This is a genomic window from Ruegeria sp. G10, from assembly GCF_056533645.1.
Map to the genome: position 1 here is coordinate 228,681 of NZ_JBQFOQ010000002.1, position 113,858 is coordinate 342,538.

Below are 113,858 nucleotides of genomic sequence, written 5' to 3' on the forward strand. Positions count from 1 at the left end.
GTCCGATAATGCCCAGCATCCGCGCCATCGGGATCAGGACGATCTGGAACGGGATGAAGCAGGCAAATAGCATCAGTCCGAACAGGATGGTGTCATACTTGAACCGCCACTTGGTCAGCACGTAACCATTCAGCGCCCCAAGGATGGTCGAGACAATCACCGCCGGGACCACCATCTTGATCGAGTTCCAGAAGTAGGGCTTCAACCCGGTTGGATCGACACCAATCTGGGCCGAGGACCATGCTTTGAGCCAGGGCTCGAGCGTGAACACCTGCGGCAAGTTCATCATGCCGCCGCCAGTGATCTCTTCCAGCGGTTTGACCGAGTTCACCAGCATCACGTAGAGCGGCAGCAGGTAGAACAGAGCGAACAGCAAAAGTACTACATAGATCAGCGTGCGGGTGACACGACCGGTGCGGATTGCGGTATCCTGAGAAGCTTGTGACATCAGCGTTTCTCCCGCAATTCGGCGTATAGATATGGGATCATGATTGCGGCGATGGTCATCAGCATGATCGTGGCCGAGGCCGCGCCGATCCCCATCTGATTCCGCGTAAATGTGTACGAGTACATGAAGGTCGCGGGCAATTCCGTGGCGCGCCCCGGACCGCCCCCCGTCAGCGCGATCACAAGGTCAAAAGTCTTGATCGCGAGGTGACTTAGGATCACGAAGGCCGACAGGAATGCCGGTCGCAGCTGCGGAATGATAATTCGGCGATAGAGGTTCCAGTTCGAGGCCCCGTCCATCTGTGCTGCGCGCAGGATTTCATTGTCGATGCCGCGCAGTCCCGCCAAGAACATGGCCATGACGAATCCGCTGGTCTGCCAGACTGCCGCCATAACGACCGTGTATATGGCGTAATCGCGGTTCTTGATCCAATCAAATTCAAAGCTGGTCCAGCCCCAGGTATGCATCACGTTTTCCAACCCGATGCCGGGATCAAGAAACCACTTCCAGGCGGTACCGGTTACGATGAAACTGAGCGCCATGGGGTACAGGTAAATCGGGCGCAGCAGCCCTTCGCCTCGTATCTTCTGATCCAGGAAAATCGCCAGCCCCAGGCCGATGCCGGTACAGATCACGATATAAAGACCCGCAAAGATCCCCATATTGATCAGCGAGGTTTCCCAATGGCTCAGACGCCACAGCTTGTCGTAATTCTCCCAACCGACCCAGCCGAAGGACGGCAGGATACGGCTGTCGGTGAAGGACAGGTAGACCGAAAACAGAATGAAGCCGTAGACAAAGACCAGCATCATCGCCAGCGATGGTGACAGGACCAGTTTAGGAATCCAGTTCTGAAGGCGTGTCTTGAAATCCGCGTCGGCCGAAGCAGCCATGGCGCGCCCTCCTTGTTCGGATGGTGATGGAATAGGGCGACCCTGAGGTGACAGGGCGGCACGAACGCCGCCCCATCGGGAGGATCATGGTCGGATCACTTGGCGATCGATACAGCGTCAACCAGTTCGGTCACCGCAGTCTCGCTGTCGTACTCGCCATTAAAATGCGCCGTGACAACGTCATAGACGGCATTCTTGACCGAGGCCGGTGCCGCGTGGCCATGGGCCATGGAACCGAACAGGTTGCCCGACGATGCCGCCGCTGCCAGATCTTTCATGCCCTGCTGACCGCATGCATCCAGATCGCTACCGTCAACGTCTGTCCGCGCAGGCACCGAGCCCTTCACCTTGTTGAAGGCAATCTGGAACGACGGCGACAGGATCGCGCTGGCCAGCGCAGCCTGTTCAGCCGAAACCGAACCGCCCTGATCGAACATCATGAACTGGTCCGCATTGAAAGTGACCTGATCCTGCGTGCCCGGGAAGCGGAAGCACAGGAAATCCTCGCCCGGTACTTTGCCGGCCCCAAGGAATTCACCTTTGGCCCAGTCACCCATCATCTGGAAACCAGCCTCGCCATTGATCACCATCGCGGTTGCAAGGTTCCAGTCGCGGCCCGAGAAGTTCTCATCGACATTCTCGCGGATGAATGCCATGCGGTCGAACGCCTCTTTCATTGCGTCACCGCCCAGGGTTTCTTCGTCCAGATCGATGAACGCGGCCTTATATCCATCCGGCCCAAGGGTAGACATCGCAACGGCGTCAAAAATCGTGGCGTCCTGCCACGCCTGCCCGCCATGAGCAATCGGAGTGACACCTGCGGCTTTCAGCGTTTCGACCGCAGCAACGAATTCGTCCCAGTTGGTCGGCTGCGCGATACCATTTGCGTCCAGAACAGCTTTGTTAGCCCAGACCCAGTTGGTCGAATGCACATTCACCGGCGCAGCAACCCATTTACCATCGCTCTTGGCAAAGGCTTTCAGCGCATCCGGGACAACTTCGTCCCATCCTTCTTGCGCTGCGACCTCGTTCAGATCGGCCAACGCGCCCTGATCCGCCCAGTCAAGAATGTCAAAACCCAGTGCCTGAACGGCTGTTGGTGCGTTGCCGGCCGTCACACGCGCACGCAGAACAGTCATCGCCTGCTCACCACCACCGCCAGCAACAGGCATATCGGTCCAGCCGATACCCTGACCGGACAGGTCATCTTTCAGAACGTTCAGCGCCGCAGCTTCGCCGCCAGATGTCCACCAGTGCAGAACCTCAACCTCTTCCGCATGTGCCAGACTGGTCGTGCACAACAGACCGGCCACGATCAGAGATTTGGTTTTCAGCAATTTACGCATTCTTGTTTCCTCCCTAGATGCGATCTTTTTTCGGGCGCTTTGTTGCGCCCTGATTTAGTCTTGTGAAACCCATGGTACGCGACTGTCGCCAATACGCATAACCACCGATTTTATTTCAAAGAACTCCTCGAACCCGTATCGTCCGATCTCTCGTCCCTGCCCGGATTGCTTGAACCCGCCGAAGGCCACTTCGGGGAATCCATCCATCCAGGTGTTGGTCCAAACCGTTCCCGCTTCTGCGCGGCGGGCGAAGTCAAGGCAGGTATGGACGCTTTCGCTCCACACACCAGCCGAAAGACCGTGAGCGCTATCATTGGCGATAGAAACCGCCTCGTCCAGTGTTTTGAAGGTCAGAACTGAAAGAACCGGCCCAAATACCTCATCCCGAGCGATCGGCATGTCCGAAGAGACGTTCGAGATGATCGTGGGCTGATAGAACTGATCGCCCAAACCTTCGACCTGCAGCAGACCTCCGCCCAGATCGATGGTGGCCCCGGCTGCGGCAGCCTCTTGGACATAGGCGTCTATTTTTGCGTTATGCTCGGGCGTTACGATTGCCCCCACCTGTGTCGTCGGGTCAAGCGGATCACCGAATTTTACCTTGCGCGACAGATCAACCACGCGCGCACGGAAGGCTTCGGCAATGTCCTCATGCACAATGATGCGGCTGCTTGAATTGCAGCACTGGCCAACATTGAAATAAACACCGAATACAACCGCATCTGCCGCCGCTTCCAGATTGGCATCGGGAAAAATGACCTGCGGGTTCTTTCCCCCAAGCTCCAGCGCGACTTTCTTCAAAGTCTCGGACGCAACCGCACTGATCGTTTTGCCAACGGCGGTCGAGCCGGTAAAGCTGACCATATCGACGCTGGGGTGGCTGGACATCGTACTGCCAACCGGAACGCCATATCCCAAAACGATGTTACAGACGCCGGCGGGCAATCCGGCTTCGATCAGCAATTCGCCCAGCATCAAAGTCGTGGACGGCGTCATTTCCGAAGGCTTCACAACCACGGTACAGCCCGCAGCCAGCGCGAAAGGCAATTTCTGGCCGAGAATCCAGAACGGAAAGTTCCAGGGCGTGATGATCGAGACCACGCCGATGGGCTCTTTCAGCACGACACCCATCATGTCCGCGCCCAGTGTATTGTGACTATCACCATGCGTGCTGCGCGCAAGGGACGCCGCATAGCGCCACAGATCGGCGGATCCGCCAACTTCGGCTTTGGATTGGCTGATCGGTTTGCCGCTTTCCAGTGTTTCGATAACCGCTATGCGATCAACGTTCTGTTCGATAAGATCAGCAACCCTCAGCAGTACTGCGGCCCGCTCTTTGCCCGAAGCGCGGCTCCAGACGCCGCTGTCGAAAGCCTGGCGGGCTGCAGAGATCGCTGCCTTTGCGTCCGCTTCGTCCCCCAGCGCCGAGCGGCTCACCACATGGCCATGCGATGGCGATTTGCGTTCGAACGTCTCGCCCGTGCCGCTTTGAACCCATTTACCGTTAATCAGATGGCGCCCTTGGAAAACCGGAGGCATATCAAAGGGAATAGCAGGATTGATTGTCAGGTCTTTCATCCGTCACAGGCCCGAAAACTGAGGGTTACGTTTTTCCATGAAGGCCGTCACGCCTTCTTCGCGGTCCGCCGATGCGGCGATGGCGGCGCTGCCCAGGGCTTCGACCACCGCATCGCGGTCTTCTCCCACGGCGGCGTGGATCATGTTCTTTGAAATTTCTGTGGCGCGGGGCGACAATTCCGCCAGTTCCGCGGCGATTTCCAGCGCGCGCGTCAAAGGTTCCTCCGTCGCTTCGACCGCATACCCCAGCGCAACCGCTCGGTCCGCGCTGATCCGGCGACCGAACAGCGCCATCTCTTTCACCGCACCTTCCGAGATCAGCCGGGTCAATCGCTGGGTTCCCGACCAGCCGGGCACAATCCCCACCCTTGCTTCAGGTAGTGCGAGCGTTGCACGGGGTGCGATCAGGCGTAGATCACAACAACTGGCCAGCTCCAGACCGCCTCCAAAGGCATGTCCGTTTATCGCTGCGATGGTCGGTTTTCCGATGCGGGCCAATCGGTCGAAAACCCGGTGCCCATCCCGGACCCAGTGGCGCGCGAAATCGGCCGGGCTCATACCGCCCCAAGCGCCTATGTCTGCGCCGCAACAAAACGCTTTCTCACCCGCTCCCGTCAACACAATGGCGCGCACAGCGTTATCGAAGGCCACCTCGCGCAAACGGGTATCAAGTTTCTCCAGCATCTCGACCGTTAACGCGTTGAGTTTTGACGCATTATCGAGCGTCACAACCGCCGTTGCGCCTTCAATCTGAAAACTGATCCCGCTCACAACGTCATCCCCATCGGGCCGGGCGCAAACAGTGATTTTGGCATTTGCACCGCGTTTTCGGCGACCCTAACACGCCCGTCTGAGGCAGCTATGATATCGCGCTCTGCATTTATGCCCGGCATGATCTCGGTCGCGACCAGACCAGCATCGGTCAGGCGGATCACACAACGCTCGGTCACGTACAGGACGTCTTGTCCAGTTTCGCGCGCGCGGCGGCCCGAGAACGTGACATGTTCGACCTGATCCACCATCTTGGTGAACTTGCCGGGCGCAGCGACAGCGATGCCGTCTTCCGTCAGTTCGATGCCCGCACCCGCCTCGAACCAACCCGAAAAGACAATCTTTTTAGCGCGCGCCGTAATATCGACAAAACCGCCGCAACCCGCGGTCAAATAAGGTTTCTTGCCCAGTTTCGAGACATTCACATTGCCCTCGACATCCACCTCAAGGAAGGACAGGAAGGACATATCGAAGCCACCCCCCTGGAAATAGATGAACTGCTGGGGAGATGGGACATATGCATGCGCATTCGAGGCGCAGCCAAATGCGAAACCGGTCAACGGCACACCACCCACTGCACCTTGCTCGATCGCCCATGTAACAGCTTGCGGGTGCCCCTCTTCCAGAAGGATACGTGGCACCATCGCGCTGATCCCGAAGCCGAGGTTGGCGCTCATCCCTGCGCGCAATTCCTGTGCGGCCCGGCGGGCGATAATCTTCTCAACGCCGTGTTCCGCCAGAGAGAAGCTGTCCCAGGGCCGCATGATCTGACCCGAAATCGCCGGATCATAGAGCGTCTCAGTGGTTTGCTTCTGTTCCGGGTCCTCCACAATCAGGTCGACCAGATGGCCGGGCACACGCACGTCATGTGGGCGCAGACTGCCGGCAGCGGTTACGCGCTGAACCTGCGCGATCACCAACCCACCATGATTGCGCACGCAAATCGCCTGTTCGAGGCCGCCCAGATAGGCCCCCTCATGTTCATAAGTCAGATTGCCGTACTCGTCGGCAGTGGTTGCCCGCAGAATGCAAACATTGGGGTTGATGTTCGGAAAATGCAGCCATGTCTGCCCGGCAAACTCCGTTCGGGACACGATCGGTGCGGCGGCTCCTTTTGCATTCATCGCACACCCTTCGCGCACCGGATCGACGAAGGTTTCCAGACCGACCTGCGTCAGCACTCCGGGCCGATGCGCCGCCGCCTCGCGATGCATGTCGAACAGAATACCCGAGGGCACATTATAGGCCGCAACCCGGTCTTCGACGATCATTTTCCAGATATCCGGCATCTCAAGACTGGACGGCCCCGACGGGTAAGAACCGGCCAAAACCCGTGCCAGCAGGCCGTCCTGCGCGAGATATTCCATCCCCTTCACACCATACATATCCCCGGCGGCAATCGGGTGTAGCGTAGTTATCCCGCGCGGATGCCCTTCGGATTTGAAACGCGCGCCAAGCGCCTTCAACACCCGGTCAGGGCACCCCAGCGCCGACGAGGACGAGACTGTGATGACCGCCGCATCCGGGATGCGCGACACGGCCTCGGCAGCGGAAACAAGTTTAGTCATCAGAACCCACCGTATTCTACGTCAATGCGCCGGCCCGAGGCCGCAGCCTCGCGCACGCTGAGGGCCACCGAAAGAGATTTCACCCCATCTGCACCATCGGCGGCCGGACGGCCTTTTCCTTGTGTCGCCGCGACGAACTCGGAAACACCCTGCACGTAAAGGGAATGATCCGAGAACGAGATATCCTCGCGCCCGTTTTCGGTGACCAGTTCAATGTGGCCAACGGGCCTTTGGGTCATCACGCCGCGGGCCAAGATCGACCCTTTCGTTCCATGTACTTCAAGGCCAGACCCGGCAAATGGATGCGTGAAGCTTTCATGGGTCATGACCATCGCGCCGCTTGGCATCGTCCAGACCGACATGCACGAATCCTCGACCCCCTGCCCCATCCCAGAGCTCGTCATCTGCGCCACGACCGAGAGCGGGTCCTCGCGCAGCAGAAACCGGGTGACATCGGCATCATGAACAACGATGTCCGGTATGACTCCACCGCCTGCAGCGGCCGAATTGATCCGCCAACCCTGCAAATGCCCCGGCAAATGCACTGCGTGATGAATGCGCAAGGACAATACATCTCCGATGCGCCCGGCGTCGATCAGATCACGGATCGCGCGATGGCTGCCAGAGCACCGCAAGTGGTGGTTCGTGCCGAAGGTCAGCCCGGAAGCCTCGGCCGCGCGCACCATTTCAACGGCCTCCTGCTGCGTCATCCCAAGGGGTTTTTCACACAGCACGTGTTTGCCCGCAGTGATCGCCGCCATTGCCTGCGCATGGTGCTTTTCATTGGTCGAAGAAATATACACCGCCTTTGCGCTGGGGTCCGCCAGCGCCGCACCCAGATCCGTGGTGGCGTTGGCGATGTCATGTTGTTTCGCCCAGTTTTTCACACGGTCTTCTGAGTTGCTGACAATCCAAGCGACGTCATGCCCGTCCTGCTTTCGTACCGCACCCAGCATATGTTCAGCCGCGATGGTGCTTGCACCAACGAAAATCCAATCCATGGATTCCCTCCCCCGAAACTTGGAACCTTCCAGAATCAGTATTATTGGAACGTTCCATATTTTTCAACAAAAAGTCTGGCCCTGCGCAGTTCGCATCCTAGATCGCACCTCATGAGCTCGACCGATCCCAAATTACTTGTTGTGCTGGGCGACCAACTTTCGCCCGATATCAACGCGTTGCGGCAAGGCATCGCCGGGCGCGATGTCGTGTTGCTGGCCGAAGTCCAAAGCGAAACGCGATATGTGAAGCACCATAAGAAGAAGATTGCCTTTGTCCTGTCTGCGATGCGTCATTTCGCGCAGGAGCTTTGCGAATTGGGCTGGTCGGTCAGGTACGTAAGGCTGGATGATGCGCAAAACACCGGAAGCCTAACCGGCGAAATTGAGCGCGCTTTGGACGAATTGGGGCTTCAAACGGCCATCGTGACGGAGCCGGGTGAGCATCGGCTTGCCAGCGCCTTCGCCAAATCCCCCCGGATCGAGACTTTGCCCGACGACAGGTTTGTCGCGACGCATGCTGAATTTCGGGACTGGGCCGACGGTCGCAAACAACTGCGTATGGAATATTTCTATCGCGAGATGCGCCGCAAAACAGGTTTGTTGATGTCGGATGGTGAACCGGAAGGTGGTCGCTGGAACTATGACACCGAAAACCGCAAACCAGCCAAACGCACGTTGTTCATGCCACAGCCTTTGCAGACCAAGCCTGACGAGATCACAAGCGAGGTCCTAGACCTTGTCGAACGCGAGTTCGGCGATCATTTTGGCGTGCTTCGCCCGTTTTGGTTTGCGGTGACCCGAAGCGGTGCCCTCGCGGCATTGGAACAGTTCATAGACACTGCGTTACCTCGTTTTGGCGACTATCAGGATGCAATGCTGACCGACGAGCCCTTCTTGTATCATTCGGTCCTTGCACAATACCTGAACGCCGGACTGCTCTCGCCGCTTGAAATCTGTCGTCGCGTCGAGAGGGCGTATTACGACGGGCACGCCCCTCTGAACGCAGCAGAGGGCTATATCCGTCAAATCATCGGCTGGCGCGAGTTTGTGCGCGGTATCTATTGGCTGCGCATGCCTTCCTACACCAAGGAAAACTATCTCGACGCCTCCCGCGGGCTGCCCCACTTCTACTGGACGGCAGAAACCGACATGGCGTGCATGAAGTCAGCCATCAGCCAGACGCGTGATGAGGCTTATGCCCATCATATTCAACGATTGATGGTCACCGGCAATTTCGCCCTGCTCGCAGGGGTTGACCCTGCGGAGGTGCACGAATGGTACCTCGCTGTCTACGCCGATGCATATGAATGGGTTGAGGCACCGAACGTAATCGGGATGAGCCAATTCGCCGATGGCGGGCTTTTGGGGTCAAAACCTTATGCGGCCAGCGGGAACTATATCAACAAGATGTCAGATCATTGCGCATCTTGCGCATACGACGTGAAACAGAAATCAGGCCAAGGGGCTTGTCCGTTTAACCCGCTGTATTGGGATTTTCTGGTGCGCAACGATAAGAAGCTGCGCAGCAACCCAAGGCTGGGTCACGTTTACAGAACCTGGGACCGCATGAGCGCCGACAAACAGCAGAGCTATCTGGAGACCGCGCGGCAGATTTTGGATGATCTCTAGAGTTGTAAGCCCAGATCGTTCAATATCTGCGGAATCTGCTTTTTCAGTCGGAAGTACCCAGCAGTCGCGTGTGGCCAAACGCGATCATCGTACGCGTCCCGCATACGAACCAACTCGATCCCCTGCCCTGCAAGAGCAGGCGCGGCACGGTCCAGCCGCATACGAACCACCCCAATCGGGGCGTAAGCGGTCACAATGCGTCGAACACCCAAACGTTTCGCGGCATCAAGCAAAGGCGGCACCCAGTCGTCTGCAACCACAGCGGACAAGCCGAGCGGCGCCAGCGCGCTGGACACTGCGTCTCTTCTGAATTGTAGCGCCATACCGCTGCCGTTGGTCGGGTTTTCCGGCGTGACAAGCCCCAAAACGCCATCAGCATCCTCTGGCATCAATTGCCCGCTGCCGAGGTCTTCGCTGGTCAGAACCAGCAGATGAGGGCCCTTTTCGGGGGCAGAGGCAGCTGGAAGAGCGCGAAGTGGGTGATCTTCGTCTTCTCTCAGCGCCTCTGCAGCAGATGCAAGACCACGAGGCGCGAACCTGCCCTCGGTGTATCTGGCGATATTGTCAGGTTGCGCAAGATAGACCTTACCTTTGGTATGCAACCCCGCCACCCACCGCCAACTCAGCGTGTTGGATGCCGGATCACCATCCAGAAGGTGGCGTAGGAAAAGATCGGCCCCAAGCTGCCAAGGCAGGCGCAAAGTGAATATCCAGATCGATGCAAACCACATGCGGGCATGGTTGTGCAGATATCCGGTTTGCTGCAGCTCTCGCACCCAGAAATCGAAGCAATCGATACCCGTACGCCCCTCAACGGCAGCCTGGTAATCCGCACCCGGCGACCGTGACGCGCGTTCCAGATCTCGTTGGTAAGACCACCAGACGCTGGGCCGTTGCTCCAACCAACCTTTGAAATACGAGCGCCAGAAGACCTCATGAAGAAATTTCTGGGCTTGGGCATATCCGTGACGTGATAAAACCGCCCCCAAAACCTCAAGCTCGCTCAGAAGTCGGCATCGAAGCCAAGGTGACAATCCAGAAACATTGCTTCGGTTGTCCGGACCAAAATCATAGTTTCGCTGCGCTGCGTAGTCGTCCCCGGCATGCGGCAAGAAAGCCTGCAGACGCGCCAACCCTGCACGCCGTGTTGGATGCCACCGGAATTGATCTGGCTTCTGGCTCATTTCAGCCTGATCCAGACGGGTCATCTGTTGCGCCTGCATCTGACAGAGCAATATCTTACCTGATCCCAGGTTCTGGCCCATTTCCGACGCCAGACGAAAGGGCGCCCGCAGCTTGCGCAGGTTTTATGGGGCAAATCGGATTTCTTTCGCATTCTCATACATCAATCCCCCAGCGGCAAGCTGAGTTGGGTCGTTTCCGTTGAACGGCGTCGCCTCAGAGTGCTTCGCTTGCGGCTGCCGTGTTTGGTTTGGATTGCAGCGGCCTCTGCCCGGAACGCAGGGCTGCGTCTGACGGCCCAGATGCGATCGCGCGCCAGCCTTGCAGCAGCAAGATGATCAAAGACACGCTCTGGATACCTTTTGCCGACAATCGCCGCGGCGTCCGGGGCCGACCATGGCTCGTGCAGATAAATATCGGGTATCTCCGCTAATTCTGGCACCCATTGGCGCGTAAACACGCCCGTCGGGTCCTGATCCCAGCCCTGCTTTACCGGGTTATAAATCCGCACCGCATTGATCCCGGTTGTGCCCGATTGCATCTGGACCTGATTCCAGTGAATTCCCGGCTCATAATCTGTGAATAATCGGGCCAGCTCTAACCCGGGCGCGCGCCAATCCAGCCACAGATGATAACTGGCTGTTGCCATCAGCATCGCCCGCATCCGAAAATTCAACCAGCCCGTGGCGCGTAAAGACCGCATGCACGCATCCACAAACGGGTACCCTGTTTGGCCGCTGGCCCACGCGGCCAACAGGCTTGCGTCGGGCAAAGCCGGGCGAAGTTCATCGTACATGTGATGCAGGTTTTCGAACTCAATCCGGGGACCATCTTCCAGCTTCTGAATAAAGTGGCAGTGCCAATGCAACCGACCTGAAAACGCGCGCAACGATTTGCGCCATGTCTTCGCCTGTGGCCCCAACCCCTGTCTGCGCTGCTGGTTGGCTTGCGCCACCTCGCGCACCGACAGCGCCCCCCACGCCAGATAAGGAGAGAGGCGCGAACACGCATGCGCGCCTTCGCTCGGCGACGACATTGCACGCTGATAGTTTTCTCCGCGCGTGTGCAGAAAACTATCCAGAAGTCGAAGACCGGCCCGGCGGCCCCCGGTTTGTCGCGCGGGACAAGAATCCGGTTTCAGATCAAGATCTGCGGCTGCGGGCAGGCGACCCAAGCCAATGTCGGTTGCATTCAGAACAGGTGGCAAAGATTGCGCTTGATCCATGAACCTATCCCAGCGTCTGGCCCAACCATCGCGAGATGGCATACGCCGCAACACCCCATGGTTCTGCACCTCATGCCAGAATACTCCGTTTGCTTTGCACCATGCCGCCACCACAAGATCACGCTGGTAGGTCCAGCCGTTTCCGGTTTCTTCGTGCGACCAAAGTGCTGATAGCCGCCGCTGCTGGCGCAATTCTGTCAGTATCTCGACAACCGAACCCATCCGGATCACCAAAGGTTGCCCCCGCGCGGCCAAATCGCCTTGCAACTCGGCCAGTGTTTCAGAAACGAATTCCCAGTGCCTTGCGGACATATCGGGTTGCTGCCAAAGCTCAGGCTCAACCACATAGAGTGGCAACACATCTCCGCGTTCAGCAGCCCGCGCGAGTGCTGCGTTGTCATGAACTCTGAGATCCCGCTTGAACCAGACGACTTGCATTTCTTAACCCGGGTGGCGACGTACTTACCTGAATGCAAGCTAGACCCATGCGCACCTCTATCCAGTCGGGCGGGCGCATGTTTGATTTGTTTTCCTGATGCGGATCGCCGTCTGCGCCACCCGGTATGTACCGCCCCTGCAATCAGCAAAAACTCAACAGTTCTTACGATAGGGACAGAACCACACAACAAGGCCTTGCGCGGCGTTCGCCGCAGAGGCACCCTGCGCATGAAGGCGTCTCACTTATTTGCGCCGAATCCTGTCAGCTCTGCCTGAACCGTTAAAAGGATACCGATGCAACTGCTCGCCCCAACCCTGTTTGCGCTTCTGAGTATCGCAAGCCACGTATCGGCTCAGAACGCGGCTTACGTTGGATCGGATACCTGCACCGATTGTCACCGCGCCGAGGCAGAAGCGTGGGAGGGATCGCACCACGCGAAGGCCTGGACCGAGGCCACTCCTGACAACATCCGCGCTGATTTCAATGGCACCTCATTCACGCTGGACGACATGACCGCGCGCTTTCGCATCGAGGATGACGGGCGCCATCATGTCACCGTCACCGAACGAAACGGCGAAACGACGGATTACCCGGTACATTCGGTTGTCGGCATCGAACCCTTGCAACAGTATCTGCTCGAAACCGAGCCGGGCCGGTTGCAGAGTTTCGACGTCGTCTGGGACACCGAGAAAGCAGAGTGGTTTCATCTTTACCCCAGCCAGAACGTCCCCCCCGAGGACGGGCTGCATTGGACGGGACCGTATAAAAACTGGAACGCACGCTGCGGAGTGTGCCACGCAACCGGATATGATGCGGGGTATGATCCAGTCTCAGAGACTTACCAGACAACCCAGTCCGAAATCGGAGTCGGTTGTGAAGCCTGCCACGGCCCGGGCAGCGCCCACCTTGATTGGGCGGCGAGCGACAAGCAGCCACCGTCCAACTATGGGTTTTCGGCCGATCTGTCCCAACGCGAAGGATTGATCCAGCAGTGTGCAGGTTGCCATTCCAGGCGCGAAGCCTTCTTTGACGGCAGCCCGATGCCGGGCGCCTCATACCATGACGCCTACAACCTGTCGCTGCTGCGTCCCGGCCTATATCATCCTGACGGCCAGATCAGGGATGAGGTCTATGTCTACGGCTCTTTCCTGCAGTCGAAAATGTATGACAAAGGCGTCACCTGTTCCGACTGCCATGATGCGCATACTGCGCAGGTGATTGCCGAAGGCAACGCGGTCTGTACCCAATGCCACAATCCCGCAGGCAACCCACGCTTTCCCAGCCTGCCATTGGCCGAGTTTGACAGCCCGGCCCATCATCATCACCCCGATGGCAGCGCCGGGGCCCAGTGCAAATCCTGCCATATGACCGAGCAGGTCTATATGGGCAACGACTGGCGCGCAGACCATGCCTTTCGCATCCCTCGCCCTGATTTGAACCTTGAGACCGGTGCCCCAGATGCCTGCACAAGTTGCCACACCGATCAAACGCCGGATTGGGCGGTGGCTCAACTGCGTGACTGGTTTCCCGACAGCGCCAATCGCGGGCCGCATTTCGGGCAGGTTCTGGCGCGGGCCCAGATCAACACCGCCCTGGCCTCGGACGATCTGGTGGCGCTGGCGCGCAGCCCGACCAGCCCCGCCTTGATCCGGGCGACAGCCATCTGGCTGATTGGTCAGACAGATGATCCGGCCCAGATCAACCGGATCGCCGATCTTGTTGGCGCAGCCGACCCCAGCATCCGGTCCGCAACGGTCGAAGCCCTGCGTGGCCTGCCGGGGCCAGAGCGCGTGCAAAAATTGCTGCCGATGCTGGATGACCCAAAGCGCAATGTCCGGATCGCCGTCGCACGGGTTCTGTTCAATGCACCGATCGCGCAGCTGCCTGAGACAGCCGCAGCGGCCTTCCGGGGCGCCATGGATGAGTGGCAGGGCGCAATGGCGGCCCGACTGGACTTTCCGGAAACGCATCTGCAACTTGGCGGCTTCGCATTGACGACCCGCAATTTGACTGCAGCAGATCGCGCTTTTGCCCGCGCAGTTGAACTGGACCCCAAGCTGGTCGATGCATGGATCATGCGGATTCGCATCGCGGCCGTGTCTGGCCAGAATACAAAGATGCAATCGCTCATCGCGGATGCCACGCGCGCCAATCCCGAAGATTTTGCATTGCAAAGCATCATTTCCCAGTTGACCGGTAGCCAGCTGGACCTGTTACCGCCACCTGCTGAGCCAAACGATTAGAGGCAGGATAAATTGGCTTTGGGCGTCCATCACCGCTTGTAAAACGAGCGGTGAGGGTGCCTGATATTTCGGCGTTGAGCGCAGAGCCCCGCGAGGTGCAAGCGCCTCAGGCAGGTGCGGGTGCAGGGGGCTGCGCATGTGTGTGTTCTTAGTCGAAGAACACTTTCACCCCGAAATATGGCCCATGCTGAGTGACATCATAGGCAAACTCACCCGAGTCGAGTGTGTCGCTGTAGTCGACACTGAAGAAACGATAGCCGAACGTAATCGCCGTTCTGTCCCAGGGCTGATAGTCAAAACCGATATTCGCGCCAACTTGCAGGTCGTTCCCCCCGGCCCCAAAACCGCCCAAGTCCAACGAGGCGATGGTTGTCCATCGTTCGTTGACCCGCCACATCCCACGGACACCGATAACCGGCTCGACCCAGCTTTCGTCGCCGCCCAGAGTGGGTGGATTTGTCGGGCCAGGCGTTTCGAACTTAATTTCTTGCCGGATCGAGTTATACCGGGCACCGCCTTGCAGATCGACCGTATAGCGCTGGTTGCCCGCGCCGTATACACCGTCCGCGACACGATAGGCACCCATGATGGCGAACCATTTCTGGCGCACATCTATGTCAACTTCGGTGCTGCGTGGACCCGGCAATGTCACATCTTCGCCGATACCCACATAATTGGCGTCGACAATGATCCCCCAATCACCATTCCACCCTTCATAGCGACCGGCGGCGGCGAAATCGAGAACGTCCAGTACATCGCCGAGATCCAGATCAAGATCGGCGGAAACCCCTGCTACCGTAGAGGTTCCCGTGGTCCTAAGCGGTGTGAACAGGTAAAAGCCAAGCGCGTGACGCCAGCCTTCTTCGTCCTGTCCCGGTGCCGGCAGCGACTGCGCATTTGCCCAGCCGACGAGCGAACAGGAACACGCCGCGAAAGTTATCGTCCAGACAGCTGATCTGATTGCCATCGTTCAATCTCCTTAGAACAAAATGCACACGAGCCGCAGCGCGGTGCCTTACCACCATTCGCTCACTTGCTGACCGAGGATTGTTTGAGAAGGAAAGCCTCAACTGCAGCCTGCGTTTCCGGACGCAGGTTTTCGATGCCCTCGTAAGGCACCCCGCGCGCAGGTTCGGTATCGGGATACTTCTCCTTGCGTTGCAGGTGGCGTCTCAGAATGCGCACGAATTCTTGACCACCCCACGCGCCGACCTCGGTCGAGACAGGGTATTTCTCGTGCGTGTCGCGGTAGACGTCAAAGAAATCTGCAAGGATAGCGCTTTCACCGGACCCCGGAATGCGCAGCTTGAGCTGATCTTTGATGATCGCCCGAGGCGTGTGGACGGAATAGACAATCAAGTGATCCCGTCTGCCCTTTGTCTCGCCCAACAACAACAGCGCCGACTGGTCCACACCGTCTACCAGCCGATCCCTGGGGATACCGGCCTCTGCGCCGGCAAATCGTGCAAGTGTCGTGTAAAGGTCCGAGACATGGACAATGTCACCGACAATCCCATCAGCCTCGATCATTCCCGGCCAGCGGATGAAACTGTCGACCCGGATGCCGCCTTCTGATACATCACCCTTTCCGCCTGCAAACACCATCGGTGTAAAACCGGATTGCGGTGAGTATTTGGTGAAGTGCCCATTGTCGCCCATGACGACCACGATGGTGTTTTCCGTCAGGCCAAGCGCGTCCATTTCGTTGAAGATATCACCCAGCCAACTGTCGAGCTGCTGCATTTTGTCGACATAAAGCCCGCCATTTGGTGATTGTGGCCCACCACGGCCCGCGCGCGTGTTGTCCAGCGGGATCAAAGGCCAGTATTGCAAGAAAAAGGGCTTGTCGCCGCCTGCAAGTTCACGCAGCTTTTCAAGCGTCTGATCCTGATAACGCTTGTTCATGTCGTCATACTTTTCGGCTGTCCAGCGTTCACCCGCAGCCATTTCGACCTCGCGCGCGGCACCGCCCCGCTCGGCCTCAAGCCCGGTGACCATGGCGGCCGGATCGGGGCGAAAGAAATCGTCCAGAATGAAACGATCATCAAAATCCGCGATACCGACCGAGACCTGTTCCTTGATCGCGTCATCATTGTAAATCGTCAGCTGTCCCTGCTGATGGACTGGAAAGCCCGCCCAGTCGAACCCCTGATTGTGCGGCCAGGCCTCGGGGATATCTCCCATGTGCCACTTTCCGACATGGACAGTCGCATAACCCGCGTCAGACAGCACCTCGGCCAGCGTTACCTCATCGGCTGGCAGTCCAAACCCGGCGATATCGACGGTTGTATCACCCATTCCCATCCGAACCGGCAATCGCCCGGTCATCATTGCAACCCGTGTCGGCGTGCATGAAGGTTCGGTATACATGCGAACCATGCGCATCGCTTCATCAGAAAAGGCGTTGATATGAGGGGTCGAATAGCCGCGCACTGCGTTCAGTTCGGGAATACCAAGATCGCCAAACCCGATATCGTCGATCAGAATATTGAGGATATTCGGAGGCCTGCCCTCATTCGAGCGTCGAAACGCCTCAAGCAACTGATCGACCTCAGCATTGTCTTCGGCCCATTGCTCAGCGTTCTGAGCTTCGAGGATGTAGTATTCGGCATCGTGGATGATGGGTGCGTTTTGCGCAACTGCGGTGCTTGCCACAAGACAAAGGGGCGCTAAGAAGCCAGACAGTTTTTTCATATCAATCTCACTCACTCTGATCCGGTGCTTGGCCGGTTACGGGTTTGGGGGAAATCACTGAATCGCCTGCGTTGTCCTGCAGCGCGCCAACGCGATTGATGTCTGTATTGGGAAAGAACTCGACCCAGACATGCCAGAACATACCTGATCGCAGAGTTTCAACGCGGCTCAGCCTGCCGCAATTTGCTTGCCCGAAAAAGTCAATGCTGGTAATCGGGGCGCCACTGTCATTGTACCATGCGCCGACGCTCTCATAAGCGGGATCGTACGACACAACGACATCTCGCCCGCCCACCCTTGCATTGATCAACCCCTGATGCGCGGCGATGAAATCATCGGTCCAACAGACCGCATCTTCGCCAATCGTTATACCCCAGACATAGGTCTTGTTCGGAAGGCGATCATCGCTGTGGCTCATGTTGTCCATGACTGGTGCGGATTCTTGATGCTGCTTGGCGATACCCGACGAGAACACCGTCTCGGTAAACGTGTCGAACAGTCTGAGAAGTGGGTTCGACGACGGTTTGTTCAGAAACACTTCGCCATCCGGGAAAGCCTTCTGAAACCCGCGAAAGCTCATCCGATAGGTCGGCCAGGGCGTCATCGCAGATTGCTTGGACGCATCGCTGTCGAAATGGCCATAAATCTGCTGTATCGGTTCACCGCTGACATTATCGCGCAGGATCAGATTGTTCCCATGCTGGGCCATCACTTCGAGATCCAGTCGCTTGCCATCAATGACCGGCTTGTAAGCCAGACCCAGATTGGCCATGGCGCAATAGGTCATCACGATGTCATCGCCGCCCAGCCCATCAGCATCCCCGGCCAGATGTGGTCGCATCAACTGAGCGTCCGCATGCGCCCGTGCATGGCCGTTGTTTTCGATCACCAGAACACTTGCCGATGGGTTGATGAACTGTCGGGCTTCGGAAATGGGATAGTAACGTGCACTGTTCTGCTGATTGCGCAGACCCACATGCACCCAGACCCAGGGGAACACGAAGAGAAATATGATCACGAAGGTGATAGCGGGCGCGCCCAGAAAGAACAGCCATCGTGGCCCCCCACCCATCAGATGTCCGATCAGCATCAGGACCAGACCGGCTATGCCGATAGCGAGATAGCGGTTTTCATTGCGGATAAAGCGGATCATGTTGTTCCGCTTTACCTTAAGCACCATCTGACTGACGTCACCGAGGTCGCGAAAATACATGAAACCAATGGTCAAAGACACGATGAGCCCAACGTAAAACAGAAAACTCGCAAGCATCTGGACCACCTTTCCGTCATGTTCAGCCTTGCGGGGGGTCCGACACCGAAGCTAGGTAATGTCGGATTTCGCCCTCAAGCCCCCGAAGGCTATCGATCAAATCAGGGTAAGCAGGATCATCCGCATCGCATGGCAACAGAGCAGCCAAACTTTCGTAGTCCGTACAGATTTGGGCAAACACGGTGTCCGAACTGCGCAGGCGTCCGATCTCATTTGCCTGCTCTGCAAACAACATCGAAAGTGCCTCCATTACGCTCCTCAATCTCTTGATCCCGGTTGTGCCCTACGATGAGATGTATCCTTTTCCCCTTTCCCCACTACTGTCGTCGAAATTCACTTACATATTCAGGTATCTTAACGTATGTTACGACGTAACACGTTATTTTCCAGAGGCTTACACAGCGATAAAGCCATGCAATTGACGCCAGAGCACTCTGAACCAGGATTTGACAGGCGCTCCGATACCCCCTCGGATGCTGAGATTCGGCAGGCTTTGGACGCGGTATTGGACAGTCCGGAATTCGACGGCGCCGAGCGGTTACAGTCATTTCTGCGCTATGTCGTCGAGAAACTGCTGGCCGGGCAATCCGACGACATACGAGCCAAATCAATCGCCGAAGACGTCTACCGGATCTCGCTAGACGCAAGCGGTGACCCAATGGCCGTCGTGCGTGTCGACGCAGGTCGTATGCGGCGGCGTCTGGCCAGCTATTACTCGAACTCAGGTAAAGACGAGTGTCTGCGCATCCATGTCGATCCCGGTGGATACGTGCCCCGCTTTGAGATGCTGAAACCGCATCCGCAGAAAGAACCGGTGCCGCCGGCACGAGGAAGCTGGCTGTTGGTCATGGCTATCCTGGCAGTGCTGATGGTCGGCGCGGGCGCCCTTTATCATTTCGGGATGTCCAGAACATCTGAAGAAAAGGCCGCGTCGCCTGTAACCAACCAACAACAAGCGGTCCGTGAGGCGCTGTTTTCGACGAACCCAACAAAACTGCAAGCACTAAACTTGGCCGAAGAAGCGCGGCCACTGATGTTTCCGGTGTTGGACCGAGAACGCATAAAAGCGGTGCGCGAGATGTTCGAACGCGCCATCGCGCTGGACGAGACCTATTTCGGTGGCTACGCAGGGTCCGCGCAAGCAACAAGCATTCTGGCGATCACTACACCGCCCGGCGACGAAAAACGCGCGCTTCTGGACCTGGCAGAACAGCGCGCCGAAGAGGCGGTAGAGCTGGCCCCCGATCAAGGGTGGAGCCACTCGGCGCTTGCATTGGTGTCCTTTGCCAAACGTGACTTTGACGCGGCGCTTGCTCAATCCTCACGCGCCATCAACCTTTCCCCCGACGATATCCATGTGACCAATTTCGACGCATTGTTTGCGTTGTTTGGTGGGGCCTTCGACCGCGCGATCGCATCCGCCAGACGTGCAGAGCAGAACGACACTTCGAACCTGCGCTTTCCCTACAGAAGCGTTTTGGCCTCAGCCAGTTATCATCTTGGGGACTTTCAGGGGTCCATCGACCAGTTCAACGAAGCAATACGGCTAGGAGACCCGGTAAGCGCCATCTCGATCGGCTACCTTGCCGCCAGCTATCAACAACTCGGCGAAACCGAGCAGGCAAGTGCCACCGCATTGCTGTTGGACGAGGCGTGGCCGGGATACCCTCTGGCTGCTCTGTTTCGAACTTTGTTTGCCAATCGGGATCATGCCGAAGAGATCTTGAGCGCGCTGGACGACATTGAGTCCCAGCCAACTGAATAAGGAGCCGGTCAAAAGACCGTTTTTCGGCGTCTTCTGTCCGTGTCATCGCCGCCGATTTCCCACCCTGAGCCATCGGCGCACGTACAATAAACGGATGGCTTCATGGTCGATGCGGTCCAGGGGCGGTTTGCGAAGGGCTTAAGTGGACCGGGCTTCATCCTCGCGCTGCCGGGTTCGACCGACTGTGCGTAAGGCAGCATAAAGATCATGGAATTGCTCAAGGCGCTCCGACAGCTTGTTCATATCGGCCGGATCGAACCGATCCGATGTTGGCGGCTGGACCCCCAGATCTTCCCGATTCAATGCACCATCTCCAAACGCTGCCAGCCGCGCTGCGCCATAGGCCGGACCAGCATCCGCCCCATCAGAGCGCAAGATCGGTTTTCCCGTGACGGTTGCGATCAGTCCCAGCAGAAAATCTGACCGGCTACCGCCTCCGATCGCGGCAAGCTCGGTTAGATTGTCGATGGTGCCACCAAAGCTTTGCGCAGCATCGGCAAAACAAAATGCAATCGCCTCAACCACAGAACGGCAGATATCTGCGCGCGTTGTCGCATCCTCCAGTCCAAAGAAACACGCACGGATATGCGGGTCGCCAAGCGGGCTACGCTCGCCCGTCAGATATGGCAGAAATACCGGCACCCGATCGCCACTGGCTGTTTCTGCCAGGGCCACAACCTCGGCAGCCGACAGTCCCAATTGATTGCCGATCCAGGCAATTGGCCGTGCGCCGTTCAGCATCGCCGCCATCTGGTACCAACGATCAGGCAAAGTGTGCGCAAACGCATGCACGTAGCGTTCCGGATTGGGTTTGAAGCTGTGATCTGCCACAAACAACTGGCCGGATGTCCCTAAAGAGATAAACCCGCGCCCCGGTTCGGTGGCCCCCAGAGATACCGCTCCTGTTGCTGCATCTCCGCCTCCGGCGACAACCGGAATGCCTTGCTTCAAGCCGGTATCAACCGCGGCCTGCGCGGTCACGGCCCCAACAACCTCGTGACCGTCGAAAACCTCGGGCAGCCAATCAGGCGCAACATCCGTGGCCCGGGCGATGCCGGCGTGCCAGCCGCGCGCCGCCTGATCGAACCACAGTGTTCCCGCAGCGTCCGAAGTGTCGGTGGCCAGTTCGCCATGCAGCCGCAAACCGATGTAGTCCTTGGGCAGCAGGATCTTTGCAAGCCGCGCATAGTTGGCCGGTTCATGCTTCTTCACCCACGCGACCTTGGGCGCAGTGAACCCTGGCAAAGGCAGAACACCCGCGATCTGGCCGATCCGAGGTTCGGCCACGCGCAGCTCATCGCACTCTTGTGTCGCTCGGCTATCATTCCACAGAATCGCCGCCCGGATCGGGCGCAGATCGCGGTCGAGCAGAACGGCCCCGTGCATCTGACCAGACAATCCGACGGCTTTCACATCCGACAGCGTGATTTGTCCGGCAAGCAGGCTTAACGCATCGCAGGTCGCCTGCCACCAAAGGTCCGGGTGTTGTTCGGACCAACCCGGTTGTGGCGAGGAGGTCTCTATCCCGACCGAGGCGGTTGCCAGAATTCGGTCCGTATCTGCGCAGACAACCTTGACCGCAGACGTGCCGATATCGATCCCCAGATACATTCAAACCTCTTGCCCGATGCAGAAACCCGGTACTTATCGGGCTATTGAATTTTTTATCGCGCGGAAAGAATATGTAAAGCTATGATAAGATCAAGGCGGACCGATCCGGCAGGCAGACTGGCATGACTAAAATTAAGAACATGGAAGAATTCGCCGCCCTCAGCGGCATCTCGCGACCCACGGTATCGAAGTATTTCCATGATCCTGACAGCGTTCGCCCAACGACACGGGCGCGCATAGAAGAGGCGTTGGCACAGTTTGACTACCGCCCAAACATCTATGCCGTGAACCAGAACCGGAAGCTGACCAAAAATATCGGTATTGTCCTACCTTATCTGTCCGATCCCTTCTTTGCCGAAATCGCGCGCTATCTGGAACAAAGCTGTATCGCTGCGGGCTATCGCCCTTCATTGTTCAGCTCTCATGGGGAACAAAAACTGGAGAACGACATTCTGGACGGGCTGCAATCCATGAAGCCCGCAGGTGTTTTGCTGGCGCCGTTGGGGCGCATCTCTGACCGATCCGCAATCGAAAAGTTCTGCGCCAATGTGCCGACCGTCCTGTTCGACAGCAACCTTGAGGGTTTGGGAGCCGCCTTCATAGGCTCGGACAATTTCAGCTTTGTATCTCAGACTGTGGAATACATGACCCGGACCGGCGAGCCCCCCTCGTTCTTTGAGATGAGGACTCCCGCAAACCCAAACGCCAATAAACGCAGAAAAGCTTATGTAGAGGTGATGGAACGCCTCGGGTTTGAGCCACATATTATCAGGGTTGACGGCAAAGGCTGGGCCTTTGAGGAAATCGGGCACCGTGGAGCCCTGAAAATACTGGAAGAAGACGGGCTAAAGACAGATTCCGTTCTATGCAGCAACGACCGGCTTGCCATCGGCTTTCTGGCCGCCTGTTTCGAAAGGGGGATTCGGGTCGGTCGTAAAGATGATTGCACGCTGCGGGTCGCCTCGAACGACGATCATCCTTTTGCGAAATTCACCTGCCCCTCTCTTACCACAGCGGCGCATGACTATGACAACGTCGCCGGACGCAGTGTCGAAACGCTGTTTGAACTCATTGAAAATGGTGGGAAATTCGAGGATCGAAACGAGACGCTTTTTCCGGCGCGGCTGGTTTTGCGGGACTCTGCTTAGCTTCATTTTTTAACGCGCGTAAAGTTTTTATTGACTGCGCGACAACTTACACTCTACCTTTCCTGTACGACATCCAAGCTCAGGGAGGACAGGGATGTATCTGAAACACGCACTTCGTGCGGCGACTGCTTTGACTTTCGTCGCGACGGCGGCGGCCCACGCGCAATCCATAACGATCGCCACGGTGAACAACGGCGACATGATCCGGATGCAGGGCTATACCGACAAATTCACCGAGGCGACTGGCATTGACGTCGAATGGGTCACACTGGAGGAAAACGTGCTGCGTCAGCGCGTGACCACAGACATCACCACCAAAGGCGGTCAGTTCGACATCATGACCATCGGCATGTACGAAACCCCGATCTGGGGGGCCAATGGCTGGCTGGTGCCGCTGGACGGCCTGTCCGAAGGCTACGACGTAGGTGATCTTCTGCCTGCCATGGCGGGCGGTCTGAGCAACGACGGCACGCTGTATGCCGCGCCGTTCTACGGCGAAAGCTCGATGATCATGTATCGCACCGACCTGATGGAACAGGCCGGAATGGAGATGCCAAAGGCACCGACATGGCAGTTCATCCGCGAGGCGGCCGCTGCAATGACAGACCGTGACAACGACATCAACGGCATCTGCCTGCGCGGCAAGGCCGGTTGGGGTGAGGGCGGTGCCTTTATCACCGTGACTGCAAACTCCTTCGGCGCGCGCTGGTTCGATGAGGATTGGAAGCCCCAGTTCGATCAGCCGGAATGGAAAGAGGCACTGACCTTCTTCGTCGACATGATGAATGAATCCGGCCCGGCCGGCTACGCCACCAATGGGTTCAACGAAAACCTGTCGCTGTTCCAGCAGGGCAAGTGCGGCATGTGGATCGACGCCACGGTTGCGGCATCCTTCGTGACGAACCCTGATGACTCGACGGTGGCGGATAAGGTCGGCTTTGCCCTGGCCCCAAATTCGGAAGGCGTGGACAAACGCGCAAACTGGCTTTGGGCCTGGGCTCTGGCCATTCCGGCGGGCACGCAGCAAGAGGATGCCGCCAAGCAGTTCATCGAATGGGCGACCTCGAAGGAATACATCGAGCTGGTTGCTGAAAACGAGGGTTGGGCAAACGTACCTCCGGGCGCGCGGACCTCATTGTATGAGAACCCAAACTATCAAGAGGTCCCCTTTGCAGCGATGACGCTGGAATCGATCCTAGCGGCTGATCCACAGAACTGCTGTGCGCAGCCGACGCCCTATACCGGCATCCAGTTCGTTGCGATCCCCGAGTTTGCAGGCATCGCAACACAGGTCAGCCAAGAGTTCTCGGCGGTTTACGCCGGACAGCAATCGGTTGATGAAGCCCTTGCCAAAGCACAGGCCTTTACCGCCGAAGAGATGGAAGCCGCAGGGTACTAAGGCATCCTCCCCGGTGGGGGACAGGAGATCTGTCCCCCGCATCTTACTTTGACAACTCATGTTTTTCTCGCAGGCTAGCATTACGTCTGAACAGAGAGGGTTTGCGTCATGGCAACTCAACACTCCCGATCCGTTGCGCGCCTGATGATGGCACCTGCAGTGGTCCTGCTACTTGGCTGGATGCTGGTGCCGCTGACGATGACGCTGTATTTTTCCTTCAAGAAATATCTGCCCCTGCGCGGTGGTGATCTGGGATGGGTTGGCTTTGAGAACTACGCCCGGTTCGTATCTTCCAGCACCTTCTGGCCCGCAGTACAGGCCACCCTGCTGATCGTCGGCGGCGTGCTGGCCATTACGGTGGTACTTGGCATCCTACTGGCCATGCTGCTGGATCAGCCGATGTGGGGGCAAGGCGTCGTCCGTATCCTCGTCATCGCGCCCTTCTTTGTCATGCCGACCGTATCCGCGCTGGTCTGGAAGAATATGTTCATGGACCCGGTGAACGGCTTGCTGGCGCATCTGTGGCGCTTTTTCGGGGCCGAGCCGATCTCATGGCTGTCCGAAGCGTCGATGACATCGATCATCATGATCGTCTCGTGGCAGTGGCTGCCCTTTGCGACACTGATCCTGCTGACGGCGATCCAGTCGCTGGACAGCGAACAGCTGGAAGCCGCCGAAATGGATGGCGCGCCCGTACTGAAACGGTTCTACCACATCGTCCTGCCGCATCTGAGCCGCGCGATTACCATCGTGATCCTGATCCAGACGATTTTCCTGCTGTCAATCTTCGCCGAGATTTTCGTGACCACCGGCGGCGCATTCGGCACCCGTACACTCACCTACCTGATCTTCCAGCGCGTGCTGGAGAGCCAGAATGTCGGCCTTGGATCAGCCGGAGGTGTCTACGCAATCATCTTAGCCAATATCGTTGCGATCTTCCTGATGCGCATCGTCGGCAAGAACCTGGACGCGTGAGGAGGTAAGACCATGGCCCGCGCTGTCACAACCCGCCGCAAATCGCTGAACACCGCCCTCGCCTGGGCTTTAGGATTGCTGATCTTTTTCCCGATCCTCTGGACCATCCTGACCAGCTTCAAGACCGAGGCACAGGCGATCGCCAGCCCACCGATTTTTCTGAACTTCGACTGGACGCTGGAAAACTATGCCATCGTGCAGGAACGCTCGGATTACATGCGCTTTCTTTGGAATTCGGTCATCATAGCAGGCGGTTCCACCCTTTTGGGCGTGATCATCGCAGTCCCTGCAGCTTGGGCGATGGCCTTTGTCCCATCCAAGCGGACCAAGGACATCCTGTTGTGGATGCTGTCCACCAAGATGTTACCTGCGGTTGGCGTGCTGTACCCGATCTACCTGCTTTTCATTCAGTTGGGCCTGCTGGATACGCGCGGAGGACTGGTCGTCGTCCTGATGCTGATCAACCTACCGATCATTGTCTGGATGCTCTACACCTATTTCCGCGAGATCCCGGGTGAAATTCTGGAAGCCGCGCGGATGGACGGAGCGACGTTGAAAGAAGAAATCCTCTACGTCCTCACGCCCATGGCCATCCCCGGCATCGCCTCGACCGTTCTGTTGAACTTCATCCTGGCTTGGAACGAGGCATTCTGGACCCTCAACCTGACCGCCGTCGATGCCGCCCCGCTAACGGCCTTCATCGCCAGCTATTCCAGCCCCGAGGGCCTGTTCTTTGCCAAGCTAAGTGCGGCCTCGACCATGGCGATCGCGCCAATTCTCATCCTCGGCTGGTTCAGCCAGAAACAACTTGTCCGCGGCCTGACCTTCGGCGCTGTGAAATAAGGAACACGACACATGGGACGTATTCAACTCAAGTCCGTGACCAAAAGCTTCGGCGACGTGCAGGTCATTCCCCCACTAGACCTAACCATCGAAGATGGCGAGTTCACCGTCTTCGTCGGCCCCTCGGGTTGCGGCAAATCCACCCTGCTGCGTCTGATCGCGGGGTTGGAGGACATCACCAGCGGTCATATCGAGATCGACGGGGCAGACGCCACCGATGTACCGCCCGCCAAACGCGGACTGGCGATGGTTTTCCAATCCTATGCGCTCTATCCGCATATGTCCGTGCGCAAGAACATTGCCTTTCCGCTGCGCATGGCCAAGCTGGACCAGGCCGAGATCGACAAGCGCGTCGAAGGCGCGGCCAGCGTCCTGAACCTGACTGACTACCTGGATCGCCGTCCCGGCCAACTCTCGGGTGGGCAACGCCAACGGGTCGCCATCGGGCGCGCGATTGTCCGCGAGCCTGCGGCATTCCTTTTTGATGAACCGCTCTCGAACCTCGACGCGGCGTTGCGCGTTGGCATGAGGCTGGAGATCAGCGAACTGCACGAGCGTCTTGCAACAACCATGATCTACGTGACCCACGATCAGGTCGAAGCCATGACCATGGCCGATAAGATCGTTGTGCTTCAGGCGGGCGTGATCGAACAGGTCGGAAGCCCCCTCGAGCTATACAGGACACCCCGAAACCTGTTTGTCGCAGGCTTCATCGGCTCACCCAAGATGAACTTCATCGAGGGCGAAGAGGCCGCAAAACATGGCGCTCAGACCATCGGGATCCGTCCCGAACACATTACGGTTTCGGCAACAGAAGGCGACTGGTCGGGGGTTGTCAGCGTCTCCGAGCACCTCGGTTCGGACACTTTCTTTCACGTTCACGAAACAGGTCTGGCCGAGACAATTACCGTTCGCGCAGATGGAGAGGTCGGGTTTCGGCACGGCGACCGCGTGCATCTTACACCCCGGGCTGATGTAATCCACCGCTTTGACGCAAAAGGCTTGCGCATCGAATGACAAGACTGACAGGCAAAACCGCTTTGATCACCGGTGCCGCCCGCGGTATCGGGCTGGCTTTTGCCAAAGCCTATGTCGCAGAGGGCGCGCGCGTTGCCATTGCCGATATCGACTTCCCACGCGCCTGTGAAGCCGCCGCTCAAATCGGTGAAGCCGCACTTGCCATCGAGATGGATGTGACGAACCAACAGAGTATTGACGACGCAATCGACAAAACCGCATCCCGGTTCGGCCCAATAGACATTCTGATCAACAACGCAGCCATTTTCACCGCCGCACCCATCGTCGAGATCGAGCGCGCCGACTACAACCGTGTGTTCGACATCAACGTCGCTGGCGCATTGTTTACAATGCAGGCTGTCGCGCGCCACATGATTGCCCACGGAACCAGAGGGCGGATCATCAACATGGCGTCCCAAGCCGGACGACGGGGCGAACCTTTGGTCGCTGTGTATTGCGCCAGCAAGGCAGCAATCATATCGCTGACCCAATCGGCGGGCCTGAACCTGATCAATCATGGGATCAACGTTAACGCCATCGCACCCGGCGTGGTGGATGGCGAACACTGGGACGGTGTGGACGCATTTTTTGCAAAACACGAGGGCAAAGCCCCGGGCCAAAAAAAGCGCGAGGTGGCTGCTGCTGTTCCCTATGGCCGGATGGGGCGGGCGGAAGATCTGACCGGGATGGCAGTGTTTCTGGCCTCGGACGAGGCAAAGTATGTGGTCGCACAAACCTACAACGTCGACGGTGGAAACTGGATGAGCTGATGGACCCTGTGGCGAACGCAAAACCCCCCGTGCGTCTGCGGCGCGACAGCCTTGACGCCTTGCCGGTGCAGGTCAGGCTGCCTGCATATGCGCCCTCGGACCTGACGCCGGGCATCATCCATATCGGCGTGGGCAATTTTCATCGCGCCCATCAAGCCTGGTTCATGCACCGATTGATGCAAAATGGTCAGGCCCGCGACTGGGCGATCATCGGGGCCGGCGTACGAGAATACGACGCCACGATGCGCGCGCGGCTGCTGGCACAAGACTGCCTGACGACGCTGATCGAGCTGGATCCGAAAGGGATATCAGCCGAGGTGATCGGCCCAATGATCGACTACTTACCGATCGAAGCAGACAACGCCACTTTGGTTCGTAAAATGGCCGATCCCTCTATCCGGGTTGTTTCGCTGACAGTGACCGAGGGCGGGTACTATCTGGATGCCAACACCGGTGTTTTTAACGTGGATCATGAAGATATTCGGCATGATTCAATGACCCCTGATCAACCGCGCACCGCCTTCGGAGCCATCGTAGCAGCGCTGCGGCAGCGCCGAGAGCAAGGGGTGAAGCCTTTCACCGCGCTCAGTTGCGACAACCTGCAGGGCAACGGAACGATCTTGCGCAATAGTATCGTTGGTCTGGCGCGCCAATCCGATCCCGGTCTGGCGGACTGGATTGACAGGAACGGGGCGTTCCCGAACTCGATGGTGGATTGCATCGTGCCCGCCACGACCGAGCAGGTCATAGCGCAATGCCATAGGCTTGGCGTCGATGACAACGCGCCCGTGTCGCACGAAAACTTTCGCCAATGGGTTATCGAGGATGACTTTTGCGCCGGTCGGCCACCTTTGGAACAGGTTGGGGTCACGCTGACCAATGACGTACACAGCTATGAGATCATGAAACTGCGCATCCTGAACGGCGGTCACCAACTGCTCGCAAATATTGGGGAGATCTTGAATGTCCCGACCATATCCGATTGCATGCAAGACCCCGATATCGCGGCATTATTCAGGAAAGTTCAGAAAGACGAAATCCTGCCCCATGTGGAAGCCGTCCCCGGGACCACGCCACGTGACTACCTTCAGTTGGTCGAGCGGCGATTTGCAAACGTCGCCATTCAAGACACGACCCGCAGAGTCGCGTTCGAGGGTTCGGCTCGCCATCCGGGGTTCCTGTTGCCGTCCCTGCGCGATGCGCTTCGGTGTGGGCATTCAGCAAGCGGACTTGCACTTGCCGAAGCCCTCTGGTGCCGGATGTGCGCTGGTACGCGCGAAGACCTTTCACAGATCGAGCCGAACGATCCCCACTGGCATGACCTGAAGAAAACAGCATTGGCAGCCAAAACCAACCCAGAACTCTGGATCGACCAAAGCGCGTACTACGGTGATCTTGGTCGCAACAGCCATTTTTCCCGGTCATTCTGTTTTTGGCTGAACACAATCTGGGCGCACGGAAGTCGATCTGCTGTCGCAGATTATTGCAGCGGGGTGTCGGCGTCTGGTTAACCATACCCCGCCGTCGGCGCAGCACCCTCCCGTCAATGCAGGCTCAAAAGCACCTCGATATCTCTGCGGCTCAATGGCCTGAGCAGTAATTTATCCTCTTCCAGAAGAGTGCCGCCGCTGTCGATGTACTTCTTGATGAAAGAGGCGATTTCGCTGGTCGGGCGATAGTACAGGTCCCTCTCCGTCTGGCTCAACTCCTCAACAAGCCTTCCCAGCAAGCGTCTTTGCCTTTCGGACTTCAGATCTTTGCGCTTTTCTTCCAGCATCGCGTGTCTGTTCCTTGACCATCACGGCATTACCTAGCGCAAAGACGCCGCGCGCCAACAACGCAGAAACCGGTCGAGAAATCGCCTGCCCGCCTCTTGTCTAGGCAATTCCTGAACTTTGGGATGTAAACGTCATCACCGAAACCCGATTGACCAACCCAGACATCGCGCCCGCATAACCAGGTGTTGATTGGTGTTACAGCGGCAAAGCACCCAGAATGGTGCGATCAACGAGACTCGGAAAGGTTACGACACGGCAAATGGAGGTAAGCGCGTGACATCTCTCCGAGCATCTGTTTTCGGGGTCTGGTTGGCCACCGCGATTGCACTGTTCATGCAACCTGCCTCCGCCCAGCCGGACGTTCTGATCCTTGGTGACAGCCAGATCTCATTCGGCGCAGGTAAGGAATACCTGCGGTTTTTCGACCAACTGGAAGCTCGGTGCAAGATGACCCCCGGAAGCGAAAAGGCGTTGGCCGCGCTTGGGAAACGGGAAACAGCCGCAATCGGCGTCAGATCAACCTCGCTGCAATCATGGACAGTCACTGGTGGCGCTTCGAAAGGTGCAATCTGTGATGTCGACAAGAAATATGGTGTTAATGCCGGCGCCTATGGCATTGACGGCAACCCGGACCGGGTCTTCATCCAAATCGGCAAGGGCAAATCCTACCAGTTCTGCAAATCAAAAAGGACGCCGTTCCAAGCGATGTTCGACGACGGCTATTATAGGCCCGGTTTGTTGGTGCTGACATTTCTGGGTAATTCAGCGGATCGCTGGGCGAACACACCAAAGCTTGCGCAAGAGGATGCCCGCCGCACGCTTGAACAGATCCCGGATGATATCCCTTGCGTGTTCATCTCAAGCGTCCCAGTCTATCTGAAAGAGACGAACGACAAGCGCATGAAAGCACAAAGCGAAATTGCGCGTGCCTTTCGACAAGCGGGTAAGCAATGCGCCGTTGTCGAGGGGTTCAACCTGAAGACGCGTAACGCGATCGAAGGGAAACCCATCTACTTTCGCCGCAACGAAGCCGGGCGTGTCAAGGACCCACATCACCCAAGCCCGGCTGCGGTCCGGAAGTTTCTTGACATAAATACAGACGAAATCTGCAAGGCACTGTTTTCGGTCTTGAAGTAAAGGCATCAACTACTGAAGGGGGATATTCAGGTGCTTGGAAAGATGTTTGCGGTCGCATGTGCCATGGCCATTGCCACGCCCGGTTTAAGCGCTGAAGAGTTCACCTCGCCCGAGATTCTGATCATCGGCGATAGCCAGATATCGTTCGGCTCGGGGCCCGCGTTTCTTGAGTTTTTCAGTGACATCAAGAACCACTGCCACCCCGACGACGAGCAGAAAAAGAACCTTAAACGCCTGGGGGAAATGCGCGTCGGGGTGATTGGCGTCCGTTCCAGTTCGATCGACTCGTGGACAGCGCGCGCAGGCCCGGCCAAGGACACCATTTGCGAAGTTGACCCCAAATGGAATGTAAACGCGGGCGCGTATGGGTTCGTGAACAGGACCGGGAACAAATACGTGCAAATCGGTCAGGGGAAGGAATATCAGTTTTGCGCGGCCAAAACCTCGCCTCTCGAAGAGATGCTGCGCGATGGGTACTATGATCCCAAACTGATCCTGATGTCTTTTCTGGGCAACTCGGCCAAGCGGTGGGCGAATAGCCCAGAGGCCGCCGTCAGGGATGTTGAGCGTCTGCAAGCACAGCTGCCACCCGACCTGCCATGTATTTTTATGACCACCGCCCCGGCATATAAGAAAAAGATCGTCGATCTGCGTCTGCGGGCACAAATGAACCTGATGGATGCGTTCAAAGCCACCGGATTGCGGTGCTCATTCGTGCCCGGTGCGACCCCCGAAACCGTTGCGGCCAACCAAGGCAACAAGCACTATTTTCGTCTGAACAAGAACGGCATGGTCAAAGATCCCTATCATCCAAACCAAGCGGCTGCCAAAAACTTCTTTGCCCTTGAAATGGACCAGATATGTTCAGCTATTTTCGACCAGATCGAGCCGACAAAGGAACAAAGCTAGCTTGTTTTCGACACGACCGAACCTGCACTGCACAATAACAACACGCAAGCTGGCCGCATACCGCGGCCGTCGCACAGGTGGGATCAACTGGTGTGCCGTTGCGGCAGGATTGCTGCCAGTAGGATCGCCCATCCCAGTACTCCCTGCCCATGGGCGCTGAGGTTGTGCTCATAGGAGAACGCCAGCATCATCAGAGGCCTAAGCGGATCGCGGATAGGCCAAATAACCCATTGCAACGGCAGATCGGGAATAATCAGACGATAGTACATGTAATAGATTTGTGGGGACAGCCACACAAACAAACCGAAAAGCCCTAGCGCCCCGGCAACCCGGATCCAGATCCGATGACAAGACGAAAGTCGTCGTGCCAATAGCACCATCAGCACGAACAGGACGAAACTCAGAAAAGCCAGTCCAAGCTGTCCCAAAAGTGACAGGTCGAAAAAGGAGTCGTTCCGATACACACCTGCCCTCCGAGATGCCTGTGCCAAAGAAAAGCCGCCCACATCAGCAGGCGGCCTTTCAAAAGCGTCCGGGCTGAGCCTTAGCTAAGCGGCGCTACTGCCAGAATGACAGTGAACTTTTCACAGTAGATGTAAAGTTCGTCATATTTGGAAGTGTCGATCCCTGCCGGAATCTTAAAGGACGCTTCACCCTTTTTGACGGTCAGTTTGTCGTGGATCTTAGACCCCTTGGCATAGGTTTCTCCGTTGCCGAAACCGATCTTGATGTCAGGTGGGTTCTTTCCGGGATCAAAGACATAATCGCTCTTGAGTGTGACGGTATCGCCGGTGACCGACACCGTCCCCTTCACATTGTAGCCGCGGCGACCGGACAGACTGCCGGTGCGGGCTTTGTCTCCGGCGAATGCAGAAGGTGTTCCAAGCGAGAGCAGAGCCGTGGAAGCAAGGCCAAGCTTCACGAATTGGCGCCGTTTGAGTGTCATGGTGAATTTCCTATCTCAATCTAACGTATGGAGATGCTGCGCAGACTACTGCGTCGCTGCCAATTCAAATCACGTCGAGGGAATTTGAGAAGCTGAAACAATCCGACCGTGGTCCGGAGCAAGCGTTTGGAATTAGGACGGGCCGTCGGACGCGCCCTAGCGCAACCCAAAAATAAGGATACATCGAACCCGGCCCTTCCGGTCCTTAGATCTTCTCAACCGAATGCGCACCATGGTCTTTCGGAACCAACGCATTGATGGCAAACCTTGCTGCAAGCAAATTGATCTGAGGAAGACGAGATGAACGGACACAGCCTGATTGCCGGAACATGGACCGCAGGTGAGGGCGAGTTTCGATCCAGCCCGGTAAGCGGCGCGGCCAGAACCTATTCGGCGGGCACACCGGCACTGGTCGAAACAGCCTGTACAGCGGCCGAAGACGCTTTTTGGTCCTACGGCTATTCAACGCGCAAAGACCGGGCGGCCTTTCTGGAGCGTATCGCAGACGAGATCGAAAAGCGCGGCGCGGAGATTACGGAAATTGGTTGTGCAGAGACCGGGTTGCCTGCGGCACGGCTTGAGGGTGAGCGTGGGCGGACCACGGGGCAATTGCGCCTGTTCGCCGCCCATATCCGCGATGGCGCTTACCTCGATTATCGCCACGACACGGCCCTGCCGGATCGTCAGCCTCTGCCACGCCCGGACTTGAAGATGGTACAGCGTCCGATCGGCCCGGTGGCGGTCTTCGGCGCATCGAACTTCCCTTTGGCCTTTTCGACCGCCGGCGGCGATACAGCTGCTGCCTTGGCGGCAGGCTGTCCGGTGGTGGTCAAAGGCCACCCCGCGCATCCGGGCACAGGCGAGATCGTGGCCGAGGCGATCGATGCCGCCCGAAAGGCGCTTGACCTGCATCCCGGAGTCTTCAGCTTTGTACACGATGGCGGCGTCGAAGTCGGTGGCGCGCTGGTTCAAAATCCATTCATCAAAGCGGTTGGCTTCACCGGGTCCCTGCGGGGCGGGCGCGCCTTGTTCGACCTTTGTGCGGCCCGCGATGAGCCCATCCCGTTTTTCGGCGAGCTGGGCTCGGTCAACCCGATGTTCCTGATGCCCGAAGCCCTCAAGACACGCGCCGCCGAAATTGCGCGCGGCTGGGCCGGGTCCTTGACCATGGGGGCGGGCCAGTTCTGCACCAATCCGGGGATCGTATTGGTTACCGAAGGGCCTGATGCCGATGCATTTATCGCCGAAGCTTCTGAGGCATTGCAAAAAACATCCCCGCAAACCATGCTGACAGATGGAATTGCCCGGGCATTCCACGAAGGTCATGACCATATCGGTTCTGTTCCCGGGGTAACAACCTTGGTCTCCGGAGCAGCCGGGACCCCCCGTGACGTGCGCGCCTTTCTCTACCGGGTTTCCTCAGACACTTTCGAAGCAAATCCGATTTTGTCACACGAAGTCTTTGGACCGTTGGGCATTGTGGTTATCACCAAAGATGTGGCCGATTTCGCCCGCATCGCGCGCAGCTTGGATGGACAGTTGACCGTTACCGTACATATGGACCAGGACGACAGTGCGCATGTGAAAACTCTGCTGCCGGTGCTGGAGCGCAAAGCCGGGCGCGTTTTGTTCAACGGATTCCCCACAGGTGTTGAAGTCGCCGACAGCATGGTGCATGGCGGCCCCTATCCTGCATCAACGAACTTTGGGGCCACCAGCGTGGGCACATTGTCGATCCGGCGTTTCCTGAGACCGGTTTGCTACCAGAACTTACCCGGTGAGTTCACTGTCAATTCGTGACGAACCAAAAACCACAGGACCGCTGGTCGTTATCGGTGTTTCAAAAAGCTGGTTGACGCACCACGGACCACGCGCCACTTAGGGGACGGATGTCCGATGTCCCTCGCGAACTGGACCGCCGCCTGCCATCGAAAGACCAGGTGCCACATGATTGATCATGATGTGGCACCTAGATCCGGAGGAACTTGCTAAGCAGCAGGCATCGAGGGCTGGCCTAAAGCGGTTTCGACCGCTACCGCCCTCACCCCGACGGTGTCCACGCGACTCCGGGTGCAAGCCGGTACCCCCAAGGCAGGCCAGCGTTACGCCAGCCATTCACGGCCCGCACCCCGCTTGAATTCCTGTCACCCTCGAACCCTTCGATCAGGTTCCAGACCTGAGTGTAGCCCGCCTCAAACAGCATCCGCGCCGCCACAGCCGACCGCGCCCCGGAACGGCACGTGACAAAAACTGTGGCGTCTCGGGTTTTACCCTTCTCCGCGAGTAACGCATTGAACTCGGCCACGACGTTCGGATTGTTGGCCATCCGGTACTGAGCACTGTTTGGATCCACCTGATGCGTCACAACACCCAGCGGAATGATCTTGTCCAAGCCCTGAGGGTGTCCAACAAACGAAATCTCGATCGGGTCGCGGACATCCACAAACAGGATCGAGGGATCGCGCTGCAGGGCCTCGTGGGCTTCGATCGGGCGCAGATACAGGCCCTGAGGCGTGCGCTGGCGATCGCTGAGTTTCTTTGGATTGACCGCCGTTTCAATCTGACCCGCGGCCGAGGCTACCGAAACCGGGCCAGCCAGCACGCTGGCCGCCCCCAATTTCAGGACCCTGCGACGGGTCGCAGCATTTCGCCCACTCATTGGCTTACATTCTTGTCAGTGCATAGCCCCAGCATCGCATAGATTGGGCAGAACTTCAGGAACGCCGTCACAACAAAGACTGCGCCCAGCCATCCCCAAGGACCGATAAATCCGGTCAAAGCCAGCAGCATCAAAGCGCCTCCCAAAACCAGGCGTAGCAAGCGGTCAGCCGAACCGACGTTAGAGGTGAATTGCATGATCGAATCTCCTTGTTATGCAGGACAGAGACTCGCAGCTCTTGGTGTCTGGTTATGTGACAGGATCACACAGTATCGGACCGGGCCAGGCGTCTCAGCGGCTCAAGCGCAAGCACATGAATGGCGCCTCGCTCTAACCGCAACCAGCCCCGGCGCTCAAAATCTTTGAGAATTCTGGACATCACCTCGCGCGCACTGCCCAATTCCGCCGCGATGCGCTGATGTGTGGTCCGAATATCCGCGCGTTGGCTGCCTTGCTCGACAAGCCATTGCGCCAGCTTTTGGTCCATACGGTTCAGCAGCAAATCATCGATCACCTCGGACAGCTCTACAATTCGCTGTGAAAATGCAAGAAACACCGCAGACCTAAACTCGGCGTCCGAGGCAAGCAGAGCGCTAAAACGCTCTTTACCAATGGCAAGTGCGCTCACTGCGCCCTCGGCATATCCAAACCCCGAATAAGGCGTATCCGACAACATGCAGGAGGTGGTCATCACACAGCTGTCGTTCGGCCCGACACGGTACAGAACCACAGTTCGCCCCGATTGGCTGGTTTGCTCGACGCGAACGACCCCGGCGCGCACGATCAGAAAGACCTCACCATAGGCTCCGGGTGCGAAAAGCTCAGCACCGTCCGGGACATCCAATCGCGTTCCCTCGGCTTCGAGGCGCTTCAGTACGGCTTCGGTCCAGTTTTGCAAGGTCACCGCCGCTTCTCCGTTTGGTCTTTTTTGTTCACCTGCCAATATATGCCCTATGTCGCAGAAAACTCGATGACCTGTGACAAACCGCGCGACTGCAGATGGTCCAGAGAACGGCCCCGTGGACTGCGCGACATTCGGGCACTTTCACGCGGCCTAAACCCTGCAGCACCAGCCCCACTGGCCAGCGCCATACTGCAACGATTTCACCCGGCGATGGGATGATTTCTTCGTGAATATCTGCCTGCCTGCAACGCCGAACCCTGTCGCCAACGATTAAGCATCCGCTGTGCTCATACAAATGCGCGCGCAAAGCTGCATCGGCTCGGGCGGCGGGATGATTTTCATACAGATGACGGCCCGACCGGCTGAGCTGCGAACGGGATCAGGCTATCTTTGAACTGCTCTATGAACTCCAACGTAACCAGAGACGGTTGCTTCAAAACCGGGCGAACCAGCGAAAGCGTATGTGGTAATGCCGGCCGGAAGGGCCGAAAATCCAAACCGCGCGAGGTGTATTGCACAGCGTCCAGCTCGCTTACGACAGATACCCCCGCGCCTTTTACGGCCAGTTCGCAAGCCGCCGTAAACTGCCTGACTTCGATATGCGAGTTCAGCTCTACATTGGCATTCTGAAAGGCCCTGAAAAGTCGCCCGAAAAAATCGCTGTCACGCCGTGTGTGAATTATCTTGCTGTCAGCCAAGTCGGCCGGTGTCACTTCGGGCAGGGATTGTAGATCGTGGCCAGCCGGAAAAACGCAGACTGTTCGGACATCGATATTGTTGCTTTCAACCGCTGGATGGCCGTTGAAACTGTCTGTGATCCCAAAATCATACTGTTCGCCGATCATCCACTCGAGAATGCGCTCGGGTCTGTCCGGTTCAATCGTCAACGTTACGCCGGGTCGATCTTTCAGAAACGAGGCGATGACGTCCGGCAAGTGGCTGGTGGCAAAACCGGGAAGGCAGGCTACACGGATATGCCCCGCTTTGCGCTGCGTAATATCCTGACTGACATCGGAAATCTGCTTCATCAACTCAAGAACCCGCTCGACGCTGGGCAAGAGATAGCGAACCTCTTGTGTCGGCACCAACCGACCTTCACGCCGATCGAAAAGTTGAAAGCCAAGCCCTTTTTCAAGATCAGACAGCAGCCTGCTGACAGCCGGTTGACTGACGCCCAGATCAACAGCAGCCGCAGTAACAGAACCATTGGTGGCCACGGCCATCAAAGCCTCCAGTTGCCGGATCCGAAGTGTTTGGTTCATTGATGTTTCCTGTCATTCACAGCATTCCATAACATTATGTTATTTTTTTATCCAACAGATCAGACTTGAATTATAATCTTGTGCCGTTAACGTCGTGAAATTGTCATGTGTGCCGTCTACGCCTTGCGCGCGGTATTCAACGAAGCATCACGTCAGATGCATGGGAGGAATCATGAAAAAGAATTTTCTCGGCGCTCTTGCCGTAACAACTGCTTTGTCTCCGGTGGCGGCAATGGCACAGACCGAAGTTCAGTTCTGGCACGCCTTTACGGGCCGGTTGGGTGAGTTGGTCAAAGCCCAGGTCGAGGAATTCAACGCCAGTCAGGATGAATTCGTCGTGGTGGAAAGCCACAAGGGCAACTACTCAGAAACTCTGAACGCGGGGATTGCGGCGTTTCGCGCCGGTGAGCAGCCGCATATCCTGATGGTGTTCGAGGTCGGTACCGCTACGATGATGTCCGCAGAAGGTGCTATCAAACCGGTTTTTGAGGTCATGGCCGAAAGCGGTGCATCCTTTGATCCCGACGCCTATATCGGTGCCGTCAAAGGCTACTATACAACGACAGACGGCGACATGCTGTCCTTGCCTTTCAACTCGTCCACGCCGGTATTGTGGGTCAACCGCGACGCTTTCGAAGCGGCGGGCGTTGATCCCGACACGGACCTGTCCACATGGGAAAATGTCGACGCAGTTCTGGATCAATTGAAGGCCGGGGGCGAAGACTGCCCGCTGGTCACCGCGTGGCAAAGCTGGATTCACCTCGAGAACCTGTCCGCCTATCACGACGTACCGTTCGCCTCAAAGGACAACGGCTTTGCCGGATTGGATACCGAGTTGATGCTGAACGGACCCACCCAGGTCGCGCATCTGAGCGCGATGGGCGATTGGGCCAAGGATGGCAAATTCATCTATACCGGTCGCCGCAATGAAGGGGGCGCAAACTTCCGGTCCGGTGAATGCGCACTGTTTACCGAAAGCTCGGCGGGCTATGCGGGCATCAAGGCCGAGGCCCAGTTCGACTTTGACGTGCGTCCACTGCCCTATTGGTCTGGCGTGATCAGTGAGCCGCAGAATACGATCATCGGCGGTGCCTCGCTTTGGGTGATGGAAGGCCATGATGCCGACGCATATAAGGGCGTGGGCGAGTTCCTCAGCTTCCTGTCGACCTCGGGAGTTCAGGCCGACTGGCACCAGAACACCGGCTATCTGCCGATTACCGCCGAAGCGGGTGTCGAGACACGCAATGCCGGGTTCTACGAGGAAAACCCGGGCACCGACATTGCCGTGATCCAGATGACCGCGAAAGAGCCGACCGCCAATTCCAAGGGCCTGCGTCTTGGGTCTTTCGATCAGATCCGCGGCATCATTGATGAGGAGCTCGAGGCGATCTGGTCCGGTGAAAAAACCGCGCAAGAGGCAATGGACAGCGCAAAAGAACGCGGTGACGCGTTGTTGCGCCGGTTTGAATCCGCAAATCGCTGAACTCTGGGCATATGTGGGCCCCTCTAGGGCCCACATATCTAGCTGCTGATGGGCGAATAAGATGGAAAAACGCGTCACCTTTCGCGGCTGGCTTTTGCCAATCGCTCTGATCGCGCCGCAGGTCATCATCTCGGCGGTTTTCTTCTTTTACCCGGCCGGTCAGGCTATCTGGCAGTCTTTGTTCATCCCCGATCCATTCGGGCTATCGTCTCAGTTCGTAGGTCTGGGCAATTTTGAATTCCTGCTCAGCGACAAGTTCTATCGCGCCTCTTTCGTGACGACGGCTGTGTTTTCAACCCTTGTCACACTTTGCTCGATGATCCCGGCGCTATTTCTGGCGGTATTGGCCGACCGGCTGATCAAAGGCTCGGGCGTCTACCGGACACTGCTGATTTGGCCCTATGCCGTCGCCCCCGCAGTGGCCGGAGTTCTATGGCTGTTCATGTTCAATACCCGTGTCGGGGTGATCTCGTGGTATCTGGGTCAGCTTGGCTATGACTGGAACCACGTCCTTAACGGAACCGAGGCGATGGGTCTGGTCGTTGTCGCCTCGGCCTGGGGGCGCATCAGCTACAACTTCCTGTTCTTCTTCGCCGCACTGCAATCAGTCCCCAGATCGGTGATCGAGGCTGCGGCAATCGACGGTGCCCGCTTCTGGCGCAGGTTCTTCACCATCGTATTGCCACTGCTGTCACCAACCGCTTTCTTCCTGCTGGTTGTGAATGTCGTCTATGCGTTTTTTGAAACCTTCGGGGTCATCCACACGATTACCGCGGGCGGACCACAGCAGGCTACGACCATTCTGGTGTACAAGGTCTTCTCCGATGGGTTCGTGGGGCAGGATCTGGGGTCGTCCTCGGCCCAATCGGTGATCTTGCTGGTCGTGGTTGGTCTGCTGACCGTCATCCAGTTCAAGTACGTGGAGAAGAGGGTGCATTACTGATGGCCGCCCAACAGCACGGAATGGTCGAGAAACGCGGCGCGGGGATCTGGCTGACTCATGCGTTCATGATCCTCGGCGTTCTGGTCATCTTCTTCCCGATCTGGCTGGCCTTTGTGGCCTCGACCGTGACGCAGGCCGATATCGTGTCGCCGCCCATGCCGGTGATGCCGGGGGACCAGTTCTGGGTGAACTACAAGGCCGCGTTGTTTTCCGGCGTCAACGTGCCCGTGGCCACGATGCTGTTCAACAGCCTGGTGATGGCCATCGGCATCGCCGTGGGCAAAATCATCATCTCGCTACTATCGGCCTTTGCGATTGTCTATTTCCGCTTTCCCGGTCGTCAGACCTTTTTCTGGATGATCTTTATCACCCTCATGCTACCGGTCGAAGTGCGGATCGTCCCGACCTTCGAGGTCGTGGCCGGTTTCGGAATGCTCAACAGCTATTCGGGGCTGATCTTCCCGCTGATCGCCTCGGCTACGGCTACCTTCTTATTCCGGCAGTTCTTTCTGACTATACCCGACGAGCTGGCCGAGGCGGCGCGCGTGGACGGAGCCCGCCCAATGCGGTTTTTTGTCGATATCGTCGTGCCCATGAGCCGCACCAATATCGCTGCGCTGTTCGTGATACTGTTCATCTATGGCTGGAACCAATATCTGTGGCCGCTGCTGATCACCACCGATCCCGAAATGAACACCATCGTGATGGGCATCAAACAGATGTTCCCCTCTGGCGATGATTTTGCGCACTGGCCGACAATCATGGCCACCTCGATCCTTGCGATGATCCCGCCGGTTATCGTCGTCGTATCCATGCAAAAGCTGTTTGTGCGCGGCCTTGTCGATAGCGAGAAATAAGCAATGGCACCTGTTACCCTGCAAGACGTCAAGAAAAGCTTCGGTCCGACAGATGTGATCCACGGCATCGACATCGACATCGCCGACGGAGAATTCATCGTCATTGTTGGACCCTCTGGCTGCGGAAAATCCACACTGCTACGGATGGTGGCGGGGTTGGAAACCGTGACCTCGGGCGAAATTCGCATCGGCGGGGACCGCGCCAATGACAAAGAACCGATGGACCGTGACATAGCGATGGTGTTTCAGAACTATGCGCTCTACCCCCATATGTCGGTGCGACAGAACATGGGATATGGCCTCAAGATCGCGGGTTTGCCCAAAAACCAGATCGATCAGAAGGTGATTGAGGCGGCGAAGCTTCTGCAGCTGGAACCCTTGCTGGATCGCAAGCCGCGCCAGTTGTCCGGTGGTCAGCGTCAGCGGGTTGCCATGGGGCGGGCCATTGTCCGTGAACCGGCCGTTTTTCTGTTTGATGAACCACTTTCGAACCTGGACGCCAAGCTACGCGTTCAGATGCGCCTTGAGATCCGAGAGCTTCAGGAAAAACTGGGCATTACATCTCTTTACGTTACGCATGATCAGGTCGAAGCGATGACCATGGCGGACAGAATGATCGTGATGAACGCGGGTGTGGCCGAACAGATCGGAACCCCGCTGGAAGTCTATGAGACACCAAAATCGCTTTTTGCCGCGCAGTTCATCGGCAGCCCAGCGATGAATATCTTCGAGGCTCGCCGTGAAAACGGGGTGATCAAGATCAAAGATACCGAAATCGCCCTGTCTGAAGGTGAGGACACCGCGCTCAAACTTGGTGTGAGACCAGAGCATCTGGCCATGGATGACAACGGCCCACTGGAGGCCACCGTCCAGATGGCGGAACCATTGGGGGCCAACACGTTGTTGCATGGCCATCTGGCAGATTCTGGAATGGCAATCACCGTCAGCCTGCCCGGCGTCCACCCCATCGAGGGTCACCATCAGAAGATGCAGTTCTCTGTCTCCCCAGCGCATGTGCATTTGTTCGACGATGCAACCGGCAGACGACTATAAAGCGACGGTCTCGACAGAGTTGTCACCCCGATATCAGGCCGAGCATATGAAGCTTTGAAGGGTGAAACTCGAAAGAAAAAACGGCTGCATCAGACGAGGGTATCCCTACATCTCTGAACAATTGAAACGGGCAAGAGTACGGTTTCGCACTTTGAGCCCTGGGCGGCGATCAGTCGCTTGTTTGGAATTCTCGCGACTTATGTTCCTCAAGTTGCAGCTTTTTCTGTCTGGGACAACGAAGTTTGTCGTCGTTGCGATGGTTGGTGTCTACGCCCACAGTCCGGGTAGAACGATCCGGGAAACAGCACCCCAGGTCCAAAAACAGTAACCACGTCCTAACCGGACCATGACGTCCGTGCTTTGCAGGATCGGATGATCAAACCCTGCCGACCAGCGAAACCTCGGGGCCGTCGTATCTTGAACATCGGGCGCGAAATATCTTATTAGTGTGCCCCTGTTCATTCAGTTTACTTATGAAGCCTGTAGGGTGAATCGCGTGGCATCGCGCTTTACTGAACTACTCCTCGCGGTCCTTTCCGACCATTGCAGCAGTCCGAGGACCCACTCGCACCTGAACCGCCGTTCCATATTCCATTCTTTGCTTATGCGGATCACTAACACCTCAATAGCCTGATTTAACGCCACCGGGTTTCTGATCCTAGGCGCCGCTTCTAGCTAACCCATTTTGCTAATTATTGGGCGATATCGCACTCACTCAGCGAAAAGCGCAACGAACCGCTGGCTTTCAAACAATCGCCCTTCCTCTTTAGTGGTGCATGCAACGTCTGTTGACGGTCATTCAAGCACCCTTTCTGCTGCGGCCCCATATCGACTTCTGAGAACAGTCGAACGGGCCCTGCTTGTGTGCTAGTTCGGACAGTACGTCGGACGATACGGACCAAATTGTCCTTAGTTGTAGAATTTAGGCTAACCTCAGGCCCAAAAAGAGCATCGATAATACAGGAGACCGGAGTGGCATTCACCCGATACGCGATCTATTTCGTCCCGCCTGCCGGAACCGCCTGGGCGGAATTCGCAACCAGATGGCTAGGGTGGAATGCCGAAACCAGCCAAGTGGTTCCGCATCCGGATCCGGTCGAGCTGGGCGGGATAGATTGTGCCGCCATCACGGAAACGCCGCGTAAATACGGTTTGCACGCGACGATGAAACCTCCTTTCAGACTGCATCCACAGTACCGCTTTGACGACTTGCGCAACGCCTGCAGCAAGATGGCATTTGGCCTGTCGCCGGTCGCGCTGGACGGGTTCGAGATTGCGCGGTTGGGACGCTTTCTGGCCCTGCAACCTGCGGCACACACTCCTGCTTTGGACGCACTGGCAGCAACCTGTGTGCAAGATTTGGATCGCTTCCGCGCTCCATCAACCGAGGCCGAACTGGCAAGGCGACGCAAAGCGACACTGACGCCTACGCAACAGGTTAACCTGACGAAATGGGGCTATCCGTTTGTCATGGACTCGTTCCGCTTTCACATCACGCTCACCGGTCGACTGGCCAAGGCCGAGTTGGCCCGCGTGCAAGATATTCTGGAAATGCGGCTGGCACCGCTGCTACCTACACAGTTTTCGATCGCCGATTTGGCGTTAATGGGTGAGGCCGAAGATGGGCGCTTTCATCTGCTCCATCGCTACGCCCTTTCCGGCTGAGGAGGCGGGCGTCAAAGCACCGACCTAGGTACCGCTGCTGACGCGATCCAAACGGCGGACGAAACAAACGTGCAATCTTAAGGCTGACCATCGGATGGAAATACCGAAGTCGGTCCAAGGGAATCGTGGCCGACGATATTCGGCTCCGACAGACAGATATCCTCTGGCCCCCAAACTGTCCCGTTGGTGCTGATGCCAGTCAAAACGCTTCAGATGCTAATTTGGTCACTCCGAGGCCAACGCGATAGTGCCACATGGGCTGCCGCAATCGCGGACCACATCGAACAGATCGTCCAGCTCGGGTTCTATCGTTGTTTCGACCGAGCCATCACGCAGAGTCAGCGTCACCAACCGACTATGCGCCTGAACCGCCGAAACAACTTCACCTCCATTGATCAATTCGACAGCCCGCTCCCAAGACACGGTTGTCGCAGCCTGATCCCTATTGTCCGCGCAGGCCGCTGCGAGATTCAGCGCAGACAACAGAAGGGCATGTTTCAACATCTTGGGGCCCTCCATAGGCACTGTGTTTTTCGACCGGGGCCGTATGGCTCGATAACGGATATAGGTATCGTTAGCTGAAGCAAGCGCCGAATTTCAATGCCCGTGACGGCCCTTATCGGAAAACCGTGTGGAACTCATCAGGTGTTGTTTGCGCCAGTGCCTCGATGTTTCTCGTAAGGCTTTTGGCTTTGGACGTGCCAATCAGAACCGACGACGTCAGTTCATGCGACTTGGCAAAGTGCAATGCGGCCGTCGCCAATGGCAGGCCAAGCCCTTCGGCCTTGTCCTGCAGCACCCGGACACGGTCCAGAATTTCAGGCGAGGCTGGCTGATAATCATAAGTCGCGCCTTCCACCGGGCCGGTGGCAAGGATGCCCGAGTTCAGCACGCCTCCGAGGACCAGGCTGGTACCTTGCGCATGGCATTGCGCGGTCAGGGCCTCTTCGGCTGAACGATCCAGCAACGTCAGGCGGCCTGCAAGCAGGATGACGTCAATCGGGCCGTGGTTCATGACATCAAGGCAAATTTCGTTTTCGTTCACCCCCAACCCGAACGCGCGGATGCGGCCCTGTTCCTTTAGCTTCACCAGCCGGTCATAGCCGCTGCCCAGAAACGCCTCCATCTGGGCCGCGTTTTCGGCACCGTGGGTATAAGTGCCGATGTCATGCACGAACACGATGTCCGCCATGGTGGTCTGCAGCCGTTCCAGACTGCTTTCCAGCGAGGCCTCGATCCCGTCGCCCGAATAGTCATAACGCACGTCATTGGGCAGCGGGTTTACGAACCCGTCCGCCTCGGCCATCGCTTGCCCCGGGGACAGCACCCGGCCAACCTTGGTCGAGATCACATAGTCCGACCGAGGCTTGCCCGACAGGAACTGGCCCAAACGCTGTTCCGACAGGCCGCGTCCATAATGCGGCGCCGTGTCGAAATACCGAATTCCAGCCTCCCACGCGGTGTTCAGGACATCTTGCACATCCGCGTCCGAGGCTTCACGGTAGAGGTTGCCAATGCTGGCGCAACCAAAGGACAGTTCAGTCACTTTCAGGTCGGTGTTACCGATTTGGTTGGTTTTCATCTTTGACTCCAAAAAACGGCCCGCATCCTACGATCCATAAAGCAGGTTCGGCAACCACAGGACCAGCGAAGGGACGAAAGTCAACAGCAGAAGGACGCCCAGCAAGGGAACAAGGAACGGTAGGGTCGCGCGAACACATTGTTCGAATGGCACCTTCGACACCCGCGACAGGACGAACAGAACCATCCCAACCGGAGGCGTCAGCAAGCCCAGCATCAGGTTCAGGATGACGATGATCCCCAGATGCACCGGGTCGATACCAAACTGCGCAGCCACCGGCATCAGTACAGGCACAAGGATCGAGATCGCGGCGATGGTCTCCATGAACAGGCCAACGATCAGCACCACGGCCATGATCAGCAATAGCACAACGGCCTTGCTGTCGGTGAAGGACAGCACGAATTCAGCGAAATGTGCAGCGACCTGATTGGCGGTCAGGATCCAGGCAAAGACCGAGGCCGCGCCCACGATCATCATGATCGCTGCTGTTGTCTCGATGGTTTCCAGTGAGATCACGGCCAGTTTCCGAACGGTCAGCGTGCGATAGACCAAAGTGCCGAGGATTAGTGCATAGGCGGCGGCCCCGATGGCGGCCTCGGTTGGGGTGAAGGCACCTGACACGATGCCGCCCACGATGATGACTGGGGTCATCAGCGGCAGGAAGGCTGCTTTGAACCGCGTGGCGATGACCGAGGGGCTGAAGTTCACATCGCGCGGATAGTTCCGCGTGCGCGACATCCACCAGATCATGACCGACAGCGACAGCGCCATCAGAAGGCCCGGCACGATACCGGCGACAAAAAGCTTGCCGATCGAGACCGAGGCCATGACGCCAAAGATCACCAAAGGCAGCGAGGGCGGGATGATAGGCCCGATGGTCGACGAGGCTGCTGTCACGCCAACGCTGAAATCGTCGTCATAGCCTGCTTCGCGCATGGCCTTGATCTCGATGGCGCCAAGGCCGCCCGCATCCGCGACGGCCGCACCCGACATGCCGGCAAAGATGATACTTGCGCCCACATTCACATGACCCAGACCGCCATGCATCCAACCGACGATGGCGCGGGCGAAGCCGAAGATACGCGCGGTGATCCCGGCGGAATTCATCAGCGCTCCGGCCAGAATGAAGAAGGGGATCGCCAGCAGCGGGAAGCTGTCCATGCCGTTGACCATGTTGTGCATCAACAGCACCGGCGGCAGCCCGGAATAGAGGATATAGGCGAAGGATGACAGCGCCAGCGAAAACGCGATCGGCACGCGCATCAGCATCAGGCCGAACAGGGATACGAAAAGAATGATCAGGCCCATTTGTCGACGCCTTCCTTCAGCTGCTTCACCCGCGCGACGATCTGATAGGTGACAACCCCCAGATTCCCGACCGCCAGTATCATGACCGCGGTGTGCAGGTAGTATTTCGGGAATGGCAAAGAGACCATTTGCTGGAACGAGGTGCGCTGGATCAGCTCCCACGCCGACCAGATGATGACGGCGAACAGAACGAAGGTTGCAACCAGTGCAAAGACATGCACCCAGCTGAGCAGGCGGCCATAATACTTGTCGACGAATTCCAACACGATATGGCTACCGACAGCCTGACACCGGATCGCACCGGCAAAACCCAGAAGGATCAGCAGATACCGCGCCGCTTCTTCGGTCCAGGCAATGGAGTCGTTCAGCACATAGCGGGTGAAGAACTGCAAGAAGACCACGCCGAACAGCAAACCGAACAGCGCCAGCAGGCCATAATCTGCCACGGTGATGCGATAGTTCCGAAAATGCGCGTCATCTTCGGCGGCTAGGGCGTCAAAGTCTATTTCGGGCGGGGCGTCGGACATCGGGACATACCTCGTGCATAAAGGCCGGACCCGGAACGACGCCGGGTCCGGCAGGGCGTCTTATTCCTGGATCGCTTGAAGACGTTCGAAGGTCTCAGCATCCCACGGAACGGTGTCACCGCTCAGCAAAGGTGCAACCGCTGCCATAAAGGGCGCACGATCCACTTCGTTCACGGTCACGCCCTGCTCGCGGAACCAGTCGGCCAGTTCGGCCTCGGACTGCACGATTTCGTCCGACGTAGCCGAGGCGGCTTCGGCCAGCGCGTCAATCAGAGCCTGTCCATCGTCACCCATCTTGCCCAGTGTTACGGGCGAGACCACGACGGCCAGGGAGTTGGTGATGTGACCGGTCAGGTTGATGTTCGACTGCACCTCATAGAACTTCTTGAACTGGATGGTCGGCAGCGGGTTTTCCTGCGCGTCCACAACACCTTGCTGCAGGGCCAGATAGACTTCGGCAAAAGCCATCGGCGTCGGGTTCGCGCCGGTTGCTTCGGGGAACATCTGATAAGCAGGCGCGTTCGGCGTGCGGATTTTCAGACCTTCCATGTCACCGGGTTCAAGGATCGGCTTGTTCGAGGTGACGTGACGCGCGCCATAATAGGTCATGGTCGCAATCGTGTTGCCTGAGATGTTCTTGTATTCATTGGCCATCTCATCGAACAGGTCCGAGTTCACGTAGGCTTTCCAGTGGTCATACGACCGCATGGTGAACGGATAATCCGAGATGCTGATCGGGCCATAGGACTGACCCAGGAACGCAACGCCGGTATAGATCGCATCGACCGTGCCCAGCGACAGCGCCTCGTTCAGCGCAGCCTCTTTGCCCAGCTGCGAGGCCGGGAACACCTCCATCTTGTAGCGGCCGTCGGTCTTTTCCTCGAGCAGTTCAGCAGCTTTCACAGCAGCAGCGTGATAGGGGGTCGAGGCCTCGTACACGTGGCCAAAACGCAGCGTCTCCTGCGCCAAACCAGCCGTTGCGCCAAGCGCAACAATACAGGCGGCCCCAAAGGCCGTTTTACCAAAGTTCAACATTTTGTCTTTCCTCCAGGTTGGGTGATAAGCCGCCCGACTGTTGTTGCTTTTAGGGTCAGACGGCGGGGGGTTATTCCGCTGCCAGTTTGGGCAGGAACCGGAAATCTCTGATGCTGTCGGGCTTCATCTCGATCGAGAACCCAGGTTGCGTGGGCGCCATGTAGGCTCCGTTCTTGACGACGCAGGGGTCGATGAAGTGCTCGTGCAGATGGTCCACGAACTCGATCCGCTTGCTGTCCTTCTCGCCCGAGATCGCGACGTAGTCGATCATCGACATATGCTGAACGTATTCGCACAGGCCCACGCCGCCCGCATGGGGCCAGACCGGCAGATCGTATTTCGCCGCCATCAGCATGACCGCCAGCACCTCGTTCAACCCGCCCATCCGGCAGCTGTCGATCTGAACGATATCGATTGCACCTTCCTTGATGAACTGCTTGAAGATGATCCGGTTCTGGCACATCTCGCCAGTGGCTACCTTGACCGGAGCCACCCCTTCGCGGATCGCCTTGTGGCCGAACACATCGTCGGGGCTGGTGGGTTCTTCGATGAAGAAGGGCCGCGCAAAGGACAGGGCCTTGACCCAGTCGACGGCCTGATCCACTTCCCACACCTGATTGGCGTCGATCATGATGTTCATGTCTTCGCCCAGCACTTCGCGCGCGATGGTCAGGCGGCGGATGTCATCATCCAGATCGCGGCCCACTTTGAACTTGGTGTGGGTAAAGCCTGCGTCCTTGGCCTCGCGGCACAGGCGACGCAGCTTGTCGTCGGAATAGCCAAGCCAGCCCGCCGAGGTGGTGTAGCAGGGATAGCCCTCGGCCTTCAGCTTTGCCACACGTTCCTGTTTGCCTGGCTCGGCGGCGCGCAACAGCGCCAGTGCTTCATCCGGCGTGATCGCATCGGTCAGATAGCGGAAGTCGATCAGGCGCACGATCTCTTCGGGGCTCATCTCGCCGACCAGATGCCAGACGGGCTTGCCCGCCTCTTTGGCCCACAGATCCCACGCGGCGTTCACGACCGCGCCGGTGGCCAGATGGATCGCGCCCTTGTCGGGGCCAATCCAGCGCAGCTGGCTGTCGCCGGTGATATGGCGCCAGAACCGGCCCATATCTTCGGTGATCCAGTTCAGTTCCAGTCCAGTGACCAGCGCGCCAAGCGCCTCGATCGCGGCCACACAAATCTCGTTGCCACGACCGATGGTGAAGGTCAGGCCATGGCCCTCATGCGCGCCATCGGTTTCCAGCACTACATAAGCCGCCGAGTAATCGGGATCGGGGTTCATCGCATCCGACCCGTCCAGACTGTCAGAGGTCGGGAAACGCAGGTCTTCGGTGCGAATGCCTGTGATACGGGTCATTTGCTTGCCTCCACGGTTTGACGCTGGACGCCCAGCCCTTCGATCCCCAGCTCCATGGTGTCGCCGGGCTTCAGATAGGTTTGCGGATTTTGCCCCATACCCACACCCGGAGGCGTCCCGGTCGAGATCACATCGCCGGGCTGCAGCGACATGAATTGCGACAGGTGCGAGATCACAGTCGCCACATCAAAATGCATCGTCTTGGTCGAGCCGTCCTGATAGCGGTGGCCGTTGACCTCAAGATACATTGGCAGGTTCTGCGGGTCTGGCACCTCATCCCGCGTCACCAGCCAGGGGCCGATGGGGCCGAACGTGTCGGCAGACTTGCCCTTGACCCACTGGCCCGAGCGGTGCAGCTGAAAGTCCCGTTCAGACAGGTCGTTGATCACGCAGTAGCCCGCGACGTGGTCCAGCGCATCCTCGACGGAGACGTATTTGGTATGCTTGCCAATCACCACACCCAGCTCGACCTCCCAGTCGGTCTTGACCGAGTTGCGCGGGATTTCCACGGTGTCATCGGGGCCGATGATCGCCGAGGTCGCCTTGAAGAAGATCACAGGTTCTTCGGGCAGCGCCATACCGGATTCAGCGGCGTGGTCGGCATAATTCAGGCCGATGCAGATGAACTTACCCACCTGACCGACGCAAGCGCCGATACGCGGCGCGCCGTCGACCACGGGCAGCGCATTCACATCCAACGCGCGCAGGGCATCAAGCCCGGCATCCGACAGCGCGTCGCCCGCGATGTCGCTGACTTTGCCAGACAGATCGCGGATCGCGCCGTTTTCATCCATCAGGCCGGGTTTTTCTTGTCCAACGGGACCGTAACGCAGCAGTTTCATCTCAAATCTCCCTGATCAAACGGTCCAGCCGCCATCGATGGCGAAGGCCTGTCCGGTGGTGAATGCGGTTTCATCGCTGGCCAGATAGACGGCCAGGGCGGCAATCTCGTCCGCGTGGCCGATGCGGCCCATGGGCTGGCGCGCGATGAAGTCTTTCATCGCCTGTTCATAGTCGCCGGTGGCGCGCAGGCGGTCGTGCAGGCTGGGGCTGTCGACGGTGCCGGGGCAGATTGCGTTGCAGCGGATGCCCTGCGTGATGAAGTCAGCAGCGATGGATTTGGTCAGGCCGATCACGGCCGCTTTAGATGCACAATACGAGAAGCGGTTCGGCACGCCTTTCATCGACGAAGCGACGGAGGACATATTGATGATCGAACCACCGCCATTTTCCAACATGCCCGGCAGCACCAGCTTGGCCAGCCGGTACATCGCCTTGACGTTCAGATCAAAGCTGAAATCCCACTGGTCATCGTCGCATTCGAGGATCGAGCCAGCCCCAACGAAACCGGCGCAGTTGAACAGCACGTCCAGCGCTCCGGCGGTCGCGACGACCTCGGCCACAGCATCTGCATCGGTGACGTCCAACTTCAGAGCTGTCACGCCATCGATTGAGGCCAGTTCTGCAAGCGTTGCATCATTAATATCGCAGGCAATCACCTGCGCACCTTCGGCCACGTATTTCTCGACGCTGGCGCGGCCAATGCCCTGCCCTGCGGCGGTAATCAGCGCTTTCTTTCCGGCCAGACGGCCCTGTGCTTTGGTCATGTCGTCCTCAATCCGTGTGGAATACTTCAATCATGGGCGCCCATTTTTCGCCTTCGGCGCGGCTGGGCAGCGGGTTTTGGCAAGGGTCGGTGAAACTCCACCATTCCTGCGTTCGGGGGTCTTGCGCCATGCGGGCCATGTCCCCTTCGAAATCGGTGCCGTGATATTCCCAGTAGCCGAACAGCAGGTTCTCGGGCTCACGTAGGAAAATCGTGTAATTGCGGATATTGCTTTGGGCGATCTGAGCCAGCACATCCGGCCAGACGGCGGCGTGCAGACGCTTGTATTCATCCAGCTTTTCGGGTTTCACCCCGATTACCATGCCCATACGTTGCATTATGAGCCCTCCCTGATCTCAATGGGCGAGGACTGGGCCGCAATAGCCTGCCAGTCCCACGCGATACCCAGCCCGGGCACATCTGACGGAATGGCAAACCCATCCTCGATGCGCATCGCGTCCGTGGTCACACTGTCAAGCTGCGGGATGTATTCCAGCCATTTCGCATTTGGCACGGCGCAGACCAGTGGCAGGTGCAGTTCCATCAGGAAATGCGGGCAGACCATGACGTTATACGCCTCGGCCAAATGCGCCACCTTCAGCCACGGGGTAATCCCCCCGATGCGGGCGACGTCGACCTGTACGATGCTGGCGGCGCCCGCTTGCAGATAGTCCTTAAACTGGCTCAGCGAATACATGCTTTCGCCGACGGCAATCGGCACCGAGGTCCGGCGCGACAGCTCGGCATGACCTGCGACGTCATCGGCGGGCAGGGGCTCCTCGAACCAACCGATATTATAGTCTTCCAAGACTTGCGCCCGGCGGATCGCTTCGGACAGGGTAAAGCCCTGATTGCCATCGGTCAGGATTTCATAATCCGGCCCGACCGCCTCACGCACAGCGGACAAACGGGTGGCATCCTCGCTCAGATGGTCGCGGCCGATCTTGATCTTCGAGCCCCGGAACCCCTGCGCCTGCATGGCCAGCGCGTCATCGACCAGGGCCTGTGTTTCCAGATGCAGCCAGCCGCCCTCGGTCGAATAAAGCGGGATGCGATCCCGCGTGCCGCCCGCGGCTTTCCACAGTGGCAGCCCCTGTTTGCGGCACCGCAAATCCCACAGCGCAGTATCAATCGCAGCCAACGCCAGCGACGTAATCGCCCCCACCGCCGTCGCATGGGTCAGAAACAGCAGATCGCGCCAGATGCCTTCAATCCGGTCCGCATCGCGCCCGATCAGCGCGGGTGCCAGCGTCTTTTCAAGCAGCGCCATCACCGACGGCCCACCCGTGCCGATGGTATAGCAATAGCCTACACCCTGCGCCCCGTCGCTGTCGGTCACGGTCACGATGGGCGTTTCCTGACTGACAAAGGACTGGATGGCATCGACCCGTTTGACCTTGGGGATCAGGTCGATCATGCGCAGTTCGATATGGGTGATGGTTGCCACGGTTGCTTACCCTCTCAGCGCCTCGCCAGTGTCCGCGTCGAAGACGTGGCACTTGTCGAGCACAAGGTGGAACGGCAGTGTTTCACCCGGATGCACGGGGCGCGGGTTGAACATTTTTGCCTGAACCTCGACCCCTGCCAGATCGGCAAACAGAAGGGTCTCGGTGCCCAAAGGTTCTTCCAGCGCAACCGGCAGTTCCAGATCGACCAGATCACCCTTTTCTTCAACCGCATGTCCGACCGGCATAAGGTTGTCGGCGCGGAAACCGAACTGCACCGCCTGTCCGGCCCGAACGTGATCACGTGCCGAGGCCGGGACGGGCACCGTGACCGCATCCTTCAGAACGATGGTCCCTGCATCGGTGACAACCCCATCGACAAGGTTCATCGGGGGCGAGCCGATAAAGGTCGCGGCAAAGGTATTGACCGGCGTGTTGAACAGCTCCAACGGAGTGCCGACCTGAACGATATGGCCATCGCGCATCAGCACGATACGGTCCGCCAGCGTCATCGCCTCGACCTGATCGTGGGTCACGTAGACGATGGTATTGCCGACGCGCTGGTGCAGCTTCTTGATCTCGACCCGCATCTGCGTGCGCAGCTTGGCGTCGAGGTTCGAAAGCGGCTCGTCAAACAGGAACACATCCGGGTGGCGCACGATGGCGCGGCCCATGGCGACGCGCTGGCGCTGACCACCGGACAATTCCGCCGGTTTGCGGTCCATCAGCTCATCGAGCCCCAGGATTGCTGCAGCCTCGGTCACAGCTTTGGTGATCTCGGCCTCGGGGCGTTTGGCGATCTGCAGCGTGAAGCCCAGATTTTCGCGCACCGTCATGTGCGGATACAGCGCGTAGTTCTGGAACACCATCGAGATGTTGCGCTCGCGCGGGGGTAGGTCATTGACCACCCGGTTGCCGATAGAAATCTCTCCGTCGGAAATGTCCTCAAGCCCCGCGATCATGCGCAGCGTGGTGGATTTGCCGCAACCCGAAGGGCCGACCAGCACCAGGAATTCTCCGTCATGGATGTCTAGATTGATGCCATGCACAGCTTGTTGCTTGCCATAGCGTTTGACGACGTTGTTGAGTGTCACTTCGGTCATTTCATTATCCTTTCACGCCGCCAAAGGTCAGGCCGGCGATCAGGTGCTTCTGCACGATAAAGGTCAGGATCAGGGCGGGTAGGATCATCAGCACGGCCAATGCGCACATACCGCCCCAGTTGATGGTGAATTCAGCGGTGAAATCCAGCAGGCCCACCGGCATCGTCTTGGACCCCACCGAGCGGGTCAGCTGCGAGGCCAGCGCGAATTCGTTCCACGAAGTCAGGAAGGCGAAGATTGCCGCCGAGGCCACGCCCGAGCGGGCCACCGGAAACTCGACTCGCCAGAAGGCTTGCCAGCGGGTGCAACCGTCAATCTCGGCGGCTTCGTGCAGTTCCTTGGGGATCTGGCGGAAGAAGCCATCGGTCAGCCAGATGGTGAAGGGCACGTTCATCGCGACATAGACTAGGATCAGACCGAAATGGGTGTCGATCAGACCGACGCGCGCAAACACGATGAACAGCGGCAACGACAGAGCAACACCGGGCACGGCGCGGAACAGCATCAGACCAACGAAATAGCCGTTCTTGAACTTGAACCGATAGCGCGCAAAGGCATAACCGCCGCCCATCCCGATCAGGATGGCAATCGCGGTCGAGGTGACCGACACGATCAGCGAGTTGCGGAAGTATTGGAACACCGGCACGCCACCCTCGCCCGCGCCACCGAACATGGCGCGGTAGTGGTCCAGCGTGAAGGTCGGCGTCCAGACCGGCGGTTTGGCCATGATCTCGACCGTCGGGCGGAACGAGTTCAGCACGATCCACAGGCCGGGAATGCAGATCACCGACATCACCAGAAACAGGCCGGTGAGATGCAGTGCTTTCATCAGGCGGCGCTGGTTGCGGTAGGATTGATTGCGGTCCATGCGCTTAGCCCCCCATGCCCAGCTCGGCGCGTGCGGCGCTGAGTTTGCGGAAGAAATAGATGGTGAAGGCAATCGACAGCAGGATCGAGACATAACCCATCGCATTGGCCAACCCCATGCGGGCGTCGACATAGCCAGTGCGGCTCATCAGCGTCCACAGCAGCTCGGTCCGGCGGGCGGGGCCGCCACCGGTCATGATCTGCACGATGTCATAGGCCCGTGCCACATCCAGCGAGCGGATGGTCATCGCGATGTAAATGAAGGGCATCAGGAAAGGCAGCGTGATGTGGCGGAAGGTTTGCCATGCGGTGCAGCCATCGACCTTGGCGGCCTCAAGCGGGTCGCGCGGCATGGCGAACAGACCGGCAAGGATCAGGATCGCAAAGACGGATGTGCTCATCCAGACCTCGGCGAAGATGATCGAGAACATCGCCAGCTTGCCATCCACCAGCCATGGCAGCGCGGCATCGGTGAAGCCCAGCGATTGCAGAACATTGTTCACCAGACCAATGTTGTCGTTGAAGATGAACTTGAACTGAAAGCCCACCAGAATGGGCGAGAACATCATCGGGAACATCAGGATCGTGCGCAGGGTGCGCTGACCCCATGTGACCTTGTTCATCATCAACGCGATGCCCAGCCCCAGCAGCAATTCCACGTTCAGCGCGATGGTCAGGAACAGAACGGTACGGCCGAACGCGGACCAGAATTTCCAATCTCCAAGGATTTTCTCGTAGTTCGCCGTGCCAATCCAGCGCCACAGAGACGACGGGCGCGTTAGCTTGTACGGGGTAAAGCTGGAATACAGCGAGAAGAGGAGCGGGATCAGAACAACGGCTGCCATTATGATGAAAGCAGGCAACAGAAGGACAAACCACTCCGGCAAGCGGCGGCGCATAACGACTTTCCTTGGATTGAGTGAAGGGTGCGGGGGTGTCAGCCACCCCCGCTTGGGCAGGAGGAGCCCTTAGTAGTAACCGGATTCGCGCATCAGCTCGTCCACCGCCTCAGCGGCATCGTTCAGCGCGTCCTCGACGGATTTGTCACCGACGATGGCGGCTTGCAGTTCGGGGAAGACGATATTGGTGGTCTCACCCCATTCCGGGATCGGCGGAACTGCGAACGCGTACTCGGCACCGGCGGCAAAGGCAGCCAGAGCTTCGGCGCGGAACGGATCGTCACCGGCTTGCGCTGCGGCCACGTTGGCTTCCCAGACGGCGCTGCGGGTCGGCAGCGAACCACCGGCGGATTCAGCCAGCTGGCTGTCTTCGCTGGTCAGGAATTTTACAAGCGAGACGGCGGCCTCTTTGTTTTCGCAGTCATTTGTGACCGAGAAACCGTGATGGCCCGACCAGCCGGTGCGTGTGACCGACCCCATCGGCTGGATCGCAACACCAACATTGCCCGCAGCCTTTGAGGATTCAGGATCGTTGAAGAACCCGGCCCAGCCCGGCCAATCCAGGTTCAGAGCAACCGTACCACTGGCAAAGCCCTGACCCAGATCATCCCATACATACGACGTGGTTCCTGCAGGAACCGCTTGCGCCTCGTAGAGGTCAACGAACCACTGCAATGCGCGCTGGCCCGCGTCCGAGTTGAAGATGGGTTTCTTGTTTTCATCCAGATAGTTGCCACCTTCGGCCACAACCATTTCATAGAACCGACCAACGATGGCCTCGTCCTTGCCTGCATATTGTGTGCCATAGAAGTTCGGCGGATCTGCGAAGAAGATCGCCTGATCCTTCACCTGCTCCCATGTTTCGGGAACGGCCAGATCATAACCGTATTCCGCTTTAAACGCTGCCGCCTTTTCGGCATCTTCATAGTTCGACTTGAGATAATACAGAACCGAGACGTCAAACTGCGCGCGCGGCAGCATCAGAAGCTCGCCGTTCACGGTCGACGCGCCAATGTTGCCCGGCACGAATTCAGCAACCGTTTCTGCCGGGACCAATCCGTTCAGGTCGACATAGAGACCTTCGTATTGCGGCGCAAAGGACGAGTGGTTCGATCCCACACACCAGGACGTCGTTCCAGCGGCCATGTCCGACTTGATTTCCTTGTCGATCTCAAAGTGGCTTTTCTTCGAGATGATATCGACCTTGGCGCCTGTGGCTTCTTCCCACTCAGCGATGCGGCCATACAGGCCCTCGTACTGCTGACCACCGATCAGCTTGGCTTCGACAACAGCACCGGGGAACGATCCCCAGTCTGATTCGGCGTATGCTGCGCCTGCGGCCATGACGGCGCAGCTGGCAAGCAACCCGCTGATTGTTCTGGACGATTTCATCACGTGCTTCTCCCTAGATTTAGCTTTTGGCGACTCTCCTGCATCGCCTGTATTCGTATTTAAAACATTTATTCACAAATAAATCAACATTGACATTTACCATATATTCAAGTCACTTTCGCAGGCAGTCGTCCTAAAACGCGACGTGGGAGGAATACGTGTCGGCAGCTTCTGAGAAATATCGCGCCCCTGCCCTGGAGAAGGGGTTGGACATTATCGAACTGCTTTCTCAGCACGCAGACGGGCTGGCCCAGGGCGACATTGCCCGCGCGCTCGATCGGTCCCAAAGCGAGATTTACCGGATGCTGTCCACATTGGTGCGACGCGGATACGTCATCCGGTCGTCCGATGACGATCTTTATTCGCTCAGCCTGAAAATGTTTGCGATCTCGCAACGGTACCCGCCGGTCGAACGATTGCTTGAAATGGCGCCGCCCAAAATGCGGGCGGTTACGCGCAAAGCCTGGCAGTCCTGCCATATGGGCATGGAAAGCAACGGAGACATTGTTGTGGTCGCCTCAATCGCCTCGCCCGGGAACTGGGGTCTGGCATTGCGCGTCGGGACCGTGATTGGCCTTGGAAATACCGGCACCGGGCGCGTACTGGCGGCGTTCCGTAGCGACGCAGCACTTGACGAGCTGCTGGACAAGCACCGGCTCGCACAGGGCGAGCCAGAACTGGACCCGGTCGAATTCAAAGAGCACGTCGCCCGCATCCGCGAGTGGGGTTATGAACGGATGCCATCGGCCACCGCGGTTGGGGTAACAAACCTTGCCTATCCAGTGCTCGACCACGAGGGACAAGCCGTCAGTGTCGTGAACTGTCCCTTCCTGGAAAGGATCGATCAACTGGACGTTCCCGGATTGGAAGAAGTGCATCTGCTCTACAAATCACTGTCTGATGAATTGACCGATTTCTACACGGGCAGGTTGCAAGCCTGATGGCGCGCGGAGCAGCTGCATAGACTACAGGGGATAAATCATGAATCAGAACGCAAAACCGATGATTGACACCCATCAGCATTTCTGGCGCCTGTCGCGCGGCGGCTATGCCTGGATGCCCGAAGACCTGCCCGTGCTCTATCGCGACTACGAGCCCGAGCATCTGCAGCCACTTCTGCAAAACAATGGGATCACCGGCACCATTGTCGTTCAGGCAGATGACAATGTCGCTGAGACCGAGTTTCTGCTGGATCTGGCGCAAAACCATTCCTGGATTGTCGGCGTGGTTGGGTGGGTGGACCTCGAAGCTGCGGACGCGGCTGAAGTGGTGCAGAGGTTGGCCGCATCGCCGAAATTTCTGGGCCTTCGGCCGATGATTCAGGACATTGCGGACGATCACTGGATGCTAGATCCAAAACTCGAAGACGGGTTAGCCGCGGTGGCTGAGAACAACCTGACCTTTGATGCGCTGGTTCTGCAAAAGCACCTGCCCGTGCTCGACACGTTTCTGGGCCGCTATCCCGATCTTCGGGTCGTGGTCGATCATTGTGCGAAACCTGAGTTCGCTCAGGACCGTTTTGAAGACTGGGCGCAGAACATGAAAGCCATCGCTGCACACTCCAATACCTTCTGCAAACTCTCCGGCCTTTCGACCGAAGCACCTGAGGGCGCAGGCTTAGAGGAGATCAAACCCTATCTCGACCATGTGTTAGGTGCTTTCGGGCCGGATCGCGTGTTGTTTGGCAGCGACTGGCCGGTTCTCAATCTGGTTTCAGACTACGATCGCTGGATCGCGATGATGCGCCAGTACGCGGATGCCTCAGATGAGCTGGACTGGGGTACGATGTTGTCCGAAACCCCCTGTCGCGCTTACCCAAGACTACGAAACCGGTAACAGCGTCAGACAGGCATGGCGGTGCAGAACGATTACGCCCAAGGCGAAATGCCTTGAGCGCTCCGCCGTCTCAGCGTCTTTACAGACACTTGAGACAGAGCTGATCTGGCGCAGGTCGCGGTCATCATTGCGGGCATTGAAACTGGCAATCTTCGAACACATCTACGGTGCCTGCGACCAGCCAAGACAGCATCCGGCATCGGGCTGCAAATCCCTGTTGTGATCGAACGGAAGGTCGCAGGACGGGCACTGGGGGCCGACCGAAGACGCCGACAGGTTCACTCGTCGGTGGAAGGGCTTCCGTGCCCCGCGGTCTGTTCCTGACGTGTTTGCACTATCAATCGACCCAGAGCCTCGATCTTGTCATCAACGTCCCGCGGCGTCAGCAAGCCTGCATCGATCAGCGTATCTTCTGCGGCTTTTAGCCAACAGTCGAAGTAACGGCTTTCCACATTATGGGCACTCTGGGCGAATTCTCTCTGCTCCATCGCCCTGATCAACTCTGCCAACCGCGACTGAAAAGCGATCCAAGGGAACGTCCCGTTCTGCACCATGGCAACGATCAGGCCGAAAATCCGGGTCTGCCACGGGGCTTGAAACAGCGGCCCGTCGCCTTGCATCGCCGGGATCGAGGCCGAAACCCACGCAATCGCGGCACGCTGATGGTCAGGCGGGTTCAAGATAGTCCTCCCACAGGTCCAGACAGACGCGGCCATTTGGGTCGGCGGCGTCTCCCCACAGGTCCGAGGCCTTGAACTCGACCGTATAGCAGTGCTGCGGACTAGGCCCCTGCCCCGTGGCCATAGCATCGGCGAACTGGAATACCCCGGTATCAGCGACGACCTGCCCCACGTGGTTGCGCACATAGCGCGGCACCCGCGTGTGACCGGCTGGACTGTTGGTCAGAACGCGCACCGACCGACCAACGGCAAAGCGCGGCACGGCGGTGTTTGGGGGGAAAGTCATCTCGGCCCCTGCTTTGGTGGCGGCCAATATGTCAGCCGGACCAACGGCCGGGTGATTGGCCTGCGAGATATCGAAACTTTTGCGACCCGAGGCCACTTCCTGCGGTTCAACCAACCCCGCTGCCTGCGCGAGCGCGGTGGCGGCCACGGTCCATTTTTCAAAGTAATCCAGTCGCAGGTAATCCTCTGGCGCGATACGTTCGATCGCGGCGCGATGTTCATCAGCACAGAAGGGCACCGACCAAGCCAGCGCCTCGGTCAGGGCGAAGGCGCGCTTTTGCCAGTCGTGATCAAAGGCGCGGTCCTGATCGCAGGGAACCGGGCCAAACCCGTGCATCCCGCCCATATCATGAATGCCATCCATCCCCTTCCCCTAGATCAAAGCCGTGCCGATCATGCCGTTGCGGGTGACAAGATCAGCCAGTTCTGCAGTGGACAGCCCCTCGGTCCCGTCGGGGCGGCGTGGCAGAACCAGATAGCGGATCTCGGCCGTGCTGTCCCAAACCTTGATCTGCACCTCATCGGGCAGGCTGACACCAAATTCGGCCAGAACCGCGCGAGGTTCACGCACCACGCGGGACCGGTATGCCGGACTTTTGTACCATGTGGGCGGCAGGCCCAGCACCGGCCACGGATAGCAGGAACACAAGGTGCAAACGATAACGTTATGCACCGCTTCTGTGTTCTCGACCACGCGGATATGTTCGCCCTGAAACCCGCTGAACCCCATTGCGTTGATCGCCGCAGACCCGTCGCGCAGCAGCCAGTCTTTGTACTCTCGGTCCGTCCACGCACGCGCCACCACTGCCGCGCCATTGCGGGGGCCGGTTTCGCGCTCGTAGTATTCGACGATACTGTCCAGCGTTTCGGGTTTGACCAGACCTTTGGCCACCATAAGCTCTTCGAGCGCGCGCACGCGCAACGCAGGGCCTTCTTCCAGGGGGTCGTGATCATGGGGCATGTGTCGGGTTACTCCATCGCGCCTAGAATACGTGCCAGGTTCGAAAACCGTGCGATCAGGGCGAAAATTACAATATTGATCACCATGAAGATCACCGCAATCGACGCAATGACCGGCGTGTAGCCGTAGCGCAGCGCGTTAAAGATCTTGATCGGCAAGGTCTCGACCGAGAAGCCCACAGTCATCAAAGCGATGATGTATTCATTCAGGCTGAGGACAAAGCAGAACGCAAACCCCGCAAAGGCAAAGGGGGCGGCAATCGGCAGGATCACCGTGCGGAAGACTACGGTGTTCGAGGCGCCCATGGTCTGGCTAGCCTCGATCAGTGCATGATCGACGCTTTCCAGCCCCAGCGAGATCGTCACAAGCGGCAGCGCCAGCAGGAACACCGCGTGGGCAATGATGACATTGATCATCAACCCGTTCAGGCCGATCCCGGTGAAGAACAACAGGAAGGCCAGCGCCATGATCACCGGCGGCAGGATAAACGGGGCGACCCCAAGCGCCAGCAGCGCCTTGGCATAGCGCAGCCCGTAGCGCCACGCGAAATAGGCCACCGGCATCGCGATCAGCACCGACAGGCTGGCCGAGGCAAAGGCGATGAACAGCGAATTTTTCAGCGCCGTGAACCAATCATTTGCAACAAAAACCTCGGCATACCAACGGAAGGAAAAGCCGCGTGGCGGGAAGGCCAGGAACTTTTTGGCATTGAACGACACGGCCGCGATCACAAGGATCGGTCCGATCAGATACAGCGCAAACAGCGCCAGATAGATACTGCGCAGTGCCCTCATGCCTTTTTCCCCGAGAATTTTGTGACCAGCCAGATCACAGTCGCGCTGAGGACCAACAACACCACAGCCAATGCCGAAGCAAACGGCATGTTGAAGTTGAAAATCGCCTGATCCGTGATCAGCACTGACAGCGTCCAATGTTCGGGTTTACCCAGAACCTGCGGCACAATGATGGCCCCCAGCGTCAGCACGAAAACCGTCACCCCGCCCGAGATGATCGCGGGCCGCGTAACCGGAATGATCACCGTAAAAAACGTCCGCAAGGGCGAGGCCCCCAGCGTGCGCGAAGCCTCGATCAGGCTTTTGTCCAATCGGCTGAGGGCCGGAAACAGCAGCAGAACCGAAAACGGTACGGTTAGATAGACCAGCGCGGCGACTACTGCGCCTGCAGAGGGCGTCATGGCAAAGCTTTTCTCGATCACGCCGATCCAGACAAGGATATTGGCCACGCCAGCGGTGCGGGATAGCAGGATTTGCCAGCTAAACGCGATCAGCACCTCGGACAATGACAGCTGCGCCAGAATGTAGATCAGCCAAAAGGTTTGCGAGCGGGGCGGGAACGTGGTCAGGAAATAGGTGAAGGGATACGCGATCAGCAGGCTCAGCACCGCGATCAGCGCGCACAGACCCGCCGAAAACAGCGCCCGCTCGATGTAGAACCACGTCAGGAACCGTTCGAAATGCTGCAGGTCAAAGCTGGTGGCATAGCTTCCGTCATCGGTTGGCGTGGACACGCTGGTCAACAGGATCAGGACAAAGGGGATCACAAAAAACGCCCCAATCATCACCGAGGACGGGATCAGCCCGATATAGCGGGAAAGCGCGCTTGTCTGCATCCCTTCCTCCCTACACCGCCAGCACGCTGCAGGCCGCAGCGGGCATTTCAACATGGACCTGATCGCCAACTTTCACATTGGGCCAGTCCTTTGGCGTCAGGACCGAGATCACCTCATGCCCGGCACAATCCACCAAAATCTCGATCGTGGCCCCGATATCGCGCACAAATGTCACTGTGCCGGTGACCGAATTGGCCACATCCACGTCTGATGGGTGATGCACGAACACCTCTTCGGGTCGGGTCATCAGCAGAACGTCATCACCTTGGGCAAAGTGGCCTGTGTAGCCGCCCACCATCAGATCGGCCCCGTTCACATGCACGCTGTCAGGCCCCGACATTTTGGCGGGCAGCAGGTTGCTGGTGCCGATGAACCCGGCCACGAATTTGTCGACCGGGGTCTTGTAGATCTCCATCGGGGTGCCTGTCTGCAGCACCTGCGCCTTGCCCATGACCACGATCTGATCAGCCATCGTCATCGCTTCGGTCTGATCATGGGTGACGACGACGGTGGTGATCCCAAGCTCTTGCTGCAACTTGCGCAGCTCGATCTGCATAACCTCGCGCAGATTGGCATCCAGCGCCGACATCGGCTCATCCAAAAGGAACACCTGCGGGTTCAGTGCCAAGGCCCGCGCGATGGCCACGCGCTGACGTTGACCGCCCGACAATTGCGAGATCTTGCGGTCCTCAACCCCCGGCAGGTGGACCATATCCAACAACTGACGCGCGCGGTCTTCGCACTCGGACCGGGAATGGCCCCGAATGCGCATGGCATAACTGATGTTTTCACCCACATTCAGATGCGGAAACAGCGCAAAGGACTGAAACACCATGCCGATGTTGCGCTGATGGACAGGCACGCCGGTCAAGTCCTGATCCTCGAAACGGATCGTGCCCTGTGTGGGTTCGTCCAGCCCGGCGATCATCCGCAGCAGAGTGGTCTTACCACAGCCAGACGGGCCCAAAAAACAGATCATCTCGCCGGCATTAAACTGAAGGTTCACATCTTTGACGGCCGTCACGGTGCCAAACTTTTTGGTGACGTTTTCGATGCTCAAACCGGGCATGTGGGTCTTTTCTTTCAACAAGGGAAACGGCCCGCCCCACCTGCGCGGGACGGGCCTGTGTCGTGAGTGGTGTTAACCCGCGATCATCTGGTTCCAGGTGTCGGAAATCCAGTCCGCGTGATCCTTGTAAATGTCATAACGCGGCACGATCGGGGCCTTGGGACTGCTTACTGCGGCCAGTTCTTCGGCCGTCAGGTCTGTCAGCGCGGGATCAATCACGGGCGCGGTGCCCACATTGCGCGACAAAAGGGCCTGCGTTTCAGCCGCCGAGATAAAGTTGATGAACTCATGAATCTCGTCCACCGGTTTGGCGTGTTCGGGCACGATCCAATAGCCCGAGTCGACGATCGCACCTTCTTTCGGGAAAGTGGAGACAACCGGGAACCCCTCGGCTGCAGCCAGACCGGCCACGTCGTGGTAGTATTGCCCCATCGGAATCTCGCCATCCTGCAGCGCCTGCTGGAACGCGCCTTCGTCCTTGTACCAAAGCCGTACATTAGGGACGAGTTCGGACAGCTTGTCGAATACCTGTTGGATACCTTCCTTGGTGTCCAAAATATCCGTGCCACCAAAGAATGTGGCCGCCGTCACCTCGAGCATGTGCGAGTTCGACGCCAGACCCAGCAGACCGATCTGGTCCTTGTAGGTCTCATCCCACAGCGCGGCCCAGCTGTCCGGCGCGTCGGGAATTTCGTCCGAATTGGTGCACAGCGTGATGTACCACGATACCGCGCCGACGCCGTACAGGGTACCGTCGTCATAGCGATCCTTGAACCGGTCCGGCATGTTCGACAGGTTCGGGATTTTGGAATCGTCCAGCGTTTTGAACACTTTCTGATCCGCCCCGTGGCTGCGCGGGATGCCTGCCATCAGCGACACATCCGCCAGGGCGGTTTTGGCGCGGGCGGCGTTCTTGATCTGCACCAACCATGTTTCGCCGGTGGGCACGGCGACCGAGTTCACCTCGATCCCTGTAGCTTTGGTGAACTCGGGAAAGATGAACTCTTTGAAGCTGTCTTCAAAGAACCCGCCATAGGTCCCGACCTTCAGCGATTGGGCGGCTTGCACGATGGCGGGTGCGGCGAGTGCGGCGGCCCCGGTTGCTGCAGCGGTGCCTAAGAACCGGCGACGTGAAAAATTTGTTGGCATTGTGATCTCCTGTTGGTTTTGTTCAGTTGGCCCGGTTTTTGGGCAGGACGCAAAGCATTTCATACGCCAGGTTCGCCCCGATCAGCGCGGTGCAACCGCTGACATCATATTGCGGCGAGACCTCGACCAGATCGGTTCCGACAAGGTTCAGCCCCGCGCAGCCGCGCACGATCTCAAGCGCCTGAATATTGGTCAGCCCGCCCATTTCAACCGTCCCGGTTCCGGGCGCATAGGCGGGGTCCAGACTGTCTATGTCAAAGGTCAGATAGGTTGGCGTGTCGCCGATCTTGGCACGGATATCCTGCATCAGAGGGGCCAAAGACTTGTGCCAGCATTCCTCGGCCGGAATGACGGTAAAGCCCTTCTGCCGGCCCCAGTCGAAATCGTCAGGCGCATAGCCCGTGCCGCGCAGCCCGATCTGAAAAACCTTGTCGATTTGCAGCAGGCCATCTTCGACCGCGCGGCGGAACGGGGTGCCGTGGGCGATCTTTTCGCCGAACATCTCGTCATTCGTGTCGGCATGGGCATCCACATGGATCAACGCGACCGGCCCGTGCTTGCGCGCAATGGACCGCAAGACTGGATAAGTCAGCGTGTGATCCCCGCCCAGCGTGATCGGCACCACATCATGACGCAAAATCTCATCATAGGCGTCGGTGATGATGTCCATGGTTTTCTTCAGATCAAACGTGTTGATCGCCACATCGCCAATATCGGCCACCTGCATATTGGCAAAGGGCGCGGCCCCCGTTGCCATATTGAACGGTCGCAGCATACAGCTTTCGGCACGGATTGCGCGCGGGCCATGCCGCGTTCCGGTCCGGTTGGAGGTGCCGATATCCATCGGTATCCCCACAAAGCACGCGTCCAACCCCTGCGCGCTGTCTTGCGCCGGTAGCCGCATCATCGTGGTTCCGCCACCGAAACGCGGCATCTCGTTCCCGCCCAGAGGTTGATTGAAATGCGGCCTTGCGGTGTCTGGCATTGTGGTTCCTGTTGCGCTGATCATTCGATTATCGCCAGACCCTAGCCAGAGGCGGTTGGTCGAAAAATATCGTTGGGCAAACTCTTACATTTTCATTTGGCAATGTATTCACCCTCGTAAATCTCTTCGAGAAGCGAAATGAACAGCTCGTTTACTTTGGGCAGGCCCCCGGATCGGGTGACGATCTGCATGATGCAGGTGTAATCCTCGTCGCTGTTGGGTAGGCGCCGGAGGCGGCCCTGTTGTTCTAACGGGACCGCCAGATGCAAAGGCAAGAGGCCGATATAAGCCCCGCTCAGAACAAGGATCAGCTGCGCCTCAATCTCTTGCACGAACAGGTCCCGCTCGGACGGGTTCAGAGTCTTCCGCCGTTGTTGGTTCCAGTATCCGCGATGCACCCAGGCCTGACGCGCAATTACATCTTCTGAGATCATCTCTTCCGAGACATCGAACAGCGGATGCGCATCCGCGCAATAGAGCGCGTGGTTTTCCTCATATAGATCGGTCAGTTTCAAACCATTGCTAACATTATCAAAACTTCCGAACCCGATATGATAGCTACCGTCCAGAATGCCTTGCAAAATCTCCTGCGGTTCCGAAATAGCTAGATCAATCCGAACAGCTGGTGCGGCTTCGGTGAAGCGTTTGATCGCTTGTGGCAGTTTGAAATTCTTGTCGCTCGTGGTGGCATCGACCACGGCCAGTTTCAAACGGCCCACAAGGTTGCCCTTTAACTCGGCCAGATGGGTCGAGTGTTCGTCCAGCGTCCCAAGCAGCGCCATGCCGATCTGATGCACCATCTGCCCCTTCTCGGTCAGCAGAAACCCACGCCGCCCCCGTTGACACAGACGCACGCCCAGACGCTCCTCTAACGCGGTAATGTGGTTCGAGATCGTGGGCTGGCTAAGACCAAGCTCGACCTGCGCAGCCGAAAAGCCGCGATTGCGCACAACACTGTCGAACACGGTCAAAAGATGGATATCTGAGCCGGTGATTTTCATCGTTGCATTGAGCCAGAGAAATGTATCCGTTTGCAACGCGCTATTTGTAAAAACCGGCTTTCTGAATACGGTCGCGCCGGGAAACGCTTAAAATTTGATCCCGCTGCAGCACAACAAGGGGCCCGACATGAAAATCACCGCATTCCAGATGCAGGCGGGCGGCACCCCCGAAGACCGGATGATCCAGTTGGAACAGGCCATGCGCGATGCCAAAGCAGACGGCACCGATCTGCTGGTCGCGCCCGAGCTGGCGATTTCGGGATATGGGCGCGGGCCGGAACTGCAGACGTTGGCGCAGGCAAAGGACGGTCCATGGGTGCAAAAACTGCAGCAATTGGTGCGCGATCTTGGCATCAGCCTTGTCACCGGCTTTCCCGAAGCCGACGGCAACCGGCGTTACATCAGCGCTGTCATCATCAACAGCGCCGATACCGATACACCGCTTATCTATCGAAAGAATTGCCTCTATGGCGACTATGAAAAAGGGATTTTTGAAACGCCCGAACGGTCAACAGTTTTAACAGAAATGCACGGCCTGAAACTGGGCTTTCTGATCTGCTATGACGTGGAGTTTCCGGAAAACGCCCGCAGACTGGCACAGGCTGGCGCGCAGGTGATTATCGTTCCGACGGCAATGGCCGAAGGACCCGCAGGCGCGTTCATTACGCAACATGTGGTTCCGGTGCGCGCGTTCGAGAACCAGGTTTTCATTGTCTACGCCAATCACGCAGGCACGGATGAAAGCTATAGCTATCAGGGCATGTCCTCGATCGTGGCGCCCGACGGACAGAGTCTGGCGTTTGCACCGCAAGACGCACCTGCAATGATCTCGGCCCGGATCGATCCCGGAGAGTATGCGCAATCGCGCTCGGACAATCCGTACCTGTCCGATACGCTGACGCTTGAGCTGGCGCGCCCGTGACCGGTCGGAGACTTCTGTATTGACCTCATCCCTTGCGATCCTGAACGGCTCAATCCAAACGATGGACGCCTCGGCCAGCGGATTTCAGGCGCTTTTCGTTCGGGGTAATCGCATCGAAGCGTTGGGGTCTGATGATGAAATCCGCGCCTTGTGTGAGGAGACGACCCAAATTTTGGACGCCGGCGGCGCAACAGTGCTGCCCGGGTTTGTCGAAAGTCACATGCACATTTTCTTCGGGGCCTATGCGCCCACCGTGCTGCGGTTGGAAAACATCACAGGTACCGCTGCTTTAACCCGCGCGATACAGGATTTTTCCAGCCAAAACCCTGACGAAACCCTGCTCGTGGCGCAGGGCTTGGCCTATGACGCGTTTGACGGCGGACGCAATGCGGATCGGCATATACTGGACGCGATTTGCCCGGATCGGCCGCTGTTGCTGCAAAGCGCCGATTTCCACAACGGTTGGGCGAATACTGCCGCTTTGTATGCCGCAGGTGTCATGCAAGGACGGGATTTGGGCCCTGCGTCTCACATAGAACTGGACGCAAACGGGCTCGCCACGGGCACGTTGATCGAACCGCCCGCCGTCAGCGCGATTCAGGCGCTTGGCCGCCATGGCGGGCGCGAGGTTCTGGGGCTGGAGGGCGTCGAGCCCGCCGGGCATGTGACGCGCGACCAGCGTGAGGCGGACAAAGCGCTTTTGCGCGCAGGGCTGCGCTATTGCGCACGCCACGGGATCACCACGATCATCAACATGGACGGCAATCTCTACCAGGCCGGGTTGCTAAAAGAGATCGAGGCCGAAGGCGATTTGTACTGTCGGCTGGAATTGCCCTTTCACTTCACTCCCGGTGCGCCAGCCGAGAACATTGAGATCGCTGAAAGAATGCGCCGCGATTTGAACAGCGAGATGTTGTGGTGCAACCGCGTCAAATTCTTCATGGACGGCACTTTGGATGTGCAAACGGCCTATCGAATACAGGACTATCCCGGCACGCCCGGCCACAAAAGCGCGCCCCTTCATGACCCAGCACGCTTTGCCGAGCTGGCGACGGAACTGGACCGGCGCGGCTTTCAGATTGCGGTGCACGCCATTGGGGATGCATCCGTGAAAGTTGTTCTGGACGGTTATCAGGCCGCACTTGAGGCAAACGGCGCGATGGGAAACCGCCACCGCGTCGAACATATTGAGTTGCTTGACCCCGCCGATCGTCCACGGTTCTCGGAATTGGGTGTGATCGCCTCATTCATGCCGCCGCACCCGCCGGGCTGCGGGGATTTCCCGTTGGAACCTTTGACCTCGATCATCGGTCAGGACCAATGGCCCGACGCCTATGCATGGCGGACACTGAAAGAGGCGGGTGCTCGGGTTTGCTTTTCAAGCGATTGGCCTATTGCCGCCCTCCCACCCCTGACAGGTATCGACATCGCCATTAGCCGACGGGTTTGGGCCCCCGATCAGAAAGACGAACGGCTGAGTTTTGATGACACCCTTGCAGCCTATACCAGCGAAGGGGCTTATGCCTGCCGCCGCGACGAACAGTTTGGGCGTCTGGCGCCCGGATTGCTGGCCGATATCGTGGTGCTGGACCGTGAACTGACAGAGCGCAACGCAGGCCAAGCCGACGTGGCAGCGACGATCTGCAACGGAGTCGTCAGCTACGCCGCTAAAGGCTGAAGTCGATGCACAATCGGCCGGTCACATCCCCGGCCTGCAACCGATCCAGTGCAGAGTTGACCTGATCCAACGCTACAGTTTCCACATCCACCCCGAGTGGGCGCTGCGCCGCAAAATCCAGAAAATCCAACAGGTCCTGCCGTGTTCCAACGGACGAGCCGAACACCCTATGCCCACCGTCGATCAGCCACAGCATCGACAGGTCCACGGGGTCATCCACCAAGGCCACAGCCACAATATCGCTCAGCGGGTTCACCGCATCCCTGATCGTATCCCAAACCCTGGCTGTGGGCGCGAAGTTCAGCGTCACATCGGCGCCCCCGGCCTGACGCACGGCCGCCCCGGCATCCGGGCCCGCAAGGATGCCCAGATCCGCCCCAAGCCTTTGCGCCGTCCGCAGTTTGGCCGGGTCCTGGTCCACGACGATCACTCGGGCCCCAAGGGCTTTGGCGATCAGAACCGCGTATTGTCCCAAGCCCCCGGCACCGATGATCAGAGCGTTCTGCCCTGCCTCCAGCTTGGACCGTTTGAGTGCGCTCCACGCGGTCAACCCAGCGCATAACAGTGGCGCCCCTGTGATCGGATCGATCTGATCCGGGATTTCAAGGGCAAAGCAGGCCTCAAGCACGGCATATTCGGCAAAGGCCCCGTCTTGCTCGACCCCACGGGCCCGTTGCGCGGGACAGTAATTCTCGAGCCCGGACCTGCAGGGCTTGCAAGCAAGGCAGGTGTCATACAGCCATGGCAACCCGACACGCGCGCCGATGGATGGTGCATTCCGGGTGCCCGCACCGACGGCCACAACCCGGCCTATGCCTTCATGACCGAACACTCTGGGATACGCACTTTCAGGTAGCGGCTCGTCCCGCAGATGAAGATCGCTGTGGCAAATACCGCAGCTTTCCAGTTTCACCAGAACCTGACCTTGGGCGACCTTCGGCAAGGGTATCTCGGTCACCACCAAAGGGGCACCCGGCCCCGTACTCACCGCTGCTTTCATCGTGCTTGGAAGACCAGTCATAACACCCCGTTTGTTACACCCCGATAGCCCCGGATCACCCCGAAAATGCTCTCAGAACCATAGATCGAAAGATCATGACGATCCACGCTTTGCCGAGGCTGATCTTGGAGACGCAAGCCCGTGCCACAGCGCAGCTTAAGCTACCCCGCTACTCACTGCGCAAGCGAGGCACGGGCTTGCGGGACCAATCGGCACTCATTTTTCAGATGGATCAGCCTCGGCATAGTCGCGCAGGCGTTCGATGTCGGCAATCTCGGCATGGTTGCGGTTAATCTTTACGCCAACTGCCTTGAGGCGCGAAAACGCGCGGCTCAGGCTTTCGGGCTTCATCCCAAGACGGCCTGCAATCAGCATCTTGTCATAGGGCAGTTCGACATCGCAGCCGCTGGTTTCGTCGTCGCAAAGGCCCAGCAAAAACTCCGCGACCCGCTGCGCGCCGGTCTGCGCCTTGAGCTGTTCCAGCTGCGCCACCAGCGCGTGAAGATGGGTAAAGGTCGAAGCCAGAATCGACACTCCGATTTCCGGGTCTTCCTTCATCAGCGACAACAAGAGCGGGCTGGGAATATGCATGATATCGCAGGCCGAGACCGCCTCGGCAGACACAGGATAAGGGACATTCCGCAGCGCGACCGCTTCGCCAAAGCTTTCGCCACGTGTAAAGACGCTCACCACCGCCTCTGCCCCGGTCGGAGACATGCGAAACAGCTTGACCCAGCCTGCCAGAACCACGTGAACGGCCTTGGCCTCTTCTTCCTGCAGGAAAATCGTCTCGCCGCGGTCGTAGCTGCGCCAAATAGCGTGACTCAACAGCGTATCGACATGTTGATCCGGCAAGCTCTTGAGCAATAGCGACTGCCGCGCGATTGCCTTTTGTGTTTCATGTGCCAAGAAAGTTCCCCTGCTTCCCTGATCGATTGTCTGAACAGTACGATCCTCTGGATCAGGCTATGCCAAAGCTGGGAACAACGCACCAGTCTTTTCCCGCATCAACTTGACTATTGTCATGTTGCGAGGGTCGCCGGACGCATACCCTTGGATCAAAGCCAGTAATCCGGGGAGCAATCAAGATGAACTACGAGCGATTTTTCACCCAGAGTCTGGACGACCTGCGGGACGAGGGAAATTACCGCGTTTTCATTGACTTGCAACGCCACTGCGGATCGTTCCCGAACGCCCGCCAGACCGATGGTTCAGTCCAGCGGGACGTGCGCATCTGGTGTTCCAACGACTACCTTGGCATGGGTCAACACCCATCTGTGATCGAGGCAATGCATGACGCATTGGACCGCTGCGGCGCAGGAGCCGGGGGCACGCGAAACATATCAGGCACCACTCACGACCATGTGCTGCTAGAGGCCGAGCTGGCCGAGCTGCACGGAAAAGAAGCCGCGCTTCTGTTTACTTCCGGATATGTTTCGAATTGGGCCGCCCTCGGTACCCTGGCCGCGAAAATCCCCGGTTTGATCGTGTTTTCGGACGCGTTGAATCATGCCTCGATGATCGAAGGCATCCGCCATTCGCGCGCGCAGAAGGTGATCTGGAAGCACAATGATCTGGAAGATCTTGAGGCGAAACTGGCCGCCGCCGATCCGGACGCACCGAAGATGGTCGCGTTCGAGTCCGTTTACTCAATGGATGGCGACATCGCCCCGATCAAAGAGATCTGCGATCTGGCCGACAAATACGGCGCGATGACTTACCTCGACGAGGTGCACGCCGTTGGCCTTTACGGCCCGCGTGGTGGCGGTATTGCCGAGCGCGAAGGTCTGATGGACCGTCTGACCGTGATTGAGGGCACTCTGGGTAAGGCCTTTGGTGTGGTTGGCGGCTATATCGCGGCCTCTGCGGCGTTGTGTGATTTTGTGCGCAGCTTTGCTAGCGGATTCATCTTTACCACCGCTCTGCCGCCGTCGATTGCCGCAGGGGCCGCTGCGTCGATCCGCCATCTGAAGCAATCGAATGTCGAGCGCGACCTGCAAAAGGCCCGCGTGGCGCACGTGCGCGCGCGGTTGGATGCGGAAGGTATCCCGCATCTGCCCAACCCCAGCCACATCATCCCGGTGATGGTGGGCGATCCGGTTAAATGCAAATTCATCTCGGACACACTGCTGGAAGAGTTCGGGATTTACATTCAGCCGATCAATTACCCCACCGTGCCGAAAGGGACCGAGCGGCTGCGGATCACACCGTCCCCGGTTCATACAGACAAGGATATCGACCATCTGATAGGTGCTCTCTCAGAGCTATGGCACCGCTGCCAGATCGCTCGGATGCCGATGGCCGCCCAATAATCAATACGCCTCCTTTTGCTGAAGACTGCGCCGTCTCATATGAGGCGGCGTTTTTTCAGATCAGGTAGAGGGAGAAGATGACAACGGCAAAGCTGATCAGCACCATCATGAAGCCGCGCAGCCAGGCGGGGCTCGTGGCAAGCTCGAGATAGCGCGCAAGGATGATGCGGGATTTGGTGAGTGCCAGGATCAGGATGCAAGCGCCAAGGAATTTGGGGGATATCGGCAGCAGCGTCAGGATCGCGGATGCGATGCTGAGCGCCAGAAGGGCGAGCCATGCGCCTGTGAGCGAGCTCGGGAGCCTCCGGCGAGAGTATTTTTGAAAAGATGAAGGTGTGGGCATCGCGCTTATCCCAGCAGGTAGATCACGGGGAAGAGCATGATCCAGACCAGATCGACCATGTGCCAGAACTGCGCGCCTGCCTCGATGTTTCGGGGATCGTCGCGCCACGCGACCAGCAGCAGGATGGCGATGCCGGCCAGCACATGGGCGGCGTGAAAGCCGGTGAGCAGGTAGTAGAACAGGAAAAACGGGTGGGTCTCGTAGGTGATGCCTTGCGCGGCTTTGCCTGCGTATTCCGCGCCTTTTATGATCAGGAACACAACGCCCAGCGCAGCCGCCGCAATCAGCGCCATTCGGGCGGCGGAGCGGCGCGCGGCTTGCCGCCAGTGCAGGGCCTGCGCGGCGAGATAGCCGGACGTGATCAGGACGGCGGTGTTGAGCGCCGCGCCAGTGCGGTAGAGATGCGATTGTGCCTCGGCAAAACCCGCGGGGTCGGTCAGGCGCACGCCCATGAAGGCGATCAGCCCGGCGCCAAAGACCAGCAGTTCCGAGATGATCAGCACCCACATCAGCAACTCGCCCGGAAGCTCGTCGATCAGGGAAGTGTCGCTCATGCGCCGACCAGTTGGCGGTAGATCTGCGGCAGCGCCATGGTCAGGCGGTGCGGGTCAGGGATGACGGCGAACCCGCCTTGACCGAACATGCGTGGAAACCAGCTTTTGCCGGTTTTGTCGATGGTGACGCCAAAGACAGATTGCCCGGCGCGGCGGGCCTCGCGGACTGCCATGCAGGTGTCTTCGATACCGTGGCGGCCTTCGTAATGGTCCAGATCGTTTGGCTTGCCATCAGTGATGACCAGTAACAACCGACGCTTGCGGGACTGTTCTGCCAGATCGGCAGAACAATGACGGATCGCCGCGCCAAGGCGTGTGTAATGGCCGGGGCGCAGCGAGGCGATACGTTGTTCGACGGTGCCGCCCATCGGCTCATCGAACCGTTTGCAGCGCTGCACATAGACGCGCTGACGTTTCAGCGAACTGAAGGCGTGGATGGCGAAATCGTCGCCGCAGGCATTCAGCCCCCAGGCCAAAGCGGCCAGCGCCTCGCGTTCGATGTCGATCACGGCGCGACCCGTGACGGCGCTTTCGGTGGACCGGCTGACATCCAGAAGGATCGAGACCGCCAGATCGCGCGCTTCGGGGCGGGACTGCATCCAGATGCGTTCATTGCCTTCGCCGCTGGCATGGCGGTCGGTTTCGGCGCGCACGGCGGCTTCGATATCCAGCTGATCACCGTCCAGATGACCACGTGTCATCACGCGACCCGGGCGCAACGCCTCGAATTGGCGTTTGACGGCGCGGATGCGACGAGCGGTGGCGGGGTCTTTGCCGAATTCAGCCGCATCCTCGCGGATGTCGGCATCGGATAGCAAAACGTTCACATGGTCCGGCAGGTACTCCCCGGTGCGCACATCCCATTCGGGATAGAGAATGCGGCCAGACAGGCGTTCGCGGTTCACGTCCTCGGGTGCCAGATCCAGATGCAGTTTCAGTTTGGTGGGCGGGGCCTTGGAGATCTGCCCCAGCCCGATCTCTTCCTGATCGTCAGCGGCTTTCTTGGCGTTATCGGGGTCGTCGTCATCAATACGCCGGTTGATATTCAAGAACTCGGCCCAGCTGAGGATCGCTTCGAACTTATGCAGGATGAAACTGTCGCTGCGGTTCGCCTGATCCGATTTGCGGCGGCGGGCGCGGTGGGTTTTTTCGCCCGATGCTTCGGGCTCGCCCTCGGTGTCGGGATTTTCGACCTCGTTATGTTCGGAAAAGCCAACGGCGCGCAGCTCGGGCCACAAGGGCACCGGGCGCATCGGTTGGTAGCCGCGCGGGGCGGTCAGGTCGTCGTCCAGCGTCAGAAGCTGCTCGGCCTTTGGCGACAGGGGCGCCGGGTCGCCCAGCTTGTGCCGGATCAGTTCTTCCACTGCGGCCTCAACAGGGGGAAGGCCGGGAATATCGCGCTGATGCAGGACACCTTTGCAAAGCTCGGTATAAAGCGGGCGCAGGCCGGGGGCGTCGTCGAGCGTCGCCACAACCATGTCCTGCGCTGCCATCAACGCACGCAGATCGGCGCGCAGCGGATCATCTTCGTCAATGCGGGTTCCGGCATGGGCGGCAGCGGCGGCCAGCCAGACATAAAGCGCGCCGTTGGCTTCGCGCGCAGGAAACACCGCCAACCGGTCGGGCAGGCGCAAGACTTCGCCATCGAAAGACGCGCGCGGCATCAACTCGGCCTCGGTTGCCAGTTTGCGACGCCAGCTCAGGCGGTGGCGTGAAATCTCGGGTGAGACCGGGCGCAATTCAACGCCCGGGCTACCCCCAAGTCCTCGGAAGAGGACGGCCAGCCGCCCCGCGACCTCTGAGAGGTCGACCGCGGCTCCAACATGCACCTCAGGTGCATCGAGGCGGCTGGCAAGGGTGTGCCACAGTTTCCCGATCGTTTCTTCGGGTTCCCATGGCTCAAAATCGATCCTGACCATCGGCCGGCCTCACCCAAAGACAGCCGTGACAAGATCGAGGAGCCCGCGTTTGATGTCCTCGTCATCCGTCAGAGGTTCAACCATAGCGGCAAGGATGGCGCGGTCGGTGGACATGCCCTGCGCGATCAGCGTCGCGGCATAGACGACCAGACGGGTGGAGACGCCTTCCTCAAGGTCCTGACCCTTGAGCCCGCGCAACTTGTTCGCCAGCCGGATCAGCGGCTTGCAACGTTCCAGCGGCAGGCCGCTTTCCTGGGCGACAACCTCGGCCTCCATCTCAGGCGATGGGAAGTCGAACTCCAGCGAGATAAACCGCTGACGGGTCGAGGGTTTCAGGGTTTTCAGGATATTCTGGTATCCGGGGTTGTAGGATGCCACCAGCATGAAGCCGGGCGCGGCCTCAAGTTCCTCGCCAGTGCGATCGATCGGAAGGATGCGCCGGTCGTCGGTCAGCGGGTGCAGCACGACAGTCACGTCCTTGCGGGCCTCGACCACCTCATCAAGGTAGCAGATCGCGCCTTCGCGCACCGCGCGGGTCAGGGGGCCATCGACCCAGACAGTTTCGCCGCCTTTCAGCAGATATCGCCCGATCAGGTCGGCGGCGGCAAGGTCATCGTGGCAGGCCACGGTGTAAAGCGGGCGGCCAAGCTTGGCGGCCATGTGGGCCACGAAACGGGTTTTGCCGCAGCCTGTCGGGCCTTTCAGCAGAACCGGCAGGTCGTTGGTGTAAGCGGCGCAGAAGACGTCGCATTCATCGCCTTGGGGCAGGTAGAAGGGGGCGTCAGCCGCCCCCTCGTTCAGTTTCATGGAGCCGTCCATATCCATCACTCCGCAGGGGTTTCAGCTGCGCCGGGTTCAATGATCTCTTTCCGGGGAACCCAGATCGAGTAGATGAACAGCAGCGCACCAAGGACCACAACGATGCCAGAGCCAAGGCGCATCCAGTAGAAGATGGCGACCTGATCCTGCACATCCATGAAGTAGTCACCGACCACCCGCTGCATGTGCGTCTGCACGGTTCCGGCGAAGGTCAGCACGAAGGTCATGAAGACCATGCCGCTGGTCATCAGCCAGAACGAACCCATGTTCAGAACCTGATTATAGGGATCGCGGTTCTTGAGGATCGGCATCGCATAGCTGAAGATCGCCAGGTTGAGGCAGACATAGGCACCATAGAAGGCCAGGTGACCGTGGGCTGCAGTGATCTGTGTACCGTGGGTATAGTAGTTCACCCCGTGCAGCGTGTGCAGGAAGCCCCAGACACCGGCTCCGAAGAAGGCCAATGTGGCACAACCCAGCGACCACAGCAGAGCGGCCTTGTTGGGATGGTCCCGGCGGCCCTTCCAGACCATGACGAAGGCAAAGGCCATCATCGCGAAGAACGGGATCACTTCGAGGCTTGAGAAGATCGACCCGATCCACTGCCAGTAACCCGGCGTACCGATCCAGTAGTAGTGGTGCCCTGTGCCAAGGATGCCCGAGAACAGTGCGGCGGCGACGATGACATAGAGCCATTTCTCGACGATCTCACGGTCCACTCCCGTCAGCTTGAGCATCAGGTAGGCGAGGATCGAGGCCATGATCAGCTCCCACACACCTTCAACCCACAGGTGGACAACGTACCACCAGTATTGCTTGTCCAGCGACAGGTTGCCCGGGTTGTAGAAGGCAAACAGGAACAGCAGCGCCAACCCCCAAAGACCCAACAACAGGATGTTGGTGATGGCGGTCTTCTTGCCCTTCAGAACGGTCATCGACACGTTGTAAAGGAAGATCAGCGCGGCCACGACGATGCCGGCCTTGACCCATTTGGGCTGTTCCAGAAACTCGCGCCCCTCTTTGCCCAGCAGCCAGTTGCCTTCGAACAGGTTGAAGACGTAAGTCACAACCACGCCCAGCGTGCCAACCACAAGGATGATAAGCTGTAGATAGGCCAGCTTGGGCGAATGGATCTCACGCTCGGCCTCTTCCGGGATCAGGAAATAGGCGGCCCCGAAGAACCCAAGGATCAGCCAGACGATCAGAGAGTTGGTGTGCAGCATCCGCACGATGTTGAACGGCAGAAGCTCGCTCAGGAAATTGGGGGATACATAGATCAGACCGGCCAGCAGGCCGCCGATCACCTGTATCGCGAACAGGCCCATGGCTACGGCAAAGTAGGCGTAGGCGATTTTTTGGGATTCGTATTTCATTGTCCTTGTCCCTTTCTCAGCCCGCCTCGTTGGGCGGCCAGCCCTGCGCGTCGATATTGTCCGTCCAGATCAGGAAGTTGGTCAGATCACGCAGCTCGTCGTCGCTGAGGTTGAAATTGGGCATCTGCCGACGACCGGGAATGCCGGTCGGTTGTGCTTCCATCCAGCCCTTGAGCGAGTCAAAGGCCGATTCCGGGTCGTCCAGGACACCCCAGCGGGTCATCACGTTGCCGACCTCGGGGGCAAAGTAGGCCCCTTCGCCGAGGATCGAGTGACAGTTGATGCAGGCGTGTTTTTCCCAGACATGCTTGCCCCGAACCACACTTTCATCGAGCTTTGCCGAGTTCTCGGAATTCACGATGTACAAGTGCGAATGGGCCGACAGGGCCAGAAAGATGAGGATGAAGAACAGGGACCCGCCATAGAATATGTTGCGAGCCATGCTCTTTGTCATGACTTCTCGCATTGCGCTCTCCTTTGCGCAGATTAGTTCGTATGGTGACAATGGCGGTTGGGCCGCGGGGCTTCCTTAACGAAAGTCAAGACTGCGTGAGGGAATGGTTAAAACTATGGAATATATGAATATTCAGGCCGCGCGCGGGCCGGTCAGGGCCGACCACATGGCGATCAGATAAAGCGTGAAGGCCCCGATCCACAGCCCATCCACCACCAGCATCACGGTCAGATAGCCAGTGGTCAGATCCGACCCCACCCATCTGAGAATCGCCGCCAGCGCCATCAGCGCGTAGGCCACCGCCATCGGCGGCGGCGCGATCAGCGCCCGCCCGCTATGACCCAGCGCGGCGCGGCTCATGACCGCCAGGGTCATGCCGCCAACGCAGCCGATGCCCAGTACATGCAGCGCCGCGATTTCGTTACCGATACCCAGCAGGGACATGCCCCACAGGATCAGGCCCAGCGCCAGCATCCCCAGCCCGACATGCAGCGCGATCAGGATCGGCTGCCGCAGCGCCCAGGCCGACCGCCAGCGCACCATGCGCAGGATCTGCACGAGGCCAAGCAACAGCGCGACTGCTCCGGTCAGCGGGCTGAGGCCCAGCAGCAATGCGCTCAGCGGCAGCAGCAGGGCGATGATCATTCCGGCCTTGTCCAGCGCCGCCACCGAGACGGGCCACGCCGCCTCGGGCGCGCCGTCGCGTTTCATTGCGTTGCGGGTGAAAGCCGGGGTGATCCGCCCGCCCAGAATCGCGATCATTGAACATAAGGTCAGCAACCCTGCGCGCAGGCCGATATCAAGGCTATGGCCTGTGACGCCCATCCATTCGAGATGAGTCAGAAGGTTGGAAATCCAGATCAGGCTGAGCAGCAGCAGGAACACCATATTCTGCGGTTTTGGCCGACGGATCAGCTGAGTCGCGATCTTCGCCGCAAGAATCGGCACGAAGGCCAGATCAAGCACCGCCACCAGAACCGGCGGCAACAGGCCCGAGAACCACATCGCCAGACGACCCAGCAGCCACAGGCCCGCGGCCAGGGTGATGAACCGGGCGCGCGCCTCGGGCGCTCCGGTCCAGTTTGGCACGGCAGTCAGGAAAAACCCGCCCAGCGCGGCGGTGGCATAGCCAAAGATCATCTCGTGCGCGTGCCACATCGGCGGGGTCATGGCGTAGGACGGATCGCTGTAAGGCACCGCGCCGGTCTGCATCATCAGCCAGACGCCCCAGACCCCGCCCACGAACAGGCCGTATAGCCCGGCAGACAGGAAAAACACCCGAAACCCTTCGCCAAATACCCGTACGATGATTGCCGACATGCCCGCTCTCCTCGGCCTTGATGGCTTTGGCGTGCAGCCTAGCGGGGATCGGTCTGCGCGGACTTAACCAAGGTCAAGACGCAGAAAACATACGCCAAAAACGCTTATTTTATTGGACGCATTTTTTACCCGGCGGCACGTTTTGCGTCCCTTCCGTTGACTTTCGTCAAGGATGACATCCGCGTGATGTCCCACTCTTGGGTCTGCCTCACCAGTAAATGGAGAGTGATCATGTCACTTGGAATCAGCTACAACAGAACTGGCCGCGCCTTTGGGGTCGGTTTGGCGATGCTGCTGGGCAGCGTCGCTGCGCCAACCTTCGCCGACGAACCAACCCTAAGCAAGGAAGCCTTTGAATCATCGAAACAGCTTTACTTTGAGCGGTGCGCGGGCTGCCACGGCGTGTTGCGCAAAGGCGCGACAGGTAAAAGCCTTGAGCCATTGGTAGAAACGAAAAATGCCGATGGAACTGTCACCGAGTCCGGGACCCTCAAGCTGGGTCAGGAACGACTCGAACGGATCATCGCTTGGGGTACCGAAGGCGGGATGAACAACTTCTCGGACGTTATGACCGAGGACGAGATCCGCGACATGGCGACCTATATTCAGATGGAGCCGCCCAAGCCGCCCGAGATGTCGCTTGAACAGATGATGGCGACCCGCAAGGTCTATGTCGAACCCGAAGACTATCCGTCCGAGCCGCTGCATGGCCGCAACTGGGAAAACTTCTTCGTGGTCATCGAACGTGACGTGGGCAAGGTAGCCGTGATCGACGGCGACACCAAAGAAGTGTTGGCCCATATCCCGACAGGCTACGCGGTGCACGTTCTGAAAGCCTCCGAGCACCACAAGCTGGAAGAACCGGAAAATCCGGGCCGCTTCTGGTACACCATGGGCCGCGACGGCAAGATGACTAAAATCGACCTGTGGCAACAGCCCGAGAATATGCTCGTGGCCGAGGTTACCATCGGGTATGACGCCCGCGACGTGGCCGTATCTGGTGATGGCAAATATGTCATCGGTGGTGCCTATTGGCCTCCGCATTTCGCGATCGTCGATGCCGAAACCATGGAGCCGAAAAAGGTCGTCTCGACCCGCGGTGTGAACGTGGACGGGGACTATGTGGAAGAAAGCCGTGTGGCCGCCATCTACACCACCCCGAACGAGCCCACATGGATCGTCGCAGTCAAGGAACTCGGCCAGCTATGGCAAGTGGATTACACCGACCTGGACAATCTGCGTATCGACAAGATCGACAGCGCCAAGTTCCTGCATGACGGTTTCTTCGACCCAACCGGTCGTTACTTCCAGATCGCCGCAAACGCGTCGAACAAGATGGTTGTCGTGGACACCCAGACTCACAAGCTGGAGGCCCTGATCGATACAGCACCGTTGCCGCACCCCGGCCCCGGCGCCAACTGGGATGACCCGAATTGCGGTCCCGTTGCCGGTACAACCCACCTGGGCGAAGGCACAGTCACCGTTTGGGGCAACGACCCCGAAGGTCACCCGGATCAGGCATGGCAGACTTGCTATGAGGTGGAAACTGACGGACCCGGTCTGTTCATTCGGACACACCCGAACTCGGATTACATCTGGGCCGACCAGACCAAGCACCCTGAGCCTGAAATTCAGCAATCGGTGCAGGTGATCGACAAGGCAACCGGTGAGATCGCAAAAACGATCCAGATCACCGAAGAGGAAGGCAACGTCGCCGTCCACTTCGAGTTCAACCAGGACGGCACCGAGGTTTGGGTTTCCAAGTGGAACCGCTCGACCTCGAAAGAACCTAACGGTGAGATCGTGATCTTCGACGCCAAAACGCTGGAAGAGATCGGTCGCGTGAAGGGGCTGTTTGCTCCGACCGGTAAGTTCAACGTCTACAACCGTTCGAACCACGTCACCTGACGGGTTCAGCAACTGACACCGGAAAGGGCGGGCCCCTCGCCCGCCCTTTCCACGTTTGACACATCAGCCAAATCCACAGGCCTGACACCGAAGGCCAGAGAAGAAAGCCAAAACGGAGCCCGGATATGACCTCGGAACCGGAAAAGAAAAAACCGATCTGGCGCCGGTATTTCCTGTGGGGAATGCCCGTGGCCGGCATCGCTGCGGCCTTTGCCGCCGGCATCATCTTCTGGGGCGGGTTCAACACCGCCATGGAAGCGACCAACACCAAGGAATTCTGCGTTTCGTGCCACGAGATGCGTGACTTCGTCTACGAAGAATACACCGGCACGATCCATGACGTGAACCGGTCCGGCGTGGGCGCGGTCTGTTCCGACTGTCACGTGCCCAAGGACTGGACGCATAAGATGATCCGCAAGATCAAAGCGTCCAAAGAGCTGTATGGCAAGATGGTCGGCACCATCAACACGCGCGAGAAATTCGAAGCCAAGCGCGTGCATCTGGCGATGAACGAATGGGAGCGGATGAAAGCCACCGACTCGCGCGAATGCCGCAACTGCCACGATTTTGAATCCATGATGCCCGAATTCCAAAAACCCCGCGCGCGGCAGCAACACCTGAACGCGATGACCGTTGGTCAGACCTGTATCGACTGCCACAAGGGGATTGCGCACTCGGATGCCCGTGATCGGGCGGATGAGGATTACCTGGAAGAACTCGAAGCCCCAAACCCAGCGTTCATTCGCGAGATCCCGGCTGAATATCTGGCCAGCCTGGAACGCATCGAAGCCAAGGAAGCCGCCGACGCCGAGGCTGAAAAAGCCGCCCGCGCAGCGCAGCAAGAGGCGGTACAGGCGCAGATCGCAGCCGCCGTGGATGCCGCTGTAGCCGAAGAACGCGCCAAGGCTGCAGGCGAAGAAGCCGCAGCACCAGCGGGTGGCGGCAGCGATGTCGGCACCAATATCGATTGGGCCGCTGTTCCAAGTGCGGATATGAAGCTGTTCTATCCGGGTCAGGCTTCGTTCGAATGGGTCCAGAACGGTAGATCGCATGGCGGCGCACGTCCTTTGACCAAAGGCGGCGACAAATGCACCACCTGTCACGCCGCAGAACTGGACGCGATCGGTAACAAGATCGTGGCCGGTGGCGATCTGGAACCAACGCCGATCCCCGGTAAGCGTGGCGTCATCGATGCAACCGTACAGGCGGCCCATGATGACGAGAACCTGTATATCCGCCTGCAATGGCCGGATGCGGGCCACAACCCTGCCCCCTTCGTCGATGGCGGCAAAATGGACCCCGACAACCAGATCAAAGTGGCGATGATGATCACCGGCACTGGCATCGAGATGGGTGATCAGGTGGGTTGCTGGGCCTCGTGTCACGCAGACAACACCTATATGCCCTTTGATCCGGGTGCGGATGCGATTGCGGCCAATGGCGACTTCTCCAGTCGCATGACCGCGCAGGATACGGTGACCAAATACCTCAGCGAAAGCCGCACCGAGGTCGACACCAAAGGCCGCCGGGGCAAGCCTCTGGGCGGTTGGGACAAGCTGCAGGCCGCCGAGCAGATCGAACAGTATCTGGCCGATGGCACCTATCTGGACCTGATGCGCGTCTATGCGGACGGCAGCGCCACCAATGGCTACCTGCTGGAACAGCGCGTGGTCAATGACGGCGAGATCGCCGCCTCCGCTAGCCTGGACGGCGGCCTCTGGACGGTCGTATTCACCCGCCCGCTGAACTCGGGGGCAGCCGGTGACGTGCCGCTGGCATCCGGTCAGACCTATACGGTCGGCTTTGCCATCCACGATGACTTTGCCGCCGCACGGTTCCACCACGTGACGTTGGATACCAGCCTGGCGCTGGATGATGACAGCGCCTTTATCAACGTGGTCAAACAGTAACAGATCGGGGCCGGACAGCCCGGCCCTTTCCCAACCCTAAGGAGAGGTCGATGAAACCCCAAAACCTTCTTCCTGCCCTGCTGCTTCTGGCATCCCCCGCGCTGGCCGCAGATGACGACATCGCCGCCACCTGCGCCGAGGCCGAAGAGCGCTATGTCGAGCTGTTCGGCCAGCCGTCATCGGCTGTTGAAGATGCCGAGGTGGTGCTGATGTACAAATATCTCTTTTGCCCGGTCGAATTGACGGTCAAGGCAGGCACCACGGTGCGCTGGGTAAACGTCGACAAACGCACCAGCCATTCGGTCCTGCTGAAAGACGGCAGCGAACCCGAAAGTGACCGGCTGTTTCCCGAGGAATCGGTGGATCTGACCTTTCTTACCCCCGGTCCGCAGGAATACCTGTGCGGGCCGCATTGGGAAACACAGAACATGATCGGAATGATCACCGTCGAACCCTGAGCCGAGGCAACCATACAGGCACGAAAGAGGAGCGCGGGCGCAAAACCCGCGCTCCTTAACTTTAGTCAAGGAGGTTTGTTTTGGATTGCGCCAGTCTGACCCCATGACACGCCCGGCTCACCCAGCAACGTCACCGGATCGCGCAGGACCTCCGGGCTCAACGAACATTCAGACCAAGCGAGTTCACACATGAGCGGTAAGGTTTTTCTGATTGGCGCAGGCCCCGGCGACCCCGAACTGATGACCCTGCGCGCCCTGCGGATGCTGCAAGAGGCGGATGTCGTGGTTTACGACCGTCTGGTCTCGGCCGATATCCTGAACCTGCACGCGGCAGGTGCGCGGCTGATCCCGGTGGGCAAGGCTCCCAAATGCCACACCGTGCCGCAGGATCGCATCAATGACATCCTCGTTGAAGAGGCCAGCGCCGGTCACACGGTTGCGCGGCTCAAGGGCGGCGATCCGATGATCTTTGGCCGTGGCTCGGAAGAGGCCGCGCATCTGATGGCCAACGGCATCCCGGTCGAATACGCGCCGGGGATCACGGCCGCGCAGGGCGCGTCCTGCTCTACCGGCGTACCGCTGACCCATCGCGGGTTGGCGACCTCGGTGCAATATGTCACCGGGCACCGTCAGGCCGACAAGGTGCTGGATCTGGACTGGAAACGCCTGGCCGACCCCGACTCGACGCTGGTCGTCTATATGGGCGTCGCCAATATCGGCCAGATCGCCATGGGGCTGATGACCGAGAACCTGCCCGGCTCGACCCCGGTACTGGCCGTCGGAAAGGCCACCACACCAGATGAACGCCGTCTGGTCTCGCGGCTGGATCGGCTGGCTGCGGATGTGCGCGCGGCTGATCTGAAGGCACCGACACTGTTCATTATCGGCAAGGTGGTTTCGCTTTATGCGGAACAGCCAGTGGCTGAGTTATTGGAGCAGGCTCATGGCTAAGCTTGGCTCTAAGAAATTAGGGCCGCGCCCGACCCTGGGTGGGCGAGAAGCGCCCTCCCGGGGGGAGGGTCGGGCGCGGCCCGGCGTTGCCGCCGGGCGATCCGGTTGGACCGCGCGCGCTGTCCTGACAACCGCAGTGCTTGTGGCCACAACAGCATTCGCCGCCGACACGCTCGACCCCAACGCCCTGAAACGGCTTGTGCATCAGGATTGCGGCTCGTGTCACGGGCTGTCGCTGAAGGGCGGCCTTGGCCCCGATCTGCGGTCCGAAACCCTTGAACACTACGACGCCGAGGTTCTGACCGGCGTGATCCTCGATGGCATCCCCGACACCGCGATGCCCCCCTGGCGGCCCCTGATCAGCGAAGAAGAGGCCGAATGGATCGCCCGTTACCTGCTGGCACAGGAGGCACAATGAAACAGCTTATCCTCACTCTTGCCGCCACGCTGCTGATGACCACAGCACAGGCGGAACCCACAGCCACCGGAGACCTGGGCCTTGTGATCGAACGCGCCAAGGGCTCGGTCCTGCTGGTCGATCAATCCGACCGCGCCGCGCTGGCCCGGATCGAAGGGCTGGGCGACCTGTCCCATGCCTCGCTGGTCTATTCGCCCGACGAACGCTTTGCCTATGTGTTCGGCCGTGACGGTGGGCTAACCAAGGTCGATATCGTCACCCGCCAGATCGTGAACCGTGTCGTGCAGGCGGGCAACGCCATCGGCGGTGCGATTTCGGATGACGGCAAGCTGGTCGCCGTGTCGAATTATGAACCCGGTGGAGTGCGGGTCTTTGATGCGGACACGTTGGACATGGTCGCCGACATTCCCACCGACAGCAAAACCATCGGGCTGGTCGATGCGCCCGGTCGCCGGTTCGTGTTCACCATGTGGGACACGGGCGAGACCTGGATTGCCGATTTCGCCAAGGGCGACCCGGCGATCACCAAGATCCCCGATATGGGCAAGAACCCCTATGATGCGCTGATCACCGCCAACGGACGGACCTATATCACCGGCCTCTTTGGCGAGGATGGCTTAACCGCGCTGGACTTGTGGTCTGAGACGCCCGAACCGATCCGCGTGCTGCCCAACTACGGGCGCGGGCAAGAGGAAATGCCGGTTTACAAGATGCCCCATCTGGAGGGCTGGGCGCTGACGGGGCGCGAGTTCGTTCTGCCGGCCGTCGGCCATCACGAGGTTCTTTGGATCGATGCGGACACCCTGACCGAAACCGGGCGCACGCAGACTCATGGCCAGCCGGTCTTTGCAATGGCGCGGCCTGACGGGCGGCAGGTTTGGGTGAATTTCGCCCACCCGTTGAACGACACGATTCAGGTGATCGATTCCGTCAGCAAAGAGATCATCCACGAATTCAAACCCGGCCCTGCCGTGCTGCATATGGAGTTCACACCACGCGGGCATGAGGTCTGGATCAGCGTGCGCGATGCCAACAAGGTCATGGTCTACGACACGCAGAGCTTCGAGAAACTGCGCGAGATCGAGGCCGACAGCCCCTCCGGCATTTTCTTCACCGCCCGCGCGCACAGAACGGGGCTGTAACCGATGCAACATATCACTGACCCCATCGATTGCCGTCTGCTGGACGAGTTCCAGCGCGATTTCCCCATCACCACGCGTCCGTTTCAGGTTTTGGCCGACGCGCTTGGTCTGGACGAGGCCGAAGTGCTCGACCGGCTGGCGCGGATGCGCAAGACCGGGCGCATCACCCGGGTAGGCGCGACCATCGCGCCCGGCGCGGTATCCGCCAGCACCCTTGCCGCTGTCGCCGCCCCTGACGCGCGTCTGGAAGAGGTCGCCGCCCTGATCGATGCGGAACCCGGCGTGAACCACAATTACCAGCGCGAGGATGACTGGAACCTCTGGTTCGTGGCCACCGGCCCGGATCGGGCGCATGTGAACGAAACGCTTGCTCGGATCAGCCGCCGCACCGGATTGCGCGTGCTGGACCTGCGGCTGGTGCGCCCGTTCAACGTCGATCTGGGGTTCCGGATGTCGGGCGAGACCCGCAATGTTCCCGGCCCCCGCAAGATAGATTGTTCAGCCATGCAGGACGGCGACCGGCCCCTGTTGCAGGCGCTCAGTTCCGGGCTGTCGCTGGTCGCGGAACCCTTTGCCGCGCTGGCCCGGTCCTTAAGCCGCAGCACAGTCGATGTGATGGGACGGATCGAGGCCCTACACGCGGCCGGGATCATCTCGCGCCTCGGCGTCATCGTACGCCACCGCGCTTTGGGCTGGTCGGCCAATGCGATGGTAGTCTGGGATATGCCGGCCGATCAGGTTGGCGCCGCAGGTCCGGCGCTGGCCGCTCATCCAGGCGTGACGCTCTGTTATGAGCGCAACCCGGTCGAAGGCGTCTGGCCCTATCGCCTTTATTCCATGATCCACGCCCGCTCACGCCCCGAAGCGCTTGAAGTTCTGGCCAATGCCACCGCCCTGCCGGAACTGGCTGGTGCGCGGCACAAGGTTCTATTCTCGACCCGTTGCTTCAAGCAAACCGGCGCGCTGATTCAGGCGAAAGAGGTGGCGGCATGACACTCGACGATACAGACCGCGCCATCCTAAACCGGATGCAGGACGACTTGCCTTTGACCTCGCACCCCTACGCGGTGATCGCCGAGGAACTGGGGATCGCGGAATCCGACCTTCTGAGCCGCATGACCCGCATGAAAGAAGACCGCGTCATCACCCGTTTCGGCCCCTTCTTCGACGCGGCCGCAATGGGCGGAGCCTTCTGCCTGTGCGCGATGGCCGTAGCTCCGCAGGATTTCGAAACCGTCCTGACCAAAGTCAATGCGCATCCGGAGGTCGCGCATAATTATGAGCGCACGCACCGGCTGAATATGTGGTTCGTTCTGGCGACCGAAACACCCGAAGGGATTGTAACCGCAGCCGAGGCCATCGAACGGGAAACCGGGATCGCAGTCCTGCAATTTCCCAAACTTCAGGAATTTTTCATCGGCTTCCGGGTGGCAGCATGATCGACGCAAAAGACAGAGAGATCATCGAGGCGCTGCAAGGCGGCCTGCCGCTGGTGCCTGCGCCTTACGCGCAGGTGGCCGAGGGGTTGGGTCTGGATGAAGACACCCTGATGTTCCGCCTCGCCGACATGAAATCGCGCGGTGTAATCCGGCGCATTGCGGCGGCCCCCAATCACTACAAGCTGGGCATGACGTCGAACGGCATGACCGTGTGGGATGTGGCGGATGATCAAGTGGCCGAGATGGGCACCCAGATCGGCCTTCTGCCCTTTGTCACCCATTGCTATGAACGCCCCCGCGCGCTGCCTGACTGGCCCTATAACTTGTTTGCCATGGTCCACGGCACCGACCGGGCCGAGGTCGAGGAGAAGCGCGCCGAGATCGCGGCCATTCTGGGCGAGGCCTGCCGGGCGAAAGATATCCTCTATTCCACGCGCATCCTGAAAAAGACCGGGCTGCGCCTGAAAACGAAAGGCTGAGATATGTTCCGCCTGACCGAATACATGCACCAGTTGGTCAAGCCGACCCCGGTGCGAAAACGCCGCCCCGGTCCCGTGAAGCCAGTGGTAATCTGGAACCTGACCCGGCGCTGCAACCTGAAATGCCGCCATTGCTACACCGTCTCGGCGGATGTGGCCTTCCCCGGCGAGCTCAGCCACGAGCAAGCCATGGTAACCCTTGAGGATCTGGGCCAATTTCGCGTCCCGGCCCTGATCCTCTCGGGTGGGGAACCATTAGATCGGTTCGATTTCTTCGACATTGCCAAACGTGCGCGTGACCTGGTGCCGATGCTGGCGCTGTCCACGAACGGCACCCGGATCTACGACGAAACCGCAGACATGATCGCCGATGTGGGGTTCAACTATGTGGGCATCTCGCTGGACGGGATCGGCGCCACGAATGACTGGTTCCGCGGCGTTGAAGGCGCCTTTGCCGACGCCCTGCGCGGCGTGCGCGAATGCAAGAAACGCGGTATCAAAGTGGGCCTGCGGTTCTGCCTGACCGAAGGCACCCAGCATCATCTGCCTGACCTGTTGAAGCTGTGCGATGATGAGGGTGTCGACAAGTTCTATCTGTCCCACCTTGTCTATGCCGGGCGCGGCGACAAAAACCGGGGCGAGGATGCCGAACATCTGCGCACCCGCACCGGTCTGGACCTGCTGCTGGAACGCGCGTGGGAGGCCGCATCCGGGGGCCGCCCGCTGGACATCGTGACCGGCAACAATGATGCCGATGCCGGGTATTGCCTGAACTGGGTCCGGGCGCATTTCGACGCCGACAAAGCGGCACATGTGCGAGAGCATCTGGCAGCGTGGGGTGGAAACTCCAGCGGGCTGGGCGTGGCCAATATCGACAATCTGGGCCGCGTGCATCCCGACACCTATTGGTCGGATTACACGGTTGGCAATGTGAAGACCAAACCGTTCTCCGAGCTGTGGACCAGCGATGACCCGATGCTGGCGATGCTGCGCACCCGTCCGCGCCCGCTGAAGGGGCGCTGCGGGGCCTGTCAGCTCAAGGACGTCTGCGGCGGCAACACCCGTATCCGGGCGCTGCAACTGACTGGCGATCCGTGGGCCGAGGATCCGGCCTGCTATCTGTCAAATCAAGAGATCGGTGTTGAAGATGCAGGCGAGCGCCTGCAGGTCACGCCGTTCCGGGGGAAAAGCCATGATCCGGCGCATCAGTTCTTTTGAAATCCTTGGTCCTGCCGGCCCGGCCGTTACGCGTGTGGCGAGGGCAGGAGCCTCCGGCGGGAGTATTTTTAAAAAGATGAAGATCGGGGCCCTGTGTTCGGTCCTGAGTGTGGGCGCAGCCTGGGCGGATGCGCCTTCGGACTATGCTGAATTCTGTGCGTCCTGTCATGGCGAGAACCGTCTGGGCGGGGTTGGTCCTGCGTTGATCCCTGAGACACTGAAACGGATGCGGGGGCCGCGTGTGGCGGCGGTCATCGCCGAAGGTCGGACCGCGACTCAGATGCCAGCGTTCTCGCATGAGCTTGATGCGCTTCGGATCGAAGAGCTAGCGGGCTGGCTAAAATCTCCGCTGGAGACTGATCCAGAATGGGGTGAAGCCGATATCATGGCCAGCCGTATTCTGGACGAAGACTATGCAGCGGTGGACGCGCCCGTTTGGAACAGCGACCCGATGAACATCACTCTGGCGGTTGAAACCGGTGACCACCATGTCAGCGTGCTGGACGGGGATACGTTCGAGGTTCTGGACAGGTTCGAGACACCTTTTGCCGTGCATGGCGGGCCGAAGTTCAGCCCCGATGGGCGGTATGTGTTCATCATGTCGCGCGATGGCTGGGTGCAGAAATATGACATCTGGGCTTTGCAGCAGGTGGGCCGCGTGCGCGCGGGTTTGAACAGCCGCAACATCGCGATGTCGGGCGATGGCAAATGGGTGGCTGTGGCGAATTACCTACCGAACTCGCTGACGTTGCTGTCGACCGAAGATCTGTCGGTGGCGAAGGTTGTCGAGGTCAAAAGCAAGAAGGGCACTCCCAGCCGCGTTTCGGCCGTCTATCAGGCGCCGCCCCGTGAGAGCTTTGTGCTGGCACTGAAAGATGTGCCCGAGATTTGGGAAGTGTTTTACGGCGCCAACCCGCCGCAATTCGGGCTGGGGCATGATTTCCGCATCGAGGGGCAGTTCAAAAACCCTGATCCCTTCCCAGTGCGCAAGATCACGACGCCCGACTATTTGGACGACTTCTTTTTCGACCAGAGCTATGAATACGTGATGGGTGCCTCGCGCGATGGCAAGGGTGGACAGGTAATCGATCTGGTGATCGGTCATAAGGTGGCCGATCTGGACCTGCCGGGGATGCCTCACTTAGGTTCGGGTATTACGTGGAAACATGGCGATACCACCGTGATGGCGACACCACATCTGACCGATGGCACCGTGTCAGTGATCGACATGGAGACATGGGAAACGGTCAAACGGATTAAGACCGAAGGGCCGGGTTTCTTCATGCGCAGCCATGAGAATTCGCCGTATGTCTGGGCCGATGTGTTCTTTGGCCCCAACAAAGACGCCATGCATGTGATCGACAAGCAGAGCCTTGAGATCGTTAAGACCTTGCGCCCTGCCCCCGGCAAGACCGTGGCGCATGTGGAGTTCACGAAGGATGGCAGCCACGCGCTGGTTTCCATCTGGGAGGATGACGGCGCGGTGATTGTTTATGACGCGCAGACGCTGGAAGAAGTGCGCCGCCTGCGGATGCGCAAACCCTCTGGGAAGTATAATGTCTGGAACAAAATCACCTTCTCGGAAGGCACCAGCCACTGAGGGCAAATGGCCGGTCTGGAAACTGGCTATCCTGCTCTATCCGGCCACGGCTTTGACCGTGGCCATCAACCTGTTTCTAGCCGGGTTAATCCTGCATAGTGCGGGTTTTGGTGCCATCAGCCCGATCTCTGCGATCCTGTGGTCCATCCCATCAGGTGCCCCTGCGGCCTGGTTGGCAGGGCGTTGGGTGCGCGGGTTGATGGATGAAGCAGGCGGTTGATTATAAATGCAAATTTTCGAATTTGATTAATTTTTGGACGGTTCAAAAACAAATGACCTAAGTCAAGTAGCGACTCGTTCAAATCCTCTACCACCAAGGCATAGCTTCCCGAGTCGGAGACTCCATGCCTGCCCTGACCCCTCTGCACAATCTCCCTGACCGCGCGGTTCGCGCGGCAGCCGGGTTGGCGGGCATACTCCTTCTTTTGTTCCAGACTTTTGCACCGGCGCTGGCGAGTCCCGGTGAAAGTGTCTGGGTGGAGATCTGCTCGGAAGGCGGCGCGGTCTGGGTCGAGGTTGACCTTGAGGAGGGTGCCGAAGACCCGGCCGCGTATTGCCCCATATGCGCCGATTGCGCGCTGTGCACCGACGCCGCGCCGATGCCCGAACTGGCGCAGCTGGGGCAGGCCGGAATGGTCCGTTTTGTACGGGGAAACACCGGGGCCTCTGGCGTTTTCTACCAAGCCCACCGGCTGTGGCCCGAAACCCGAGGCCCCCCATGCGCGCCCGAAATCACAACCGAACGCGCCCTGCGCGCGTCCATGGCATTCACCCAAATTCCCGGAGGTGCGCCGTGGTCGTAAGTCGCGCAATCCATTTCCTGCTGGCCCTTGCCCTGTCGTGCCTTATGGCGATCAGCGCCCATGCCGACAGCCTTGCCAGCTTCCTACCCGAGATTGAGCCCGCCGATCTGGCCCCCGGGGCCGATGCCTTTGGTCCCGTCCGCGACGATGTGCCGGTGGCCCCCGTTCTTAAAGACGGCGACCGCATCGCCTGGGCTTTCTTAACCTCTGATCTGGTCGGCACCACCGGCTATTCGGGCAAGCCCATTCATGTGGTCGCCGCCATCGATGATGAGGCGGTGCTGACCGGGGTGCAGCTGGTCAAGCACTCGGAACCCATCGTGCTGATCGGCATCCCCAATTCCCGCATGGTTGAGCTGACCGAAGGTTATGCCGGGCTTGATCTGAAGATTGAGGCCGAGACTGGCGGTGAGGGGCATGACCTCGATATTATCTCGGGCGCGACGGTCACGATCATGGTGATCGATGACAGTCTTGTGCGGGGCGGCATCAAGGTGGCGCGCGCGCTGGGGCTGGGCGGCTTGGCACCGGCGCAGGCCGATGGACCCAAGCGCGAGGTCGATATGGCACAGGACGCCATCTATGACTGGACGACGCTGTCGGGCGACGGCTCGGTCCGGCGGCTGACGCTGGATATCGGGCAGGTCAACGCGGCGTTCGAAGCGACGGGCGATCAGCGGGCGATCAAGCGCCCCGAACCCGGCGAACCCGATGACACCTATATCGACATGCATATGGCGCTGGTCTCGGTTCCGTCGATCGGCAAGTCGCTGCTGGGCGAGGCCGAATATCAGAACCTGCTGAACTGGTTGGACGAAGGCGAGCAAGCCATTCTGGTGTTGGGTCGCGGGGCCTATAGCTTCAAGGGATCGGGCTATGTCAGGGGCGGGATTTTCGACCGGATTCAGCTGATCCAGGGCGACAATTCGGTGCGGTTCTTTGACAAGCAACAACGCCGTCTGGGCGAGGTTGCGGCCCCCGATGCCCCAAGCTTTACGGAACTGGACATCTTCAAGATCCCTGCTGATGCCGAATTCGATCCGGCCGAGCCCTTCCGACTGCAACTGTTGGCGCAGCGGGCCGTGGGCGCGGTCGAGAAAACATTCCTGACCTTCGATCTGGGCTACAAACTGCCGGAACAGTATCTGCTGCCCGTCGCGGCCCCTGTGGTCGTCGATGACGCCACCGGCGAGGCGGCGGCCAAGGCCGCGCTTTGGAAACGCATCTGGAAGGACCGCACGGTTGAGATCGGGGTGCTGGGCGTCATGCTTTTGGTGCTGACGGCGACATTCTTCTTCCAGTTCCACGCCACCATGAACGCCCGCGTCTTCTATTGGTTCCGCATCGGATATCTGACCATGACGCTGTTCTTCATCGGCTGGTACGCCAATGCGCAGCTGAGCGTGGTGAACCTGATGGCGCTGGCGGGCAGCCTGCGCACAGGCTTCTCTTGGGACGCCTTCCTTTTGGACCCGCTGGTCTTTATCCAGTGGTTCGCCGTGGCCGCCGCGCTGCTGTTCTGGGGCCGTGGGGCCTATTGCGGCTGGTTGTGCCCGTTCGGCGCGCTGCAGGAGTTGACCAACAAGATCGCGCGCGCGCTGAAAGTGCCGCAATGGACCTTGCCTTGGGGTCTGAACGAACGCCTCTGGCCTGCGAAATACATGATCTTTCTGGTGCTGTTCGGGATCAGCTTTGTCTCGATCCCGCTGGCCGAAACCTACGCCGAGGTCGAGCCGTTCAAGACCGCGATCATCCTGAAATTCATGCGCGACTGGCCGTTTGTGGTCTTTGCGCTGACCTTGCTGGGGATCGGGCTGTTCGTGGAACGGTTCTACTGCCGCTATCTCTGCCCCTTGGGCGGAGCGCTGGCGATCCCGGCCCGTATTCGCATGTTCGACTGGCTGCGCCGCTACAAGGATTGCGGCACCCCCTGTCAGACCTGCGCCAATGAATGCCCCGTTCAGGCGATCCACCCCACAGGTGAGATCAATCCGAACGAGTGCGTCACCTGCCTGCATTGTCAGGTGCTTTATCAGTCCGAGGACAAATGTCCCGTCGTTATCCGCCAGCTGAAACGGCGGGCCAAGACAGGGTCGGTCCAGATGAAGACCCCACTCGGACAACCACCGGCGAACCATCCGAACGCCAAACCGCAAACCGTTTCCTAAAAGGAGGGACGATCATGTCGGAACATGACAAGAAACTGAACATCACACGCCGCGGGATGCTGGGCGCAACCGCAACCGGTGCGGTGATTGCCGGGACCGGGCTGGGCTCGACCCTGATGACCGCGCGCGAGGCGAGTGCTGCCGCGAATGCGCATCTTGAGCCGGGTGAGCTGGACGAATATTACGGCTTCTGGTCCTCGGGCCAGACTGGCGAGCTGCGAATCTTAGGTGTGCCTTCGATGCGCGAGCTGATGCGGGTGCCGGTGTTCAACCGCTGCTCGGCCACCGGCTGGGGTCAGACCAATGAATCGCTGAAGGTTCTGACCGAAGGCCTGCTGCCGGAAACCAAGGAGTTTCTGGCCGCAAATGGCAAGGTCACCTATGATAACGGCGACCTTCACCACCCGCATATGTCGTTCACCGATGGCACCTATGACGGCCGCTATCTGTTCATGAACGATAAGGCCAACACCCGCGTGGCCCGTGTGCGCTGCGACGTGATGAAATGCGACAAGATCATCGAGATCCCGAACGCGCATGACATCCACGGCCTGCGTCCGCAGAAATACCCGCGCACCGGCTATGTCTTTGCCAATGGTGAGCATGAGGCCCCGCTGGTCAATGATGGCCAGATCCTCGACGATCCGTCGCAATATGTGAACATCTTCACCGCCATCGACGGTGATACGATGGAAGTCGCATGGCAGGTGATGGTGTCGGGCAACCTCGACAACACTGACTGCGACTATCAGGGCAAATACGCGTTCTCGACCTCCTATAACTCGGAAATGGGTATGAACCTGGCCGAGATGACCGAGAATGAGCTGGACCATGTGGTCGTGTTCAACCTCAAAGGCATCGAGGACGCGATTGCCGCGGGCAACTATCAGGAGCTGAACGGCGTCAAGGTCGTGGACGGGCGCAAAGAGGCAGGTGGCAACCTGACGCGGTATATTCCGATCCCGAACTCGCCGCACGGTGTGAACGCCGCGCCCGACAAGAAACACATCATGATCAACGGCAAGCTGTCGCCGACGGTTTCGGTGATTGATGTCGAGAAACTGGATGCGGTGTTCGAAGGTGCCGATCCGCGTTCCGCCATCGTGGCCGAACCGCAGCTGGGTCTTGGCCCGCTTCACACCGCGTTCGACGGCAAGGGCCACGCCTTTACCACCCTGTTCCTGGACAGCCAGGTGGTGAAATGGGACATCGCCAAGGCGATCGAAGCCTATGGCGGCGCGGATGTTGATCCGATCCTTGACAAGGTGGATGTGCAGTATCAGCCGGGCCACAACTCGACCTCGATGGGTGAGACTGCGGAAGCTGACGGCAAGTGGCTGATTTCGATGAACAAGTTCTCGAAAGACCGCTTCCTGAACGTGGGTCCGCTGAAGCCTGAAAACGAGCAGCTGATCGACATCTCGGGCGACAAGATGAAGGTGGTCCATGACGGCCCGACCTTCGCCGAGCCGCACGATTCGATCCTTGTGCACCGGTCCAAGGTGAACCCGGTCAATGTCTGGGATCGCAACGACCCGACATGGGAAGATGCGCGCAAACAGGCCGAAGCCGATGGTGTCGATCTGGACTATGGCGCGGATGAGCCGATCCGGGATGGCAACAAGGTGCGGGTCTACATGACATCCGTGGCGCCTGTGTTCAGCATGGAGAAGTTCACTGTCAAACAGGGCGACGAAGTCACTGTCTATGTCACCAACCTTGATGATGTGGATGATGTGACCCACGGCTTCTGCCTGTCGAACTTCGGCATCGCGATGGAGGTTGCACCGCAGGCCACCGCCTCGGTCACGTTCATTGCCGACCGTCCGGGTGTGCACTGGTTCTATTGCCAGTGGTTCTGCCACGCGCTGCACATGGAAATGCGCGGCCGGATGTTCGTTGAGCCGCGGAGCGCGTAACGATGCGTTGGTCCCTGCTCATACCGCTCCTGCTCGGCTCGCCCCTTTGGGCGGCGGACTGGGATGTGCCCAACCGGGCGGGGGCCATCAACGAGATACTGGCGCAGGCGGCGGATGGAGACACCCTCCGCCTGAGCCCCGGTGTTTATACCGAACACCTCGTACTGGACCGGCCCGTCACAATCGACGGGCAGGGCTTGGCCACCATTGACGGACAGGGTGAGGGCAGCGTCATCACCGTGACCGGACCGGGCGTGACGGTGCGCGGGCTGACGGTGATCGGCTCTGGCTCGGACCATGACGGGATCGACAGCGGCATCCAACTGACCAAAACGGCCCACGCGCCGGTGGTCGAGGACAATGTGCTGCTGGGCAATCTCTATGGCATCGACATCCATGGGGCCAAGGACAGCATCGTGCGCCGCAACCGGATCGAGGGGCGGCAGGACCGCCACATGAACGCGCGCGGCAATGGGGTCTATGTCTGGAACGCTCCGGGTGCCGTAGTCGCCGACAATGACATTCAGTTTGGGCGTGATGGGATTTTCGTGAATTCTTCGAAGAAGAATTTGTTCACCGGCAATCTGTTCCGCGATCTGCGCTTTGCCGTGCATTATATGTATGCCGACAATTCCGAGGTCAGCAACAATGTCTCGATCGGCAACGATCTGGGCTATGCGGTGATGTTCACCTCGAATGTCAAAGTCACCGACAATGTCTCGATTGACGACCGCGAGCATGGCGTGATGCTGAACTATGCCAACAAGAGCGTCATCACCGGCAATGTGGTCAAAGGTGCGAAAGAGAAGTGCACCTTCCTGTATAACTCGAACAAGAACGAATTCACTGACAACTGGTTCCAGGGCTGCGGCATCGGCATCCACTTTACCGCCGGGTCCGAACGCAACCGGATCGTCGGCAACGCCTTTGTCGGCAACCGGACGCAGGTGAAATATGTCTCGACCAAATGGGTCGAGTGGTCAGAAGACGGGCGCGGCAATTACTGGTCCGATTTCGCTGCCTATGATGTGGATGGCAACGGCGTGGCCGATGCCCCTTATCGCCCCAATGATTCAATGGACCATGTACTGTGGACCCAACCCGCAGCCAAATTGCTGCTCGGCTCGCCCGCCGTGCAGTTGGTGCGCTGGTCGCAATCAGCCTTCCCGGCGCTGCTGCCGGGCGGTGTGATGGACAGCAACCCTTTGATGCAAGCCCCTGAACCCCCAGCTATGAAAAAGGTGCCTCATGACGGATAAGGCCCTGACGATTGACCAAGTCTGCAAGGACCGTGGCAAGACCCGCGTTCTTGACGACATCACCCTGTCTCTTGCCCCCGGCCAGCGCGTGGCACTACTGGGCCATAACGGCGCGGGCAAGTCGACGCTGATCAAATCCATCCTCGGCCTGATCCCGATTGAGGGTGGCACCATTCGCATCGGAGACGCCACCCCCGGCAGCGCACAAGCGCGGCGCGAGACGGCCTACCTGCCCGAAGCGGTGTCATTCCACCCGGCTCTGACAGGACGCGAGCAACTGACGCTGTTCGCGCAGCTTTCGGGCGCGAAGGCAGATGTACCCGGTCTGTTGGAACGTGTTGGTCTGAGCGACGCACTGGACCGTCGGATCGGGGCCTATTCCAAAGGGATGCGCCAACGTCTGGGTCTGGCGCAGGTTCTGCTGGGTCAGCCGAAAGTGGCGTTGCTGGATGAACCCACATCGGGCTTGGACCCGATCTCGCGGCAGGATTTGTACGCTATCATCGATGAGCTGGCGTCGCAGGGCACCGCTGTTCTGATCGCCAGCCACGCCCTGACCGAGGTCGAGGCCCGCACCGACCGCATCGCCATCATGCGCAAGGGTCGGATGGTGGCGGATGACACGCTGACCAACCTGTCGGCGCTGGCCGGTCTGCCGATCCGCCTGAAGGTGCGCGCCAGTGCCAACCCTGACGCCTTGGCCGCCGAACTGGGCGGCAATCGGATCAACGGGGCGTCTGTGGAACTGCTCTGCACCCCTGAAGACAAGATGGAGGCCCTGCGCCGGATCGCAGAGTTGGGCGACGCGGTGGCGGATGTGGAAATGACTCCGCCCAAGCTGGAAGACCTTTATCGCCATTACGCACAGGAGGATTTGCAATGACCCGCTTCCTCGCCATCACCCGCACCGAAATGCTGATCCTGCGCCGCAACCGTTGGCTGCTGGTCGCGACGCTGATCATGGTGCTGTTCGCGCTGGCGCTGACCTTTGCGGGTAGCGCCCCGACCGGCACGCTGGGGGTCGATATGCTGACCGTCTCGGTCGCGTCGATGACCACGCTATCGGTCTATCTTGCACCCTTGCTGGCGCTGATGATTTCTTTCGATGCCATCGCAGGCGACGTGGACCGGGGCAGCCTGTCGCTGCTGCTGTCCTACCCCGCGGGGCGCGGCGAGATCCTGTTGGGCAAGTTCACCGCTCATCTGGCGGCGCTGGCTTTTGCCATGACCGTCGGTTTCGGCACCGCCGGAGCGGTGGCCGCCTTCTTCGGAGGCGCGGGGCCCGAAAGCCTGATGGCCTTGGCGCGTCTGATCCTCACCTCGATCCTGCTGGGCGCCGTGTTTCTGGCGCTGGGATACCTGCTGTCCGCCTTGGCTAAGGGGGCCACGGCGGCGGCGGGTCTGTCGGCCGGGCTCTGGCTGGTTTTTGTCGTCCTCTATGATCTGGGCCTGTTGGGGGCCGTCGTCATGGACAAGGGCGGCACCTTCACCCAATCCGTCTTTCCGTGGGTGATGGTGGCCAACCCGGCCGACGCATTCCGTCTGTGGAACATCGCCGCAACCGACGGCGTTGCCATGGCATCCGGCATGACCGGGGCCGCGCAGGCCCTGCCGGTCTGGGCCGCGCCCGTGTCGCTGCTGATCTGGCCGTTGATCGGCTTTGCCCTTGCACGGGCCGCGTTTAGGAGGGTTGAGCCATGAAGCGCCTGTGCCTGATTGCCCTGATCGCGCTGGCTGCCTGCAAGGAAGAGGTGGCCGAGGCCCCCGACCCGGTGGACCTGACCCCAGATGCGCTGAGTTTCTTCTGCCAGATGAACATCGCAGAACATGGCGGGCCCAAGGGGCAGATCCATCTGGAAGGCTACCCCGCGCCGCTGTTCTTTGCTCAGGTCCGCGACATGGTGGCCTATCTCAAAAGCCCCGAGCGCGACGCCAAGATCACCGCCGTTTATGTCAGCGACATGAGCGTCGCCCCCAGCTGGCGGCAGCCGGGTATCTCGAACTGGATTCCCGCTGATGGCGCGACCTTCGTGGTCGGAGCCAACGTAAAGGGTGGCATGGGTGCGCGCGAAGTGGTGCCCTTTGCAGACCCCGTCGCCGCCGAAGCGTTCATCACCGACTATGGCGGCACGGCGCTGCCCCTGTCTGACATTCCCGACACCGAGGTCCTCGGCCCCGTCGATCTGGACCTGCAGCTGGAGACACCCGCATGAGCCGCTACTCTCGCCGCCGCTTCCTGAGCATCTCGGCCGCTTGCATGGCCTTTCCGGTCGCGGCATCCGCAGTCGGGCCTTCTGCCCGGTGGACAGGAATCGCATTGGGCGCACCTGCCAGTATGCACTTGAATGGGCTGAGCGACGCGGAAGCCGCACCCATTTTTGACGCGGTTGCCTCCGAAGTTTCCCGACTTGAGAACATATTCAGCCTTTACCGCCCCGACTCAGAGCTGTGCCGTTTGAACCGAACGGGCCACTTGTCGGCCCCCTCAGCCGAGCTTTTGCAAATCCTGAGCCTGTGCAGCGCCCTGCATGCAGCGTCGGGGGGCGTCTTCGACCCGACCATTCAACCGCTTTGGATGGCTTTGGCCAACGATGCTGCCGCGTCCGAACGAGACAAGACGTCTGGTGTCATCGGATGGAAGAACGTCGTGGTGGATATGGATGAAATTCGTTTGCCAGTTCCGGGCGTGTCTGCCCTGACGTTGAACGGCGTGGCACAGGGCGAGGTGACGGATCGGATTTCCAGGCTTCTCAAGTCGTTTGGCCTGCGAAATGTGTTGGTAAATATGGGAGAAATCCGGGCCGAAGGACGGCGCGGCGATGGGCGCGCCTGGCAGGTTGGGCTGGCCTCCGCGAATGGAGCATTAGAAAATCATATCAGCCTCAGCAATCGGGCAGTGGCGACCTCATCTCCTGCGGCCATGACCCTGCCAGGTGGGAAGGGGCATATTCTGAACCCAATCCGTGAGCGCGTGTTTCATAGCACTGTGTCCGTCTCCGCCCCCAGTGCCGCTGTAGCGGATGGGCTGTCGACGGCTTTATGCGCTGTGCCCCACGACGGATTCACCGGGGTTCTGTCCCGTTTCCCGGGTGCCCGGGTTGAGATGCTTATATGAAGCACGGGCGGGAACCGAAATCATCCGCCTTCCGGCCTGAAAAATCCTCAGAGTTTTCAAAGCGACCGAAACTTAAGCACTCAGCACATGACTTAGGTCAATTTTTGACCATCGATTGTTCGGTACAGTGCTTGGCAAAACACGACTCAAGATCAACAGTGGACCGCAAGCCAATGAACAAGCTAGCCAGCCGTCGCGCTTTTCTGCGTGGGAGATCCCTGCGCAAGCGCGCGGATGCAATAAGACCACCTGGCGCCGTATTGGCCGATTTCCACGAACTATGCACCCAATGCGACGATTGCGGTGCGGCGTGCCCCGAAGAAATCATCTCAATCGACGCACAGGGGTGGCCGGTTGTAAACCTTGCTGCGTCACCCTGCACCTTCTGCGCCAAATGCGCCGAGGTCTGTCCGACCGGGGCGCTGCTCCCTGAATTGGTGACCGAATGGCCCTGGCGCGCCAGTGTATCAGCAAGCTGTCTGTCCCTGAACGGCGTAAGCTGCCGCGTATGCCAGGACGTCTGCGATAACAACGCTCTCCGTTTCAAACCCCAACTTGGTGGTCGATCAGAACCCGTTCTTGATCAGACGAACTGCAGCGGTTGCGGCGCCTGTGCCAGCGCTTGCCCAGCAGGCGCCGTCAGCTTCGTACGTATCGAACCTCAGCCCTCGGAGAGCCTGCAATGAATATCTGTGGATGCCTCGTTCACGTGACGCCCGACACCACCCAAGAGGCCCAGAAGGCCATGGGGCGTGTCGATGGCGTTGAAATTCATGCGGCGGCCGAGGATGGCCGCATCGTTGTTGTAGTCGAGGACACGCCCGAGAAACTGGCGTCCGAGACGATCATGGATCTGCATCAGATCCCGGGCGTGATCTCTCTGTCCCTGACCTATCACCATTTCGAAGACCTCGCGGAGACCCGCCCGCACCTCAACGCTTCTCGCCAGAAATAAAGCCGGAGACCCATGTCATGACCATCTCTGAATCCCGCCGGACATTCCTGAAATCAACAGCTGCCGCTGCGACGGCCTCAGCCGCCGGTCTGCCGCTTGCCACCGGGCAGGCCAGCGCGCAAGTCGGCAACCCCGACATCCGCTGGGACAAGGCAGCGTGCCGGTTCTGCGGCACCGGCTGCTCGGTCCTGATCGGCACCAAGGACGGGCGCGTCGTCGCCACCCAAGGCGACCCGGACGCGCCGGTGAACCGCGGCCTGAACTGTATCAAGGGCTATTTCCTATCCAAGATCATGTATGGCAAGGACCGCTTGACCACACCGATGCTGCGCAAATCCAACGGCCAGTACGACAAGAACGGCGAGTTCGAGCCTGTATCGTGGGACGAAGCCTTTGACGTCATGGCCGCCAAATGGAAAGAAGCGCTGGCCAAGAAAGGCCCGACCAGTGTCGGCATGTTCGGCTCGGGCCAGTGGACTGTCTGGGAAGGCTATGCCGCCGCCAAGATGATGAAGGCGGGCTTCCGCTCGAACAATATCGACCCCAACGCGCGGCACTGCATGGCGTCTGCCGTGGTGGGCTTTATCCGCACCTTCGGCATCGACGAGCCGATGGGCTGCTATGACGACCTTGAGCACGCGGATACCTTCGTGCTCTGGGGTTCGAACATGGCCGAGATGCACCCGATCCTGTGGTCGCGCCTGACCGACACGCGCCTGACCAAGCCGGGCTGCGAGGTGCATGTGCTGTCGACCTATGAACACCGCTCGTTCGAGCTGGCCGATAATGGCATGATCTTTGCGCCGCAGACCGATCTGGCGATCCTGAACTATATCGCCAACTACATCATCCAGAACGGCGCGGTGAACGAGGAATTCGTCAAGAACCACGTCAACATCACCAAGACCGCCACCGATATCGGCTATGGCCTGCGCGACAATCATCCGCTGCAAGAGGCCGCCGAGAACCCCAATGTCGGCAAGATGGAACCGATCAGCTTCGAGGAATATGCCGAAGCGGTTTCGAAATACACGCTGGAATATACGTCCGAGCTGTCCGGCGTCCCCGCCGCATCGCTGGAACGTCTGGCCAAGCAGTACGCCGACCCCAACCGCAAGGTCATGAGCCTGTGGACCATGGGCTTCAACCAGCACACCCGCGGCTCATGGGTGAACTCGTTGATGTATAACGTGCACTTGCTGGTCGGTAAGATTTCGGAACCCGGCAACTCGCCCTTCTCGCTGACCGGTCAGCCCTCGGCCTGCGGCACAGCGCGCGAGGTCGGCACCTTTGCCCACCGTCTGCCCGCAGACATGGTGGTGATGAACGACAAGCACCGCGAGATTTGCGAGAAAGCCTGGAACGTGCCCGCCGGCACCATCCCGGCCAAGCCCGGCTTCCACGCCGTGCTGCAGCACCGCAAACTGAAAGACGGCGACCTGAACGCCTATTGGGTACAGTGTACCAACAACATGCAGGCCGCGCCCAACATCAACGAAGAAGGCTATCCCGGCTACCGCAACCCCGAAAACTTCATCACCGTGTCGGACCCCTATCCGACCGTGACCGCGCTGTCGGCTGACCTGATCCTGCCCACCGCCATGTGGGTCGAGAAAGAAGGCGCCTATGGCAACGCGGAACGCCGCACACAGTTCTGGCGTCAGCAGGTCAAGGCCCCGGGCGAGGCCAAGTCGGATGTCTGGCAGGTCATGGAGTTCTCAAAACGCTTCACCGTCGAGGAAGTCTGGGGCGAGGAATTGCTGGCCACTATGCCCGAACATCGCGGCAAGACCATGTATGACGTGATCTTCGCCAACGGCACGATCGACAAATACCCGCTGTCGGAAACCGCCGAAGGGTTCGACAACGACGAATCCGAACACTTTGGCTATTACGTGCAGAAAGGCCTGTTCGAGGAATATGCCGAATTCGGGCGCGGCCATGCGCACGATCTGGCTCCGTTCGACGTGTACCATCAGGCCCGCGGCCTGCGCTGGCCGGTCGTGGACGGCAAGGAAACGCTCTATCGCTTCCGCGAAGGCTATGACCCCTATGTCGAGGCCGGGGCGGGCGTGCAGTTCTATGGCAAGCCGGATGGCAAGGCGAACATCATCTTTGCGCCCTATGAACCGGCGGCCGAGGAGCCGGATGACGAATTCAATCTGTGGCTCTGCACCGGTCGTGTGCTGGAACACTGGCATTCGGGGTCGATGACCCGCCGGGTTCCCGAACTGCACCGCGCCTATCCGGCCGCCGTAGTCTACATGCATCCCGAAGACGCCAAGGAACGTGGTCTGCGCCGCGGTCAGGAGATCGTCCTGTCCACACGTCGGGGCGAGGTCAACAGCCGGGTCGAGACCCGGGGCCGCAACAAGGTGCCGCGCGGTCTGGTCTTCATGCCGTGGTTCGACGAAGGCCAGCTGACCAACAAGCTGACGCTGGACGCGACCTGCCCGCTGTCGAAAGAGACCGACTTCAAGAAATGCGCCTGCAAGGTCGAGCGCGCGTAACAGGCAAGTAAGGCAAAGGTTGTTCCCATGTCTTCTGCAGGCAAACCCCTTGCGCCAAACCGGCGTCGCTTCCTACAGGATGCGGCGCGGGCGGCAGGCGGTTGTGTGGCCGCCGGATCATTGCTGGCCTATCTGGCCCGCGATGCACGGGCCTTGCCTGCCGAAGCATTGCGGCCGCCCGGTGCCCTGCCTGAACAAGACTTCCTGTCCGCCTGTATTCGCTGTGGTCTGTGCGTGCGAGAGTGCCCTTATGACACGCTGAAACTGGCCGAGTTGGGTGTCGATGCCGTCGCCACCGGCACGCCCTATTTCACAGCGCGCGACGTGCCCTGCGAGATGTGCGACGACATCCCCTGCGTCGCCGCCTGCCCAACCGGGGCGCTGGACCCCGGGCTGGACAATATCGACGATGCCGAGATGGGCGTGGCCGTGCTGGTGGATCAGGAGAACTGCCTGAACTTCCTCGGCCTGCGCTGCGACGTCTGTTACCGCGTCTGCCCCGTCATCGACGAGGCGATCACGCTGGAAACCGAACATAATGCGCGTTCGGGCCACCATGCGGTGTTCATCCCGACGGTCCATGCCGACCGCTGCACCGGCTGCGGCATGTGCGAGAAAAGCTGCGTCCTGCCCGAGGCCGCAATCAAGGTTCTGCCCGCGCGGCTTGCGCGCGGCAGCAGCGCAGAGCACTACCGTCGCGGCTGGGAAGAGAAAGAGGCCAAAGGCGCGCCGATCGTCGAGGGCATCATAGACCTGCCGGATCGTTTACCGGGGCCGGGCACCGACAACCTTGTCGCACCGGGTGGGTTCGAGCCTGTTTTCAAGCTGCCGGGGGTGACGCAATGACCGCCCGCACACATCTTCCAGTGGGACAGGAAGCCCTTGAGGCCAAGGGCTGGCTGGGTGCCCACAAGTACCTGCTGCTGCGCAGAACCAGCCAGCTGTTCTTTCTGCTGTTGTTTCTGTTGGGCCCGTGGTTTGGCATCTGGGTTGTGCAAGGCACGCTGGCGGGGTCGCTGACCCTTGGCGTGCTACCACTGACCGACCCGTTTGTATTCCTGCAGAGCCTTGTGGCCGGGCACTGGCCAGAACTGACTGCGGCCATCGGCGCTGCAATCGTTCTGGTCACTTACGCCCTGATTGGGGGCCGCGTCTATTGCTCGTGGGTGTGCCCGATCAACCCGGTGACGGACGGCGCGCATTGGTTGCACCGCAAGCTGGGCCTGCAGAAAGGTTGGCAGCCCAAACGCGGTACACGCCTTTGGATCATGGCAACGGTCCTGATCGTTTCCGGCCTTAGCGGCGCGATCGCGTGGGAAATGGTCAATCCGATTACCATGCTGCATCGCGGCCTGATTTTTGGCATGGGTTTCGTCTGGACCATGGTCATTGCGATCTTTCTGTTCGACCTTTTTGTTTCGCGCCATGGGTGGTGCGGCCATGTCTGCCCGGTCGGGGCCTTCTACGGGCTGGTCGGAACCAAAGCCTTGTTGCGCGTAAGCGCCCCCAACCGCGCCGCATGTGACGATTGCATGGATTGCTTTGCCGTCTGCCCGGAAAACCACGTCATATCACCCGCGCTCAGGGGTAAAGAGGACAGCACCCCTCTGATCCTGTCACCCGATTGTACAAATTGCGGACGCTGCATCGATGTATGCGCCGTTGACGTTTTCACTTTCACTCACCGGTTCGACGACCAGGTCGCCGCACCTTCCGATCCCGATCCCGCGCCACAGCCGCGCGCAGCCAGACCTATTTAAGGGAGTGCCCAGATGAACAAGCCAATCCTTACAGGCGTCGCCGCCCTGATCCCCGTCATACTCTTGAGCGGGTTCGCCCTTGCCCAATCTGCCCAGGTGGAGACCCTGCGCGGGGCTGACGTTGATGAACTCATCCCATTGGACGACGTCCACAAAACAGTCGAAGGCCGCATGGTGCGCAACTACCGTCAACAGCCGCCGCTGATCCCCCACTCGGTCGAGCAATACCAGATCGATCTGCGCACCAATCAATGCCTGTCCTGCCATGACTGGACCAAGGCGGGCGAGCGCAATGCTCCGACCTTGTCGATGACCCACTATCTGGACCGCGAAGGTCGCGAATTGGATCAGATCGCAGGGACCCGGTACTTCTGCAATCAGTGCCACGTTCCTCAGGCCGATGCCCCGGCATTGATCGAGAACGTGTTTGAATCCTCTGGCAACTAATCCATCGCAAGTCTGAAAGGAGCACCGCAATGGCCGACTCCCCTGAAAAACGCGGCTGGATTGGTCGCATCTGGAACGCATTCTGGACCCCGGCAGTCCTGTTCAGTTCCGGGTTCCTGATATTGGCCGGATTTCTGGCGGGCATCGTGTTCTGGGGTGGCTTTCACTGGACGCTGGAACTGACCAATACTGAAGAATTCTGTGTGTCCTGCCATACGATGGAGACCAATCTGGGCGAATACCGCGAGACGATCCACTACAACAACCATTCGGGCGTGCGCGCAATCTGCTCGGACTGCCACGTGCCGGATGAATGGAACCACAAGATCAAAGCGAAGATCATGGCGGTCAAGGACGTGTACCACGAGTTGGCAGGCACCATCAGCACGCCCGAGAAATACGAAGACCACCGCCTGACCATGGCGTCGGCTGTGTGGAAGAAGATGAAGGAATCCGATAGCCGCGAGTGCCGCAACTGTCACAACTTCGACTATATGGACTTCACATTGCAGGAAAACCGCGCCGCCTCAGAACACCATCGCGCGATTGATACCGGCATGACCTGTATCGACTGCCACCAGGGTATCGCCCACAGCCTCCCGCCCAATTATCTGGAAACCTACCAGAAAATTGCAGACGCGGTAGACGGTGAGGTTCTGCAGGAACATGCAGCCGCGGACGGTGACGATATCCGCACGTTCCTGAACAACAGCTCGGACTAAGGAGAGCGCAGAGATGTTAGAGATACTCGGAACCATCGGTGGCAACATCCTCAGCCTGCCCGGTATACTCGGGCTGGCGCTGGGAATGATGACCAGACAAGTGTGGCTAGGCGCTGCGTTGGGTGGACTTGTCGGGGTGTTGGAAACACTGGTCTTTGCCGGTTTCCAATTCGCTCACATCGAAGCGCTTGAGCTCGTGATCGCAATACTGGTTGGCGTATGTGCCGGCAGCTTAGGCAGCGCTATCCGAATTAAAGGAACGCAAGCCAGACCTTAAGTTCAGAGCTTATAGCCCATAAATGACGAGTGCGGCGTGTGCGCGGCTGCTGGGAAGACTTTCAGGGGTCTTTCGTAGCTTGCGGCGATACGCCGCCAGTCTTTCAGACTGGCCACGATGCTCCTCGGAGATCAATGGGTCCCGAACTTAAGAAGTTTGCTCAGATGCCAAAGTGCCGACTCTGAAACGGACGTCATTGTTCCAGCCTGAACTGGGGCAAATCGAATTGCCGCTCGGAAGTCATGTTCAGTAACGTCCGGCAGCCCGCCCAGCGAGGACATACAGCTTCTCAGCCCAAAGGATCATGACTGCAGGTTACAGTCGTTACATGACCGCGCCAATCTGCCAGGGAACGAATTCATGATCACCCAAACCCTGCGCCTCGGATTTGCTGGGCTGACCTGAGGCGACCTCGATGATACGTTGGAACAGTGCTTCGCCAACCGCCTCGACGCCCTGCCCTTCCGAGACAATGACACCTGCGTCCAGGTCGATATCCTCCGGCATCCGGCCCCATAGCGCCGAGTTCGACCCCACCTTGATCGTCGGCGCGGGCTTGGAGCCGAAGGCAGAGCCGCGCCCCGTCGTAAAGACTACCATATTGCAGCCCGAGGCAATTTGACCCGTAATCGAGACCGGATCATAGCCGGGGCTGTCCATGAAAACGAACCCTTTCGTATCGATCGGCTCTCCATAGCGGTAAACTCCGTTCAGCGGTGTGGTCCCACCTTTGGCCACCGCGCCCAGAGATTTCTCGAGAATGGTTGTCAGACCACCTCGCTTGTTGCCCGGCGACGGATTGTTGTCCATCGAGCCGCCATTGATGTCCGTATACCGTTCCCACCATTCAATGCGTTCAATCAGCTTGGCGGCGGTGGTTTCGTCCCGGGCGCGGCAGGTCAACAGATGCTGCGCGCCATAAATCTCTGGCGTCTCGGCCAAAGCAGCCGTGCCGCCGTTACGCACGAGCAAATCCGCCGCATATCCAAGCGCCGGGTTTGCCGTCACACCTGACCAGCCGTCCGAACCGCCACATTGCAGCGCCAACGTGATTTCTGACACGGGGGCCAAAGCGCGCCGATCCGCGTTGACGATCGGCAACATCTCACGCACTTCGCGCAGACCCGCCTCGACCGTCTGGCGCAGCCCGCCCATGTTCTGAATATTCATGGTCCGGACCCGCGGCCCCTGCGACAAGCCATAAGCTTCAAGTAGAAAATCGATCTGGTTGACTTCACACCCCAAGCCGACGAACAGAACACCGCCGACATTGGGATTTCGCGCATAGCCCCAAAGCACCCGTTGCAGGTTGGCGAACCCATCGCTGTTCATCGCCATCCCGCAGCCAGTTCCGTGCGAAAACGCGGCGACCCCATCGACATTTTCGTACTCGGACAGTTCGTCATCCGTGATTTCGGCAGCGATCATATGTGCTGCGGTGGCCGAACAGTTCACCGATGTCAGCACGGCGATGAAATTGCGCGTGCCCACCTGGCCGTTGGGACGATGATACCCCATGAACTGGGCACGGTCTGGCTCGGGCACGAAGTCAACATCTTTGAGATCTTGCCCCACACGCATATCAAGTTCGAGCGGCTCGAATTGCAGATTGTGAGAGTGCACATGCTCTCCGGCCTGGATGTCTGCGGATGCAAACCCGATCACTTGCCCGTATTTGCGAACGGCATCGCCCTGCGCAATATCCTGTGTTGCGATCTTGTGTCCTGACGGCACCGGATTGGTCAGTGTGATCCCGGCCAATTCCACCCCGGCATCCAGTGTACGGGCCGCGATGACGATGTTATCAGCCTCTTGGAGACGGATCAGATCGCCGCCATTGATCGCACCCATTCCGAATTTCCCGACTTGTTCCAGGTTCTTCGTTGTCATGCGGACTGAACGGCAATCTGCAAGTCCGTCCACACGCAGCCCGCAAAACAACTTCGCGTCTGTGATAGCGCCATAGCCGCCAAAACAACAGCCCTGCCAATGGGTCGAACGCGGCATTCGCTTGTAAGTCTGTGTTCAAGACATCGTTATCAGGCGGGTGAAAGTTGTTTATGTGACGCCCCCATACAGTGTAGGTTTCGGGCAATGCGGGACATGCACCACCACACAGGGTCGTGAAGACCTCGCCAGCTCATCTTAAAGGACTGCTTGTTATGGCTAGAAGTTCCTACGTGCCCCGCGCGGGCCGATACGACGACATGATCTATAACCACTGCGGCAACAGCGGGCTGAAGTTGCCTGCGATCTCGCTGGGGCTATGGCATAACTTCGGATCGGACAAGCCACATGGCCTTAAGCAAGAGCTATGTCGGACAGCTTTTGATCTGGGTATCACGCATTTTGATCTGGCCAACAATTATGGCCCACCTCCGGGCAGCGCCGAGGAGGCCTTTGGGCAAATCCTGGCAACGGATTTCGCCGGATACCGGGATGAGTTGATTATCTCATCCAAGGCCGGTTACGATATGTGGCCCGGGCCTTACGGCGAATGGGGCAGCCGCAAATACCTGATCGCGTCTTGCGATCAGAGCCTTAAACGCATGGGCCTCGACTATGTCGACATCTTCTATTCACACCGGTTTGACCCCAACACCCCGCTGGAAGAGACGATGTGCGCGCTGGATCAGATCGTGCGGTCCGGAAAGGCGCTTTATGTCGGGATATCGTCCTACAACTCGCAGCGCACGCGCGAAGCGGCTGCCATCCTGAAGGATCTGGGCACACCCTGCGTCATTCATCAGCCCAGCTACAACATGATCAACCGATGGGTCGAGACGGACGGGCTGAAAGATACTCTGAAAGAGCTTGGCATCGGGTCAATTGCGTTCACCCCGCTGGCGCAAGGAATGCTGACCGGCAAGTACCTGAATGGCGTCCCTCAGGACAGTCGGGCCGCAGATGATAAATCGCTGAATCCGGACTTGCTGACCGACAAAACCATCGAAAACCTGCGCAGCCTGGATGCCATTGCCCAACGTCGGGGGCAAACGTTGGCCCAGATGGCACTGGCATGGGTTTTGCGCGACGGTGGAATTACAACGGCGCTGATCGGGGCCTCAAGATCAGACCAGATCATTGATTGCGTGGGTGCCCTGAGAAACATCGAATTTACACCCGATGAGCTGGCCGAAATTGACCTCTATTCCGCCAATGGCGACGTCAATCTGTGGTCGCAATCCTCGAACGCATAATCCGCTTTGAACAAGGAAACGAGCATGAACAAGCCTGTCATAGGTTTCATTGGTGTCGGCCTGATGGGGCACGGCATGGCCAAGAACATCGTCCAGAAAGGCTATCCGCTGGTTGTGATGGGCCACCGCAACCGTACCCCCGTCGATGATCTGCTGCAGCGCGGTGCGACCGAGGTCAAATCGGCCAGGGACATGGCCGACCAGTGCGATATCATCCACCTATGCGTGTCCGGCAGCCCGCAAGTGGAACAAATCGTGCGCGGCCCCGAGGGGATTTTGGCGTCTGGCAAAGAGGGCCTGATCGTTATTGATTGCTCGACCTCTGATCCGGTCTCAACCCTGCAACTGGCCGCTGAACTGCGCGCGGCAGGTATGGAATTGGCCGACGCACCTCTGGCGAAAACTCCGGTAGAGGCCGAAGCGGGCACGCTGGATGCGATGGTCGGCGCAACGCCGGAAACATTCGAAAGGATCAAACCAGTTCTGGAATGCTGGTCGGGGATGGCCGTGCATCTGGGCGAGGTTGGTCTGGGGCACAAGATGAAGCTGATCAACAACTTCATCTCACTGGGCTACGCAGCGCTCTATTCCGAAGCGCTGGCGATCGCCGAGAAATCAGGCCTGACCGTCGAGCAAGTGGACTCCATCATCCGTCCGGGTCGTTTGTCGAACGGGTTCTATGAGACTTTCATGAAATGGACACTGGAGCGGGATGAGAACGCCCACAAATTCAGCATCACGAATGCCCACAAGGACATGCGGTATCTGACCAACCTGGCCAACAGTGTCGGGGCCCTCAACCCGATGCAGGCGGATGTGCGGAACGCATTTGCAGCAATGGATGCTGCGGGACAGGGAGAGCGCTACCTACCGATGCTGGCGGATTTCATCGCGCAGATGAATGGGTTGGACAGGGGTAAGTAGCGCTAGCTGTCCCCCAACTTCCGCAAGCATTCCTTGACCAATTAGCCTGGGTCAATTGCGAACGATAATCCATTCAATACAAGCCGACCATCTATCCCAGGTGAGTAGTCTTTGAACGCTCATCCAGAAGAGAGCAGCTTTCGAACGATGTCTCATCTGATACCGCGCTGGTATGGGAACACAGCTGGGCCTTGCAAGAAGCGTGTCTCTTTCTATGCTTGCAACCGGCAGTCCGTGATAACGCTTATCTACCTCAAACCAGAGATCAAATTCGCCCGTTGAAGGCAGATAACTCAAAAAGCATGAAGACAGATGAACCACAGAGTTTTCAATTAGGGAGAAAAGCATGAAGAGAGTTTTCAAAACCGCAACCGCCAGCGCGGTAGCCTTCCTGTCAGTCGCCGCCGTCGCCACTGCCGAGGAGTGGCGCTTTAACAATTTCCTGCCCGAGACCCGCCCCGAAACCGCGGAATTGGAACGCTTTGTCGAAGAGGTAAACGCCGCCCTTGAGGGTGAGAACGAACTGAAGCTCTATAGCGGAGGTTCGCTGGGCCTGCCCAATACCGACACCCTCCGGTTCCTGCCCAAAGGCGCGGTTGAGATGAGCCTGATCTGGGCGAACTATCTGGGGCGCGACGCACCTGCGCTCAGCTCGGTTGTGGTTCAGGGCACCATCGGTTCGATCGAAGAGTTCGAGAAAGCAATCCCGACCGTCCGCGAAATCTACGAAGAGGAGTTTACCGATTGGGGCGTGACCTCGGTAGGCTATGTTCCGATCCCGATGCTTTCGGTCTCGGTCTTCTGCCGGGATGAGCCTGTGCGCACTATCGACGCGCTGAAGTCGAAGAAGCTGCGCGTCTGGGCACGGGATCAGGTCGAAACCTTCACACGCCTCGGTGTGGCCGCGCAGATCATTCCGCAGGAAGAGATGTATGTGGCGCTGAAAACCGGCGTGGTCGACTGTGCGCTCTATCCGGCACTTTACGCACACACGGTCTCTTTGCAGGAGGTCGCCAAATATGCGTCCTTCCTATATCCGATGGCGTCCGGTCCTTACGTGATCGGCGTGGCCACCGATAAGTGGGAAGCCACAGACGACGCCACCAAAGCGGCGATTGCAACGGCAGCTGACGCCTTGTGGGAGCGCACAAATCAATATGAAGACGACTTCGAACGCGAACTGGCCGCGCGCGACAAGCTGAGCGAGGAAGGCGTGACCTGGGGTGAAGATTTCTCGCAGGAAGACCGTGACCTGTTTGTGTCGAATGTCACCGAAATCTGGGCCGAGCTTGCAGAAGAGGCTGGTGGCAATGCGCCTGCCTATCGCGAGCGTGTCCTGACAGCGTTGGGCCGCTGACCCTCAGATGGGCCGAGGTTTGAAACACATCATTGCGCAGGGGCTCGATCGTCTGGCCCTTGCCTGCGCTGCTGCGGCGGCTTTGGGGATGATCGCGATCGTCGGTCTTATCGTGACCAGCGTTCTGATGCGCAAATTCGCCAACACACCGCTGCATATTACCGAAGAAGTCGTTGGCCTGTTGCTGAGTGTTTCGCTGTTTCTGGGCCTGCCGATGGTAACGCTGCGCGCCAAGCATGTTCGCGTGTCCCTGCTGGCAGATATGCTGAAAGGCAGACTGCATGACGCGATGCAGATCGCAGCCCTTCTGGTCGGCATCGCATTTTTCCTCTGGCTGATCGTCGAGACAATCCCCTGGTTCGAGTTCGCGTTCAAGCGCAGCCTCAAAACCGAAACCACTCGGATACTGCTTTGGCCATGGATGGCGCTGATGCCGCTGTCGCTTGCGCTGACCATGTCCATCTTGGTGGCGCGGCTGGTCGGCGTGCTGGACCGGGTGCCCGATACCGACGCTGACATCGAATAATCCCCGGCAAAAGAGGCCTCTACATGTCATTCTGGCTTACGTTGACAGGTGCGCTGGTTGCCACCGCCGGTACGGGCGTGGCGCTTGGGGCGGCCCTTGGCCTGACCGGGCTTCTGATCCTGCATTTCTTCTCGAACGGGGCCACATCGCTCGCCGTAGACGCGATCTGGAGCGTCTTTAACTCATTCACGCTCAGCGCGGTTCCGATGTTCATCTTGCTGGGCGAGGTGCTTTTGCGCAGTGGTATCAGTGAACGGGCGTATTCCGCATTCTCTCCGCTGTTTCGCCGCATCCCGGGGGGACTGCTGCACACCAATATCGCCGTCTGTACCCTGTTCGGAGCGGTCAGCGGTTCCAGCCTATCAACGGCTGCGGCGGTGGGCTCGGTCGCTTATCCTGAGATGTCCAAACGTGGCTATGACAAGGATACGATTGTGGGCAGTCTGGCGGGCGGCGGTACGCTTGGCCTGTTGATCCCGCCCAGCCTGTCGTTCCTGATCTATGGCGCGCTGACCGAAACCTCGATCGGTCGCCTGTTCGCTGCCGGTATCATCCCGGGTTTTCTGGTTGGGCTGATGTTCATGGCCTACCTGTTCGTGAAAAGCGCCAGAAACCCGGCCATCGCCCCCCGCGATGAGACCCCGTTACCCCTGCGCGAAACACTGGCGGGCTTCAAACAGATCTGGCCGTTGCTGGCGCTGATCATTGCAGTCATCGGCAGCATTGTGGGCGGGCTGGCCACACCCACCGAAGCAGCCGGAGTAGGCGTGGTGCTGGCCGTCATCATCTCGTCTATTTGGGGTGATCTCACCTGGAAGAAGCTTATCGAGGCGGTCTATCAGTCCGTTCTCTTGTTCGCTTCGGTCGGGTTTTTGGTGCTGGGCGCGACCATATTGGCGAAATCGACCAGCATTCTGGGCGTGCCGCAACAGATCCTTGAGGTCGTGGCGGAAAGCGGGATGGGCACCTATAGCGTGCTGCTGATCGTAGTGCTGATCTATCTTGTACTGGGCTGCTTTTTCGACGGCCTTTCCCTGATGATCATGACTTTGCCGGTCGTGTTTCCCTTGTTGACCGGGCTGGGTTTTGATCCGATCTGGATCGGGGTCATCATCACCATTGTCATCGAGATCGGCCAGGTCACGCCACCGGTTGGGCTGAACCTGTCGGTGCTGAGCGCCCTCACCAACAACGAGGTCAGCCTTGGCCGCGTTGCGGTCGCAACCGTGCCGTATTGGCTTATTCACCTGTTCACTATCCTGATCCTGACGCTGTTCCCGGCGCTAGCCCTGTTTCTGCCGGATATCTTGTTCTGACAAGAGGACCTCGCAAGACACCCAAGAGAATGGAACCGAAAGCGCGTTGGCCGGTATCGATCCGGAGGATGTTGGATGTACAGGCAGCAGAACCTCTGACACGAGAGGGAACTATCAAAACACCTGTGCCTGCCGCGACTGAACGCCACCGCACCTCAACCTTGGTATTTTCCAAGCAAGTGTTGGCGGGCAGTCTTGGCTAGGCAACCCATTCCGCGCATGGCATGGTGAAGTCATGACACCCGGATCACC

At 59.0% G+C, this 113,858-nt stretch carries 112 protein-coding genes (2 of these 112 cut by a window edge); 57 read left to right on the forward strand and 55 right to left on the reverse strand.

The window, feature by feature from the left end:
• The 7 genes from ACR0KM_RS04830 to ACR0KM_RS04860 form a co-directional block, all read right to left on the reverse strand.
• On the reverse strand, nt 1-448 hold the 5' portion of the coding sequence (locus tag ACR0KM_RS04830) for a carbohydrate ABC transporter permease (RefSeq protein WP_480857944.1). It extends 434 nt beyond the left edge of the window; the window shows 448 of its 882 coding nt (coding positions 1-448); it begins with the start codon at nt 446-448; its stop codon lies beyond the left edge, outside the window.
• Complete coding sequence (locus tag ACR0KM_RS04835; protein WP_480820582.1) at nt 448-1,341, reverse strand: carbohydrate ABC transporter permease; 894 nt, start codon at nt 1,339-1,341, stop codon at nt 448-450. The genes ACR0KM_RS04830 and ACR0KM_RS04835 overlap by 1 nt, the downstream gene beginning before the upstream one ends.
• Nucleotides 1,342-1,436: 95 nt before the next feature.
• Entirely contained in the window at nt 1,437-2,687 is a 1,251-nt protein-coding gene (locus ACR0KM_RS04840) for an ABC transporter substrate-binding protein (protein WP_480820580.1), read from the reverse strand.
• A 54-nt stretch (nt 2,688-2,741) separates the two neighbouring features.
• Entirely contained in the window at nt 2,742-4,265 is a 1,524-nt protein-coding gene (locus ACR0KM_RS04845; RefSeq protein WP_480857946.1) for an aldehyde dehydrogenase family protein, read from the reverse strand.
• A gap of 3 nt (nt 4,266-4,268) precedes the next feature.
• Nucleotides 4,269-5,036, reverse strand: a complete 768-nt coding sequence (locus ACR0KM_RS04850; RefSeq protein WP_480857948.1) for an enoyl-CoA hydratase/isomerase family protein — start codon at nt 5,034-5,036, stop codon at nt 4,269-4,271.
• A complete protein-coding gene (locus ACR0KM_RS04855) occupies nt 5,033-6,604 on the reverse strand; it encodes an acyl CoA:acetate/3-ketoacid CoA transferase (protein WP_480857950.1) in 1,572 nt (523 codons plus the stop codon). Before ACR0KM_RS04855 ends, ACR0KM_RS04850 begins: the two co-directional genes overlap by 4 nt.
• On the reverse strand, nt 6,604-7,605 hold the full coding sequence (locus ACR0KM_RS04860) for a Gfo/Idh/MocA family protein (RefSeq protein ID WP_480857952.1): 1,002 nt from the start codon (nt 7,603-7,605) through the stop codon (nt 6,604-6,606). The genes ACR0KM_RS04855 and ACR0KM_RS04860 overlap by 1 nt, the downstream gene beginning before the upstream one ends.
• A gap of 111 nt (nt 7,606-7,716) precedes the next feature.
• Between ACR0KM_RS04860 and ACR0KM_RS04865 the strand changes: the two genes are divergently transcribed.
• Complete coding sequence (locus tag ACR0KM_RS04865) at nt 7,717-9,234, forward strand: cryptochrome/photolyase family protein (protein ID WP_480857955.1); 1,518 nt, start codon at nt 7,717-7,719, stop codon at nt 9,232-9,234.
• On the opposite strand, the gene ACR0KM_RS04870 is transcribed toward ACR0KM_RS04865, so the two are convergent.
• The 3 genes from ACR0KM_RS04870 to ACR0KM_RS04880 are packed head-to-tail and all read right to left on the reverse strand — an operon-like array spanning nt 9,231 to nt 12,079.
• Nucleotides 9,231-10,499, reverse strand: a complete 1,269-nt coding sequence (locus ACR0KM_RS04870; protein WP_480857957.1) for an FAD-binding domain-containing protein — start codon at nt 10,497-10,499, stop codon at nt 9,231-9,233. The genes ACR0KM_RS04865 and ACR0KM_RS04870 overlap by 4 nt on opposite strands.
• Entirely contained in the window at nt 10,439-10,576 is a 138-nt protein-coding gene (locus tag ACR0KM_RS04875; protein ID WP_480857958.1) for a DUF2256 domain-containing protein, read from the reverse strand. Before ACR0KM_RS04875 ends, ACR0KM_RS04870 begins: the two co-directional genes overlap by 61 nt.
• A 3-nt stretch (nt 10,577-10,579) precedes the next feature.
• Complete coding sequence (locus ACR0KM_RS04880; RefSeq protein ID WP_480857960.1) at nt 10,580-12,079, reverse strand: FAD-binding domain-containing protein; 1,500 nt, start codon at nt 12,077-12,079, stop codon at nt 10,580-10,582.
• 294 nt (nt 12,080-12,373) lie between these two features.
• On the opposite strand from ACR0KM_RS04880, the gene ACR0KM_RS04885 reads away from it, so the two are divergent.
• Nucleotides 12,374-14,323 carry a multiheme c-type cytochrome gene (locus ACR0KM_RS04885; RefSeq protein WP_480857962.1) on the forward strand — a complete coding sequence of 650 codons (1,950 nt, stop codon included), beginning with the start codon at nt 12,374-12,376 and terminating at the stop codon, nt 14,321-14,323.
• A gap of 148 nt (nt 14,324-14,471) precedes the next feature.
• Here ACR0KM_RS04885 and ACR0KM_RS04890 read toward each other — a convergent pair whose 3' ends face one another.
• The 4 genes from ACR0KM_RS04890 to ACR0KM_RS04905 all read right to left on the reverse strand — a co-directional run bounded on the left by ACR0KM_RS04890 (nt 14,472) and on the right by ACR0KM_RS04905 (nt 18,537).
• Nucleotides 14,472-15,290: a hypothetical protein gene (locus ACR0KM_RS04890; protein ID WP_480857964.1), complete on the reverse strand. Its 819-nt coding sequence runs from the start codon at nt 15,288-15,290 to the stop codon at nt 14,472-14,474.
• Between the two features lie 62 nt (nt 15,291-15,352).
• Complete coding sequence (locus ACR0KM_RS04895) at nt 15,353-17,017, reverse strand: sulfatase-like hydrolase/transferase (RefSeq protein WP_480820560.1); 1,665 nt, start codon at nt 17,015-17,017, stop codon at nt 15,353-15,355.
• 7 nt (nt 17,018-17,024) lie between these two features.
• Nucleotides 17,025-18,287 (reverse strand): DUF3179 domain-containing (seleno)protein, encoded by a 1,263-nt coding sequence (locus ACR0KM_RS04900; protein WP_480857966.1) that lies wholly within the window; start codon nt 18,285-18,287, stop codon nt 17,025-17,027.
• A gap of 22 nt (nt 18,288-18,309) precedes the next feature.
• Entirely contained in the window at nt 18,310-18,537 is a 228-nt protein-coding gene (locus ACR0KM_RS04905; protein WP_480857967.1) for a hypothetical protein, read from the reverse strand.
• Nucleotides 18,538-18,699: 162 nt separating this feature from the next.
• On the opposite strand from ACR0KM_RS04905, the gene ACR0KM_RS04910 reads away from it, so the two are divergent.
• Entirely contained in the window at nt 18,700-20,052 is a 1,353-nt protein-coding gene (locus tag ACR0KM_RS04910) for a tetratricopeptide repeat protein (RefSeq protein ID WP_480857969.1), read from the forward strand.
• Between the two features lie 138 nt (nt 20,053-20,190).
• Here the strand turns inward: ACR0KM_RS04910 and xylB are convergent, their stop codons facing one another.
• Nucleotides 20,191-21,663, reverse strand: a complete 1,473-nt coding sequence (gene xylB / locus ACR0KM_RS04915; protein ID WP_480857971.1) for a xylulokinase — start codon at nt 21,661-21,663, stop codon at nt 20,191-20,193.
• A 122-nt stretch (nt 21,664-21,785) separates the two neighbouring features.
• On the opposite strand from xylB, the gene ACR0KM_RS04920 reads away from it, so the two are divergent.
• The 7 genes from ACR0KM_RS04920 to ACR0KM_RS04950 all read left to right on the forward strand — a co-directional run bounded on the left by ACR0KM_RS04920 (nt 21,786) and on the right by ACR0KM_RS04950 (nt 29,326).
• Nucleotides 21,786-22,811: a LacI family DNA-binding transcriptional regulator gene (locus tag ACR0KM_RS04920; protein WP_480857972.1), complete on the forward strand. Its 1,026-nt coding sequence runs from the start codon at nt 21,786-21,788 to the stop codon at nt 22,809-22,811.
• Between the two features lie 94 nt (nt 22,812-22,905).
• Nucleotides 22,906-24,210: an ABC transporter substrate-binding protein gene (locus tag ACR0KM_RS04925; protein ID WP_480820548.1), complete on the forward strand. Its 1,305-nt coding sequence runs from the start codon at nt 22,906-22,908 to the stop codon at nt 24,208-24,210.
• Between the two features lie 108 nt (nt 24,211-24,318).
• Nucleotides 24,319-25,185, forward strand: coding sequence for a carbohydrate ABC transporter permease (locus ACR0KM_RS04930; protein WP_480857973.1), 867 nt, complete (start codon nt 24,319-24,321; stop codon nt 25,183-25,185).
• A 12-nt stretch (nt 25,186-25,197) separates the two neighbouring features.
• On the forward strand, nt 25,198-26,028 hold the full coding sequence (locus ACR0KM_RS04935) for a carbohydrate ABC transporter permease (RefSeq protein ID WP_480857975.1): 831 nt from the start codon (nt 25,198-25,200) through the stop codon (nt 26,026-26,028).
• Between the two features lie 12 nt (nt 26,029-26,040).
• Nucleotides 26,041-27,045 (forward strand): ABC transporter ATP-binding protein, encoded by a 1,005-nt coding sequence (locus ACR0KM_RS04940; RefSeq protein ID WP_480857977.1) that lies wholly within the window; start codon nt 26,041-26,043, stop codon nt 27,043-27,045.
• Nucleotides 27,042-27,815: an L-iditol 2-dehydrogenase gene (locus ACR0KM_RS04945; RefSeq protein ID WP_480820542.1), complete on the forward strand. Its 774-nt coding sequence runs from the start codon at nt 27,042-27,044 to the stop codon at nt 27,813-27,815. The genes ACR0KM_RS04940 and ACR0KM_RS04945 overlap by 4 nt, the downstream gene beginning before the upstream one ends.
• Complete coding sequence (locus tag ACR0KM_RS04950; RefSeq protein WP_480857979.1) at nt 27,815-29,326, forward strand: mannitol dehydrogenase family protein; 1,512 nt, start codon at nt 27,815-27,817, stop codon at nt 29,324-29,326. The genes ACR0KM_RS04945 and ACR0KM_RS04950 overlap by 1 nt, the downstream gene beginning before the upstream one ends.
• 32 nt (nt 29,327-29,358) lie before the next feature.
• On the opposite strand, the gene ACR0KM_RS04955 is transcribed toward ACR0KM_RS04950, so the two are convergent.
• Entirely contained in the window at nt 29,359-29,592 is a 234-nt protein-coding gene (locus tag ACR0KM_RS04955; RefSeq protein WP_480820538.1) for a hypothetical protein, read from the reverse strand.
• Nucleotides 29,593-29,866: 274 nt separating this feature from the next.
• Here ACR0KM_RS04955 and ACR0KM_RS04960 point away from each other — a divergent pair, with 274 nt between their 5' ends.
• Nucleotides 29,867-30,730 carry an SGNH/GDSL hydrolase family protein gene (locus ACR0KM_RS04960; RefSeq protein WP_480857981.1) on the forward strand — a complete coding sequence of 288 codons (864 nt, stop codon included), beginning with the start codon at nt 29,867-29,869 and terminating at the stop codon, nt 30,728-30,730.
• A 42-nt stretch (nt 30,731-30,772) separates the two neighbouring features.
• Entirely contained in the window at nt 30,773-31,639 is an 867-nt protein-coding gene (locus ACR0KM_RS04965; protein ID WP_480857982.1) for an SGNH/GDSL hydrolase family protein, read from the forward strand.
• 83 nt (nt 31,640-31,722) lie between these two features.
• Here the strand turns inward: ACR0KM_RS04965 and ACR0KM_RS04970 are convergent, their stop codons facing one another.
• Together ACR0KM_RS04970 and ACR0KM_RS04975 are read right to left on the reverse strand one after the other, a co-directional pair.
• Entirely contained in the window at nt 31,723-32,103 is a 381-nt protein-coding gene (locus ACR0KM_RS04970; protein WP_480857984.1) for a hypothetical protein, read from the reverse strand.
• 80 nt (nt 32,104-32,183) lie between these two features.
• The gene (locus ACR0KM_RS04975; protein WP_480820530.1) at nt 32,184-32,585 is read right to left on the reverse strand and encodes a DM13 domain-containing protein; all 402 of its coding nucleotides are present in this window, start codon (nt 32,583-32,585) and stop codon (nt 32,184-32,186) included.
• Nucleotides 32,586-32,885: 300 nt separating this feature from the next.
• Here ACR0KM_RS04975 and ACR0KM_RS04980 point away from each other — a divergent pair, with 300 nt between their 5' ends.
• The gene (locus tag ACR0KM_RS04980) at nt 32,886-34,385 is read left to right on the forward strand and encodes an aldehyde dehydrogenase (NADP(+)) (RefSeq protein WP_480857987.1); all 1,500 of its coding nucleotides are present in this window, start codon (nt 32,886-32,888) and stop codon (nt 34,383-34,385) included.
• Nucleotides 34,386-34,626: 241 nt separating this feature from the next.
• Here the strand turns inward: ACR0KM_RS04980 and ACR0KM_RS04985 are convergent, their stop codons facing one another.
• The 4 genes from ACR0KM_RS04985 to ACR0KM_RS05000 all read right to left on the reverse strand — a co-directional run bounded on the left by ACR0KM_RS04985 (nt 34,627) and on the right by ACR0KM_RS05000 (nt 37,410).
• Entirely contained in the window at nt 34,627-35,244 is a 618-nt protein-coding gene (locus ACR0KM_RS04985) for a rhodanese-like domain-containing protein (RefSeq protein ID WP_480857989.1), read from the reverse strand.
• Entirely contained in the window at nt 35,241-35,441 is a 201-nt protein-coding gene (locus ACR0KM_RS04990; protein WP_480820524.1) for a YgaP family membrane protein, read from the reverse strand. The genes ACR0KM_RS04985 and ACR0KM_RS04990 overlap by 4 nt, the downstream gene beginning before the upstream one ends.
• 65 nt (nt 35,442-35,506) lie before the next feature.
• On the reverse strand, nt 35,507-36,148 hold the full coding sequence (locus ACR0KM_RS04995; RefSeq protein ID WP_480820522.1) for a Crp/Fnr family transcriptional regulator: 642 nt from the start codon (nt 36,146-36,148) through the stop codon (nt 35,507-35,509).
• Between the two features lie 338 nt (nt 36,149-36,486).
• Complete coding sequence (locus ACR0KM_RS05000; RefSeq protein WP_480857991.1) at nt 36,487-37,410, reverse strand: LysR substrate-binding domain-containing protein; 924 nt, start codon at nt 37,408-37,410, stop codon at nt 36,487-36,489.
• 172 nt (nt 37,411-37,582) lie between these two features.
• Between ACR0KM_RS05000 and ugpB the strand changes: the two genes are divergently transcribed.
• The 5 genes from ugpB (at nt 37,583) to ACR0KM_RS05025 (ending at nt 43,411) form a co-directional block, all read left to right on the forward strand.
• Nucleotides 37,583-38,893 (forward strand): sn-glycerol-3-phosphate ABC transporter substrate-binding protein UgpB, encoded by a 1,311-nt coding sequence (gene ugpB / locus ACR0KM_RS05005; RefSeq protein ID WP_480857993.1) that lies wholly within the window; start codon nt 37,583-37,585, stop codon nt 38,891-38,893.
• Between the two features lie 61 nt (nt 38,894-38,954).
• The gene (gene ugpA, locus ACR0KM_RS05010; RefSeq protein ID WP_480820516.1) at nt 38,955-39,836 is read left to right on the forward strand and encodes a sn-glycerol-3-phosphate ABC transporter permease UgpA; all 882 of its coding nucleotides are present in this window, start codon (nt 38,955-38,957) and stop codon (nt 39,834-39,836) included.
• 20 nt (nt 39,837-39,856) lie between these two features.
• Nucleotides 39,857-40,693 carry a sn-glycerol-3-phosphate ABC transporter permease UgpE gene (gene ugpE, locus ACR0KM_RS05015; protein ID WP_480821334.1) on the forward strand — a complete coding sequence of 279 codons (837 nt, stop codon included), beginning with the start codon at nt 39,857-39,859 and terminating at the stop codon, nt 40,691-40,693.
• A gap of 3 nt (nt 40,694-40,696) precedes the next feature.
• A complete protein-coding gene (gene ugpC / locus ACR0KM_RS05020; RefSeq protein ID WP_480857994.1) occupies nt 40,697-41,746 on the forward strand; it encodes a sn-glycerol-3-phosphate ABC transporter ATP-binding protein UgpC in 1,050 nt (349 codons plus the stop codon).
• Nucleotides 41,747-42,718: 972 nt separating this feature from the next.
• The gene (locus ACR0KM_RS05025) at nt 42,719-43,411 is read left to right on the forward strand and encodes a DUF1045 domain-containing protein (protein WP_480857996.1); all 693 of its coding nucleotides are present in this window, start codon (nt 42,719-42,721) and stop codon (nt 43,409-43,411) included.
• 225 nt (nt 43,412-43,636) lie between these two features.
• Here the strand turns inward: ACR0KM_RS05025 and ACR0KM_RS05030 are convergent, their stop codons facing one another.
• The 14 genes from ACR0KM_RS05030 to ACR0KM_RS05095 form a co-directional block, all read right to left on the reverse strand.
• A complete protein-coding gene (locus ACR0KM_RS05030) occupies nt 43,637-43,915 on the reverse strand; it encodes a hypothetical protein (protein WP_480857998.1) in 279 nt (92 codons plus the stop codon).
• Nucleotides 43,916-44,027: 112 nt separating this feature from the next.
• A complete protein-coding gene (locus ACR0KM_RS05035; protein ID WP_480857999.1) occupies nt 44,028-44,993 on the reverse strand; it encodes an aldo/keto reductase in 966 nt (321 codons plus the stop codon).
• 27 nt (nt 44,994-45,020) lie between these two features.
• Nucleotides 45,021-46,301 carry a TRAP transporter large permease gene (locus ACR0KM_RS05040; RefSeq protein ID WP_480858001.1) on the reverse strand — a complete coding sequence of 427 codons (1,281 nt, stop codon included), beginning with the start codon at nt 46,299-46,301 and terminating at the stop codon, nt 45,021-45,023.
• A complete protein-coding gene (locus ACR0KM_RS05045) occupies nt 46,292-46,828 on the reverse strand; it encodes a TRAP transporter small permease (RefSeq protein WP_170437792.1) in 537 nt (178 codons plus the stop codon). The genes ACR0KM_RS05040 and ACR0KM_RS05045 overlap by 10 nt, the downstream gene beginning before the upstream one ends.
• A gap of 60 nt (nt 46,829-46,888) precedes the next feature.
• Nucleotides 46,889-47,863 (reverse strand): sialic acid TRAP transporter substrate-binding protein SiaP, encoded by a 975-nt coding sequence (locus ACR0KM_RS05050; RefSeq protein WP_480858003.1) that lies wholly within the window; start codon nt 47,861-47,863, stop codon nt 46,889-46,891.
• Between the two features lie 70 nt (nt 47,864-47,933).
• Complete coding sequence (locus ACR0KM_RS05055; protein ID WP_480858005.1) at nt 47,934-49,223, reverse strand: L-fuconate dehydratase; 1,290 nt, start codon at nt 49,221-49,223, stop codon at nt 47,934-47,936.
• Entirely contained in the window at nt 49,220-50,065 is an 846-nt protein-coding gene (locus ACR0KM_RS05060; protein WP_480534355.1) for a fumarylacetoacetate hydrolase family protein, read from the reverse strand. The genes ACR0KM_RS05055 and ACR0KM_RS05060 overlap by 4 nt, the downstream gene beginning before the upstream one ends.
• Nucleotides 50,066-50,080: 15 nt before the next feature.
• Nucleotides 50,081-50,830: an SDR family oxidoreductase gene (locus ACR0KM_RS05065; RefSeq protein WP_480858006.1), complete on the reverse strand. Its 750-nt coding sequence runs from the start codon at nt 50,828-50,830 to the stop codon at nt 50,081-50,083.
• 7 nt (nt 50,831-50,837) lie between these two features.
• Nucleotides 50,838-51,167 carry an L-rhamnose mutarotase gene (locus tag ACR0KM_RS05070; protein WP_480534359.1) on the reverse strand — a complete coding sequence of 110 codons (330 nt, stop codon included), beginning with the start codon at nt 51,165-51,167 and terminating at the stop codon, nt 50,838-50,840.
• A complete protein-coding gene (locus ACR0KM_RS05075) occupies nt 51,167-52,276 on the reverse strand; it encodes a mandelate racemase/muconate lactonizing enzyme family protein (protein ID WP_480858009.1) in 1,110 nt (369 codons plus the stop codon). Before ACR0KM_RS05075 ends, ACR0KM_RS05070 begins: the two co-directional genes overlap by 1 nt.
• A gap of 6 nt (nt 52,277-52,282) precedes the next feature.
• Nucleotides 52,283-53,377: an ABC transporter ATP-binding protein gene (locus ACR0KM_RS05080; RefSeq protein ID WP_480858011.1), complete on the reverse strand. Its 1,095-nt coding sequence runs from the start codon at nt 53,375-53,377 to the stop codon at nt 52,283-52,285.
• A 4-nt stretch (nt 53,378-53,381) separates the two neighbouring features.
• Complete coding sequence (locus tag ACR0KM_RS05085; protein WP_480858012.1) at nt 53,382-54,245, reverse strand: carbohydrate ABC transporter permease; 864 nt, start codon at nt 54,243-54,245, stop codon at nt 53,382-53,384.
• A gap of 4 nt (nt 54,246-54,249) precedes the next feature.
• Nucleotides 54,250-55,143 (reverse strand): carbohydrate ABC transporter permease, encoded by an 894-nt coding sequence (locus ACR0KM_RS05090; RefSeq protein WP_480820486.1) that lies wholly within the window; start codon nt 55,141-55,143, stop codon nt 54,250-54,252.
• Nucleotides 55,144-55,212: 69 nt separating this feature from the next.
• Nucleotides 55,213-56,535 (reverse strand): extracellular solute-binding protein, encoded by a 1,323-nt coding sequence (locus ACR0KM_RS05095; protein WP_480534369.1) that lies wholly within the window; start codon nt 56,533-56,535, stop codon nt 55,213-55,215.
• 158 nt (nt 56,536-56,693) lie between these two features.
• Here ACR0KM_RS05095 and ACR0KM_RS05100 point away from each other — a divergent pair, with 158 nt between their 5' ends.
• The gene (locus ACR0KM_RS05100; protein WP_480858014.1) at nt 56,694-57,476 is read left to right on the forward strand and encodes an IclR family transcriptional regulator; all 783 of its coding nucleotides are present in this window, start codon (nt 56,694-56,696) and stop codon (nt 57,474-57,476) included.
• A 40-nt stretch (nt 57,477-57,516) separates the two neighbouring features.
• Nucleotides 57,517-58,371 (forward strand): amidohydrolase family protein, encoded by an 855-nt coding sequence (locus ACR0KM_RS05105; RefSeq protein ID WP_480858015.1) that lies wholly within the window; start codon nt 57,517-57,519, stop codon nt 58,369-58,371.
• Nucleotides 58,372-58,649: 278 nt separating this feature from the next.
• On the opposite strand, the gene ACR0KM_RS05110 is transcribed toward ACR0KM_RS05105, so the two are convergent.
• The 9 genes from ACR0KM_RS05110 to ACR0KM_RS05150 form a co-directional block, all read right to left on the reverse strand.
• The gene (locus ACR0KM_RS05110; protein ID WP_480858017.1) at nt 58,650-59,051 is read right to left on the reverse strand and encodes a nitrile hydratase accessory protein; all 402 of its coding nucleotides are present in this window, start codon (nt 59,049-59,051) and stop codon (nt 58,650-58,652) included.
• Nucleotides 59,038-59,700 carry a nitrile hydratase subunit beta gene (gene nthB, locus ACR0KM_RS05115; protein ID WP_480858019.1) on the reverse strand — a complete coding sequence of 221 codons (663 nt, stop codon included), beginning with the start codon at nt 59,698-59,700 and terminating at the stop codon, nt 59,038-59,040. The genes ACR0KM_RS05110 and nthB overlap by 14 nt, the downstream gene beginning before the upstream one ends.
• A gap of 9 nt (nt 59,701-59,709) precedes the next feature.
• Nucleotides 59,710-60,297: a nitrile hydratase subunit alpha gene (gene nthA, locus ACR0KM_RS05120; RefSeq protein WP_480858021.1), complete on the reverse strand. Its 588-nt coding sequence runs from the start codon at nt 60,295-60,297 to the stop codon at nt 59,710-59,712.
• An 8-nt stretch (nt 60,298-60,305) separates the two neighbouring features.
• Entirely contained in the window at nt 60,306-61,091 is a 786-nt protein-coding gene (locus ACR0KM_RS05125) for an ABC transporter permease (protein WP_480858023.1), read from the reverse strand.
• Nucleotides 61,088-61,927: an ABC transporter permease gene (locus tag ACR0KM_RS05130; RefSeq protein ID WP_480858025.1), complete on the reverse strand. Its 840-nt coding sequence runs from the start codon at nt 61,925-61,927 to the stop codon at nt 61,088-61,090. The genes ACR0KM_RS05125 and ACR0KM_RS05130 overlap by 4 nt, the downstream gene beginning before the upstream one ends.
• Before the next feature lie 10 nt (nt 61,928-61,937).
• Entirely contained in the window at nt 61,938-62,996 is a 1,059-nt protein-coding gene (locus tag ACR0KM_RS05135; protein ID WP_480858026.1) for an ABC transporter ATP-binding protein, read from the reverse strand.
• Nucleotides 62,997-63,068: 72 nt separating this feature from the next.
• Nucleotides 63,069-64,145: an ABC transporter substrate-binding protein gene (locus ACR0KM_RS05140; protein WP_480858028.1), complete on the reverse strand. Its 1,077-nt coding sequence runs from the start codon at nt 64,143-64,145 to the stop codon at nt 63,069-63,071.
• Between the two features lie 22 nt (nt 64,146-64,167).
• The gene (gene speB / locus ACR0KM_RS05145; RefSeq protein WP_480858030.1) at nt 64,168-65,130 is read right to left on the reverse strand and encodes an agmatinase; all 963 of its coding nucleotides are present in this window, start codon (nt 65,128-65,130) and stop codon (nt 64,168-64,170) included.
• A gap of 92 nt (nt 65,131-65,222) precedes the next feature.
• Nucleotides 65,223-66,131 carry a LysR family transcriptional regulator gene (locus ACR0KM_RS05150; RefSeq protein WP_480858032.1) on the reverse strand — a complete coding sequence of 303 codons (909 nt, stop codon included), beginning with the start codon at nt 66,129-66,131 and terminating at the stop codon, nt 65,223-65,225.
• 127 nt (nt 66,132-66,258) lie between these two features.
• Here ACR0KM_RS05150 and ACR0KM_RS05155 point away from each other — a divergent pair, with 127 nt between their 5' ends.
• Nucleotides 66,259-67,053: a carbon-nitrogen hydrolase family protein gene (locus ACR0KM_RS05155; RefSeq protein ID WP_480858034.1), complete on the forward strand. Its 795-nt coding sequence runs from the start codon at nt 66,259-66,261 to the stop codon at nt 67,051-67,053.
• Between the two features lie 19 nt (nt 67,054-67,072).
• Nucleotides 67,073-68,731, forward strand: a complete 1,659-nt coding sequence (locus ACR0KM_RS05160) for an amidohydrolase (RefSeq protein WP_480858035.1) — start codon at nt 67,073-67,075, stop codon at nt 68,729-68,731.
• On the opposite strand, the gene ACR0KM_RS05165 is transcribed toward ACR0KM_RS05160, so the two are convergent.
• Nucleotides 68,721-69,752: an alcohol dehydrogenase catalytic domain-containing protein gene (locus ACR0KM_RS05165; RefSeq protein WP_480858037.1), complete on the reverse strand. Its 1,032-nt coding sequence runs from the start codon at nt 69,750-69,752 to the stop codon at nt 68,721-68,723. The two genes, ACR0KM_RS05160 and ACR0KM_RS05165, sit on opposite strands and share 11 nt — an antisense overlap.
• Before the next feature lie 195 nt (nt 69,753-69,947).
• Nucleotides 69,948-70,640, reverse strand: a complete 693-nt coding sequence (locus ACR0KM_RS05170; RefSeq protein WP_480820458.1) for a Crp/Fnr family transcriptional regulator — start codon at nt 70,638-70,640, stop codon at nt 69,948-69,950.
• Nucleotides 70,641-70,819: 179 nt separating this feature from the next.
• Between ACR0KM_RS05170 and hemA the strand changes: the two genes are divergently transcribed.
• On the forward strand, nt 70,820-72,043 hold the full coding sequence (hemA, locus tag ACR0KM_RS05175) for a 5-aminolevulinate synthase (RefSeq protein ID WP_480858039.1): 1,224 nt from the start codon (nt 70,820-70,822) through the stop codon (nt 72,041-72,043).
• 55 nt (nt 72,044-72,098) lie between these two features.
• Here the strand turns inward: hemA and ACR0KM_RS05180 are convergent, their stop codons facing one another.
• The 7 genes from ACR0KM_RS05180 to ACR0KM_RS05210 form a co-directional block, all read right to left on the reverse strand.
• A complete protein-coding gene (locus ACR0KM_RS05180) occupies nt 72,099-72,386 on the reverse strand; it encodes a cytochrome C oxidase subunit IV family protein (RefSeq protein WP_480858041.1) in 288 nt (95 codons plus the stop codon).
• A 5-nt stretch (nt 72,387-72,391) separates the two neighbouring features.
• Nucleotides 72,392-72,940, reverse strand: a complete 549-nt coding sequence (locus tag ACR0KM_RS05185) for a cytochrome c oxidase subunit 3 (protein ID WP_480858042.1) — start codon at nt 72,938-72,940, stop codon at nt 72,392-72,394.
• A complete protein-coding gene (locus ACR0KM_RS05190; RefSeq protein WP_480858044.1) occupies nt 72,937-74,859 on the reverse strand; it encodes a nitric oxide reductase activation protein NorD in 1,923 nt (640 codons plus the stop codon). Before ACR0KM_RS05190 ends, ACR0KM_RS05185 begins: the two co-directional genes overlap by 4 nt.
• Before the next feature lie 9 nt (nt 74,860-74,868).
• On the reverse strand, nt 74,869-75,678 hold the full coding sequence (locus tag ACR0KM_RS05195; RefSeq protein WP_480858046.1) for an AAA family ATPase: 810 nt from the start codon (nt 75,676-75,678) through the stop codon (nt 74,869-74,871).
• Nucleotides 75,679-75,683: 5 nt separating this feature from the next.
• Complete coding sequence (locus ACR0KM_RS05200; protein ID WP_480519990.1) at nt 75,684-77,051, reverse strand: cbb3-type cytochrome c oxidase subunit I; 1,368 nt, start codon at nt 77,049-77,051, stop codon at nt 75,684-75,686.
• A gap of 16 nt (nt 77,052-77,067) precedes the next feature.
• Nucleotides 77,068-77,517, reverse strand: a complete 450-nt coding sequence (locus ACR0KM_RS05205) for a c-type cytochrome (protein ID WP_480519992.1) — start codon at nt 77,515-77,517, stop codon at nt 77,068-77,070.
• A 120-nt stretch (nt 77,518-77,637) separates the two neighbouring features.
• Nucleotides 77,638-78,825, reverse strand: a complete 1,188-nt coding sequence (locus ACR0KM_RS05210) for an NnrS family protein (protein ID WP_480858048.1) — start codon at nt 78,823-78,825, stop codon at nt 77,638-77,640.
• Nucleotides 78,826-79,056: 231 nt separating this feature from the next.
• Between ACR0KM_RS05210 and ACR0KM_RS05215 the strand changes: the two genes are divergently transcribed.
• The 28 genes from ACR0KM_RS05215 (at nt 79,057) to ACR0KM_RS05350 (ending at nt 106,283) form a co-directional block, all read left to right on the forward strand.
• On the forward strand, nt 79,057-80,733 hold the full coding sequence (locus ACR0KM_RS05215; protein ID WP_480820443.1) for a cytochrome D1 domain-containing protein: 1,677 nt from the start codon (nt 79,057-79,059) through the stop codon (nt 80,731-80,733).
• A gap of 125 nt (nt 80,734-80,858) precedes the next feature.
• Nucleotides 80,859-82,643, forward strand: a complete 1,785-nt coding sequence (locus tag ACR0KM_RS05220) for a NapC/NirT family cytochrome c (RefSeq protein ID WP_480858050.1) — start codon at nt 80,859-80,861, stop codon at nt 82,641-82,643.
• A 50-nt stretch (nt 82,644-82,693) separates the two neighbouring features.
• On the forward strand, nt 82,694-83,101 hold the full coding sequence (locus ACR0KM_RS05225; protein WP_480820439.1) for a cupredoxin domain-containing protein: 408 nt from the start codon (nt 82,694-82,696) through the stop codon (nt 83,099-83,101).
• A gap of 189 nt (nt 83,102-83,290) precedes the next feature.
• On the forward strand, nt 83,291-84,052 hold the full coding sequence (cobA, locus tag ACR0KM_RS05230) for a uroporphyrinogen-III C-methyltransferase (protein WP_480858052.1): 762 nt from the start codon (nt 83,291-83,293) through the stop codon (nt 84,050-84,052).
• Nucleotides 84,045-84,470: a c-type cytochrome gene (locus ACR0KM_RS05235; protein ID WP_480858054.1), complete on the forward strand. Its 426-nt coding sequence runs from the start codon at nt 84,045-84,047 to the stop codon at nt 84,468-84,470. The genes cobA and ACR0KM_RS05235 overlap by 8 nt, the downstream gene beginning before the upstream one ends.
• A complete protein-coding gene (locus ACR0KM_RS05240; protein ID WP_480858056.1) occupies nt 84,467-85,612 on the forward strand; it encodes a cytochrome D1 domain-containing protein in 1,146 nt (381 codons plus the stop codon). The genes ACR0KM_RS05235 and ACR0KM_RS05240 overlap by 4 nt, the downstream gene beginning before the upstream one ends.
• A gap of 3 nt (nt 85,613-85,615) precedes the next feature.
• The gene (gene ahbB / locus ACR0KM_RS05245; RefSeq protein WP_480858057.1) at nt 85,616-86,605 is read left to right on the forward strand and encodes a siroheme decarboxylase subunit beta; all 990 of its coding nucleotides are present in this window, start codon (nt 85,616-85,618) and stop codon (nt 86,603-86,605) included.
• Nucleotides 86,602-87,051 carry an Lrp/AsnC family transcriptional regulator gene (locus ACR0KM_RS05250; RefSeq protein WP_480858059.1) on the forward strand — a complete coding sequence of 150 codons (450 nt, stop codon included), beginning with the start codon at nt 86,602-86,604 and terminating at the stop codon, nt 87,049-87,051. Before ahbB (ACR0KM_RS05245) ends, ACR0KM_RS05250 begins: the two co-directional genes overlap by 4 nt.
• Nucleotides 87,048-87,530 (forward strand): siroheme decarboxylase subunit beta, encoded by a 483-nt coding sequence (ahbB, locus tag ACR0KM_RS05255; RefSeq protein ID WP_480732058.1) that lies wholly within the window; start codon nt 87,048-87,050, stop codon nt 87,528-87,530. The genes ACR0KM_RS05250 and ahbB (ACR0KM_RS05255) overlap by 4 nt, the downstream gene beginning before the upstream one ends.
• Before the next feature lie 3 nt (nt 87,531-87,533).
• Entirely contained in the window at nt 87,534-88,748 is a 1,215-nt protein-coding gene (gene nirJ / locus ACR0KM_RS05260; protein ID WP_480858062.1) for a heme d1 biosynthesis radical SAM protein NirJ, read from the forward strand.
• Nucleotides 88,749-88,824: 76 nt separating this feature from the next.
• Nucleotides 88,825-90,348, forward strand: a complete 1,524-nt coding sequence (locus tag ACR0KM_RS05265) for a cytochrome D1 domain-containing protein (RefSeq protein ID WP_480858064.1) — start codon at nt 88,825-88,827, stop codon at nt 90,346-90,348.
• Nucleotides 90,305-90,568, forward strand: coding sequence for a hypothetical protein (locus ACR0KM_RS05270; protein ID WP_480858066.1), 264 nt, complete (start codon nt 90,305-90,307; stop codon nt 90,566-90,568). Before ACR0KM_RS05265 ends, ACR0KM_RS05270 begins: the two co-directional genes overlap by 44 nt.
• 124 nt (nt 90,569-90,692) lie before the next feature.
• A complete protein-coding gene (locus ACR0KM_RS05275; protein ID WP_480858068.1) occupies nt 90,693-91,151 on the forward strand; it encodes a DUF2946 family protein in 459 nt (152 codons plus the stop codon).
• A 44-nt stretch (nt 91,152-91,195) separates the two neighbouring features.
• Nucleotides 91,196-93,319 (forward strand): 4Fe-4S binding protein, encoded by a 2,124-nt coding sequence (locus ACR0KM_RS05280; protein ID WP_480858551.1) that lies wholly within the window; start codon nt 91,196-91,198, stop codon nt 93,317-93,319.
• Nucleotides 93,320-93,333: 14 nt separating this feature from the next.
• Nucleotides 93,334-95,238: a TAT-dependent nitrous-oxide reductase gene (gene nosZ, locus ACR0KM_RS05285; RefSeq protein ID WP_480858069.1), complete on the forward strand. Its 1,905-nt coding sequence runs from the start codon at nt 93,334-93,336 to the stop codon at nt 95,236-95,238.
• Between the two features lie 2 nt (nt 95,239-95,240).
• Nucleotides 95,241-96,497: a nitrous oxide reductase family maturation protein NosD gene (locus ACR0KM_RS05290; protein WP_480858071.1), complete on the forward strand. Its 1,257-nt coding sequence runs from the start codon at nt 95,241-95,243 to the stop codon at nt 96,495-96,497.
• A complete protein-coding gene (locus tag ACR0KM_RS05295) occupies nt 96,487-97,380 on the forward strand; it encodes an ABC transporter ATP-binding protein (protein WP_480858073.1) in 894 nt (297 codons plus the stop codon). Before ACR0KM_RS05290 ends, ACR0KM_RS05295 begins: the two co-directional genes overlap by 11 nt.
• A complete protein-coding gene (locus ACR0KM_RS05300) occupies nt 97,377-98,198 on the forward strand; it encodes an ABC transporter permease (RefSeq protein WP_480858075.1) in 822 nt (273 codons plus the stop codon). The genes ACR0KM_RS05295 and ACR0KM_RS05300 overlap by 4 nt, the downstream gene beginning before the upstream one ends.
• On the forward strand, nt 98,195-98,710 hold the full coding sequence (locus tag ACR0KM_RS05305; protein WP_480820409.1) for a nitrous oxide reductase accessory protein NosL: 516 nt from the start codon (nt 98,195-98,197) through the stop codon (nt 98,708-98,710). Before ACR0KM_RS05300 ends, ACR0KM_RS05305 begins: the two co-directional genes overlap by 4 nt.
• Nucleotides 98,707-99,612 carry an FAD:protein FMN transferase gene (locus ACR0KM_RS05310; protein WP_480858077.1) on the forward strand — a complete coding sequence of 302 codons (906 nt, stop codon included), beginning with the start codon at nt 98,707-98,709 and terminating at the stop codon, nt 99,610-99,612. Before ACR0KM_RS05305 ends, ACR0KM_RS05310 begins: the two co-directional genes overlap by 4 nt.
• A 173-nt stretch (nt 99,613-99,785) precedes the next feature.
• Complete coding sequence (gene napF / locus ACR0KM_RS05315; RefSeq protein WP_480858553.1) at nt 99,786-100,298, forward strand: ferredoxin-type protein NapF; 513 nt, start codon at nt 99,786-99,788, stop codon at nt 100,296-100,298.
• Entirely contained in the window at nt 100,295-100,567 is a 273-nt protein-coding gene (locus tag ACR0KM_RS05320; RefSeq protein WP_480858079.1) for a chaperone NapD, read from the forward strand. The genes napF and ACR0KM_RS05320 overlap by 4 nt, the downstream gene beginning before the upstream one ends.
• A gap of 17 nt (nt 100,568-100,584) precedes the next feature.
• Nucleotides 100,585-103,077, forward strand: a complete 2,493-nt coding sequence (gene napA, locus ACR0KM_RS05325) for a nitrate reductase catalytic subunit NapA (RefSeq protein ID WP_480858081.1) — start codon at nt 100,585-100,587, stop codon at nt 103,075-103,077.
• 27 nt (nt 103,078-103,104) lie between these two features.
• Nucleotides 103,105-103,923, forward strand: a complete 819-nt coding sequence (gene napG / locus ACR0KM_RS05330; RefSeq protein ID WP_480820399.1) for a ferredoxin-type protein NapG — start codon at nt 103,105-103,107, stop codon at nt 103,921-103,923.
• Nucleotides 103,920-104,837 (forward strand): quinol dehydrogenase ferredoxin subunit NapH, encoded by a 918-nt coding sequence (gene napH, locus ACR0KM_RS05335; RefSeq protein WP_480858083.1) that lies wholly within the window; start codon nt 103,920-103,922, stop codon nt 104,835-104,837. The genes napG and napH overlap by 4 nt, the downstream gene beginning before the upstream one ends.
• Nucleotides 104,838-104,849: 12 nt before the next feature.
• Nucleotides 104,850-105,284 carry a nitrate reductase cytochrome c-type subunit gene (locus ACR0KM_RS05340; protein ID WP_480820395.1) on the forward strand — a complete coding sequence of 145 codons (435 nt, stop codon included), beginning with the start codon at nt 104,850-104,852 and terminating at the stop codon, nt 105,282-105,284.
• 29 nt (nt 105,285-105,313) lie between these two features.
• Nucleotides 105,314-106,006, forward strand: a complete 693-nt coding sequence (locus ACR0KM_RS05345) for a NapC/NirT family cytochrome c (protein WP_480858085.1) — start codon at nt 105,314-105,316, stop codon at nt 106,004-106,006.
• 13 nt (nt 106,007-106,019) lie between these two features.
• Entirely contained in the window at nt 106,020-106,283 is a 264-nt protein-coding gene (locus ACR0KM_RS05350) for a hypothetical protein (RefSeq protein WP_480820391.1), read from the forward strand.
• Nucleotides 106,284-106,607: 324 nt separating this feature from the next.
• Here ACR0KM_RS05350 and ACR0KM_RS05355 read toward each other — a convergent pair whose 3' ends face one another.
• On the reverse strand, nt 106,608-108,173 hold the full coding sequence (locus tag ACR0KM_RS05355; RefSeq protein ID WP_480858087.1) for a UxaA family hydrolase: 1,566 nt from the start codon (nt 108,171-108,173) through the stop codon (nt 106,608-106,610).
• A gap of 272 nt (nt 108,174-108,445) precedes the next feature.
• Between ACR0KM_RS05355 and mgrA the strand changes: the two genes are divergently transcribed.
• The 6 genes from mgrA to ACR0KM_RS05385 form a co-directional block, all read left to right on the forward strand.
• Nucleotides 108,446-109,483 carry an L-glyceraldehyde 3-phosphate reductase gene (gene mgrA / locus ACR0KM_RS05360; RefSeq protein WP_480858089.1) on the forward strand — a complete coding sequence of 346 codons (1,038 nt, stop codon included), beginning with the start codon at nt 108,446-108,448 and terminating at the stop codon, nt 109,481-109,483.
• A 24-nt stretch (nt 109,484-109,507) separates the two neighbouring features.
• Nucleotides 109,508-110,407, forward strand: a complete 900-nt coding sequence (locus tag ACR0KM_RS05365) for an NAD(P)-dependent oxidoreductase (protein ID WP_480858091.1) — start codon at nt 109,508-109,510, stop codon at nt 110,405-110,407.
• Between the two features lie 346 nt (nt 110,408-110,753).
• The gene (gene dctP, locus ACR0KM_RS05370) at nt 110,754-111,764 is read left to right on the forward strand and encodes a TRAP transporter substrate-binding protein DctP (protein ID WP_480858093.1); all 1,011 of its coding nucleotides are present in this window, start codon (nt 110,754-110,756) and stop codon (nt 111,762-111,764) included.
• Nucleotides 111,765-111,783: 19 nt separating this feature from the next.
• Complete coding sequence (locus ACR0KM_RS05375; protein WP_480820381.1) at nt 111,784-112,290, forward strand: TRAP transporter small permease; 507 nt, start codon at nt 111,784-111,786, stop codon at nt 112,288-112,290.
• Between the two features lie 23 nt (nt 112,291-112,313).
• Nucleotides 112,314-113,606 carry a TRAP transporter large permease gene (locus ACR0KM_RS05380; RefSeq protein WP_480858095.1) on the forward strand — a complete coding sequence of 431 codons (1,293 nt, stop codon included), beginning with the start codon at nt 112,314-112,316 and terminating at the stop codon, nt 113,604-113,606.
• A gap of 235 nt (nt 113,607-113,841) precedes the next feature.
• Nucleotides 113,842-113,858: the 5' end (the start) of a sulfatase-like hydrolase/transferase gene (locus tag ACR0KM_RS05385; protein WP_480858097.1), read on the forward strand. Its footprint extends 1,465 nt past the window's final position; only the first 17 of its 1,482 coding nucleotides appear in the window; the start codon lies at nt 113,842-113,844; its stop codon lies off the right edge, out of view.

Bases quoted from the DNA above. Each gene is read 5' to 3' on its own strand.
- ACR0KM_RS04835 (WP_480820582.1), bottom strand. From the start codon at position 1,341: ATGGCTGCTTCGGCCGACGCGGATTTCAAGACACGCCTTCAGAACTGG.
- ACR0KM_RS04840 (WP_480820580.1), bottom strand. From the start codon at position 2,687: ATGCGTAAATTGCTGAAAACCAAATCTCTGATCGTGGCCGGTCTGTTG.
- ACR0KM_RS04845 (WP_480857946.1), bottom strand. From the start codon at position 4,265: ATGAAAGACCTGACAATCAATCCTGCTATTCCCTTTGATATGCCTCCG.
- ACR0KM_RS04855 (WP_480857950.1), bottom strand. From the start codon at position 6,604: ATGACTAAACTTGTTTCCGCTGCCGAGGCCGTGTCGCGCATCCCGGAT.
- ACR0KM_RS04860 (WP_480857952.1), bottom strand. From the start codon at position 7,605: ATGGATTGGATTTTCGTTGGTGCAAGCACCATCGCGGCTGAACATATG.
- ACR0KM_RS04865 (WP_480857955.1), top strand. From the start codon at position 7,717: ATGAGCTCGACCGATCCCAAATTACTTGTTGTGCTGGGCGACCAACTT.
- ACR0KM_RS04870 (WP_480857957.1), bottom strand. From the start codon at position 10,499: ATGGGCCAGAACCTGGGATCAGGTAAGATATTGCTCTGTCAGATGCAG.
- ACR0KM_RS04875 (WP_480857958.1), bottom strand. From the start codon at position 10,576: ATGAGAATGCGAAAGAAATCCGATTTGCCCCATAAAACCTGCGCAAGC.
- ACR0KM_RS04880 (WP_480857960.1), bottom strand. From the start codon at position 12,079: ATGCAAGTCGTCTGGTTCAAGCGGGATCTCAGAGTTCATGACAACGCA.
- ACR0KM_RS04885 (WP_480857962.1), top strand. From the start codon at position 12,374: ATGCAACTGCTCGCCCCAACCCTGTTTGCGCTTCTGAGTATCGCAAGC.
- ACR0KM_RS04890 (WP_480857964.1), bottom strand. From the start codon at position 15,290: ATGGCAATCAGATCAGCTGTCTGGACGATAACTTTCGCGGCGTGTTCC.
- ACR0KM_RS04895 (WP_480820560.1), bottom strand. From the start codon at position 17,017: ATGAAAAAACTGTCTGGCTTCTTAGCGCCCCTTTGTCTTGTGGCAAGC.
- ACR0KM_RS04900 (WP_480857966.1), bottom strand. From the start codon at position 18,287: ATGCTTGCGAGTTTTCTGTTTTACGTTGGGCTCATCGTGTCTTTGACC.
- ACR0KM_RS04905 (WP_480857967.1), bottom strand. From the start codon at position 18,537: ATGGAGGCACTTTCGATGTTGTTTGCAGAGCAGGCAAATGAGATCGGA.
- ACR0KM_RS04910 (WP_480857969.1), top strand. From the start codon at position 18,700: ATGCAATTGACGCCAGAGCACTCTGAACCAGGATTTGACAGGCGCTCC.
- xylB (WP_480857971.1), bottom strand. From the start codon at position 21,663: ATGTATCTGGGGATCGATATCGGCACGTCTGCGGTCAAGGTTGTCTGC.
- ACR0KM_RS04920 (WP_480857972.1), top strand. From the start codon at position 21,786: ATGACTAAAATTAAGAACATGGAAGAATTCGCCGCCCTCAGCGGCATC.
- ACR0KM_RS04925 (WP_480820548.1), top strand. From the start codon at position 22,906: ATGTATCTGAAACACGCACTTCGTGCGGCGACTGCTTTGACTTTCGTC.
- ACR0KM_RS04930 (WP_480857973.1), top strand. From the start codon at position 24,319: ATGGCAACTCAACACTCCCGATCCGTTGCGCGCCTGATGATGGCACCT.
- ACR0KM_RS04935 (WP_480857975.1), top strand. From the start codon at position 25,198: ATGGCCCGCGCTGTCACAACCCGCCGCAAATCGCTGAACACCGCCCTC.
- ACR0KM_RS04940 (WP_480857977.1), top strand. From the start codon at position 26,041: ATGGGACGTATTCAACTCAAGTCCGTGACCAAAAGCTTCGGCGACGTG.
- ACR0KM_RS04945 (WP_480820542.1), top strand. From the start codon at position 27,042: ATGACAAGACTGACAGGCAAAACCGCTTTGATCACCGGTGCCGCCCGC.
- ACR0KM_RS04950 (WP_480857979.1), top strand. From the start codon at position 27,815: ATGGACCCTGTGGCGAACGCAAAACCCCCCGTGCGTCTGCGGCGCGAC.
- ACR0KM_RS04955 (WP_480820538.1), bottom strand. From the start codon at position 29,592: ATGCTGGAAGAAAAGCGCAAAGATCTGAAGTCCGAAAGGCAAAGACGC.
- ACR0KM_RS04965 (WP_480857982.1), top strand. From the start codon at position 30,773: ATGTTTGCGGTCGCATGTGCCATGGCCATTGCCACGCCCGGTTTAAGC.
- ACR0KM_RS04975 (WP_480820530.1), bottom strand. From the start codon at position 32,585: ATGACACTCAAACGGCGCCAATTCGTGAAGCTTGGCCTTGCTTCCACG.
- ACR0KM_RS04980 (WP_480857987.1), top strand. From the start codon at position 32,886: ATGAACGGACACAGCCTGATTGCCGGAACATGGACCGCAGGTGAGGGC.
- ACR0KM_RS04985 (WP_480857989.1), bottom strand. From the start codon at position 35,244: ATGAGTGGGCGAAATGCTGCGACCCGTCGCAGGGTCCTGAAATTGGGG.
- ACR0KM_RS04990 (WP_480820524.1), bottom strand. From the start codon at position 35,441: ATGCAATTCACCTCTAACGTCGGTTCGGCTGACCGCTTGCTACGCCTG.
- ACR0KM_RS05000 (WP_480857991.1), bottom strand. From the start codon at position 37,410: ATGAACCAAACACTTCGGATCCGGCAACTGGAGGCTTTGATGGCCGTG.
- ugpB (WP_480857993.1), top strand. From the start codon at position 37,583: ATGAAAAAGAATTTTCTCGGCGCTCTTGCCGTAACAACTGCTTTGTCT.
- ugpA (WP_480820516.1), top strand. From the start codon at position 38,955: ATGGAAAAACGCGTCACCTTTCGCGGCTGGCTTTTGCCAATCGCTCTG.
- ugpE (WP_480821334.1), top strand. From the start codon at position 39,857: ATGGTCGAGAAACGCGGCGCGGGGATCTGGCTGACTCATGCGTTCATG.
- ugpC (WP_480857994.1), top strand. From the start codon at position 40,697: ATGGCACCTGTTACCCTGCAAGACGTCAAGAAAAGCTTCGGTCCGACA.
- ACR0KM_RS05030 (WP_480857998.1), bottom strand. From the start codon at position 43,915: ATGTTGAAACATGCCCTTCTGTTGTCTGCGCTGAATCTCGCAGCGGCC.
- ACR0KM_RS05035 (WP_480857999.1), bottom strand. From the start codon at position 44,993: ATGAAAACCAACCAAATCGGTAACACCGACCTGAAAGTGACTGAACTG.
- ACR0KM_RS05040 (WP_480858001.1), bottom strand. From the start codon at position 46,301: ATGGGCCTGATCATTCTTTTCGTATCCCTGTTCGGCCTGATGCTGATG.
- ACR0KM_RS05045 (WP_170437792.1), bottom strand. From the start codon at position 46,828: ATGTCCGACGCCCCGCCCGAAATAGACTTTGACGCCCTAGCCGCCGAA.
- ACR0KM_RS05050 (WP_480858003.1), bottom strand. From the start codon at position 47,863: ATGTTGAACTTTGGTAAAACGGCCTTTGGGGCCGCCTGTATTGTTGCG.
- ACR0KM_RS05055 (WP_480858005.1), bottom strand. From the start codon at position 49,223: ATGACCCGTATCACAGGCATTCGCACCGAAGACCTGCGTTTCCCGACC.
- ACR0KM_RS05060 (WP_480534355.1), bottom strand. From the start codon at position 50,065: ATGAAACTGCTGCGTTACGGTCCCGTTGGACAAGAAAAACCCGGCCTG.
- ACR0KM_RS05065 (WP_480858006.1), bottom strand. From the start codon at position 50,830: ATGACCAAAGCACAGGGCCGTCTGGCCGGAAAGAAAGCGCTGATTACC.
- ACR0KM_RS05070 (WP_480534359.1), bottom strand. From the start codon at position 51,167: ATGCAACGTATGGGCATGGTAATCGGGGTGAAACCCGAAAAGCTGGAT.
- ACR0KM_RS05080 (WP_480858011.1), bottom strand. From the start codon at position 53,377: ATGACCGAAGTGACACTCAACAACGTCGTCAAACGCTATGGCAAGCAA.
- ACR0KM_RS05085 (WP_480858012.1), bottom strand. From the start codon at position 54,245: ATGGACCGCAATCAATCCTACCGCAACCAGCGCCGCCTGATGAAAGCA.
- ACR0KM_RS05090 (WP_480820486.1), bottom strand. From the start codon at position 55,143: ATGCGCCGCCGCTTGCCGGAGTGGTTTGTCCTTCTGTTGCCTGCTTTC.
- ACR0KM_RS05095 (WP_480534369.1), bottom strand. From the start codon at position 56,535: ATGAAATCGTCCAGAACAATCAGCGGGTTGCTTGCCAGCTGCGCCGTC.
- ACR0KM_RS05105 (WP_480858015.1), top strand. From the start codon at position 57,517: ATGAATCAGAACGCAAAACCGATGATTGACACCCATCAGCATTTCTGG.
- nthB (WP_480858019.1), bottom strand. From the start codon at position 59,700: ATGGATGGCATTCATGATATGGGCGGGATGCACGGGTTTGGCCCGGTT.
- nthA (WP_480858021.1), bottom strand. From the start codon at position 60,297: ATGCCCCATGATCACGACCCCCTGGAAGAAGGCCCTGCGTTGCGCGTG.
- ACR0KM_RS05125 (WP_480858023.1), bottom strand. From the start codon at position 61,091: ATGAGGGCACTGCGCAGTATCTATCTGGCGCTGTTTGCGCTGTATCTG.
- ACR0KM_RS05130 (WP_480858025.1), bottom strand. From the start codon at position 61,927: ATGCAGACAAGCGCGCTTTCCCGCTATATCGGGCTGATCCCGTCCTCG.
- ACR0KM_RS05135 (WP_480858026.1), bottom strand. From the start codon at position 62,996: ATGCCCGGTTTGAGCATCGAAAACGTCACCAAAAAGTTTGGCACCGTG.
- ACR0KM_RS05140 (WP_480858028.1), bottom strand. From the start codon at position 64,145: ATGCCAACAAATTTTTCACGTCGCCGGTTCTTAGGCACCGCTGCAGCA.
- speB (WP_480858030.1), bottom strand. From the start codon at position 65,130: ATGCCAGACACCGCAAGGCCGCATTTCAATCAACCTCTGGGCGGGAAC.
- ACR0KM_RS05150 (WP_480858032.1), bottom strand. From the start codon at position 66,131: ATGAAAATCACCGGCTCAGATATCCATCTTTTGACCGTGTTCGACAGT.
- ACR0KM_RS05155 (WP_480858034.1), top strand. From the start codon at position 66,259: ATGAAAATCACCGCATTCCAGATGCAGGCGGGCGGCACCCCCGAAGAC.
- ACR0KM_RS05165 (WP_480858037.1), bottom strand. From the start codon at position 69,752: ATGACTGGTCTTCCAAGCACGATGAAAGCAGCGGTGAGTACGGGGCCG.
- hemA (WP_480858039.1), top strand. From the start codon at position 70,820: ATGAACTACGAGCGATTTTTCACCCAGAGTCTGGACGACCTGCGGGAC.
- ACR0KM_RS05180 (WP_480858041.1), bottom strand. From the start codon at position 72,386: ATGCCCACACCTTCATCTTTTCAAAAATACTCTCGCCGGAGGCTCCCG.
- ACR0KM_RS05185 (WP_480858042.1), bottom strand. From the start codon at position 72,940: ATGAGCGACACTTCCCTGATCGACGAGCTTCCGGGCGAGTTGCTGATG.
- ACR0KM_RS05190 (WP_480858044.1), bottom strand. From the start codon at position 74,859: ATGGTCAGGATCGATTTTGAGCCATGGGAACCCGAAGAAACGATCGGG.
- ACR0KM_RS05195 (WP_480858046.1), bottom strand. From the start codon at position 75,678: ATGGACGGCTCCATGAAACTGAACGAGGGGGCGGCTGACGCCCCCTTC.
- ACR0KM_RS05200 (WP_480519990.1), bottom strand. From the start codon at position 77,051: ATGAAATACGAATCCCAAAAAATCGCCTACGCCTACTTTGCCGTAGCC.
- ACR0KM_RS05205 (WP_480519992.1), bottom strand. From the start codon at position 77,517: ATGCGAGAAGTCATGACAAAGAGCATGGCTCGCAACATATTCTATGGC.
- ACR0KM_RS05210 (WP_480858048.1), bottom strand. From the start codon at position 78,825: ATGTCGGCAATCATCGTACGGGTATTTGGCGAAGGGTTTCGGGTGTTT.
- ACR0KM_RS05215 (WP_480820443.1), top strand. From the start codon at position 79,057: ATGTCACTTGGAATCAGCTACAACAGAACTGGCCGCGCCTTTGGGGTC.
- ACR0KM_RS05220 (WP_480858050.1), top strand. From the start codon at position 80,859: ATGACCTCGGAACCGGAAAAGAAAAAACCGATCTGGCGCCGGTATTTC.
- ACR0KM_RS05225 (WP_480820439.1), top strand. From the start codon at position 82,694: ATGAAACCCCAAAACCTTCTTCCTGCCCTGCTGCTTCTGGCATCCCCC.
- cobA (WP_480858052.1), top strand. From the start codon at position 83,291: ATGAGCGGTAAGGTTTTTCTGATTGGCGCAGGCCCCGGCGACCCCGAA.
- ACR0KM_RS05235 (WP_480858054.1), top strand. From the start codon at position 84,045: ATGGCTAAGCTTGGCTCTAAGAAATTAGGGCCGCGCCCGACCCTGGGT.
- ACR0KM_RS05240 (WP_480858056.1), top strand. From the start codon at position 84,467: ATGAAACAGCTTATCCTCACTCTTGCCGCCACGCTGCTGATGACCACA.
- ahbB (WP_480858057.1), top strand. From the start codon at position 85,616: ATGCAACATATCACTGACCCCATCGATTGCCGTCTGCTGGACGAGTTC.
- ACR0KM_RS05250 (WP_480858059.1), top strand. From the start codon at position 86,602: ATGACACTCGACGATACAGACCGCGCCATCCTAAACCGGATGCAGGAC.
- ahbB (WP_480732058.1), top strand. From the start codon at position 87,048: ATGATCGACGCAAAAGACAGAGAGATCATCGAGGCGCTGCAAGGCGGC.
- nirJ (WP_480858062.1), top strand. From the start codon at position 87,534: ATGTTCCGCCTGACCGAATACATGCACCAGTTGGTCAAGCCGACCCCG.
- ACR0KM_RS05265 (WP_480858064.1), top strand. From the start codon at position 88,825: ATGAAGATCGGGGCCCTGTGTTCGGTCCTGAGTGTGGGCGCAGCCTGG.
- ACR0KM_RS05270 (WP_480858066.1), top strand. From the start codon at position 90,305: ATGTCTGGAACAAAATCACCTTCTCGGAAGGCACCAGCCACTGAGGGC.
- ACR0KM_RS05275 (WP_480858068.1), top strand. From the start codon at position 90,693: ATGCCTGCCCTGACCCCTCTGCACAATCTCCCTGACCGCGCGGTTCGC.
- ACR0KM_RS05280 (WP_480858551.1), top strand. From the start codon at position 91,196: ATGGCGATCAGCGCCCATGCCGACAGCCTTGCCAGCTTCCTACCCGAG.
- nosZ (WP_480858069.1), top strand. From the start codon at position 93,334: ATGTCGGAACATGACAAGAAACTGAACATCACACGCCGCGGGATGCTG.
- ACR0KM_RS05290 (WP_480858071.1), top strand. From the start codon at position 95,241: ATGCGTTGGTCCCTGCTCATACCGCTCCTGCTCGGCTCGCCCCTTTGG.
- ACR0KM_RS05295 (WP_480858073.1), top strand. From the start codon at position 96,487: ATGACGGATAAGGCCCTGACGATTGACCAAGTCTGCAAGGACCGTGGC.
- ACR0KM_RS05300 (WP_480858075.1), top strand. From the start codon at position 97,377: ATGACCCGCTTCCTCGCCATCACCCGCACCGAAATGCTGATCCTGCGC.
- ACR0KM_RS05305 (WP_480820409.1), top strand. From the start codon at position 98,195: ATGAAGCGCCTGTGCCTGATTGCCCTGATCGCGCTGGCTGCCTGCAAG.
- ACR0KM_RS05310 (WP_480858077.1), top strand. From the start codon at position 98,707: ATGAGCCGCTACTCTCGCCGCCGCTTCCTGAGCATCTCGGCCGCTTGC.
- napF (WP_480858553.1), top strand. From the start codon at position 99,786: ATGAACAAGCTAGCCAGCCGTCGCGCTTTTCTGCGTGGGAGATCCCTG.
- ACR0KM_RS05320 (WP_480858079.1), top strand. From the start codon at position 100,295: ATGAATATCTGTGGATGCCTCGTTCACGTGACGCCCGACACCACCCAA.
- napA (WP_480858081.1), top strand. From the start codon at position 100,585: ATGACCATCTCTGAATCCCGCCGGACATTCCTGAAATCAACAGCTGCC.
- napG (WP_480820399.1), top strand. From the start codon at position 103,105: ATGTCTTCTGCAGGCAAACCCCTTGCGCCAAACCGGCGTCGCTTCCTA.
- napH (WP_480858083.1), top strand. From the start codon at position 103,920: ATGACCGCCCGCACACATCTTCCAGTGGGACAGGAAGCCCTTGAGGCC.
- ACR0KM_RS05340 (WP_480820395.1), top strand. From the start codon at position 104,850: ATGAACAAGCCAATCCTTACAGGCGTCGCCGCCCTGATCCCCGTCATA.
- ACR0KM_RS05345 (WP_480858085.1), top strand. From the start codon at position 105,314: ATGGCCGACTCCCCTGAAAAACGCGGCTGGATTGGTCGCATCTGGAAC.
- ACR0KM_RS05350 (WP_480820391.1), top strand. From the start codon at position 106,020: ATGTTAGAGATACTCGGAACCATCGGTGGCAACATCCTCAGCCTGCCC.
- ACR0KM_RS05355 (WP_480858087.1), bottom strand. From the start codon at position 108,173: ATGACAACGAAGAACCTGGAACAAGTCGGGAAATTCGGAATGGGTGCG.
- mgrA (WP_480858089.1), top strand. From the start codon at position 108,446: ATGGCTAGAAGTTCCTACGTGCCCCGCGCGGGCCGATACGACGACATG.
- ACR0KM_RS05365 (WP_480858091.1), top strand. From the start codon at position 109,508: ATGAACAAGCCTGTCATAGGTTTCATTGGTGTCGGCCTGATGGGGCAC.
- dctP (WP_480858093.1), top strand. From the start codon at position 110,754: ATGAAGAGAGTTTTCAAAACCGCAACCGCCAGCGCGGTAGCCTTCCTG.
- ACR0KM_RS05380 (WP_480858095.1), top strand. From the start codon at position 112,314: ATGTCATTCTGGCTTACGTTGACAGGTGCGCTGGTTGCCACCGCCGGT.